The organism is Acidovorax sacchari, from assembly GCF_042847045.1.
Taxonomy (GTDB): Bacteria; Pseudomonadota; Gammaproteobacteria; order Burkholderiales; family Burkholderiaceae_C; genus Paracidovorax; species Paracidovorax sacchari.
The window spans coordinates 3862045-3974617 of the sequence record NZ_AP035783.1; the positions used below are offsets into that span (position 1 = coordinate 3862045).

Genomic DNA, 112573 nt, shown 5'->3' on the forward strand with positions numbered 1-112573 from the left:
ACGGCCGGGGAGCTGGACGCCGCGCTGCGCACCGTGCAATCCCTGGAGCCCGCGGGCGTGGGCGCGCGCGATCTGCAGGAATGCCTGCGCCTGCAGCTGCCCGCGGTCGCCTGCCCGCTGCAGCGTGCGCTGTGCGACGCGGTACTGGCCAGGGCGGCGGAAGGGTCCGGGCCGCAGGCCATGCGGCAGCTGGCGGCACGGCTGGACGTGCCCGCACATGCCGTGCACGAGGCGATGGAGCGGCTGCGGCATCTCGACCCCCATCCGGGATGGCGGCACGGGTCCCAGCCGGTGCAGTACATCGTGCCCGATGTCATCGCACACAAGGCGCGTGGCCAATGGACCGTGTCGCTGAACGAGGCCGTCATGCCGCGCGTGCGCGTCCATCGCCAGTACCAGCAGCTGCTGCAGTCGCCGGCCGATGCGCCGGACGGGCCGGCGTCCCCTCCGGAAGACACCGGAGCGCGCAGCGCGCACCGCGACCTGGCGGCGCAACTGGCCGAAGCGCGCTGGACCGTCCGCCATGTGCAGCAACGCTTTTCCACCGTTCTGGATGTTGCCAGGGCGATCCTGCGCCGGCAGCCCCACTTCCTGGAATATGGCCCCATCGGCATGCGACCGCTGGCGCTCAAGGACATCGCGGAAGAATTGGGCGTGCATGTTTCCACCGTATCGCGGGTGACGAACAACAAGTACCTGCAGACGCCGTTCGGCCTGTTCGAACTGAAGTACTTCTTCTCCCGCGCCATGGCCACGCCGGCAGGGCGGGACAGTTCGCCCACCGCCATCCGCGGGCTCGTGCAGGAAATCCTGGCGGCGGACGACGGCCAGCGGCCGCTTTCCGACGTGGACATCGCACGGCAGCTCGAGCGCCAGGGTATCCGCATCGCGCGCCGCACCGTGACCAAGTACCGGCAGCAGCTGCGCATTCCGCCCGCAGAGCAGCGTGCTGCCGCACGTCCCTGACGCTGCAGGCGCCTGCGCGGCCGCGAGGGACCAGCGCCAGCGGAGACGGCCCATAATCACCGGCGCACCATGCCGTTCTTCCGCAGCGCCCTCGCCGTCCGCCGATTCGTGCTCGCCTGCTTTCTGTGGGCGATCGCCGCGTCGGGTGCGTCCCCGCTGGTGCTATCCGCCACCGCCCTCGACCGCATCTGCTCGGCGGACGGCACCGCGCGATGGGCCGCAGTGCCCGCGGCGGACCGTGGCGAACCGGCGCCGCAACCGCATGCCCATGCACTGGATTGCCCTGCATGCCTTCCCACGGGACTGGCCCCGCCCACGGTGGAGGCCGGTGCATTCCAGCACGTCCTCCTGCCTGCGGCACGCCCGTCCGGCCGGCAGAACCCGCATCCCGCATGCCCTGCCGCCGGACACCTGCCGGCCAGGGGGCCGCCCGGGTACATGTGCCACGGAGCCTGAAGCGCTCCAGCCCCCTGCCCTGCAGGCCTCCCCATCCGGGCGCTGCACTGCGCCTCCTGAACGACCATCACACCATGCAACGCATCCTTTCCTCTTCCCTGATTGCCATCGCCGCCCTGGCCAGCCTGGCGGCACACGGCCAGACCGCCACCGTCCAGGACGCCTGGGTCCGGGCCACCGTGCCCCAGCAGAAGGCCACTGGCGCCTTCATGAAAATCACCGCCGCCAGGCCGATGAAGCTCGTCGGCGTGAAGTCCCCCGCAGCCCCCGTGGCGGAAATCCACGAAATGCGGCTGCAGGACAACGTCATGAAAATGCGGCCCGTGGACAAGCTCGATCTCCCCGCAGGCCAGGCCGTGGAACTCAAGCCCGGCGGCTACCACGTCATGCTCATGGACTTGCCCAAGCCGGTGAAGGCGGGCGACACCGTGCCCCTGCAGCTCGTGCTGGAAGGCGCAGACGGCCAGCGCCAGACGGTGGACGTGCAGGCGTCCGTGCGCGCCCTGGGCACGACCGGGACCAACGCCCCGGCGCAGGACGCACCCGCCCATGCGGGCCACGGCGCGCACCAGCACTGACGCCGGGGAGACGCAGGCCGGCCGCCGGCCTGCAGCGCCGCCCCGATAATGGAAATCGCCCGCCCGCCGGTGCCCCGCACCGCGCGGGCCGCACCCTCCCCGCCCCCAGCCCCGTCCTGCTTCCGCCATGAATCCAGACGCCCACCATCTCTGGCGCGCCCCGCGCTGGACCCTCGCCGTCCTGCTGGCCGTGCTGGGCATGCTGGGGCCGTTCTCGATCGACACCTACATACCGGCGTTCTCGGGCATCGCGGCGGCCCTGGGCGCCACGCCGGTGCAGATGCAGCAGACGCTGTCGGCCTACCTGTTCGGCTTCGCGTTCATGACGCTGTTCCACGGAGCACTGTCCGACAGCTTCGGGCGCAGGCCGGTGGTGCTCTGGGGCATCGCCGTGTTCACGCTGGCTTCCGCAGGCTGCGCCCTGTCGCAAAGCATCGGCCAGCTGGTGCTGTTCCGCGCGCTGCAGGGCCTGTCGGCCGGCGCGGGCATCGTGGTCTCGCGGGCGGTGATCCGCGACATGTTCCCGCCCGCCCAGGCCCAGCAGGTGATGAGCCAGGTCACCATCTATTTCGGGGTGGCGCCAGCCATCGCCCCCATCGTGGGCGGATGGCTGTTCGTCCATGCGGGCTGGCACAGCGTGTTCTGGTTCCTCACCGGCGTGGGGCTGCTGCTCTGGATCGCCAACTACCGCCTGCTGCCCGAAACATTGCATGCGGACCACCGCCAGCCCTTCAACGCCCGCCACCTGCTCCAGGGCTACTGGCAACTGGGCTCCAGCCCGCGCTTCCTGCTGCTGGCGCTCGCCAGCGGCGTGCCGTTCAACGGCATGTTCCTCTACGTGCTCGCGGCCCCCGCCTTCCTCGGCGAGCACCTGCACCTGTCGCCCACGCACTTCTTCTGGTTCTTCATACTGACCATCTCGGGCATCATGGGCGGCGCCTGGCTCAGCGGCCGCCTGGCGGGCCGCATCGCGCCCAAGCGCCAGATACGGCACGGCTTCCTCATCATGTTCGTCATGTCCCTGCTGAACCTGGCCGCCAACGCGCTGTTCACGGCGCACGTCTCGTGGGCGCTGTTTCCCATCGCGGTCTTCGCGTTCGGATGGGCGCTGATGGTGCCCGTGGTCACCCTGCTCGTGCTGGACCTGTACCCCGAGCGCCGCGGCATGGCGTCATCGCTGCAGGCGTTCGTCGGTTCCACCGCCAACGGCCTGGTGGCGGGCGTGGTGGCCCCGCTGGTGATGCACTCCACCCTGCTGCTGGCCTGCGCATCGCTGGCGATGATGTGCGTGGGCCTGGTGGCCTGGGTCTATCTGCACCACCGCTGGCCGGACATCGGCCGCGTGGCCACCGCCGCCTGAAGCCGGCGCTGCCGGTGGCGCCCGCGTCAGTCAGCCGCGGCGGCGTTCCAGCCCCGCCTGCTGGTAGTAGCGCAGCTTCTCCGCATACATGGCCTGGTCGGCACGGTGCACGGCCGCCTCGACCTGGTCGCCCGTGGCCGCGATGGCCGTCCCGATCGCCAGGCTCAGCGGCTTGCCGGGATAGAACTGGTTGTTGAGCTCCAGCAGCGATGCGACCCGGTCGGTGACAGCCTGTGCGCCGCGCTCGTCGCAGGCCGGCAGCAGCAGGGCGAATTCATCGCCCCCGATGCGTGCGGCGCAATCCGGGGAATCCACCGCCTTGATGAGCACCTCGCCCACGCGGCGCAGCATCGCGTCGCCGGCCGCATGGCCATACTCGTCGTTGATGGCCTTGAGCCCGTTCATGTCCACCACCACCACCGCCACCGGCCAGGGGCCCTTGCGGACGAGCCGGTTCAGTTCCTCCATGTAGAAGGCGCGGTTGCGCAACTGGGTGAGCACATCGTGCTTGCCGAGGTACTCCAGATAGGCCTCCGCCTTCTTGCGCGCCGTGATGTCCACCAGCGACAGCAACACCATGGACCAGTCGTGCCTGCGTTCGTCCAGCACGGCGAACTGCATGTGGATGTACACCGGCTCACCGGAGAGGCTGTAGTTCACGACCTCGCGCTGCTGCACCAGCCGGCCGTCCCACAGGTCGAGCAACTGCTCGGCGAACGACTCGGCCATCTCCCCGCGGAACACCTTGCCGATCTGCTGGAGCAGCTGCTCCTTGCTGTCGGCGCCGAACATCTCCAGCGTCTGCTGGTTCACGTCGATGACGCGGATCTCCTGCATGCAGCGCGTGACGAACTCCGGATGCACCTTCAGGAACGTCTTGAAATCGCGGATGCCCTGCGAGCGCACGTCGTCGAGCAGGCGCTTGACGCAGCTGAAATCCTCCACCCACAGCGACACCGGCGAATGCTCGAACAGGCCGCGAGCGTATTGCTCGCTGCGCAGCAGCGCCGTGCCGGCGCGGATCTGCTCGGTGTTGTCTTCGAGCGAAATCAGCACGCGGTCCCAGCGGTCCTCATGGCCCGGCAGGATGCGGCCGCGGATATGCACATCGAGGCGGCGGCCGTCGAGCGCGTAGTTGACCGTCTGGTTGGAGAACTCCAGCGAACCGGACCACAGTTGCCGCAGCTCGGAGATCGCCTGCTCGAACATGTCGCCGCGGAACACCTGGTCCAGCGAAGCCAGCAGCGTGGCCTGGTCGGGCGCCGCGAACAGCTGCAGCGTGCGCCGGTTCACCTGGAGCACCTTCAGGCTCGCGCCGTACTGCTGCATCCGCGCGGGGTCCTCCCGCACATGGGCCTCGGCATCCACCACTCCCTCGCTGCGCCAGCCGTCGAGCAGCGACTTCAACGCGCTGAAGTCCTCCAGCCACAGCGACACCGGGGCCAGGTCGAACATGTGTTCAAAATCGTTGTCCGACGAGGGAGTAAAGGTCATTTTTCGGAAAACTCCTTGCAGAGGGGCTGGGGCGCATCCATACCGGTGCGCGGCCTGCCCTGGGGAGATGGATTATCGGCCGCACCCGCGTACGGCAAGCCCCCGCGCCGTGGCATGGACGAAAAAAAGCCAGCCTCCAGGGCTGGCCTTCGCGGTCATGCGGACCTCAGCGCGCCGGACGCGCCGGGCGCTTGCGCGCATCGTGCGGCGCGAACGACGGCTTGCCGCCACCCGCCCCGGGTTTGGCGAAAGCCGGCTTGCGGGGAGCGAAATCCCCGCCCCGGCCACCGCCCTCGCCGCGGCTGCCGCCGAAGCCGCCACGCGCCGGCTCGCCGAAGCCCTGCTTGCGGCCATAGCCCTCGCCGTCGCGGCGCGGACCGAAACCACGCTGGTCATCGCGCGGAGCGAAGCCCCGCTGATCCTCGCGGGGTGCGAAACCGCGCTGATCGTCCCGGGGAGCGAAGCCCCGGCTGTCATCGCGGCCACGGCCATGGCGGTCGCCGAACCCACCCCGGCCGCCACCTGCGGGACGGCGGTCGCGGAAGCCGCCACCGTCACGGCCGCGGCCGCCGAACTCGGAGCGCGCCTGCGGAGGACGCTGCTGGGGCTCCAGCCCCGGAATCACTTCGGCCTTGAACGGCTGCTTGCTGTAGCCCTCGATGTCGAAGATCTTGCGGCGATCGCGGAATTCCGCGAACGTCACCGCCAGGCCGTCGCGGCCCGCGCGGCCCGTGCGGCCGATGCGGTGGGTGTAATCCTCGGCCTTCATCGGCAGGCCGAAGTTGAACACGTGGGTAATGGTCGGCACATCGATGCCGCGGGCCGCCACGTCGGTGGCCACGAGGATCTGCACCTGTCCATTGCGCAGCGCCATCAGGCGCCGGTTGCGCAGGCCCTGGCTGAGGGCACCGTGCAGCGCCACGGCGGAAAAGCCGTCCTGCTGCAGGTCGTTGGCCAAGCCATCGCACTCCACCTGCGTGCTGGCGAACACCACCGCCTGGTTGATGGAGGTGTCGCGCAGCCAGTGGTCCAGCATCTTGCGCTTGTGCTGCGCGTTGTCGGCCCAGAACAGCACCTGCTTGATGTTGGCGTGCTTCTCCTGCGGGGAGTCGATCTGCACCTTCTTCACCGAGGCGCCGCCGTCGTGCATGACGCGCATCGCCAGCTGCTGGATGCGGGGCGCGAAGGTCGCGCTGAACATCATCGTCTGCTTGCGCTGGCTGGTGAGTTCATTGATCTCGGCAAGGTCGTCGGAGAAGCCGAGATCCAGCATGCGGTCGGCCTCGTCCACCACCAGGAACTGCACCTGGTCGAGCTTGAGCTGCATCGAGCGCTGCAGGTCCAGCAGGCGGCCGGGCGTCGCCACCACGAGGTCGGCGTTCTGCAGCTTGGCGATCTGCAGCTGGTAGGGGATGCCGCCCACCACGTTCGCCACGCGCAGGCCGCGGCAATGGCGCACGAGCTCGATCGCGTCGTGGGCCACCTGCTGGGCGAGTTCGCGGGTGGGGCACAGGATCAGGGCGCCGGGGGTGGCCGCCTTGAAGTGGCGCGGATTGGTCGGGTCCTTGCGCTTGGCGCGCTTGGGAGCGGGCTCGCCGCGGGCCGCGGCCTCGGCCGCAGCCGCCTCGTATTCGGCACGGGCGGCCGCCTGGGCCGCGGCCTGCTGGCCGATCAGCGTATGCAGCACGGGCAGCAGGAACGCCGCCGTCTTGCCGCTGCCGGTCTGGCTGGAGACCATCAGGTCGATGAACTTGCCGGCGTCGTCACCGGCCCCCATGGCCAGCGGAATGGCGCGTTCCTGTACGCCCGTGGGCTGGGTGTAGCCCAGGTCGGCCACGGCCTGCACGAGTTCGGGGGCGAGGCCCAGTTCGACGAAGCCGTTGGGGGCTTCCGGGGCCTGGGGCGCAGCGGCGTCAGCAGCAGTGTCCGCGGCCAGGGCCACGGGTGCCATGGCTTCGGTTTCGGCCACGAAAGAGGTATCTGCAGGCGCGAAAGCGCCCTGCACTTGCAAAGTGTCGGTCATGTCTATGTTTCTCACACGAAGACGAACGCAGGCAAAGAGGCCTGCGCGGGCTCCGTCAATGGTTAAAAAACATCAACCATTCAACAGAACCGGCGCCCGGTGTGTCGGGGCAGGTGAGCATTGGTGCGGAAGATCATGCAGCGAACCCTGGAAGATTCGCCGCCGTCCGCGGCCCGGTGTGAAGGGGAGATGCGCAAATCGCGCGGACCGGAAGTTGCATCCGATGTTTTTCCGCGCAAGCCTGCAATTATCGCACGATTCGGGTTTTCCCGCAAACGGTGCGGTCAGGGCACCAGCAGGTGCTTGCGGTAGTGCGCCAGTTCCTCGATGGATTCGTACACATCGGCGAGCGCGGTGTGCTTCTGCGCCTTCTTGAAGCTGGCGTACACCTCGGGCTTCCAGCGCCGGGACAATTCCTTGAGGGTGCTCACGTCCACGTTGCGGTAATGGAAGAACGCTTCCAGCTTCGGCATGTAGCGCACCAGGAAACGCCGGTCCTGGCCGATGCTGTTGCCGCACATGGGTGCCACGCCCTTGCGCACGTAGCGCGCGAGAAACTCCAGGATGGCCTGCTCGGCTTCGGCTTCCGTGACCGTGGAGGCCCGCACCTTCTCGATGAGACCGCTGCGTCCGTGCGTGCCCTTGTTCCAGGCGTCCATGCCATCCAGCAGGGCGTCGGACTGGTGGATGACGAACACCGGCCCCTCCACCCGCGGCTCCAGTTCCGGGCCGGTGACCACGACGGCGATCTCCAGCAGGCGATCCTTCTCGGGATCGAGCCCCGTCATCTCGCAGTCGAGCCAGACGAAGTTCAGGTCGGATTTGGGAAGGACGGGAGGAACGGAGACGGATGCGGTATCGGACATGGCCCGGATTGTCTCCCAAGGCGGAACGCCCTGCCGCCGCGATGCCGGTCCGCGAAGCCCTAAACTCCCGGTACATGCCTCCCGCACCCGATACCGCCTTCTACTTCACCACGCCCGCCGGCCTGCTGACCGCGTCCTTCGCCCTGCTGCTGGCCGCCGGCCTGCTGGTGCGCTTCTGGCTGGCGTCCCGGCAGATCCGGCACGTCGCGCGCCACCGCAATACCGTCCCGGAGCCGTTCGCCGGGCGCATCCCCCTCGCCGCCCACCAGAAAGCCGCGGATTACACCATCGCCAAGGCCCGCCTGGGCCTGCTGGAAGCCGCCCTGGGCGCTGCCGTGCTGCTGGGCTGGACGCTGCTGGGCGGACTGAACGCGCTCAACCAGGCTCTGCTGTCCGTGCTGGACGGCGGCATGGTGCAGCAGATCGCATTGCTGGCGGCGTTCGCGCTGGTGAGCGGGCTCATCGACCTGCCCCTCGCGGCCTACCAGACCTTCGTGCTCGAAGAGCGCTTCGGCTTCAACAAGACCACGCCGCGCCTCTGGCTGAAGGACCTGGCGCAGTCCACGCTGATGGGCGCCGTGATCGGGCTGCCGCTGGCCGCGCTGATCCTCTGGCTCATGGGGGCCGCGGGCGCCCTGTGGTGGCTCTGGGCCTGGGGCGCCTGGGTGGCTTTCAGCCTGGCGCTGATGGTGATCTATCCGCTGTTCATCGCACCGCTCTTCAACCGCTTCCAGCCGCTGGAGGACGAATCCCTCAAGGCCCGCGTCACGTCGCTCATGCAGCGCTGCGGCTTCGCGGCCAAGGGACTGTTCGTGATGGACGGCAGCCGGCGCAGCGCCCATGCCAACGCGTACTTCACGGGCTTCGGGGCCGCGAAGCGGGTGGTGTTCTACGACACCCTGCTGCGCCAGCTCGGGCCGGACGAGGTCGAGGCCGTGCTCGCGCACGAACTCGGCCACTTCAAGCACCGCCACATCGCCAGGCGCATGGCAGGCGTGTTCGCGATGGCACTGCTCGGTTTCGCGCTGCTGGGCTGGCTCTCGGGGCAGACCTGGTTCTACGAAGGCCTGGGCGTGCAGCCCGCCGCCCTGCTGCCGGGCCAGCCGGCAGGCTCGGCTGCCAACGACGCGCTGGCGCTGCTGCTGTTCCTGCTGGCCACGCCCGTGCTGACCTTCTTCGTCTCCCCGGTTTTCGCCCAATTGTCGCGCCGCGACGAATTCGAGGCGGATGCCTATGCCATGGCGCAGGCCGAAGGCAGCGCCCTCGCCTCCGCATTGCTCAAGCTCTACGAGGACAACGCCTCCACGCTCACACCGGACCCGGTGTACGCGGGGTTCTACTACTCCCACCCGCCGGCCAGCGAACGGCTGGCCCGCATGCCCCTTCCCCAGCCATCGACATGACCTCCATGCTCACCAAGAAAGATTGGTCCGCCCACGCACGCCGTGCGCTCAGCCCCACCGAAATCGTCGCGCGCCTGGCGGACCTGCAGGGCTGGGCCCTGAGCGGCGACGGCGCCGCGGTCGCGATCGAGAAGACCTACCGCTTCGCGAATTACTACGAGACCATCTCGTTCGTGAACGCCGTCGCCTTCATCGCGAATGCGCAGGACCACCACCCGGACCTGTCCGTGCATTACGACCGCTGCGTGGTCCGCCTGAACACCCACGACGTGAAGGGCATCTCCACCACCGACCTCGAATGCGCCGCGCGCTTCGACGCGCTGCTGGCGGCCTCCGAATGACGGCCCGACCGGCGACCCATGGCTGAGCGCTCGGCCCCCCTCGAAGGCCTGGTCGTCGCCAGCCACGGCCGCCACTGCCTGGTCGAAAGCCCCGACGGCTCGCGGCGCATCTGCCATCCGCGCGGCAAGAAGAGCCAGGCGGTCGTCGGCGACCGCGTGCTCTGGCAGGCCCCGCCCCCCGGCCAGGGCGACGAAGGCACGATCGAGAAAGTGCTGGAGCGCCGCAACCTGTTCTACCGGCAGGACGAGATCCGCACCAAATCGTTCGCCGCCAACCTGGACCAGGTGCTGATCCTCATCGCCGCCGAGCCGGTGTTCTCCGAAAGCCAGCTCGCGCGGGCGCTGATCGCGGCGGAAGCAGAACGCATCGCCCCGGTCATCGCCCTCAACAAGAGCGACCTGGTCGAGCCCTTCGAGCGGGCCTGGGCGCGGCTCTGGCCGTACCGGCACATGTGTGGCGACGGCGCCGGGCGGCACCACTACCAGGTGCTGCCGCTCTCGCTCACCCACTCGGCGGAGGTGGACCATGCAGCGCTGCGCGAGCAACTGCAGGGCAAGACCACGCTGGTGCTCGGCCCCTCCGGATCGGGCAAGAGCACGCTCATCAACCTGCTGGTGCCGCATGCGTCGGCGGTGACGGGAGAAATATCCCAGGCGCTCAATTCAGGCAGGCACACCACCACCACCACCACGTGGTACTGGGTGGACCCGCAGGATCGCACCACGGCCCTCATCGACTCCCCGGGCTTCCAGGAATTCGGACTGCACCACATCGGTGCCGCGGACCTGGCCCGGCTCATGCCGGACATCGGCCAGCACGCGGGCGAGTGCCGCTTCTACAACTGCACCCATCTGCACGAGCCCGGCTGCGCCGTCATGGCGCACGTGGACGAGCCCGATGCCTCGCCGGTCCCGGGTTCGGGCCGCATCGGCGCGAACCGCTACCAGATCTACCGCCAGCTGTACGAGGAACTGAGCGCGCACCGCCACTGGTGAGCGGTGCAGCAGAGGGCTGGCGCCCGGGGCAGCGCCCCGGTTTCAGCCGAGCAGGCGGGCCAGGGTGAGCAGGGCAAGCAACAGCATCCACACCACGACAGACCGCCACACCAGGCCCACGACGCCGCGCAGGTGGGCCACCTCGGGCTCCCTGCCCGGGGTGCTGTCGCCGCCGGCCGGCCCGGGCTCGGGCGGCAGCACGCCCTCGCCCAGCGCGTCCTGCCGTGCCTGCAGGGCTTCGCCGCCGAGGCGCACATTGATGGCGCCGGCGGTGGCCGCCAGGATCACGCCGTCGTTGTCATTGGGAAAATGCTGCGCATGGAAGCGCCAGCCGTCGATGGCCTCCTCGAAGCTGCCCACCACGGCGAAGCTGAGGGCCGTGAGGCGTGCGGGCAGCCAGTCCACCACCGTCCAGGCCTGGGCGGATGCACGCTGCAGCGGCTCGCTGCCGGGATGCACGAGGCTGGCGCCGCGTCCACCTGCCTTCCAGTAGCGGGACACGAATTCCGCGAGCCGGTAGAACACCGCGCCCGCGGGGCCCAGGCCCAGCGCCGCCAGGATGGAGAACCAGGCCAGCACCCCGAAGACGTGGCGGTGCGCCGCGATCACGGAATACTCGATCACGTGCCGCACGATCTCGCTGCGCGGCAGCAGGCCCACGTCCACCTGCTGCCAGGCGGCCAGGCGGGCCCGGGCGGCGTCCTCGTCGCGCTCTTCCAGCGCATCCCGGATGTTCGTGAAATGGTGGCTGAACTGCCGGAAGCCGAGCGTGAGATAGAGCACGGCGATGCTCCACACCACGGCGGCCGGCCAGCCGATGGCCACCATCAGCAGCCAGTGCCCCCCCAGCACGGCCAGCGACGGCACGCACACCGCGAGGGTCCATGCCACCCAGCCATGGTGCGGCTTGCCCGCATCGAAATTGCGGCTCACGGACAGCGCCCACGCGCGCACGCCGGCATGGATCGGGTTGCTGCGGGCCAGCGGGCGGGCCTGCTCGATCAGCAACGCCATGAGGATGGCAAAGAAGCTCATGCCGGCAATCATACTGGGCCGTAACCACAGGAAACATGGTGGCCAGCCCTCTTCCGGCGGGCGGCCGCTCAGGCCAGCAGGAACCGGTAGAAATTGCGCAGCATGCCCGCCGTCGCACCCCAGATGAAGTGGGTCTTGCCCGTCACCGGATCGGTGTAGGGCATGGAAAACCATTCGCGGCGGGCGCCGCCGATGTCCAGGGCATGGCGCCGGTGGTTCGACGGGTCCAGCAGGAAGGCCAGCGGCACCTCGAAGATGTCGGCCACTTCATAAGGGTTGGGCTCGAAGCTGCCCTCCGGACGGACCAGCGCGACCACGGGCGTGACGAGGAAGGCCGTGCCGGTGGCATAGACGGGCAGCGTGCCCAGCACCTCCGCCCTGCCGCTGTCGAGGCCCACTTCTTCGCGTGCCTCGCGCAGCGCGGCGGCGGCGGCATCCGCATCGCCCGGATCGACGCGCCCGCCCGGGAAGGCCACCTGCCCCGAATGGTTGGACAGATGCGCGGTGCGCTCCGTCAACAGCACGGTCGGCTCCTCGCGCAGCATGATCGCCAGCAGCACGGCCGCATCGCGCGGCGCACGGGTCGTCATGGCCCGCTCGCGCAGCACATCGGGCGTCCAGGCCGGCGGCGCGGCGAAGCGCTGGCGCAGCGCCTCGGGCGTCCACACGGCGGCCGGCACCGCGGGCAGGTGGCCGTCCGTCCCCAGCACCGGAACCGTCCGGGGATCGAATCCTGGCAGGGCCGTCAGCGGCCCGGTGGCAGCCGTGGTGGAGGGGGAAGAGGACATGCGTCGGGGTTCTCCGGCGTGGGCAGACAAATGCGGGCGCCGGGGGCGCAGCGCGGCGGCCATGAAAAAAGCCGCTACAGGACCCTGTAGCGGCTTCGGATGCCAGAGCGGCAGCCCGGCCTCAGGCGGCGGGAGCGGCGGCCTTGTTGACGCGCGAAGGCAGCTTTTCCTTGATGCGCGCGGACTTGCCGGAACGGTCGCGCAGGTAGTACAGCTTGGCGCGGCGGACGTCGCCACGGCGCTTCACTTCGATGCTGGCGATCAGCGGGCTGTAGGTCTGGAACGTACGCTCCACGCCTTCGCCGCTGGAGATCTTGCGCACGGTGAAGCCGCTGTTGAGGCCACGGTTGCGCTTGGCGATCACCACGCCTTCGTAGGCCTGCACGCGCTTGCGGTTGCCTTCCACCACGTTCACGCTCACGATGACGGTGTCGCCGGGCGCGAATTCGGGGATGGTCTTGTTCAAGCGGGCGATTTCTTCCTGCTCGAGGGTCTGGATCAGATTCATTGTTGATTTCCTTGCGATCATGGCCGCGCCAGGATTGGCAGGCGTCGGGATTGACGCATGGTGCTGGAAGGCCGCCCCGGCAGCCCTGAGGCCGCGAAAGGAAAGCGTCCGCCAGCGGCCGGACAGAGGATCGGAAAGCCCGCCATTATAGCAAGCCGTTCAGTTTCGCCAAGACGGCTTCATCCGCGCGGTCGAGTCGGCCCGCCGCGCGTGCGGCTTCGACAAGGTCCGGCCGGTGCCGGGCCGTCACGGCAAGCCGCTGGTCGCGCCGCCAGCGCTCGATCTGCGCATGGTGGCCGGACAGCAGCGCAGCGGGCACCGCCTGCCCCTGCCACGACTCCGGCCGGGTGTAGTGCGGGCAATCCAGCAGGCCGTCCAGCGCCGCATTGAAGCTGTCTTCCTGGTGGCTGCCGGCGTCGTTCAGCACGCCGGGCTGCAGCCGGGCCACCGCGTCGAGCAGCGCCATGGCGGGGATCTCGCCGCCGGAAAGGACGAAATCACCCAGGCTCAACTGCACGTCCACGCGGGCATCGACAAACCGCTGGTCCACGCCCTCGTAGCGGCCGCACAGCAGCACTGCGCCGTTGCCGGCGGCCCAGCCTGCCACGCCGTCATGGTCCAGCCTGCGCCCGATCGGCGAGAACATCACCAGCGGCGCCGCGGCATCGGGCGCCTCGCCGCGGTCCGTGCGGATGGCCTGCAGGCAGCGCTCGAGCGGCTCGGCCATCATGACCATGCCCGGCCCTCCGCCGAAGGGGCGGTCGTCCACGCGGCGGTAGTTGCCCTCCGCGTAGTCGCGCGGGTTCCAGAAACGCACGTCCACGAGCCCGGTGGCATAGGCCCGCCGCGTCACGCCGCTGGCGAGAAACGGCGCGAACAGCTCAGGGAACAGCGTGATGACGTCGAAACGCACGGCGGGCTCAATAATCCGGCTGCCAGTCCACCACGATGCGGCGCCCGGCGATGTCCACCTTGTCGACGAAGGCGGAGACGAAGGGAATCATGCGCTCGCCCTCCTTGCCGCCTTCCTGAGGGAACGACAGCACCAGGGTCGTCTGCGGGCCCGTGGCGAGCAGCTCGCGCACCGTGCCGAGCGCGACGCCCTCGCGGTTGACCACCTCCAGGCCGATGAGATCGACCCAGTAGTACTCGTCCTCGGCCGCCGTGGGGAAGCTCGAGCGGGGCACGAAGATGCGGGCACCCCGCAGGGCTTCCGCGGCATCGCGGTCATCCACGCCCTGGGCCTGCGCGACGATGGAGTCGGAGTGCTCGCGCGCCTGGCGGATGGGCAGCAGCACGGTGCCCGTGAAAAAGCTCTTCGCGCCCTTCTCGCTGGGCTGCAGGTACCACCGCTTGGAGGAGAAAAGCGCTTCGGGGTCGGCGCTGTAGGGCAGGACCTTGAACCAGCCCTTGACGCCCCAGGCGTCCGCGATGCGCCCTACTTCCACCGCATCGGCGGGCAGGTCGGCGGGATCGAGAATGGGAAGGGCGGGCATGGTGGAAAGAGGGGATGAAAAGAAAAAAAGCGGGCTCCGTTTGCCGTGGCAACGGAGCCCGCCTCGTTCCGGGAAGATGGATCTCCCGGCGCGACGACCGAGGATCAGGCGGCGACGGCCTTCTTGGCGGCCTGCTTGATCAGGCGCTCGACGGTGTCGGACACCTGGGCGCCCACGCCCTTCCAGTACGTCAGACGGTCCTGGGCGATGCGCAGGCCTTCTTCGCCTTCCTTGGCGGTGGGGTTGTAGAAGCCCAGGCGCTCGATGAAGCGGCCATCGCGGCGCACGCGCTTGTCGGCAACGACGATGTTGAAGAACGGACGGCCCTTGGAGCCGCCGCGGGAGAGTCGAATCACGACCATAATGAATCCTTCGGGTGGGTGACAGCAAAATCTGTCGAGGTTTTGCGGCGTTTGAGACACGCGACATGGCCACCCGGCCAGCGACACGCTGCAAAGCCCGCGATTATATCCACATCCCGACGTATGCCCAACATCCGCCCGAGCCGCGACGAAGATCTTCCCGCCATCACCGCCATCTATGCCCACCATGTGCTGCACGGCACGGGCACTTTCGAGACCGATCCGCCCAGCGCCGCCGACATGGCGGCACGGCGGGCGGACGTGCTGGGGCGCGGCCTGCCCTACCTCGTGGCCGAGGAACAGGGAGAGATCCTCGGCTTCGCCTACGCCAACTGGTTCAAGCCGCGCCCGGCCTACCGCTTTTCCGCGGAAGACTCGATCTACGTGGCGGACGCGGCCCGCGGGCGCGGCGTGGGCCGGCTGCTGCTGGACGAGCTCTGCGGAGCCGCCGAGGCTGCGGGCGTGCGCAAGCTGCTGGCGGTGATCGGCGACTCCGCCAACGCCGGCTCGGTCGGCGTTCACCGCGCCGCCGGCTTCACCGAGATCGGGGTGATGCGCTCGGTCGGCTGGAAGTTCGGCGCGTGGCGCGATGTGGTGCTCATGGAGAAGCCCCTCGGCGCCGCGGACACCACGGCGCCCGAATGAGCCGGACAACGCGCATGGCCCGCCCCAGGAGCAAGACCGCCGCTGCGTGGCTCGCCTTCCTGGGCGGCCCGCTGGGCCTGCACCGCTTCTACCTGCACGGGATGGGCGACCTGTGGGGCTGGATGCTGCCCATCCCCACCGCGCTGGGCATCTACGGCATCCAGCGCGTGCAGCAATGGGGGCAGGACGACCACCTGAGCTGGGTGCTGGTTCCGCTGCTCGGCTTCACCATCGCCGGCTGCGCCCTGCGGGCCATCCTCTACGGGCTGATGCCGCCGGAGCGCTGGAATGCCCGGTTCAATCCCGCCGGGGACCCCGAAGCACCCGCGGGGCGCACGCGCTGGGCGACGGTGTTCGCGATCGCGCTGGCGCTGATGGTCGGAACGGCCGTGCTGATGGCGAGCCTGGCGTTCAGCTTCCAGCGCTACTTCGAGTACCAGATCGAGGAAGCGCGCAAGATCTCGCAGTGACGCCGGGCAGCCTGGTCAGTACATCTGCAGGCTGATCCAGTAGGCGATGGCGGCGACGAAGGCGCTGGCGGGAATCGTGAGGATCCACGCCCAGACGATGTTGCCGGCCACGCCCCAGCGCACGGCGCTGGCGCGCTGGGTGGAGCCCACGCCGACGATGGCGCCGGTGATGGTGTGGGTGGTGGACACAGGAATGCCCAGGGCCGTGGCAAGGAACAGGGTCATCGCCCCGCCCGTCTCGGCGCAGAAGCCGCCGACGGGCTTGAGCTTGGTGATCTTCTGGCCCATCGTCTTCACGATGCGCCAGCCGCCGAACATGGTGCCCAGGCCGATGGCCATGTAGCACGCGATGATGGTCCAGGTCGGGGGCGCGGTGTCCGAGGCCGAGGCATGCCCGGTGGCGATCAGCAGCAGCCAGATGATGCCGATGGTCTTCTGCGCGTCGTTGCCGCCGTGGCCCAGGCTGTAGGCGCCGGCGGAGAGCAGTTGCAGGCGGCGGAACCACTTGTCCACCTTGCTGGGCCGGGAGCGGCGGAAGATCCACGCGACGGCCACCATCATGAGGGAGCCCAGCAGGAAGCCCAGCAGCGGCGACACGAAGATGAATGCCACGGTCTTGAAGATGCCCCCGGAAATCAGCGACCCGATGCCGCCCTTGGCGATCACCGCCCCCACGATGCCGCCGATCAGTGCGTGCGACGAACTGCTGGGGATGCCGTAGTACCAGGTGATGACGTTCCAGGTGATGGCGCCCACCAGCGCGCCGAAGATCACGTGGGTGTCCACCACCCCGGGCTGCACGATCCCCTTGCCGATGGTGGCGGCCACGCTCAGGTGGAAGACGAAGATCGCGACGAAGTTGAAGAACGCGGCGAAGACGACGGCCTGCGTGGGCTTGAGCACGCCGGTGGAGACGACGGTCGCGATCGAATTGGCGGCGTCGTGGAACCCGTTCATGAAATCGAACAGGATGGCCAGCGCGACCAGGAGGGCGACGACCCACAGGGCGGTTTGTACGGTTTCCATGCTTTGAGAGCGCTTGCGTCCGCCGCGGGTCAGGAGTTCTCGAGGATGATGCCCTCGATGTGGTTCGCCACGTCCTCGCACTTGTCGGTGATGGTTTCCAGCAGCTCGTAGATGGCCTTGAGCTTGAGCACCTCGCGCACGTCGGGCTCTTCGCGGAAGAGCTTGCTCATGGCGCTGCGCATGACGCGGTCGGCGTCGCCTTCCAGGCGGTCGATTTCCTCGCAGGTCTTGAGCGCCGCCTCGGCCACGCCCGGATCGGCGATCTTCTCCAGCAGCTTCACGGCATCGCGCAGCCGCTCGCAGCACTTCAGGCTCAGGTCCGTCAGGCGGGAGATCTCTTCGGTCATGTGGCGCACGTCATAGAGCGCCATGGTTTCCGCCGAGTCCTGGATCAGGTCGGCCACATCGTCCATCGTGTTGATGAGCGAGTGGATCTGCTCGCGGTCGATCGGCGTGATGAAGGTCTTGTGCAGCGTGCGGTTGACCTCGTGGGTCACGCGGTCGGCCGCCCGCTCGGCGTTGTCCACGTCCTGGTTGTACTTGTCGCGCAGGTGCGGGTCGTTGTAGTTGGCGACCAGTTGGGAGAAGGCCCTCGCCGCCTCGACGATGCGGTCCGCATGCTGGTTGAACATCTCGAAAAAATTGCCCTCGCGGGGCAACAGCTTTCCAAACAACATGGGGACTCCTGGACGACTGGCAGGCATGCGCCACATCCGGCGGCTGCCGCATTGTGACGAAATGGTGACGATTTCAAGAAAGGCGCGAGTTTAACCGCGACCGCGATCCCGCTCCGATCCGGGTAGATGCGGCCCGATGCGCAGTGTTGCGCCAGCGCACGTGCTGCTTGTGAGCGCACTCCTACAGACGCGGCACGTGAGTGCCCACAAACCTGCAGCGCCGCGCCCCTTCCAATGGCCCAAGGCCCGCGCGCGGGCCGAGGTGCAGCGACCCACCCTGCCACCGCCCAGCCGCCCTCCCACTACAAGGAAAATCCATGCACACACCGAACCGCTCCCTCCGGCTGCTGTCCTGCGCCCTCGCGCTCGCCTGCGGCACCATGGCCGCCCACGCGCAGGCCAGCCGCGCGACCGGCAACTCCTTCATCCCCGCCACGCAGCAGGGCTACATCGGCCTGAGTGCGGGCCAGTCCAAATACGACCTGCGCAACGGCACCAGCCTCTTCAACTTCGACGACAGCGACACCGGCTGGAAGCTCTATACGGGCGGCTTCTTCCATCCCAACTTCGGCGTGGAGTTCGGCTACCTGAACTTCGGCACCGCCAGCCGCCTCGGTGGAGACACCAAGGCCCAGGGGCTGAATTTCAGCCTGGTGGGCCGTGCGCCGATCGGCGACCAGTTCGACGTCTTCGGCAAGCTCGGCACGACCTACGGCCGCACGAAGACTTCCGGCGATCCCGGCTTCGGCGTGGCCACGGGCAACGACAGCGGCTTCGGGCTGTCCTACGGCGCGGGCGTGCGCTGGGCCTTCAATCCCCAGTGGGCTGCCGTGCTGGAGTGGGAGCGCCACCGCCTGCACTTCGCCGACGGCAAGTCGGACGTGGACATGACGACGATCGGCGTGCAGTACCGGTACTAAACGCAAAAGGCCCCTCGCGGGGCCTTTTTCTCGTCCATGGCGCAGGGCGCCGTCGCGCGTCACTCGCCCAGGTAGGCGGCACGCACGCGCGGATCGTTCAGCAGGTCCTGGCCCGGACCGGTCATGGTGATCAGGCCGGACTCCATCACGTAGCCGCGATCGGCCAGGGCCAGCGCGCGGCTGGCATTCTGCTCGACCAGCACGATGGTCACGCCCAGGGCATAGACGTCGCGCACCACCTCGAAGATCTTGTCCACCATGATGGGAGACAGGCCCATGGAGGGTTCGTCCAGCAGCAGCACCTTGGGCTGGCTCATGAGCGCGCGGCCCATGGCGAGCATCTGCTGCTCGCCGCCGGACATGGTGCCCGCGAGCTGGTCCTTGCGCTCGCGAAGGCGGGGGAAGATGTTGAACATCTTCTCGATGTCGGCCTGGATGCCGGCCTTGTCGTTGCGCGTGTAGGCGCCCATCAGCAGGTTCTCGGTGATGGTCATGCGGGCGAACACGCCGCGGCCCTCGGGAACCATCACCAGCCCCTTCTTCACGAGGTCCCAGGCGCCCTTGCCGCGGATGCTCTCGCCCAGGTAGTGGATGTCGCCGTCGTTCATCGCCAGCGTGCCGGTGATGGCCTTCATCGTCGTGGTCTTGCCGGCGCCGTTGGAGCCGATGAGGGAGACGAGTTCGCCCTCGCGCACCTCGAAGTCCACGCCCTTGACGGCCTGGATGCCGCCGTAGGCCACCTTCAGGCCCTTCACGGACAGCAGTACGTTGTTGGATTTCTCGGCCATGCTCAGTGTCCTCCGGTGCCCAGGTAGGCCTCAATCACTTTTTCATTCTTCTGCACGTCGGCAGGGGTTCCTTCGGCGATCTGCTTGCCGTAGTCGAGCACGGTCACTCGGTCGCACAGGCCCATCACCAGTTTCACGTCGTGCTCGATGAGCAGGATGGTCCGGTTGTCGCGGCGGATGCGGTCGATCAGTTCACGCAGTTGCACCTTCTCGGTGGCGTTCATGCCGGCCGCGGGTTCGTCGAGCGCGATCAGCTGGGGATCGGTGGCCAGGGCGCGCGCGATCTCCAGGCGGCGCTGGTCGCCGTAGGACAGGGTGCGTGCCTTGAAATCGGCGTATTTGCCGATGCCCACGTAGTCGAGCAGTTCCTGCGCGCGCCTGGCGATCGCGGCCTCTTCCTCCTTGAAGGCCTTGGTGCGGAAGACCGCGCCGATGAGGCCGGACTGCGTGCGGATGTGCCGGCCCACCATCACGTTCTCGAGCGCCGTCATCTCTGCGAAGAGGCGGATGTTCTGGAACGTGCGCGCGATGCCCGCCTTGGCGACCTCGTGCACCGCCGTGGGTTCATAGGGCTTGCCGGCCAGCTGGAAGGTGCCGCTGTCGGGCGTGTAGAGGCCCGTGATGACGTTGAAGAAGGTGGTCTTGCCCGCGCCGTTGGGGCCGATGAGGCCGTAGACCTGGCCGCGGCCGATGGTGATGCCGACGTCGGACAGGGCCTGCAGCCCGCCGAAGCGCTTGGAAATACCGGCGACCTGCAGCACCACTTCGTTGGTTGTTTCTGCCATGTTCATTGCTCTCGAAGGGTGTTCTCAGGACTTCTGCACGAGGCTCTTGCCGTGCTCGGGCGACGGCCAGAGGCCGCGCGGGCGCATCAGCATGATGACGATCATGGCCAGCGCGATCAGCAGCTGGCGCAGGATGGCGGAGTCGAGGCGGCCGTCCGTCATGGACTGCAGCGGGCCGGCCACGTAGCGCAGCACCTCGGGCAGTGCGGACAGCAGCACGGCACCCAGGATCACGCCGGGGATGTGGCCGATGCCGCCCAGCACCACCATGGCGACGATCATCACCGACTCCATCAGGCTGAACGACTCGGGCGAGACGAAGCCCTGGAAGGCACCGAACATCGCGCCGGAGACGCCACCGAAGGAAGCGCCCATGCCGAAGGCCAGCAGCTTGAGGTTGCGGGTGTTGATGCCCATGGCCTTGGCGGCGATCTCGTCCTCGCGGATGGCCATCCAGGCACGGCCGATGCGCGAATCCTGCAGCCGGTAGCAGATGATGACGCTGAGCACCACCAGGATCAGGAACAGGTAGTAGTAGAGCGTGACGGAGTTGATGTCGTAGCCGAACACCTCCAGGCGCCGGCCCAGGTCCAGGCCGAAGACCTTGACGGAGTCGATCTGGCCGATGCCCTTGGGGCCGTTGGTCAGGTTGATGGGGTGGTCCAGGTTGTTCAGGAAGATGCGGATGATCTCGCCGAAGCCCAGCGTCACGATGGCGAGGTAGTCGCCGCGCAGCTTGAGCGTGGGCGCCCCCAGCAACGCCCCGAAGATCGCGGCCACCAGCGCGGCCAGCGGTATCACGAGCCAGAGGGAGGTGTGCAGCCCGTTGGGGAACATGGCCGCGAAGCTCGCGAAGGTGTCGGACAGGTGCGGCGACGCCATGAGGCCGAAGAGGTAGGCCCCCACGGCATAGAAGGCCACGTAGCCGAGGTCCAGCAGGCCGGCATAGCCGACCACGATGTTCAGGCCCAGGGCGAGCATGACGTAGAGCAGCGCGAGGTCGGCGATGCGGACCCAGGCGTTGCCGAAGGACTGCAGGATGAGCGGCAGGACGAGCAGCGCGATGGCGCCGATGATCCACTGGGCTTTGTTGTTTTTCATGGGAATGCTCTCCTCAGGCACGGTCGGCCACACGCTCGCCCAGCAGGCCCGAGGGGCGCAGCGTGAGGATGATGATCAGCACGATGAAGGCGAAGATGTCGGTGTAGTTGCTGCCCAGCAGGCCGCCCGTGAGGGTGCCGATGTAGCCCGAGCCGATGGCCTCGATGAGCCCCAGCAGGATGCCGCCCACCACCGCGCCGGCCAGATTGCCGATGCCGCCGAACACGGCCGCCGTGAAGGCCTTCAGGCCCGGCAGGAAACCCATGGTGTGCTGGGCGGTGCCGTAGTTGGAGGCGTACATGATGCCGGCGATCGCGGCGAGCACGGCGCCGATGATGAAGGTGGCCGAAATCACCATGTCCGGCTTGACGCCCATCAGGGCGGCGACGCGCGGGTTCTCCGCGGTGGCGCGCATGGCGCGGCCGAGCTTGGTGTAGTTGACCAGGTAGACCAGCGAGGCGAGCGCGATGGCCGTGACGGCCAGGATCAGCACCTGCGTGGAGGTGATCACCGCGCCGCCGATCTGGAACGGCGTGGTCGGCAGCAGCGTGGGATAGGGCTTGTAGTTCGGCTTCCAGATGATCATCGCCAGCGTCTGCAGCAGGATGGACATGCCGATGGCGGTGATCAGGGGGGCGAGGCGGGGGCTGCTGCGCAGCGGACGGTAGGCGACTTTCTCGATGGTGAAGTTGAGCGCGGCGGCGACCACGCAGGCGATGATCGTGGCCAGCAGGAGGATGACCCAGCCCGGCGCGCCCGGCATGGCCTCCTGCATCAGCCCGATGCAGCTCCAACTGGTCAGCGCGCCGATCATGAGCACTTCCCCGTGGGCGAAGTTGATCAACTGAATGATGCCGTACACCATGGTATAGCCCAAGGCTATCAAGGCGTACATGCTGCCGAGGACCAGACCGTTGATGATCTGCTGCAGCAAAATGTCCATAGAAAAAGTCCTTCGTTGATAACGTCCCATCCCGTTATTGGGCCGGGAATCGGTTCAGCCTTTTGGGCCCGATTGCCATGTAGCAAAAAACCCGCCAGGACAGGTGCCACGCGGGTTTGGTGCGGGATTGTAGCCAGATGCCTTGCGGCCGCCTTACCACGGCTGGACGGGGTTTTCCCGGGGATGGCCAGGGCATCAGGAGCCCGCACAAGCCATTAGGTGCGCTGATCCATTCGGGCGCGGACGCGGGGGCAGGACACTTCATCCATCGCCCGCCCCCCGGGCCTTCGACTCACTTCCTGCCGGCTTCTTCGTCCCAGCTTCTGAGCACCGCCAGCTTTTCCGCGATCTTCACCTCGAGGCCCCTGGGCACGGGTTGGTACCAGCCCGGCTCGTCCATGCCGTCGGGAAGGTAGGTTTCCCCGGCAGCGTAGGCATTGGGTTCATCGTGCGCGTACCGGTACTCGTGGCCATAGCCCAGCTCCTTCATAAGCTTAGTGGGTGCGTTGCGCAGGTGGACCGGCACTTCACGGCTCTTGTCCTTCTTCACGAAGGCCCGGGCAGCGTTGTACGCGTTGTAGCCGGCGTTGCTCTTGGCCGCGACCGCCAGGTAGATCACGGCCTGGCCCAGGGCCAGCTCACCTTCCGGGCTTCCCAGCCGCTCATAGGTCAGCGCTGCGTCGTTGGCGATCTGCATGGCCCTCGGATCGGCCAGCCCGATGTCTTCCCACGCCATGCGGACAATGCGCCGCGCCAGATACCTCGCGTCCGCACCGCCGTCCAGCATGCGCGTGAGCCAGTAGAGGGCCGCGTCCGGATGGGAGCCGCGCACCGACTTGTGCAAGGCTGAAATCTGGTCGTAGAAATTGTCCCCGCCCTTGTCGAAACGCCGGCTGTTCAGCGTCAGGGCGTTCTGCAGGAAGTCGGCCGTGATCGCCGTGATCCCCGAAGCCCTGGCGGCCGTGCTGGTCTGCTCCAGCAGGTTCAGGAACCGTCTCGCGTCGCCGTCCGCATAGCCGATGATGGTGTCCGTTGCCAGTTCGTCGAACTGCAGATGGCTGAGGGCCATCTCTTGCGCACGCTTCAAAAGCAGCCGCAGTTCCTCATCCGTCAGGGACTTCAGTACATAGACCTGGGCGCGCGACAGCAGAGCCGAGTTCACCTCGAAGGACGGGTTCTCGGTGGTGGCCCCGATGAAGGTCACCAGGCCGCTTTCCGCATAGGGAAGCAGGGCGTCTTGCTGGGACTTGTTGAACCTGTGGATTTCGTCCACGAACAGGATCGTGTGCCTGCCCATCGCCAGGTTGTGCTGCGCCTGCTCCATGGCCGCGCGGATGTCCTTGACACCGGAGAACACCGCAGACAAGGCGATGAACTCGCACTGGAATGCCGTGGCCGTGAGCCGGGCCAGGGTCGTCTTGCCCACACCTGGCGGCCCCCAGAAGATCATGGAGTGCGGCTTGCCCGACTCGAACGCGAGCCTCAGCGGCTTGCCCTCTCCCAGCAGGTGCGACTGCCCGATCACCTCATCCAGGCTGGCCGGGCGCAGGGCTTCGGCCAGGGGGGCAGCAGGAGGAGCGGAGAACAGATCGGCCATGGCGGTGGAATGCAATGCAGCGAGGGAATGTGGGTTCGGGAAAGGGAAGCCGGCAGGAGCAAACGGGAAAGACGGGCCGCCGCAACCATTATTCCTGCAGGCGGTATCCTGCACCAATCCGGGGACTCCGCGCTGCAGGCCGACGCCGTGGGGCGTCCCCGCACCCTCCCACGACATGCTGCGCCCCCTGCCCGATCTCGCTCCCCTGCTGCGCAGTGTGCGCAGCTGCACTCTCTGCGCAGGCAGCCTGCCCCTCGGGCCGCGCCCCGTGCTGCAGGCCTCCACCGGCGCGCGCATTCTCGTCGCGGGGCAGGCACCGGGCCGCAAGGTGCACGCCAGCGGCATTCCCTTCGACGATGCGAGCGGCGAGCGGCTGCGCGACTGGATGGGGGTGGACCGGAAGACGTTCTACGATCCCGGCCGCATCGCGATCGTCCCCATGGGCTTCTGCTACCCCGGCACCGGCCGCTCGGGCGACCTGCCTCCGCGCCCGGAGTGCGCCGCCACCTGGCGCAAGCCGCTGCTGGACGCGCTGCCCGGCATCCACCTCACCATCGTGCTCGGCGCGCATGCCCTCGCCTGGCACGGGCGCCGCACGCCAGCCCCCGCGTCCCTGACCGACGCGGTGCAGGACTGGCGCCGCGACGCACCGGGCCTGTGGGTGCTGCCGCACCCCAGTCCACGCAACAACGGCTGGCTGAAGCGCCATCCGTGGTTCACCGACGAATTGCTGCCCGCCCTGCGGCAGCGGGTGGCGGAAATGCTCGCGGACTGAGCGGGCCGAGCGCGCGTCCGCTGCGGCAATGCCAGGCATGCAGGCGAAGCCATGCACGGGCATGCGAAGCGACAATCCGCTGCCGGAGGCACGAGTCCGCGAGGTGCCAGGCTGCGTGCCGTACCGCGCGCACAATCCGGCGTCGCGCGCTTGCCCGAGGGCAAGCCCCCCAACATCCGGAGACACATCCATGCATTCCGCTGCCCATGCCGTCGCCGCGCTGATCGCGCTGCTGCACATCTACATCCTCGTTCTGGAGATGTTCCTCTGGGACAAGCCCGCAGGTCTCAAGGCGTTCCGGAACACGCCGGAGCGCGCGGCGGACACGAAGGTGATGGCAGCCAACCAGGGGCTCTACAACGGCTTCCTGGCGGCCGGACTGCTCTGGGGCCTGTGGCTCGGCGGGCCGCACGGGCGGGCCGTGCTGACCTTCTTCCTGCTGTGCGTGCTGGTGGCCGGGCTCTACGGCGCCGCCACGGTGGCCCGCAAGATCCTGTACATCCAGACGGTGCCCGCGGCACTGGGCCTGGCCCTGCTCTGGATCTAGCAGGCAGGCCGGCAGCACCCGGCCCTGCCGGGCATCACTGGCGCACCACGTCCGCGCCCTGCGGGGGCTTGAACTCGAAGGTGGAAGCCGGCAGGGAAGCACTGGACTGGACATTCGCGAAGCGGATCACCGACCGCTGGCCGAAGCTGTCGAGGATGTCCAGGGCCGCGAGCTGCTCGCCCTGGAAGCCCACGCGCACGCTCTTGAGCTGGCCATCCCTGGTCTTCGGGGTGGCCAGCACCCACTGCAGGCCATCCTGGTCCGGAGCGGATTCGAGCGTGAAATCCTTGCGCAGGGCCTGCAGGTCGGGGGCGGAAGCCAGCAGCGCGGCGGGCGTGGTGCCCAGCGCCTGCGCCTGCGCCCGCTGGGTGACCTGGTTCAGGTCGGCGTCATAGAGCCAGAGCGACTTGCCGTCGGCCACGATGGTCTGGGCGAAAGGCTTGGTGTAGGTGAACTTGAAGCGCCCCGGCCTCTGGAACTCGAAGGTGCCGGAGGAGGTCCTGGTGCGCGGTGCCTGGCCGTCCTTCGGAGGCGATGTCACGGTCTGCGTGAAATCCGCGCGCCCGGCCTGGGCGCCCTTCATGAACGACTCCAGGCTCGCCAGGCCATCGGCCCAGGCGCTCTGGGCGCCGACCGCGATCGCGGCGATCGCCAACCACTGTTTCATCATGCTTCGATCCAATCCTTGTCGTCCAGGCTCCGGCATGCCGGCGGTCACTCGCGGTGGGGCACCAGCACCTCGCGCTGCCCGCTCGCGGTGAGCGCGCTCACGAGGCCGGCCTTTTCCATGTCTTCCAGCAGGCGCGCGGAGCGGTTGTAGCCGATGCGCAGCTTGCGCTGCACGTACGAGATGCTGGCCTTGCGGTCCTTGAGGACCACCTCCACCGCCTGGTCGTACATGGGGTCTTTTTCCCCGCCTTCACCCCCCCCGCCGCCTTCGCCGAAGGCGCCATCGTCGCCGTCCACGGTCCCGCCCTCGAGCACGCCCTCGATGTAGTCGGGCTCGCCCTGGCTCTTGAGGTAGCTGACGACCCGGTGCACCTCGTCGTCGGACACGAAGGCGCCATGCACGCGGATGGGCAGCCCGGTGCCGCTGGCCATGTAGAGCATGTCGCCCATGCCCAGCAGCGCCTCGGCGCCCATCTGGTCCAGGATGGTGCGGCTGTCGATCTTCGAGCCCACCGAGAAGGCGATCCGGGTCGGGATGTTGGCCTTGATGAGGCCGGTGATCACATCGACGCTGGGCCGCTGCGTGGCCAGGATGAGGTGGATGCCGGCCGCCCGCGCCTTCTGCGCCAGCCGGGCGATCAGTTCCTCGATCTTCTTGCCCACCACCATCATGAGGTCGGCCAACTCGTCGATGATGACGACGATGTGCGGCAGGCGCTCCAGCGGTTCGGGCTCCTCGGGGGTGAGGCTGAAGGGGTTGTAGATGAATTCCTCGCGCGCCTTGGCCTCGTCGATCTTGGTGTTGTAGCCCGCGAGGTTGCGCACGCCCAGTTTGGACATGAGCTTGTAGCGGCGCTCCATCTCGGCCACGCACCAGTTGAGGCCGTGCGCGGCCTGCTTCATGTCGGTGACCACGGGCGCGAGCAGGTGCGGGATGCCCTCGTAGACCGACATTTCCAGCATCTTGGGGTCGATCATCAGCAGGCGCACGTCGCGCGCCTCGGCCTTGTAGAGCAGCGAGAGGATCATCGCGTTGATCCCCACCGACTTGCCCGAACCCGTGGTGCCGGCCACGAGCACGTGCGGCATCTTGGCGAGGTCGGCCACCACCGGATTGCCCACGATGTCCTTGCCCAGGCCCATGGTGAGCAGGCTCTTGGCCTCGTGGTAGATCTGGGAGCCCAGGATCTCGGAAAGGCGGATCGACTGGCGCTTGGCATTGGGCAGTTCCAGCGCCATGTAGTTCTTGCCGGGGATGGTCTCGATCACGCGGATGGACACCAGCGACAGCGAGCGGGCCAGGTCCTTGGCGAGGTTCACGATCTGCGAACCCTTCACGCCGGTGGCAGGCTCGATCTCGTAGCGGGTAATCACCGGCCCGGGCATGGCCGCCACGACACGCACCTCGACGCCGAAGTCCTTGAGCTTCTTCTCGATGAGGCGGCTGGTCATCTCCAGCGTCTCGGGCGCCACCGTTTCCTGCCGCGCCTGGGCGCCATCGAGCAGGTCCACCTGCGGCAGGCGGCTGTCGGGCATTTCGGTGAAGAGGGGCTTCTGCCGCTCCTTCACCACGCGCGCGCTCGGGGGTGCGTCCGCCATGAGCACGGGCTCGATGATCTGCACGGGCTGCGGATGGTGCTCCTGGATCTCGTGGCGCTCTTCCTGCACCACTTCCTCGCGCTCGCGGGCGGCGCGCTTGCCGGCCGCGACATCGCGGGCCTTCTCGCGGCTCGCCCTGCCGAACTGGACCAGCCCGTCGATGCGGCCGCCCAGCCGTTCGGCCAGCTGGCCCCAGGAGAAGCGGAACACCAGCGCGGCGCCCGCAACGACCGCGATCACGGCCACCAGGCCCGAGCCGGTGAAGCCCAGCCACTTCACGCCGGCGGGGCCGGTGATATAGCCGAGCACGCCGCCGGCATGCCCGGGCAGCAGCGGCTCCAGCCGATAGAGGCGCGACCACTCCAGGGCCGTGCTCGCGCACAGCAGCAGCGCGAGGCCGCTCCAGAACATCAGCCGCCGCGCCAGCGGGCTCTGCCCGGGGGTCGCGGACTCTCCGCCGCGCATCCAGCGCGCGAGAGAGGCAATCCAGGCGCGCACGCCCGCGGCCACGCACCACCACACGGAAAAACCGAGGGCGAAATAACTGCTGTCGGCCAGCCAGGCGCCCAGGCGCCCGGCCCAGTTCGCCATGAGCCGGCTGTCGTGCGCGCCGGAGGTGGACCATGCGGCGTCCTGCGCCGAATAGCTGGCCAGGGCCAGCAGCCAGAAAACCAGGGCCAGCAGCCCGACCACCAGGCCGATCTCGTGGCCGAAGCGCGCCGCCATGCTGCGTGGCGCCGATCTGCCCCCGGCAGAAGCATTGAGGGTGTTGAGGGAATACGTCATAGGTCGAAGAGCGCGGCAAGCTTACCCGATGCCCTGCTCGGCGGTCAGGAGCGCAGGGGCCCTGCCCACCCCTGGCGCCGTCCGGGATTCCAACTGTTTCCTACAATCGCGGCGATTGAAAACCCCGTCCCCTCGCGGGCCGGCCCCGGGTGGATACTCGGGCAGCCGGCCGCATCTGGGGAAAGTCCCGGCACAAACTCTTACTTTTCACCATGTCCACTACGCAACACGCCAAAGTCATGATCCTGGGTTCCGGCCCCGCCGGCTACACGGCCGCCGTGTACGCCGCCCGCGCCAACCTGAACCCGGTGCTGATCACCGGCATCGCGCAGGGCGGCCAGCTCATGACGACGACGGAGGTGGACAACTGGCCCGCCGACGTGAACGGCGTGCAGGGTCCGGAACTGATGCAGCGCTTCCTGGAGCATGCCGAGCGCTTCAAGACGCAGGTGGTGTTCGACCACATCAACCAGGTGGACCTGTCCAGGCGCCCGTTCACGCTCACCGGCGACAGCGGCACCTACACCTGCGATTCGCTCATCATCGCCACGGGCGCCTCTGCCAAGTACCTGGGACTGCCATCCGAAGAGGCGTTCATGGGCCGCGGCGTGTCCGGCTGCGCGACCTGCGACGGTTTCTTCTACCGCGAGCAGGACGTGTGCGTGGTGGGCGGCGGCAATACCGCCGTGGAAGAGGCCCTCTACCTCTCCAACATCGCCCGCAAGGTGACGCTGGTGCACCGCCGCGACAAGTTCAAGGCCGAGCCCATCCTGGTGGACAAGCTCAACGAGAAGGTGGCCGCCGGCAAGATCGAGCTGAAGGTATTCCATACGCTCGACGAGGTGCTGGGCAACGACGGCGGCGTGACGGGCATCCGCATCAAGAGCACGCTGGACGGCAGCACGCAGGACATCGCGCTGCAGGGCTGCTTCATCGCGATCGGCCACGCGCCCAACACCGGCATCTTCGAGGGCCAGCTGACGCTGGAGAACGGCTACATCGTCACGCAGGGCGGGCTCAAGGGCTTCGCCACGCAGACCAGCGTGCCCGGCGTGTTCGCGGCAGGCGACGTGCAGGACCATGTCTATCGCCAGGCCATCACCAGCGCCGGAACGGGCTGCATGGCCGCCCTCGACGCGCAGCGTTTCCTGGAGCAGGAAGGCGTGATCTGACGCGCGCCCGGCCCGTCCGCGGTGCGGAAGCCGCGCGGGCTGGACACCTTTTTGAAGGCCGCGCTATAATGCGCGGCTTTGCTGCATATTGCGCACCGCTTTTTTAAGTGGTCCGCTGCCACGCAGCAGATACCAACCGGGTTACCGCCACCCTATCTGGCGAGGTGAGGCCGCACGGACAGGCTCTGCAATTCCCAAGCGGAGCGTGCATGTCCTGCGGCTGTATTTGAAAAAATCGGAGTGTCCTCATGGCACGCGTCTGCGACGTCACGGGCAAGAAGCCCATGGTCGGGAACAACGTTTCCCACGCCAACAACAAAACCAAGCGCCGGTTCCTGCCGAACCTGCAATACCGCCGTTTCTGGGTCGAGAGCGAAAACCGCTGGGTGCGCCTGCGTGTTTCCAGCGCCGCCCTGCGTCTGATCGACAAGAACGGCATCGATTCCGTGCTCGCCGACCTGCGTGCACGTGGCCAGGCTTAAGGAGTAGCACCATGGCAACCAAAGGCGGACGCGACAAGATCAAGCTGGAATCCACCGCAGGAACCGGCCACTTCTACACCACCACCAAGAACAAGAAGACGATGCCCGAGAAGATGTCGATCATCAAGTTCGACCCCAAGGCTCGCAAGCACGTCGAGTACAAGGAAATGAAGCTGAAGTAAGGCGCCAGCCTCTTGCAGCGATTTCCCGAGAAGGCCGCCCCACCGAGGGCGGCTTTTCTTTTTCCAGGCCGCCTCAGGCCGCGGCGGCCCGGCGGCGCTCTTCCCGCAGCGGCGCGCGGCCAGCCTCCTGCAGGGCGTCGCACTGGCCGGCCAGCAACTCGCCCAGTACCCGGTAGCCCTCTTCCACCGCCGGCGTGAATGGCATGCCGCAGCTGAGCCGCAAAAAACGTTCATAGCGGCCGGTATTGGAGAACATGGGCCCGGGCGCCACGCGGATGCCGCGCGCCAGGGCATCGTCGTAGAGCCGCGTGGAGGACAGGCCCGCGGGCAATTCCAGCCACAGGCTGATGCCGCCGGGCGGCAGGCTCAGGCGTGTTCCCGCGGGGAAGTACCGGGCCACCGCGCGCGCCGACTGCTCGCGCTGCTCCTTCAGCGACGCCCGCATGCGGCGCAGGTGGCGGTCGTAGGCGGGCGAGCCCACGGTGCGGGCGGCGAGCAGTTGCGACCAAGTCTGCATGTTGCGCGTGCGGGCGAACTTGAGCATCTGCACGCGCGCGTTCCAGCGCCCCGCACTCATCCATCCCTGGCGCAGCCCGGGAGCGAAGCTCTTGCTGAGGGAAGCGCAGTAGATCACCTGCCCTGCGTCGCCCGGGCGATCCCAGGCCTTGGCGGGCCGCATCGGCTGGGCGGACTCGACGAACTCGCGGTAGATGTCGTCCTCGATGAGGGCGAGGCCGTGCTCCACGCACAGCGCGACAAGGCGTTCCTTGTGGGCATCGGGCATGACGCTGCCCTGGGGCATCTGCAGGTGCGGCACCACCACCACTGCCTTGAGGCGCGGTTCGTTGCGGGCCGCGAGCTCCAGTGCCTCGATCGATATGCCGGTGTGGGGACTGCAGGGAATCTCGAGCGCGCGCAGGCCGCGCACCTCGATGGCCTGCAGGATGCCGAAGAAGGTGGGCGATTCGACCGCGATCACGTCGCCGGGCTCGGCCACTGCATCGAGGGCGAGGTTGACGGCCTCCGAGTTGCCATGCGTGGCGCCGATGCCCTCGGGCGCGAGGCTCAGGCCGAAGCTCAGTGCGTGGTGCGCCATGGCCCGCTGGAATTCCGGATGCGTGGAAGGCGCCGACGGGCTGTACACGAGGATGTCGGGCTGCTCGCGCAGCAGCCGGATCGCGAGGCGGTTGAGCGCCTCGGCATCGAACAGCGCGGGCGCCGGCATGGCGCTGCCCAGGTCCAGCGCCAGGGGCGCGCGGCGGGCCTTTTCGAGGAAGGTGGAGATGCGCTCGTTGATGCCGGCGAACACATGCGGGTCCGGTGCGAGCGGCTCGTGCAGCTCCGGCTCGCGGGCGGCGGGCAGCGAGGACACGCGGCCGGGAACGGAGGCGAAGTACCCCACCCGCTCGCGGGCCTGGGCGAAGCCTTCGGCTTCGAGGTGCCGCAACACCTGCAGGGCAGTGGTGAGGCTCACGCCGTGCCGCTGGCACAGCTCCCGGACGGAGGGCAGGCGCTGGCCAGGCTGCAGGCTGCCTGCCGTGATGGCCTGTGTGTACAGGCCCGCGATCTGCCGGTAGCGCGGCTGGGAGGCGGCCTGCGCGGCGGGCGGCTGGGGAAATTCGGCGACGGAATCGTGCATGGCGAAGGCGCCTCGGCGGAAGCGAAACGGGAACATGGCCGTGGAAGGCCGATCCGGCCATCATGCCGCGGGCCTGGGCGGCCGCACAGATACAGACAGGCCACGCCCACACCATAACAGAGACAGAAAAACCCGCGCTGTTCCCCTCTGCAAGCGGACACCCTGTGCCTGTTTTCGAATCAGGGTTCTCCCTAGGATGAAGCCCTGTCCCGATGCATTCCGCTCCAAGGAGAAACCATGCCGCATATCACCCGCCCCACCCCCGCCGCCCTTGCGGCAGGCTGTTCCAGCCCCGCGGCCTCGCCGCTGTCCGTGCAGCCCGGCCAGAAGCTGCTGGTGTGCCTGCCGCCCGGCGCATCGCTGGTGGTGGAGAGCGGCCGGCTTGCCCTGCGTTCCGGCCCGGTCGTCTGGGGCCAGGTGGTGGCGTCCCAGGTGGACCTGGGCCACCTGGAAGCCGGGCAGTGCCGGGAAGGTTCGCCGGCTTGCGGGCCGGAGTGGATGGAGGTGTCGAATCCGGGGCATGCCACGGCGCATGCCGTGCTGCTGGAGCCGGCGCCGGCGCTTTCGCCGCTGGGCGCCGTGCTCCGGGCCGGCGTGGCGGGACTGGCCGGGGCCACGACCGCGGCGCGGGCGCTGCTGGCGGCCGCCGCCGCGGCATGGGGCGGGTCGCGCCGCAGAGCGGCAGCCGGCCCGCGCGCCACTACGGCGCGATAGATCCGCCAGCCGGGGCCGCGACGGCCGTGCCGGGACGGGCTTGGGCGTCAGGCCTGCGCGGCACGCAGCCTCAGGGAGAATTCGCGCAGCGCGGCGACGCCGCTCTCCTCGGCGCGGCGGCACCACGCCTGCAGGTCGGCCGTCAGCTGCTCGCGCGACTGCGAGGTGTTCAGCCAGAGCTGGCGCAGTTCCTCGCGCATGGTGACCATGGTGTCGAGCACCGGGTGGGCCTCGCGGGCGCGGGCAAGCTGCTCCCGGGCGCGTGCGGGCACCTTTTCGGCATCGCGGTGCAGCCAGCGGCGCGCAGCGCGCAGTACGGACACGTCCGCCTTGCGGGCCTTGAGGGCGGCGATCTCCTGGCGGCAGGCGCGGCGCACGCCGCGCGCATAGCCGGCCATGACCTCGTAACGGTTGGCGATCAGGGCCTCCAGGGTCTTCTCGTCGGCCACCGGCTTGACGGCGCCCAGGCGCAGCTTGGGCGGCACCTTCCTGACGGTGGCCCAGCCCACGCGGCGCATCAGGCTGATGTAGAGCCAGCCCACGTCGAACTCGTAGGGCTTGACCGAGAACTTCGCCGAGGTGGGATAGGTGTGGTGGTTGTTGTGCAGTTCCTCGCCACCGATCACGAGCCCCCACGGCACGAGGTTGGTGCTGGCGTCCTGCGCCTCGAAGTTGCGGTAGCCCCAGAAGTGGCCGATGCCGTTGACCACGCCTGCGGCCCAGAACGGGATCCAGAGCATCTGCACGGCCCAGACGGTGGCGCCGATGGCGCCGAACAGCAGCAGGTCGATCACCAGCATCAGGCCCACGCCCTGCCATGCGAAGCGGCTGTAGAGGTTGCGCTCGATCCAGTCGTCGGGCGTGCCGTGGCCGAACTTGGCCAGGGTCTCGGCATTGCCCGCTTCGGAGCGGTAGAGCTCCGCGCCGCGCCACATCACCGTGTCCAGGCCGCGGGTCTGGGGGCTGTGGGGGTCGTCGACGGTCTCGCACTTGGCGTGGTGCTTGCGATGGACGGCCACCCATTCCTTCGTGACCATGCCCGTGCCCACCCACAGCCAGAAGCGGAAGAAATGCGACGGCACGGCGCCGAGGTCCACCGAGCGGTGCGCCTGGGCGCGGTGCAGGAAGATCGTCACGGCGGCGATCGTGATGTGCGTGGTCACGAGCGTGTAGAGGACGATCTCCCACCAGGACAGGTCCAGCAGGCCATTGGCCATCCAGGCAAGGATGGCATCGAAGACGGCCCGGTCGGGAAGGTGCATGGGAAGCCTTTGAGAAAAGCGGACGGAAAATTGCCCGATGAAGGGCACTTCATTGATTTTAGAAGCCGATATGCCCGGGAAGTTGCACAAGACCGCGCCATGCGCGGTGTTTTCATCGGCGGACCGGCCGGGGGAAATCAGCCTTTCCGGGTCCATACCGCGGCGAAGAAGCCGTCGGTGTGGTGCAGATGGGGCCACAGGCGCAAATAGCCAGTGCCGCTGGCGCCCCCGCTGCACAGTCCGGCGGCGCCCTCGACCTTGAGTTGCTCGAGCAGCGCGCCCACGTCTTCCGCCACGAAGTCGGAATGTGCCGCACTGAAGGCTTCCGCGATACCCTCGTTTTCCTCGGGGAGGATGCTGCAGGTGGCGTACACCAGGCGTCCGCCCGGCTTGAGCAGGCGCGAGGCGCTCTGCAGGATGGCGGTCTGCTTGGCCACCAGTTCCTGGATGGCGTGGGGGGACTGCCGCCATTTCAGGTCCGGGTTGCGGCGCAGGGTGCCCAGGCCGGAGCACGGTGCGTCCACCAGCACGCGGTCGATCTTGCCGGCCAGGCGCTTGATGCGCTCGTCGCGCTCGTGCGCGATGGCGGCAGGATGCACGTTGGAGAGGCCGCTGCGGGCCAGCCGCGGCTTGAGCGCGTCGAGCCGGTGGGCGGAGACGTCGAAGGCGTAGAGCCGCCCGGTGCTGCGCATGGCCGCACCGATGGCGAGCGTCTTGCCGCCGGCGCCGGCGCAGAAGTCCACCACCATTTCGCCGCGGCGGGGCTGCAGCAGCAGGGCGAGGAGCTGCGAGCCTTCGTCCTGCACCTCGACTGCGCCGCGCGCGAACGCATCGACCTTGGTGAGCGCCGGCTTGCCGTCCACGCGCAGGCCCCAGGGGGAGTACGGCGTGGGCACTGCAGGAATGCCGGCCTTGGCCAGTTCCTTCTGCACGTCGGCGCGCCTGGCGTTCAGGTCGTTGACGCGCAGGTCGAGCGGCGCCGGCTGGGCGAGGCTGTCCGCCAGGGCCCAGAAGCCTTCGCCCACCTGGCGCCGGAGCGGCTGCACGAGCCAGTCGGGCAGGTTGTGGCGGTGCGGCTCCAGCAGGTCGGACGGCGGCACGGCGTCGCACTGGTCGAGCCAGTTCTTCTCGGTGTCGGAGAGCGCGCTCTTGAGGAAGTCGCGCGGGCCGTGGAAGCCCAGGATGGCGAGGCGCCGCTCGCGCGGGCCCGAGCCGGAGCGCGCCAGCTGCTCGAACAGCAGCTTCTTGCGCAGGACGGTGTAGGCGGTTTCGGCGAGGGTGGCGCGTTCGCGCGGACCGAGGGAGCGGTGGTCCCGGAAATAGCGGGACACGACGGCATCGGCGGGGTGTTCGAATTGAAGGGTGAGCCTGACGAGTTCCGCGCAGGCATCCAGAAGGGCTTTCGGGTGCATGGGCCGATTGTCCCATCCATGCGTGCCAGGCGCGCCGCTGTTACGGAATGCAATGCGCTGCAAAAGAAAACCGCATGCGTTTTTCCGGCGCGCCGGGCACTGCCGGGATTAGATTGGGCGCATATGCACCATGCACCCATGCGACGACTGCGCGCGACCCCGCTGCTTCCGACACGCCGGGCGCTGCGCCTGGCAGCCGCCGCCACGGCGGCCGCAGCGCTGGTGTGCGCCTGCGGCGGTGAGAGTGTGGCCGCGCAGGCTGCGGCGGCGCCCGCAGGCAGCATCGACTCTCTGGGCGCGACGGGCTGGGCCTCCCATGGCACGCCGACCACCGGGGGACAGGGCGCCGCGGCAGAAAGGACCTACACGGTGAGGAACCGCAACGAACTCGTCCAGGCGCTCTACGGCAACACCGCCGTGATCGCACCGGACGGTTCGGTGCAGGGGACGCCGGACAAGGCGCCCAAGGTCATCCGCATCCAGGGCACCATCGACCTGAACGTGGACGGCCAGCTGCGCCCTTACACGCCGGACCGCTACGTGGCGGGCTCCTGTGCATCGTCGGTGCACGGCTATGCATCCCAGGCCAGCCTCTGGTCGGACTACCTCGCGGCCTACCGCCCGGGCGTCTGGGGCAATGCGCGAACGGTGAGCGGCAAGCCGGAAGACGCGCGGGCCTGCGCGGCGGAACTGCAAAGGCGCGTCGTGACGATCGGCGTGCCGGACAACACGTCCCTGCTGGGCATCGGCACGGACGCGAGGATCCTGCACGGCAACCTCCTGCTGGGCATGCCGGATGCGCCGGTCGCCAACATCGTGATCCGCAACATCGCTTTCGAAGACGCATTCGACGACTTCCCCCAATGGGACCCGACGGACTCCTCCGACGGCCGATGGAACTCGGAGTACGACCTCATTTCCGTCGCCCATGCCAGCCACGTGTGGATCGACCACAACACCTTCAGCGACGGCGACCGCCACGACCATGCCTTCCCTTCCGTGTGGCACGAGACGGTGCACGGCACGGACTACAGCGGCAGCGATTTCAAGGTGCAGCACCATGACGGCCTCGTGGACGTCACCCGGCACGGCAACTACGTCACCCTGTCGAACAACCATTTCCATGACCACGACAAGGCATTCCTGATCGGCGGCACCGATGTGCCCGGCGCGGACAGCGGCAATCCGCGCATGCTGAAGGTGACGTTCCACGGCAACTATTTCCAGAACCTGCGGCAGCGCCAGGCCCGGGTCCGCTACGGGATGGTGCACCTCTACAACAACTACTACGAGAGCACGCGGGACACCTCGGCCGACTATCCCTGGCTCGCCGGCATCACGCTGGGCCAGAGCGGCAAGGTGCATGCGGAGAACAACGTGGTGGCGCTCGCCAGCCCGGACCGGCCCGCGCGGCATGCCGACGTGGCAAACGCCCGGATCTCGGCGGCACGGATGCAGGATTGCGCGGCGCTGTTTTCCGCCAGCGAGTGCGCCTCCACGTTCTACGACAGCGGCACGGTGCTCAACGGGCAGCCTGTGGACCTCACGGCCACCGTGCGCTGGTCATCGGCCCTGGTGACTGCTCCCGCATGGAAGCCGTCGGACTTCTACGGCTACGTGCTGGAAGATACCGCGGGACTGGCGGCGCGCGTCATCGCCCGTGCGGGAGCGGGCCAGCTCGAAAGCTCCGCAGCGCGACGCTGACCCGGGCTCCGGGGAATGCCCGGGCGGGTGCGGGCCGGCGCACAATCCGGCGATGCACAGTCCCTCCCACCCGACGGCGAACTGCCTCCGCTGCAGCCCACTCCTCCCGGCCTCTACCGGCATTACAAAGGCATGCTCTACGAAGTGATCGGCACCGCGCGGCACAGCGAAACGCTCGAGCCGATGACCGTGTACCGGGCGCTCTACGGCGACCGGGGGCTGTGGGTGCGGCCCGCGGCCATGTTCGCGGAGACGGTGCAGATCGACGGACAGCCTCGCCCCCGGTTCGAGCGCGTCGGGAACGCGGAGGCCCTGGCGGGCTGAACCGCGCGGGTTCCGCCTGCAGCGGCGCGTCAGGCAGGCGCGCGCCCGGGGGCTGCAGGGTCGTCCGGGCGCGGCAGGACCACGGTCGCCCGCAGTCCTCCGCCAAGGGCATTGGACAGCAACAGGCTGCCCCCATGGCGCTGCACGATGTCGCTGGCGATCGACAGGCCCAGGCCGGCGCCCCCGGAATGGCGGTTGCGCGAGGTCTCGACGCGATAGAAGGGCTGGACCACCTTGCCCAGTTCGTCCGGCGGCAGGCCGGGTCCATGGTCCCGCACATGGATGCGCAATGCATCGGCCGCGTCCTCCAGGGCGATCTCTGCGCTGCCACCGTAACGCACCGCGTTGCCCACGAGGTTGTCCAGGCAACGCCTGAGCGCGCCGGCGCGCGCGGGCAGCGGGCGGGCGATGCCGGAGCAACGCACTTCGTGGCCGCAGGCCTGCTCGTCGTCCACGAGGCTCTCGACGAGGGCCTGCACGTCCAGCAGCGCCAGCGGCTCCGCGCCCGCCACGCCCCGCAGGTGGTCGAGCGTGGCCGCGATCATGGCGTCCATCTCGGCGATGTCGCGAACGAAGGCGGTGCGCTCGGCGTCCTGCTCGAGCGACTCGGCCCGCAGGCGCAGGCGCGTCAGGGGCGTGCGCAGGTCGTGCGAGACGGCCGCGACGAAACGGTCGCGCTCATCCAGCTGGCGGCGGATGCGCGCCTGCATCAGGTTGAACACCCGGCTGGCCTCCCGGCATTCGGCCGTGCCATCCTCGGGCAGCGGCGGGCGATGGATATCCGTCCCGAGCTGCCGCGCCGCCGTGGCGAGCCGGTGCAGCGGACGCGCCAGCCAGCGCGCCCCCCACCAGGCCGCGAGCATCAGTGCCGCCAGGCGGATGCCGATATCCAGCAGCAGGCCCGGATGCCACCAATCCGGAGGATGCGGGGCATGGTGCGGAAGCGGTGGCTCCACGCCGCCCTGCCCGCCGACCGTGGTTCCGGGAGCCCCCTGCCGCGCACCGCTTGGCCCATCGGCTGGAGGCGGCCCGTGGCGGGGGCCTGGCCCCGGTCCGGGCCGCAACTCGAACATCAGCGTCAACGCCAGCACGTGGCTGGCGAGCACCGCCACGAAAAGCAACAGCGCCAGCCGGCCAAACAGGGTGTCGGGCAGGCAGCGGGCGGCGGTCGTGCGCCAGCCGGGGGGCCGCGGGGACGGCGGAATGGGTGCCGCTTTCGCGGGCGCTTCCGGCACGGCGGCGGCCATGTCAGGCCCGGGCCGCCAGGCCCTGCACGGTCTGGATGTCGAACAGATAGCCGGAGCCGCGCACGGTCTTGATCAGCGCCGGCGCGCGCGGATCGTCGGACAGCTTGCTCCTCAGCCGGGAGACGAGCAGGTCGATGCTGCGCTCGAAGGACTCCATGGCACGTCCCCGGGCGTGCTCCATCAATTGGTCGCGGCTGCATACGCGCCGCGGCATGCGCAGGAAGGTGCAGAGCAGGCGGTACTCGGCATTGGACAGCGGCACGGTCAGGCCTGCGGGCGACACCAGGTGCCGCTCCACGCTGTGCAGCGACCAGCCGTCGAAGCGCACCACGTCGGCCGCCGGCGGCACGCTCCCGGATTCCCGGAAGGCGGGCGCGGCGCGGCGCAGCACGCTGTGAATGCGCGCCACGAGTTCGCGGGGCTCGAACGGCTTGGTCATGTAGTCGTCCGCACCCAACTCCAGCCCCAGAACGCGGTCGTAGGCGTCGGCGCGGGCCGTGAGCATGATGATGGGTACGCCGGAGCGTGCTCTCAGTTCGCGCGCGAGTGTCATCCCGTCCGTTCCGGGCAGCATCAGGTCGAGCACCACGAGGTCCATGGGCTGCGCGGCCATGCAGGCGCGCATGGCCGCGGCATCGCGTGCCGCATGGGCCGTGTAGCCGAAACGGCCGAGGTACTGGGTCAGCAGCGCGGTGATGTCGTCGTCGTCGTCGACCACGAGGATGTGTTGCATGGCGCGGGGACGGAAAGCGTGGAGGGAAAGCCGCCGGATGTCCGCAGAGTGTATGCAGCGCGCGCCCGCCTCCAGGCCGCGAACAGGCCGGGCTTCACCCCGCTGTTCGGGCCTTGCGCCCGTCCCATGTACCAATGCCGGTACAAACGGGACAAAACGCCGTTACCGACGACGCCAAGAATCCTGGGCAGGCCTGAGAAGCGCCCGGCACCGCGGCCCACGCGACCTCCCCTGAGGAGGCGCCCGGGCTGCCGGAGCCTCCATCCACCCAGGAAGAAAGGAAGGAACGACGATGACGACCATCAGCAGTGTCGGCGGCAGCGCGTGGTCCTCCGCGGCAGCCATGCAGCGGACCCAGCAGCGCAGGGGACCGTCGCCCGAGGATATCCTGTCGAAGCTCGACAGCGACGGCAACGGCAGCGTGAGCGGCACGGAATTGCAGGGATTGCTCGACAAGGTGGCGAAGAAAGGCGGGGCCGACGGGACGGCGGCGGACGCCAGCGACCTCGTGTCACGCTATGACAGCGATGGCGATGGCAATCTGAATGCACAGGAACTGGGAAAGACCCTGGAGAGCCTGATGCCGCAGCGCTCCACCATGGACTTCGCGCAGGCGCGCGGCGCGGGTGCGGGCCAGGCGGGCGACGACCTGTTCGGCAAGGTGGATGCGGACGGCGACGGCAGCGTCAGCCAGGCCGAACTGCAGTCGCTGGTGGCGAAAATGTCCGGTGCGTCGGACGGCAGCACTTCCGCCACGGACGCGGAAAGCACCGAGCTGTTCAAGAAGCTCGATAGCGACGGCGATGGCCAGCTGTCCGAGGCGGAATTCGATGCCGGCCGGCCGTCGGACCAGGGTGGTCCGCGGGTTGCGGGCGGCATGCCGCCACCGCCCGGGGGCGCCGGCGGGCCGGGCGGGCCTGGTGGCCCGGCAGGTGCGGGGTCCACCTCGGCCACTTCGGACAGCACCACCTACGACCCGCTGGACACCAACGAGGACGGCACGGTCTCCGCGGCAGAACGCGCAGCAGGCGCGGCCAGCGGCAAGGATGCGGTCACTGCGCTGTTCAATGCCATCGATACCGATGGCGACAAGACGCTGAGCAGCAGCGAGGCGCAGAGCTTCATCACGCAACTTGCCAGCCAATATGCCGCAGCGTCCTCCCCCGCGAACACCAGCGGCAGTTCCGGCACGGCGTCGGATGCAGCGACCGGAGACGGCCGGCGGCTGGACCTCGCGCGGCTGGCGGACATGGCACGGCAGCGGTACGAGGCCGCCGCAGCGGGCTGGGCTGGCAGCGGCCGATCCAGCGCCGTGAACGCCACCGCCTGACGCCAGCGGAGCACATGCGATCGCCGTCCCTCCGCAGTGCTGCGAAGCCCGTCACTGGACGAGCTGCGGAGGCCGGCCCCCTGCGATCCCGCCGGAAAGCTGCCTGCGTGCGGCCGCGGCGCAGTCCTGTCGAGGGCCGCCGCACCCGTCCTACAGCCCCATCGCCGTCGCCTGCATAAGGTTGCCCCCATGGTGCGCCGCACGGCGCCTGGACACGAGGAACTTCACCATGGACCATCTTCTGCAAGGCATGTTCGGCGAGAGATCGCTGGCCAAGGTGGCCGGGATCTTCGGCGACAAGCCCCCCGCCGAGGCCCTGGTCGGCCGGCTGCTGCGGCTGCCGGACATGCGGCCGGGCCAGGTCCGGCTGCTGGGGCCGCAGGATGCGCGGGCTTCGCGACGCGATCTGTTCGGTCGCAAGCCGGAGCCCGAGCAGTCCGGCATTTTCCGGACGCTGCTACGCTCCCATCTTCCGGCCGGCCTGGCCGGCGCGGTGGCGGGGCTGCTGTTTTATGAATGGCTGCTGCGCTCGGGCCACCCGATGGTGGCGGGGAACCCGCTGCCGGCCTTCATCGGGACCGTGGGTTTCGCCATCGTCCTCGGCCTGCTGTTGGGCCGTCTGGCACCGTTGCGCCCGGACCATGCGCGGCTCATCAGCCAGGTGCGCTCCGCCCTGCGGGCAGGGCACTGGGCCGTGGTGGTTCACCCGGCGGACTCCTGCCAGGCCCAGCTCGCCACGGACCTGCTGGAAGGCAGCAGCCCCGGGAAGATCGTCTCGACGCTCTGACGCGGCGCTGGCGCCCTTACCGGCGATCCAGCAGCAACTGCAGCACGGCCGGCGCGTAGATCGCGTGCTCCTGCGCCAGCACACGCTCGGCCAGGCGCTCGGCCGTATCTCCCGGCAGCACCGGCACCACGCCCTGGGCCAGGATCGGCCCTGCGTCCAGTTCGGGGGTGACGAGGTGCACGGACGCCCCGGCCACCTTGCAGCCCGCGTCGATGGCGCGCTGGTGGGTGTGCAGGCCGGGAAAGGCCGGCAGCAGCGAAGGATGGATGTTGACCAGCCGCCCTGCGTAATGCGCCACGAAACCTGGCGTGAGGATGCGCATGAAGCCGGCCAGCACCACCAGCGCGGGATCGTGCGCGTCGATCCGCTGCGCGAGCGTTGCATCGAAGGCCTCGCGCGAAGCGTGGGCCCGGTGGTCCACGGCGTCCGTGGCGATGCCCTGCTCCCGCGCCCAGGCGAGGCCGGGCGCATCGGCCTTGTTGCTCAGCACGGCTGCCACCCGCACGCCGTGGCGGCCTGCCCAGTCCTGCATCCGGGCCGTCCGCACGATGGCCGCCATGTTGGAGCCCCCGCCCGAGATCAAAATCACGATGTTCTTCATGGGGCGCGGATTATCGCCGCGTCCGTTCCTCCTCCACGCTTGCCGCGGTGCCACCCGCCTTCTTTCCATGCCCTTCGATCCCCGCCTCCAGCCCCTGACCGCCGCCGAAGCCCGCGTGCTCGGCACCCTGATGGAAAAGGCCCGCACGGTGCCCGACAGCTATCCGCTCACCCTGAACGCCGTGGTGACCGGCTGCAACCAGAAATCGAGCCGCGACCCGGTGACCACGCTGTCCGACGCCGAAGTGCAGGAAGCGCTGGACAGCCTGCGCCGCCGCGCGATGGTGGTGGAGATCGGCGGCCAGCGCACCACCCGCTGGGAACACAACTTCACGCGCGCAGCGGGCGTTCCCGACCAGTCCGCGGCCCTGCTCGGCCTGCTGATGCTGCGGGGCCCGCAGACGGCGGGCGAATTGCGCATCAACGCCGAGCGCTGGCACCGCTTCGCGGACATCTCATCGGTCGAGGCGTTCCTGGACGAGCTGCAGTCGCGCAGCGAGGAAAAAGGCGGTCCGCTGGTGGCACTGCTGCCGCGCGCACCGGGCGCCCGCGAGTCGCGCTGGACGCACCTGCTCTGCGGCCCTTTGAGCGCCGCCGACATGGCCGCGCAGGCGGCCCAGGCTGCAGCCCCTGCATCTTCCGCCCGGACGGCCGATCCGGCGCTGGCCGAGCGTGTCGCGGCCCTGGAGGCCGAGGTGGCGGCGCTGCGCGGATCGCTCACGGCCCTGTGCGAACAGCTCGGGGTGTCGCTCCCCGGACAGCCATAAAAAGCACGACCGTGCTACAAATTGCGATATCGCGCCGGCCACGCCGGCGCCTACACGGAGACAACGCATGGACCTTGCTTTCACCCCCGAAGAACAGGCCTTCCGCGAAGAGATTCGCGCGTGGGTCCGCGAGCACCTGCCGGCCGAGACCGCGCACAAGGTGCACAACGCGCTGCGCCTGACGCGCGACGACCTGCAGGGCTGGGCGAAGATCCTCGGCAAGAAGGGCTGGCTGGGTTTCGGCTGGCCGAAGCAGTTCGGCGGCCCCGGCTGGACGGCCGTGCAGAAGCACCTGTTCGAGGAAGAGTGCGCACTGGCCGGTGCACCGCGCATCGTGCCGTTCGGCCCGGTGATGGTGGCGCCGGTCATCATGGCCTTCGGCTCGCCCGAGCAGCAGCAGCGTTTCCTGCCCGGCATCGCGAGCGGCGAGGTGTGGTGGAGCCAGGGCTACAGCGAGCCGGGCTCGGGCTCGGACCTGGCCAGCCTCAAGACGCGCGCCGAGCGCCGCGGCGACAAGTACATCGTCAACGGCCAGAAGACCTGGACCACGCTGGGCCAGTACGGCGACTGGATGTTCAACCTCGTGCGCACCAGCACGGAAGGCAAGCCGCAGACCGGCATCAGCTTCCTGCTGCTGGACATGAAGTCGCCTGGCGTCACGGTGCGGCCGATCAAGCTGCTGGACGGCGAGTGCGAGGTCAACGAGGTGTTCTTCGACAACGTCGAGGTGCCCGCCGAGAACCTGATCGGCGAAGAGAACAAGGGCTGGACCTACGCCAAGCACCTGCTCAGCCACGAACGCACCAACATCGCCGACGTGAACCGCAGCAAGCGCGAGCTGGAACGCCTCAAGCGCATCGCGAAGACCGAGGGCGTGTGGGACGACCTGCGCTTCCGCGACCAGATCGCGCTGCTGGAGGTGGACATCGTGGCGCTGGAGATGCTGGTGCTGCGCGTGCTGTCTGCCGAGAAGTCGGGCAAGAACTCGCTGGACATCGCAGGCCTGCTCAAGATCAAGGGCAGCGAAATCCAGCAGCGCTATGCCGAACTGATGATGCTGGCCGCCGGCCCTTACGCCCTGCCCTTCATCGAAGAGGCCATGGAAGCGGGCTGGCAGGGCGATGCGGCGATGGGCGCGCTGGGGGGCTTCCCGGGCGGCACGGTGGCGAATGCGCCGCTGGCATCGACGTACTTCAACCTGCGCAAGACGACCATCTACGGGGGGAGCAACGAAGTCCAACGCAACATCGTCGCTCAGACGGTGCTGGGCTGATATCGGCTTTTGGAGACAACCATGGATTTCGATTTTTCTGAAGACCAGCAATCGTTGCGCGATGCGGTGCGGCGCTGGGTGGACAAGGGCTATGCGTTCGAGCGGCGCCGCTCCATCGTGGCGGCAGGTGGGTTCGATCGTGCGTCGTATGGCGAGCTGGCGGAACTGGGCCTGACGGCGCTGACGGTGCCGGAGGCGCACGACGGGCTGGGCCAGGGTGCGGTGGATGCGATGGTGGCGATGGAGGAACTGGGGCGCGGCATCGTGCTGGAGCCGCTGGCGCAGACGTTCGTGGCCAGCGGGGTGCTGGCGCAGTGCGCGCCCGAGGCGGTGCAGGCCGCGTGGCTGCCGCGCATCGCGAGTGGCGAGGCACTGGTGGTGCTGGCGCACCAGGAGCGCAAGGCACGCTACCGGCTGGACGTGTGCGAGGCCCAGGCCACCGGTTCGGGCGACAGCGCCACGGTGACCGGTGCCAAGAGCCTCGTGCCCGCGGGCGACCAGGCCGATGCGTTCCTGGTGCCTGCGCAACACCAGGGCCGCATGGTCCTCTTCCTCGTCGAGCGCGGCGCGCAGGGCGTGGCCACGCGCGGCTACGTGACGCAGGACGGCAGCCGCGCGGCGGAGGTCCAGTTCGACAATGCACCGGCCACGCTGGTCGCGGAGGACGGGCTGGCGGCACTCGAGCTCGCGGTGGACATCGGCATCGCATCTGCGTGCGCCGAGGCCGTGGGCGTGATGGACCAGACCGTGGCCCTGACCGTGGACTACATGAACCAGCGCAAGCAGTTCGGCGTGCCGATCGCGAGCTTCCAGGCACTGCGGCACCGCGTGGCCGACATGAAGATGCAGCTGGAACTGGCCCGCTCGATGAGCTATTACGCCAGCCTGAAGATCGGAGCCCCCGCCGATGAGCGCCGCCGCGCCCTGTCGCGCGCCAAGGTGCAGCTCGGGCAGTCGATGCGCTTCGTGGGCCAGCAGTCCGTGCAGCTGCACGGCGGCATCGGCGTGACCGACGAATACATCGGCAGCCACTACTTCAAGAAGCTCACGCAGCTGGAGATGACCTGGGGCGACACGCTGCACCACCTGGGCGAGGTGTCGGCGCGCATGCAGGACACGGCGGGCGTGTTCGCCTGACGGGAGCGGCAACGCGACCGCCTGCGCGCGGTAACACGAACCCCGCGACGGAGGGGTAGGCAAGGTGGACACTCTGTGGTCAAGTGCGCGGTTCATCCGACACGTCACTTGCCCCGAGGGAGTCCCATGCATCACACGCCATCACCATCCCGCCGCCCATCCGCATCCGCCCTGCTGCTGGGTGGCGTCATCGCCGCCTGCGCCGCACCCGCCTGGGCCCAGACGGCCGAACCCGAGCCCGGCATGTGGAGCTTCGACGGCGAACTGGATGGCCGGCCGGGCCGCAGCCTGCACATCGACACCCAGGCCGGCCGCACCATGGCCGTGTCCTACCTGGGGTACCGCGCCGACGGCTCGTCGTTCTTCCTGCAGGCCGCGGGCACCCGGCCCAATACCTCTTCCACCTTCGACGGCACGCTGAGCGAGTTCCGCAACGGCCCAGTGATCGGCGGCGGCGCCGGCCAGGGCGAGACCGCAGCCACCGCGGGCCCCGTGAAGATCGTCTTCGACACGCCCACCACGGGCACCGTCACGCTGCCGGGCGACGTGCCGCGGCGCATTTCACGCTACCAGTACGAAGATCCTACTGTTCGGCTCACGCGCGACTCCATCGCCGGCGACACGTTCTCCGCATTGACGCAGAGCCGGAGAACACCGCATTGGATCGACGTGAAACTGCAGGACGGCCAGTTCTCCATGAAGACCACCACCAGCGCGGAGCGACTCGACTCCTGCACCTACACCGGTAACGTCCAGCCCGCGGGCTCGGGCGTGTCTTCCGAAGGAACGTACCTGTGCACGTCCCGCGACGGGGCGCAGGAGACAGGCGCTTACCGCGCAGAGCATTTCATGATGCAGGCCGATGGCATATTCCGGGGGACCTTGTGGCGCGACGGCGCATCCACCGACCTGTTCGGCTACTGCATGGGGGGCGCCCGTTTCATGGACTGGCCCGGGCTGTGCGCCACGTCATGGAACCAGCCGCAGCCGCAGCCGGAACCCGGCATCTGGGGCTTCGAGGGCGAGGTGAACGGCCGGCCCGGGCGCAGCCTGCAGATCGACACGCAGCAGGGGCGGGCCATGGTGGTGACCTACGTGGGTTATCGGCCCGACGGTTCCTCGCTCTTCCTGCAGGCCGGGGGCGTCCGGGCCGAGGGCGACACGGCCTTCACCGGCAACCTGCAGGAATACCGCAACGGGCCCGTGCTGGGCGGCGGTACCCGCAGCGGCGAGCAGGCCGCCGACCTGGGCGCTATGCGCATCACCTTCGACTCGACCACCACCGGCACCGTCACCCTGCCCGGCGACACGCCCCGGCGCATCGTGCGGCTCCAGTACGAGGATCTCACGGCGCGGTTCAACCAGACCTACCGCATACGGTACGCCGAGGGCTCTACATTGGGGGGCGCACCGTCCCTGCAGCTCAAGTTCCAGGCCCGCGACGGGCAGTTCCAGATGGTCCAGAACGGCGGGGACGGCACCCAGGGCTGCACCTACACCGGCAGCTACCGGTTCGCCGGCCGCAGCCTCGTCAGCCCTTCCGGAACTTACGTGTGCGACGGCTCCGGAGAAACGGGCACCTACAGCAACTACCAGTTCGAAGTGGATGCCGGCGGGCACATCGTTTTCTACAAATCCCCGCGCCAGATCTATGGCGGCGGCTTCTGCGTCCGGCGGACTGAAGCAGGCGGTTTCCGGCCCTGCAGCACCGAAGAGCTGAACACGCCGGCCTCCTGACGGGAACTGCAGCCACGGCGCGGGCCGGGCTGCGCATGCCACGCGGTGCGATACCCCGCCGTGCCGGGCACGGCGGCATCCCAAAGCGACACCCTCAGCATTGCATGCATGGCGCTGCATTGACGCGACGCCTCCCCGGGCCGAGAGTGCGGTGCCCTGCACACCGAGGAACACCGCATATGAGGACACCCTGGACCCGCACCCTGGGCATCGCCTGCCTGGCCATCCTGGCCGCCCCTGCCTGGAGCGGCACGGCGGCACCGGACGCCTCCTCCCGGCCGGCCCCAGCCCTTTCGGCCAACGCCGCGACGCCCGCACGCGAAGTGGTGGGCTACTTCACCTCCTGGGGCATCTATGCCCGCGGCTACACCGCGAAGAGCCTGGCCACCCAGGGCGCCCTGCCCCGCATCACCACCCTGAACTATGCGTTCGGCGGCGTGGCGCCCGCCAGCGCGGATGGGAGCGGCCCGGTGGGCTGCCGGCTCGGCGATGCGTGGGCCGACGTGGAGCGGCCCTGGACGGCCGAGGAAAGCGTGGACGGCACGGCGGTGGACGGCAGCCAGCCGCTGCGCGGCAACTTCCAGCAGCTGCGCGCGCTCAAGCGCCTGCAGCCCGGGCTGAAGCTGCTGGTCTCGCTGGGGGGATGGAACGGGTCGAAGTGGTTCTCCGACGCGGCCCTCACGCCCGCGTCGCGCAGCGCGTTCGTGAAGTCGTGCGTCGATCTCTTCATCCGTGGCCGCACCGGCGGGGAAACCGAAGGGGACGGCCCGGCAGCGGGCGTGTTCGACGGCATCGACATCGACTGGGAGCACGTCGCCGCCGAGGCCGCACCGGGCAACATCGTGCGGCCGGAGGATACGGCGAACTTCACGCTGCTCCTGCAGGAGTTCCGCCGGCAGCTCGACGCGATCGACCCGGCGCTGCGCCTGACCATCGCAGCACCCGCGGGACCGCAGAACAGCGCGAAGATCGAACTCGCGGCCGTGGCGAAGACGGTGGATTTCATCAACCTGATGGCCTACGACCTCCACGTTTCCTCGGAGCGCCGCACCAACCACCAGGCCGCGCTCGCCCCCAGCCCGCGCGATCCCGACCGGGCAAAGGATCTCTCGGTGGTGGAAGCCGTCGGCCGGTACCTGCAGGCGGGCGTGCCGCGCAGCAAGCTCGTGGTCGGCGCACCGCTGTACTCGCAGGGCTGGAGCGGCGTGAACCCGGCCGGCAACGGCCTCTATCAGCCGGCCGCGGGCCCCGCGCAGGGCACCTACGAGGCCGGCGTGGACGATTTCAAGACCGTGCGCGCCAAGCCCGGTTTCACGCGCCACCGGGACGCGTGGTCGCGCGCGGCCTGGCTCTTCGACGGCAGCACGTTCTGGACCTTCGACGACGAACAGGTCGTGCGCGAGAAGGCACGCATCGTGCGGGCCACGGGCCTGCGCGGCATGATGTTCTGGGAACTTTCCGGCGATGGCGGCGAGCTGGTGCGCGCGGCCGGAGAGGAGCTGTCCACGGGCCGCTGAAACCCGCGGGACGCGCCGTGGAAGGCGAATCCGGGATAATCCCGTGATTCCCTGCAGCCGGGCCGAGCGCCCGGCTCTCTATTTTCAGCACGAGACATGAGCGCCACTGCCACCTCCACCGACCCGAACCGCCAACACCTCGAAACGGCGCGCGAGCAGATCGCGCGCGGCGACCTGCAGCAGGCGGCCCTCACGCTGAACCAGGCCCAGCGCACCCAGCCCAACGACCCGCGCGTGTTCATGCTGGCGGGCCTCATGGCCGAGAAGGCGGGCAACATCCCGAAGGCCTTCGACGGGCTGCGCCGCGCCGTGACGCTGGCGCCCGACTGGGGTCCGGGCCAGCTGGAACTGGCCCTGCTGCACGCGCGCCAGAACCAGATGCGCGAAGCGGTGGAGCTGGCCGAGAAAGTCGCCGCGCGCGAGCCGCGCAACCTGGTGGTGCTTGCCGGCGTGGTGGACATCGCCCACCGCGCGGGCCACCTGGACATGGCCGTGCGCCACCTGCGCCGTGGCCTGGAGATGGTGCCCGGAGACGTGCAGCTGCGCCGCCTGCTGGCACGCGACCTCGGCGACCAGGGCCACCATGCAGAGGCGCTGGAAATCTGGGGCGCGCTCATCGACGAGAACCCGCAGGACGCCGAGGCCCGCCTGGGCCGCGTGAAGGCCTGCATCGCGGCCGGCACGCCGGCGCAGGCGGTGGCCGACACCACGGCGCTGATGGAACTCGCTCCCGGCGACTCGGTGGTGGCCTACTACACCGCCATCGCGCACGGCGTGACGCCGCAGCACCAGCCGCCGGAACTGCACCGCGCGCTGTTCGACGAACTCGCGGGCCTCTACGACCAGCACATGGTCGCGGGCCTGAAGTACAAGCTGCCGAAGATCGCGGCCGGGAAGATCCTCGAACGCTACCCCGACAAGCGCCTCAACGTGCTGGATCTGGGCTGCGGCACGGGGCTGCTGGGCGTGTGCCTGGGCCGCCTCGACGGCTTCCTCATCGGCGTGGACATCTCCCTCAAGATGATCGAGCAGGCGGCCCGGCACAACGTGTACGACCGCTTCCACACCGTCAACCTGCTGGACGCGCTGCGCGACACCCCCTCTTCCATCTACGACGTGGTGGCGGCGCTGGACGTGCTCATCTACGCGGGCGACCTGTCGGACACCGTGCCCGACGCCTTCCGCCTGATCGTGCCGAACGGCAACTTCCTCTTCTCGTGCGAGACCGCCCCCGAGGACGGCCCGGACCTGGTGCTGCAGGCGAGCGGCCGCTACGCCCACAGGCGCAGCCACGCCGAGGCCGTGTGCCGGGCGGCGGGCTTCACGACGGTGGAGATCGAGGACCTGGTTCTGCGCTACGACGGCAACGAGCCCGTGCAGGGCTTCCTCGTGACGGCAAGGAAGTAACGCCCGCTGGCAGCCCGGCGGAGCCGGTTCTGCGGCGTCTGCTGGCATGGCCTGCTCCGCGGCCTTCGGATGGGTGGCGCACCGCTTATGCGAAAGCAGCGCGCCGGGTGGTGGAATCTGGCCGGCTCAGATGCGGAATGCGTCCACGGCACGCACGAGGTGGGCGGCCTGCTGCTGCATGGACTGGGCGGCGGCGGCGCTCTGCTCCACCAGCGCGGCGTTCTGCTGGGTGCCCTGGTCCATGACGGTGATGGCTTCGCTGACCTGGGCCACGCCGTCGCTCTGGGCGCCGCTGGCAGCGCTGATCTCGCTGACCAGGCCGGTGACGCGCTGGATGGCGGACACCACTTCGGCCATGGTGGTGCCTGCCCGGTCCACCAGCTGCGAGCCCTGGCCCACGCGCTCGACGCTGGCGCCGATCAGGTCCTTGATCTCCCGCGCGGCCTGGGCGCTGCGCTGGGCCAGCAGCCGCACCTCGCCGGCCACGACGGCGAAGCCGCGGCCCTGCTCGCCGGCGCGGGCCGCTTCCACTGCCGCGTTGAGCGCCAGGATGTTGGTCTGGAAGGCGATGGAGTCGATCACGCCGATGATGTCGGCGATCTTGCGGCTGGAATCGTTGATGCCGCGCATGGTCTGCACGACCTCGGCGACGACCTCCCCGCCGCGCACGGCCACGGTGCTCGCGTTCACGGCGAGTTCATTGGCCTGGCGGGCGCTGTCGGCGTTCTGGCGCGAGGTGGAGCCCAGGTGCTCCATCGATGCGGCCGTCTGCTCCAGGGCGGCGGCCTGCTGCTCGGTGCGTGCCGACAGGTCGTTCGTGCCGGACGATATCTCCACGGAGGCCTGGGAGACCGCGTCCGCGGACTGGCGGACCTGCCCGATCACGCGGGCCAGTTGCAGGCGCATGGCCGAGAGATGGTGGACCAGGCTGGAGGTGTCGCCCGCGCCTGCGGTGAAGCTCTCGCGCAGGTCGCCGCCGGCGATCTGGCGGGCGATCGCGGTCGCCTGGACCGGGTCGCCGCCCAGCTGGCGCAGGACGGAGCGGATGATCCGCCAGCCCAGCAGCCCCCCGAGCACCGCGCCGGCCGCGATGAGCGCGGACACGATGCGGAAGGTGCGGTCCACCGAGGCAGCCACGCGTTCGGTCTCGTCCCGTGCCTGCTGTTCCTGCAGCTTGCCGGCTTCCAGCAGCAGGTTGCGGACTTCGACGTGCAGCCGGTCGGTGGAGGCGTTGAGCTCGCCCATGGCCGCTTCCGCATCGCCCGCCTGCGCCGCCGCCTGCAGTTTGGCCACCGACGCCTTGTAGCGGGCCCAGGTGTCCGCCAGCTTCTGGCCCGTGGCGCGCAACTCCGCGCTGCCATCGTCCCGGCGCAGCAGGCCGATGGCATCGAGCACGGACTGCTCCGACTGCTGGTTGAGCGACAGCGTTTCCTCGCGGGATTTCGCGTCGGTCTTGAGGATGAACGGGTACATGCGCCGGAAGTGCACCGCCGCCTGCCGGCCGCCATCCACCACCTTGCGCAGCGGGACGACGGTGTCGGTGTACATCTCGCGCTGGGCAGTGCTCACCGCTCGCAGCTGGGCCAGGCCCGTGGCCCCGACCAGCAGGAGGACGGCCAGGAAGAAAGCCACCAGCGCGACCAGTTTCTGCGCCAATGTCATGTTTTTGAATAGCGGCATGGAACGAACCCCTCGGATACTGCAACTCATCCGTGCAGATTGCCCCATGGTGCCAGAAATGTAAGAAATTAATTCATGTTCATCAAAGATGAAAGGCATTTCTACAACGTACCGGCGTCGCTCCCCTCAGAATCCCAGCGCGTGCGGCAGCCAGGTGGAGATGGCCGGCACGAAGGTGAGCAGGGCCAGCACGATCAGGTGGGCCACGAGGAACGGCGGCAGCTCGCGCGTGAGCGCCGCCAGCGGCACCTTGGTGGCCACCGAAGTGACGAACAGCAGCCCGCCCACCGGCGGCGTGATCATGCCCAGCGTGAGGTTGACGATCACCACCATCGCGAAGTGGATCGGGTCGATGCCCAGCGCCGCCGAGATGGGCGCGAGGATGGGCACGAGGATCATCACGCCCGGCAGCGGCTCCATGAAGATGCCGAAGAGCAGCAGCAGGATGTTGACCGCGATGAGGAAGGTGACGGGCGAGAGGTTCCAGCCCACGATCGTCTCGGCCAGTTGCTGGGGCACGCCCTCCACCGTCAGCACCCAGGCGAAGGCGGCCGAGGCCGCCACCACCAGCAGCACCGAGGCGGTGAGCAGCGCCGAGCGCGCGGCGATGTGCGGCAGGGCCTTCCACTCCAGCGTGCGGTAGATCCACTTGCCGCACACGAGTGCGTAGAACACGGCCACCACCGAGGCCTCGGTGGGCGTGAAGATGCCGAAGCGGATGCCCACCAGGATCAGCACCACCAGCATCAGCGCGGGGATGGCGCGGATGCTGTTGGCGAGCATCTCCCGGCCGCTCGGGCGCGGCTCGCGCGAGCGGTAGTCGCGCTGCACGCACACGCGCCAGTTGACGATGGCCATGGCCACGGCGATGAGGATGCCCGGCGCGAAGCCGGCGATGAAGAGTGCGCCGACCGAGACCTGCTCGTCCTGCAGCGCGTAGATGATCATGATGATCGAGGGCGGGATGATGGGGCCCACGATGGCCGTGCTGGCGGTGAGCGCGGCGGCATAGGCGCGCGAGTAGCCCGCCTTGTCCATCATCTTGACCATCATCGAGCCGGGGCCCGCCGCATCGGCCAGGGCCGAACCCGAGATGCCCGAGAACAGCGTGAGCGAGAGGATGTTGGCGTGGCCGAGGCCGCCGCGCAGGTGGCCGACGAACTGCGCGGCGAAGCGCAGCAGCACCACGGTGAGCGCGCCGCCGGACATGATCTCGGCCGCGAGGATGAAGAAGGGCACGGCCATCAGCGGGAAGCTGTCGATGCCCGTGAACATCTCCTTGAACACGATCAGCTGCGGATAGCGGCCGCCCGCGAAGACCGCGATGGCGGCCGACATGGCGAGCGCGAAAGCGACCGGAAAGCCCAGCGCCATCAGCAGGACGGCGGAAACGAAAAGGGTGATGGCCATGGCGTCAGTTCCTCGCGGGCATCACAGGGAGGCCGCCGATTCGGCGTCCATCTCGTCGGATTCGACATAGCGGCCGTCCCGGATGTAGCCGCGCGCCATGAAGAGCAGGTGCACGAAGAGCAGCACGAAGCCCGCCGGCATGGCCGCGTAGATCCAGGCGAAGGGGATGTCGGTGGCCGGCGTGGTCTGGAAGCGCGTGGCCCAGACGTACTGCACCGAGAACCAGGCCATGACCAGGAAGAACGCGCCCAGAGCCACCACGATGCAGCCGCGCAGCGCCCGCGCACCGCGCTCGCCCAGCACGTGGTGCAGGTTGTCGATGGCCACGTGGCCGCCGAAGCGCAGCACCAGTCCGGCGCCCAGGAAGGTGCACCAGATCATCAGGTGGCGCGCCACTTCCTCGGCCCAGACGATGGAGTCGCCCGTGGTGTAGCGCAGCACCACGTTGGCGAAGACGATGCAGGCCATGGCCAGCAGCAGGAGGATGAGCAGCCAGCGGTTGCCGGCGACCAGGGCGCGCTCGAAGCGAGGGAGCATGGTGGGATGGGTGGGGGCTGGAAAAGACAAAGCCCGGACGCGCCGGGCACAGGCCGATGGACGTGCCAGGCAGGCGGCCCGCGCCGCCCGCCCCGGCTCACTTCACGCTGGCGATCTGGTCCAGCGTCTTCTGGCCGAACTTGGTGGCGTACTGCTTGTAGGCGGGCTCCAGCGCCTTCTGGAAGGCGCTCTTGTCCACCGACTCCACCACCTGCATGCCGGCGGCCTTGACCTCGGCCAGGCCCTTCTGCTCCACGTCGTCGACGAACTTGCGCGAGGCCAGCGCGCCGGCCCTGGCGCCCTGCGTGAAGGCGGCCTTCTGCGCATCGTTCAGGCCCGCCCAGAAGTTGGGCGAGACGATGAGCGCCATGGGCGCATAGACGTGGCCCGTGAGCGAGAGGTATTTCTGCACCTGCGGCAGCTTGGCCGAGACGATCACCGACATGGGGTTCTCCTGCCCATCGATGGTGCCCTGCTGCAGCGCGCCGATCACCTCGGGCCAGGACATGGGCGTGGGCGAGGCGCCCAGCGTGCGGAAGGCGGTGATGTGGACGGGGTTCTCGGTCACGCGGATCTTCAGGCCCTTGAGGTCGGCGGGCGTCTTGACCGGATGCTTGTTGTTAGTCAGGTGGCGGAAGCCCTGCTCGCCCCAGGCCAGCGCGATGAGGCCACGCTTCTGGAACTTGCCCAGCAGTTCCTGGCCGAAGGCGCCGTCGAGCACGGCGCGGGCGTGGGCCGTGTCGCGGAACAGGAAGGGGATGTCCACCACGCCCACGTCGGGCACGAAGTTGCTCAGCGCCCCGGTGGAGACGATGACGGCCTCCACCGTGCCCAGTTGCAGGCCCTCGATCAGCTCGCGCTCGCCGCCCAGGGCGCTGGAGGGGAACTGCTTGAACTTGATGGCGCCGTTGGCGGCCTTCTCGACGGTTTCGGACCACGCCTGGGCCGCGGCGCCGTAATGCGAATTGACGGCCAGCGCATAGCCGAGCTTGACCTCCTTGGCCTGCTGGGCGTGGGCGGTGCCTGCAGCCAGGCAGGCGATGGCGGCCAGCGCGGCGGCGAGGCCCCGGCGGCGCAGGACACGGCGGGCAGGCAGCGGAACGGAGGACGAGGAAACGGCGAAGGCGGAATCGGCGGCGTGGCGCATGGGTACGGGTCCGGTGAACGTGGAGAGCCTGGCAGGGCCGGCAGCGGCGAAGAAAGCATGCCGCACAGGGCGGCCGGCGATTATCGCGATGCCGGCACCGCTTCCGGAAGCGGGAATGCCCTGAGCGCGGAGGCTGGCGGAGGTGCATACCGCATGCCGGAACGCACCCCTCAGAAGCTGTAGCCCGCGGACGCGTAGAGGTTGCGCTGCGGGCCCGGCGTGAGGTAGTTGCTGACGTGCAGGTGGCTGGAGACGAAGTAGGCCTTGTCGAACACATTGCGCAGTGCGACCTGCAGTTCGAGCAGGCCCCCGCCCATTTGGCGCTTCCAGGTGTGCGACAGGTCCACGCGGGCATACCCCGGCAGTGTGGTGGTGTTGGCGATGTCGGCCTGGCGGCTGCCCTGCGCCTGGATGCCGACGCCGGTGGCATGCTCTGCGCTCCAGCGGAACTGCCCCCACAGGCTGAGGGCATGCCGGGCCACGTTCGGGATGCGGCGGCCCGGGTAGTCCGCGTTCTGCCCGTACCTGGCATCGGTGTAGGCGTAGGCGAACGTCACGCCGATGCGGCGCGCCAGGTCGCCGCTCAGGCTCGCTTCGATGCCCCGGGAGCGCCCCGTTCCGGCAATGGTCTTGTCATAGATGTTCGGCGTGGAAGGATCGTCGGCCAGCAGGTGGGTCTGCTGCAGCCGGTACACGGCGATGTCGGACTGCAGGCGCCCGCCGTTCCACAGGGACTTCCAGCCCGCCTCGTACTGCCTGGAGGCGCGCGACGGCAGCGACTGGCCGGAGGCCGAGGATGCCTGGTTCGGCGCGATGCCGGTGCTGTACGCGACATAGACGGAGTCCGTGGCCGAGAGCTTGCGCAGCAGGGCGAGGCGGGGCGAGGTATCGGATTCCCGGATGCCTGCCGTGCCGGCGGCACCATAGAGAAAATCCTGCCGGGTGAACCGCAGGCCCGCGACGGCGCTCCAGCCCCCCCACTCCATCCGGTCCTGCAGCGACAGCACCGTGCTGCGGAGGTCCTGCGTGGTGGTCGTGAAGCTGAAGGACGCCGGCGGGATCGCCGGGCCACGGACCGGCGCATAGATATTGACGGCCGGGCTGGCCAGGCCGGCGCTGCGCTGGTCCAGGGTTTCGGCATAGCGGTCCACCCCGGCGAAGAGGTGGTGCCGCATGCCTGCCCATTCCTGCACGCTGGTGATGCCGGTGGCGAGTGCGTCGATGCTGCGCTCCGTGCCCGGCTCGTAGGCGAGCCGCCGGCTGAAGGTTCCCGGTGGCGCGCCCGCGACGGCGGGCCCCAGGGATTGCCGCACCGACGTGCTGTGCGCCCGGAGACGGGTGTAGTCGAGAAACAGCCGTGCCGTTGCTGAAAGGGCTACATCCCCATGCAGGTCCACGATGGTGTTGCGGGCCGTCGAGTCGCCCCAGGGCTCGCTGAGCTGAAGGTCGGACGGGACCGCCGCAGGACGGCCGCCGATGCCCGGCAGTCCGAAGTCGGGGCGGTAGGTCTGGTCGGTGTACTCCACGCCGAGGCGGAGGTGGTAGCGGTCGGCGTCGCTCTTGGCGATGCCCGCCTTGACCCCGTCCAGCCGGTCCGGAACGTGGCGCCACTCGCTCGCGGACGAGTGCACGGCGATGACGCGGGCGGCCAGTTCCTGCTCGGCGGACAGCACGCGGTTGATGTCCAGGTGGGTGTCGAGCGCGCCATGGGATCCGGCGCCCAGACCGGCCGAGCCGAAGTCGCCCAGCTCGGGCTGCTTCGTCACGACATCGACGGTGCCCCCCGGCTCGCTGCGCACGCCGATGGCGGCGCCCGGGCCCCGCAGGACATCGACCCGCTCCACGAAGGCGGGCGTGAAGGGATAGTTGGACAGCCGTACGCCGTCGCGCATCACGCGGGAGGCACCGGTGCCGCTGTCCGCGATGGCACCTCGTAGCACGAAGAACTGGCTGCGGCTGCCATTGAAGCCCGAGTCGGCCTGCGCGCCGGGCACGTTGCGCAGCGCCTCCTGCAGGGTGGTGGCCCCCTGCGCCCGGATGAGCCCGGCGGGCACGGAGGTCACGGATGCGGGCGTGTCCAGCGGCGCGGCGGGGCTGCCCATGGCCAGTCCGGAAGCCGGCGCTGCGGATTCCGCGGCCTGGACGGTGACGGTGCCGAGCGTGGGATCCCGTGCTGCGTCGTCCGCAGCGTCGGCGACGCCGGGAAGCAGGCAGGCACAGAGGGCGGGTGCAGCGCGGAATGCATGGCGCATGCGGCGGCGAAGACCTGTGGGGTACATGTGGATGTGTTCTTTCCTGTTGCGAATGCGCAGGCACCGGCCGGCGCGCGGCGGCAGCGCGGCTGTCGCGGGTGATTGCGATGAAGCGAGTGGCGCGCGCGGGACACGGCCGACGCGGCTCGCCCGGCGTCGGCCCCGCACGGGCCCGGGGAGGGGGTCAGGAAAGCACGGGAGGGCCGCGTGGCGGCAGCGGCGCACCGGCGATGCCCGCGATGTGCGCCCGGACGGCGGGCAGCAGGGCATGCGCGAGCGCCTGGGGCACGATGCCCGCACTGCGCGCGGGGAGCGGAGGCAGGGAGATGCCGAGGCACGCCGGGCAATCCAGCGTACCGTGCACGGCCTCCCCGGCACCGTCGTCGCCGCGCTCCACCCACTTCATGGCGCCGCCGGTGCTGCAGACCATCTCCGACGACACGGGCCGGAGCATCGGGGAAGCGATGGCGACGCCCAGCGCCAGGACGAACCACGCCATGACGAGGCGGACCAGCCGTGGCGATGTGCGCAGGACGTGCATGGCGACGCATTATGGGTGAGCAGCCCCGCGGGCGGTGCGCCCGCCCTGCCCCTGCGGCAATATGTCCACCCGGGACCGCAAAGCCCCCTGGCGGGGCGCCGCGCGCCCGCCTTGCCCCGTCAGCTCAGCAGCCGCGACGACTTGGGCACGTGCGCCATGAGGAACTCCATCTGGTCGGCGAGGATGCGCCGGTTGCGCAGGATGAAGTCCTCCCACAGGCTGGGCACGTAGGGGGCGTACAGCAGCGGCATGTGGGCCTGCTCGGGCGTGCGCGGGCCCTTGCGGTGGTTGCAGGCGCGGCAGGCCGTGACCACGTTCATCCAGTGGTCGACGCCGTTGCGCGCGAAGGGCACGATGTGCTCGCGCGTGAGGTCTTCCTCGTGGAAGTGGCCGCCGCAGTAGGCGCAGATGTTGCGGTCGCGCGCGAAGAGCTTGCTGTTGGTGAGGGAGGGCTTGAGGCCGAAGGGGTTGATGCCGGGAACGCCCTTGGTGCCGATGATGCTGTTGACCTCGATCACGGACTGCTCGCCCGTCAGCGCGTTGTGCCCGCCACGGAACACCGCGATAGGGCCACCGGATTCCCAGCGCACCTCGCCCGCGGCATAGTGCGTGACCGCCTGCTCCAGCGAAATCCACGATTGCGGCAGCCCCTGGGCCGACAGCTTCAAGACCTTCACAACACCCTCCTTGCAACACGACAAGATTCGGAACGCTGATGTCTCGCGGGCCGCCCGCAGGGGCCCGTGCCGCACAATATACTCCCAAATCATGACGGATTGGCGGCCAGCGCTTGGCGCACCTGCCTGGCACGCTATCAAAAAACTAGCATTCCGATGAAGATCTTCCGCGGCCTCCACCACCCCGGCATCGCTCCTGCCTGCGCGGTCACCATCGGGAATTTCGACGGTGTCCACCGCGGGCACCAGGCCATGCTCGCGCTGCTCGCCAGCGAAGCGGCGCACCGCGGCGTGGACAGCTGCGTGCTGACCTTCGAGCCGCATCCCCGCGACTATTTCGCCAGCGCCCTGCGGCGGCCCGAACTGGCGCCCGCGCGCATCGGCACGCTGCGCGACAAGCTGGAGGAACTGGAGCGCTGCGGCGTGCAGCAGGCGGTGGTGCTGCCGTTCAACGAGCGGCTGGCGCGCCAGCCGCCCCAGGCCTTCATCGACGATGTGCTGGTGCGCGGGCTGGGCGCGCGCTACGTGCTGGTGGGCGATGACTTCCGGTTCGGCGCGCAGCGCGCGGGCGACTACGCGATGCTGGACGCCGCCGGGCGCGAGCGCGGTTTCGACGTGGCGCGCATGAACAGTTATGAAGTGCATGGCTTGCGCGTTTCCAGCTCGGCCGTGCGCGATGCGCTGGCGCGCGGCGACATGGAGGCCGCAGCCGCGCTGCTGGGCCGGCCCTACGCGATCAGTGGCCATGTGGTGCACGGGCGCAAGCTCGGCCGAGCGCTGGGCGCGAGCGCCGAGGGCGCCGGGGATGGCTTCCGCACCCTGAACCTGCGCTTCGCGCACTGGAAGCCCGCGGCCGGGGGCATCTTCGCCGTCCTGGTGCACGGCCTCTCCGGCACGCCCCTGCCCGGCGTCGCCAACCTGGGCGTGCGCCCCTCGCTCGACCCCGCGGACGTCAACGGCGGGCGCGTGCTGCTGGAGACGCACTGCCTGCAGTGGCCCGCCCACCTGGGGGCCGAAGGGGCCTACGGTAAAATCGTGCGCGTGGAACTCCTGCACAAACTGCACGACGAGCTGAAGTACGACAGCCTCGACGCCCTCACCGCCGGCATCGCCCGGGACTGCGAGGACGCGCGGGCGTATTTCGCGTCCACCCCGGCCGCCAGCTACACGGAAACCCGTCGCCAGACCACGCGCGACCGAATTTGACGCCCGCGCGGCCCGCTCCGGCGGCCGCGCCCGCTCCTGCCCGAGCCGCGCCGGTGCGCGGCTCCCCTCCCGCCCCCTTTTTGCTTCCGCCCTGGCGGCCCCGGCACCTGCCGGCAGCCAGGCACCTCCTGCCCAGCCATGTCCGACACCACGCCTTCCGCCTCCGAATCCACGCCCGGAACCGACTACCGCGCGACGCTGAACCTGCCCGACACGCCCTTCCCCATGCGCGGCGACCTGCCCCGGCGCGAGCCGGGCTGGGTGAAGGAATGGGACGAGAAAGGCATCTACAAGCGCCTGCGCGATGCGCGGCGCGGGGCTCCGAAGTTCATCCTGCACGACGGCCCGCCCTACGCCAACGGCCAGATCCACATGGGCCATGCGGTGAACAAGATCCTCAAGGACATGATCACCAAGGCGCGCCAGCTCGAAGGCTTCGACGCGCTCTACGTGCCTGGCTGGGACTGCCACGGCCTGCCGATCGAGAACGCCATCGAGAAGAAGCACGGCCGCAACCTGCCGCGCGACGAGATGCAGGCCAAGGGCCGCGCCTACGCCACCGAGCAGATCGCGCAGCAGATGGCCGACTTCCAGCGCCTGGGCGTGCTGGGCGAATGGGAGCACCCCTACAAGACGATGAACTTCGCCAACGAGGCCGGCGAAATCCGCGCGTTCAAGCGCGTGATGGAGCGCGGCTTCGTCTATCGGGGCCTCAAGCCCGTCTATTGGTGCTTCGACTGCGGCTCGTCGCTGGCGGAGTTCGAGATTGAGTACCAAGACAAAAAGAGCACCACCCTGGACGTGGCCTTCAAGGCGCATGACCCGGCCGCGCTGGCCGCCGCCTTCGGCCTGCCGGCCCTGCCCAAGGACGCCTTCGTCGTCATCTGGACCACCACGGCCTGGACCATCCCCGCCAACCAGGCGCTGAACCTGAACCCCGAGATCCGCTACGCGCTGGTGGACACGGGCGAGCGCATCCTGCTCGTGGCCGAGCCGCTGGTGGCATCCTGCCTGGAACGCTACGGCCTCACGGGGAGCGTGATCGCCACCACCCTCGGCAAGCAGCTGGGCGGGCTGGAGTTCGAGCACCCGCTCTACGACGTGGCGAGCGATGACGGCAGTCACGGCTACCGGCGCCTCTCGCCGGTGTACCTGGCCGACTACGCCACGGCCGACGACGGCACGGGTATCGTGCATTCTTCGCCCGCCTACGGCCTGGAGGATTTCAACTCCTGCGTGGCCCATGGCCTGGCGCTGGACGACATCCTCAACCCGGTGCAGGGCAACGGCGCCTACGCGGCGGACTTCCCGCTGTTCGGCGGCCAGCACATCTGGAAGGCCGTGCCGGCCGTCATCGAGGCATTGAGGAACGCCGGCCGCCTGATGGCCACCAGGGACATCGTCCACAGCTATCCGCACTGCTGGCGCCACAAGACGCCGGTGATCTACCGCGCCGCGGCGCAATGGTTCGTCCGCATGGACGAGGGCGAAGGCGTGTTCACCAAGCCCGGAGAGAAGCCCGCGAAGACGCTGCGCCAGATCGCGCTCGAGGCCATCGAGCACACCAGCTTCTATCCCCAGAACGGCAAGGCGCGCCTGCACGACATGATCGCCGGGCGGCCGGACTGGTGCATCTCGCGCCAGCGCAGCTGGGGCGTGCCCATCCCGTTCTTCCTGCACAAGGATTCGGGCGAACTGCATCCGCGCACCATGGAGATCATGGACCAGGCCGCCGCCATCGTCGAGGCGGGCGGCATCGAGGCCTGGAGCCGCGTGACGGTGGAGGAGATCCTGGGCGCGGAGGATGCGCCGCACTACACCAAGAGCACGGACATCCTGGAGGTGTGGTTCGACTCCGGCTCCACCTTCTTCCACGTGCTGCGCGGCACCCATCCGGAAGTGCACCACGACAGCGGCCCCGAGGCCGACCTGTACCTGGAGGGCCACGACCAGCACCGCGGCTGGTTCCATTCCTCCCTGCTGCTGGCCAGTGCGCTCTATGGCCGCGCGCCGTACAAGGGCCTGCTCACGCACGGCTTCACGGTGGACAGCCAGGGCCGCAAGATGAGCAAGTCGCTGGGCAACGGCATCGACCCGCAGGAGATCAACAAGAAGCTGGGTGCGGAAATCATCCGCCTGTGGGTGGCGGCGAGCGACTATTCGGGCGACATCGCGGGCGACGACAAGATCCTCGCGCGCGTGGTGGACGCCTACCGGCGCATCCGCAACACGCTGCGCTTCCTGCTGGCCAACGTGAGCGATTTCGACCCCGCCACGGACGCCGTGCCGTTCCCGCAGATGCTGGAGATCGACCGCTATGCGCTCACGCGCGCCGCGGAGTTCCAGGCCGAGGTGCTGGCGCACTACCAGGTGTACGAGTTCCACCCGGTGGTGGCCAAGCTGCAGCTCTACTGCTCCGAGGACCTGGGCGGCTTCTACCTCGACGTGCTGAAGGACCGGCTCTACACCACCGCGCCCAAGAGCCTGGCGCGCCGCAGCGCCCAGACCGCGCTCCACCAGATCACGCATGCCATGCTGCGCTGGATGGCGCCGTTTCTGTCCTTCACCGCCGAGGAGGCGTGGAAGACGTTCGGCCATTCCGAGTCCATCTTCCTGGAGACCTACCAGCCCATCGCCGGGGCCGATGAAGGCCTGGCCGCCAAGTGGACGCGCATCCGCGCCATCCGCGACGCGGTGAACAAGGAGATCGAGGCGGTGCGCGCCGCGGGCCAGGTGGGCTCGTCGCTGCAGGCCAACGTGACCCTGGTGGCGCCGCCGGAAGACCATGCGCTGCTGGCCAGCCTGGGCGAGGACCTGAAGTTCGTGTTCATCACCTCCGCCGTGGAGCTGGTGGCGGGCGATGCGCTCGCCATCCGCGTGGCGGCCAGCCAGGACGCCAAGTGCGAGCGCTGCTGGCACTACCGCGCCGACGTGGGCCGGGACCCGGCCCACCCGACCATCTGCGGCCGGTGCGTGAGCAACCTGTACGGCGGCGGCGAGACGCGGGAGCACGCATAAATGGCCCGCGGCAACGCTTCTTCCTCCGGATCCGGCAAGGGCTCGCTGTGGCCCTGGCTGGCCTGGGCCGTGCTGCTGCTGGTGGCCGACCAGTTCACCAAGACGCTGATCCTGGGCTATTACCGCCTGGGCGACGCCACCTACGTCACCAGCTTCTTCAACATCGTGCGGGCGCACAACACCGGCGCGGCGTTCTCGTTCCTGGCGGATGCGGGCGGCTGGCAGCGCTGGGTGTTCACCGGCATCGGCGTGGCGGCGGCGCTCTTCATCGTCTGGCAGCTGCGCGCCCATCCGGGGCAGAAGCTGTTCTGCTTCGCGCTCTCCAGCATCCTGGGCGGTGCCATCGGCAACGTGGTGGACCGCATGATGCACGGCTACGTGGTGGACTTCCTGGATTTCCACGCGCGCGGCTGGCACTTCCCGGCCTTCAACCTGGCCGACTCCGCGATCACGGTGGGCGCGGCCTGCCTGATCATCGACGAGCTGATGCGGGTGCGGCGCGGGTCCTGACGGAATCGCCCGCCGTACCCCGCGCCGGGTCCCGTGCAGCGGGCTCGGCGCGTGCGGCATGCCCACGCAGGCGCACCGCCGCGTCCAGCAGCGCGGGCGCCTCATGCACCCTGCTTCGGATGGGCATTCCCGGCGCCCACTGGCGGAGCACGCCCACCGCGAGCATTTCATTGACGAGGGAACGCCAGTCCGCTCCGGCCGCCGGCCCGGCCAGCCGCACGCCGGCCCTCGCGGCATCGGCCGGCGCCTGCAGCCGGAGCTGCACCCGGCGCTCGAACCCACGCCCCACCACGGGCATGGAAGGAAAGACCGAAGCCGCGTGATAGCGCATGCCGGGGCCGGCCTCGACCAGGCCCTGGCGGAACCGGGCCTGCAGCGCGGCACCGGCATTCGCCAGCACGCCCTCCATGGCGGCCCGGTCCCGCAGCCCGGACGCTCGCCCGTAGCGCAGACTGGGGAAGGAATCGGCGGATGATGCCGCCCACTGGCTGTCCCCGGCGAAGACGGCCGGGCCCCGCAGCCAGGGATCGAGCACGATGTGGAAGGCGGGCCCGCGTTCGTCCTGCAGTTGCGCCCATTGGTGCCCGATCCACCGCGACCGGACCAGGTAGAGGAATTCTCCCCGGCCCGCTTCCCGCGAGGGGAAGTCGAGCAGGGGTGCATGCAGCATGATGCCCAGCGCCGAGCTTTCTCCGCAGTTTCCGGCGCCAGCCACCAACGCGCCGGTGGCATAGGCCGGAACCATCCGCATCCCCTTCTCCACCAGCATGTCCTTCACATACCGGCCTGCCTCGACGCGCTGCGAACTCCGGTGTCCGGAACGCACGACATCGTCGATGACGTTGCCGCGGCCGTGGGGCAGGAGCGCGCGCACGGCCTCCACCGTGACGGTCGCCTGGCGCAGCCGGTCGATGTCGCGCCGTTCCTCCACGTGCCGGCCATCGATGGCACGGGCCAGGGCATAGCCGCGCAGGCGGGTCTCCGCCCCGGCGGGCAGCGGCTGCCGGGGTGGCAGGACACTCGCCGCAGACCGGAGGGCCGCCGTGTCGGCGTGGGGGCGCGACGGCGGCGCCGCGGGGCCGATTCCGGCCGCCGCCGGGCTGCGGGGCCCCGGCGGCGGCGCTGGAGCATCCGCCCACTCGGCTGCGTTCCGCACGGCAGGGGGCGAGGAAGCGTTATGGCGGGACGGTAGTGGCGACACCATGGTTCGGATCTCGGTGTCCGGAGCTTGCCGCCATGCACGGTGCCCTGCACCCGGCAAGCCGAAGGACCGGGGCCGCAGGCGAACCGCCGCAGCGTTGCGGCTGCAGGCTGCCGCCGGGCTGTCATCGCCCCGTCACGCGGCCAGGCTCCAATGCCATGAAATCGATTACATGGCCTGCCTTCAGCCGCCCTCCACCCCCATGACCATCCAGCATGTCGCCCACGAAGCCGGGGTATCGGTCGCCACCGTCTCCCGGGTTTTCAATACGCCGGAGAAGGTGATGCCCGCCACGCGCGCCGCGGTGCACGGTGCCGCCGAGCGGCTGGGCTACGTGCCCAACGCCACGGCGCGCACGCTGCGCACCCAGCGCAGCCACGTCATCGGAGTGGTGCTGCCCACCCTGCTCAACCCGGTGTTCGCGGAGTGCCTCGACGGCATCGCGCAGGCTGCGGCGCGGGGCGGCTACGCCATCCTGCCGATCACGACCGACTACGCGGTGGCGCAGGAAGAGCGTGCTGTGCACCTCCTGCTGGCCGGGAACGTGGACGGCATGGTCCTGGTCGTGTCCCAGCCCCAGTCCTCCGCGGCACTGGAGCGGCTCGCCGCGGCGCAATTGCCATATGTGCTGGCCTACAACCGGCATCCGGACCACCCCTGCGTCTCGGTGGACGGCGAAGGCGCCGTGGCGGAACTGGTCGTGCACCTGGCAGCGCTGGGGCACCGCGGCATCGCCATGGTGAGCGGGCAGCTCGCGGCATCCGACCGGGCGCAGCAGCGCTGCCGCGGCTTCGTGCGGGGCATGGCGCAGGCGGGCCTGGCCCCGGCGCGGGTCGTGGAGGTGCCCTTCGTCGAGACCGCCGTGCAGGAAGTGGCCGAGCTGCTGCGCGGGCCGCAGCGCCCCACCGCCCTGGTCTGCTCCAACGACCTCATCGCGATCCGCTGCCTGCGCGCGGCGCACATGGCGGGCCTGCAGGTGCCGCACGACCTCAGCGTGGTGGGCTTCGACGGCATCGCGCTGGGCCGGGACCTGACGCCCGTGCTCGGCACGGTGGCGCAACCCAATGCCGATATAGGCCGCTGCAGCGTGGAACTGCTGATCCAGGCCATGGCATCGCACGTGCCGCCCACGCCTGAGGCCAGCCTGACGCTGCCGCACCACTTCCGCGCCGGAGGCTCCTGCGCCGCGGCGCCAGGCGGCGACTGACCCCGGGCCCGCCGCACCCGTTTCCCTTCGTTCCCTTTTTTGTTCCTCGCCATACAGGAGTTCCCCGATGCGATCCACCCTTCCGCAATTCGTCCGCGCCGCCGCGCTCGCCCTCGGCCTGGCCGCCACCGGCGGCGCCTTCGCGCAGACCGCCATCTGCTACAACTGCCCGCCCGAATGGGCCGACTGGGGCGCCCAGCTCAAGGCCATCAAGGCACGGACCGGCGTCACCGTTCCGCCGGACAACAAGAACTCCGGCCAGTCGCTCGCACAGCTGTCCGCCGAACGCGCCAGCCCCGTGGCCGACGTGACCTACCTGGGCGTGACCTTCGCCATCCAGGCGCAGAAGGACGGCCTGCTGGGCACCTACCAGCCCGCCGGCTGGAAGGACATTCCCGACGGCCTGAAAGACCCGGCCGGCCACTGGTTCACGATCCATTCGGGCACGCTGGGCTTCATGGTCAATGTCGATGCGCTGGGCGGCAGGCCGGTGCCGAAGTCGTGGGCCGACCTGCTCAAGCCCGAATACAAGGGCCTGGTCGGCTACCTGGATCCGGCCTCGGCGTTCGTGGGCTACGTGGGCGCGGTGGCTGCCAACCAGGCGCGCGGAGGCACGCTGGAGAACTTCGGCCCCGGCATCGACTACTTCAAGGCGCTGCAGAAGAACGAGCCCATCGTGCCCAAGCAGACCGCCTATGCGCGCGTGCTCTCGGGTGAGATCGCGATCCTGCTGGATTACGACTTCAACGCCTACCGCGCCATATACAAGGACGGCGCCAACGTGCAGTTCGTGATCCCGGCCGAAGGCACGGTGGTGGTGCCCTACGTGATGGGCATGGTGGCGAAGGCGCCCCATGCCGCCGACGCGAAGAAGGTGCTGGACTTCGTGCTCTCCGACGAGGGCCAGGCGATCTGGGCCAAGGCCTACCTGCGCCCGGTGCGCGCCGCCGCCATGCCCGCCGACGTGCAGGCGCGCTTCCTGCCCGCCAGCGAATACCAGCGGGCGAAGACGGTGGACTACGGCCGCATGGCCGCGGTGCAGAAGGCGTTTTCCGACCGCTACCTGCAGGAAGTGAAATGAGTTCGCGCCACGGCGGTTTCGCTCCTTCGCGCGCCCTGCTGGCCGCGTGCGCCGCGCCGGCCGTGGCGTTCTTCGCGGCCTTCTGGCTGCTGCCCACGGCCCTGCTGGTGGCACTGCCGGCGCGCCAGGGCTGGGCGACCTACTTCGCGGTGCTGGCGAACGGCCGCTACCTGCAGAGCCTGCTGCAGACGCTGGGCCTGTCGCTGGCCGTGACGCTCGCCACGCTGGTGCTCGGGGCCCTGGTGGGCATCACGCTGGCGCGCCAGCGCTTTCCCGGGCGGCAGCTGCTGCTGTCGCTGCTGACGCTGCCGTTGTCCTTCCCCGGCGTAATCGTGGGCTTCTTCATGATTTTGCTGGGCGGGCGCCAGGGCACGCTGGCGGGCCTGACGCAGGCGCTGGGCTGGGGCCGCATCACCTTCGCCTACGGCCTGCTGGGCCTGTTCCTCGCGTACCTCTACTTCTCGCTGCCGCGCGCCATCGCCACCTACACGGCGGCGGCCGGCGCCATGGACGCGCAGCTCGAAGAAGCCGCGCGCTCGCTCGGCGCCTCGCGCTGGCGCGTGGCACGCGACGTGTGGATGCCGGCGCTCGCGCCCACCACGCTGGCCTGCGGCGCGATCGTGTTCGCCACGGCCATGGGCGCCTTCGGCACGGCGTTCACGCTGTCGGCGAAGTTCGAGGTGCTGCCCATCACCATCTACGACGAATTCACCAACTACGCCAACTTCGCGCTGGCAGCCAGCCTGTCGATCGCACTGGGCCTGATCACCTGGCTGGTGCTCTGGGTGTCCCGCCGCTGGGCCGGCACGCCCGCCTTCTAAGGATTTGCCATGCGCAACGCACGACAGGCACCCTGGGCGCTGATCGCCCTCACCGCACTGGTGACGCTCTTCATGGCCGCGCCCATCGCCCTCTCGGTAATGGCCGGGCTGGTCAACAACTATGGCGCGGGGCTGCGCAGCGGCCTCACGCTTCGCTGGCTGGGCGAAGTGTGGGAGAACTACGGCAGCACCGTGACCTGGTCGCTGTGGCTGGCGCTGCTGTGCGTGGCGGGCAACCTGCTGGTCGGCGTGCCCTGCGTCTATGCGCTGGCGCGCAGCCGCTCGCGTGCAGCGCGGCTCTTCGAGGAGCTGCTGACCCTGCCCGTCGCGGTGCCGGGGCTGGCCAGCGCGCTGGCGCTGATCCTGGCCTACGGCTCGCTGCAAGGCTTCCGCCAGAGTTTTGCCTTCATCCTGGTCGGGCACATGGTGTTCACCCTGCCCTTCATGGTGCGCACCGTGGGCGCGGCCTTCCGGAAGGACGAACTGCGCTCTCTGGAAGAGGCAGCCCGCTCGCTGGGCGCCAGCTTCTCGCAGCGGTTCCTCGGCGTGCTGGTGCCGGCCGTGCTGCCGGCCATCGTGGCGGGCAGCCTGATGGTGTTCACGCTCTCCGTGGGCGAATTCAACCTCACCTGGATGCTGCACACCCCGCTCACCCGCACCCTGCCCGTGGGGCTGGCCGACAGCTACGCCTCGATGCGCATCGAGATCGGCTCGGCCTACACACTCGTTTTCCTGATCGTCATATTGCCCGTGCTCTGGGGCCTGCAGGCCGTCGGCACCTTCATCGAGAAACACCATGGCACTTGAACTCGAACGCACGCGCGTGGACATCGTCCGCTGCGCCAAGACCTATGCCGGCGGCGCGCGCGGCCTGCAGCCCACCGACCTGGCCGTGGAGCCCGGCGAGGTGCTGGCCCTGCTGGGTCCCTCGGGCTGCGGCAAGACCACGCTGCTGCGCCTGATCGCCGGGCTGGAGGCACCCAACGCCGGCAGCCACATCGCCTTCGGCGGCACCGACGTGACGCAGCTGCCCATCGAGCAGCGCGGCGTGGGCATGGTGTTCCAGCACTACGCGCTCTTCCCGCAGATGACGGTGGAGGGCAACATCGGCTATGGCCTGAAGATCCGCGGCACGCCCGAGGCCGAGCGCCGCCGCGTGGTGGGCGAGCTGATCGACCTGGTGCGCCTGAACGGGCTGGAAAAACGCCGCCCGGCCGAGCTCTCCGGGGGCCAGCGCCAGCGCGTGGCCCTGGCCCGCGCCGTGGCGGTGCGCCCGCGCGTGCTGCTGCTGGACGAGCCCCTCACCGCGCTGGACGCCAAGCTGAAGGAATCGCTGCGGGACGAACTGGCCGAACTGCTGCGCCGCCTGCACATCACCGCCATCCACGTCACGCACGACCAGCAGGAGGCGCTCGCCATCGCCGACCGACTGGCCGTGATGCAGGCCGGGCGCATCGTGCAGGTGGGCGACGGCGAGACGCTCTACCGCCATCCGGCGCACCCGTTCGTGGCATCCTTCCTGGGGCGGGTGAACCGGCTGGTGTTGCCCGGGGCGGGCGCCCGGCACGCCGCGCCGGGCTGCATCGATCTGGGCGGGCTGGAGCTGCCCGTGCCGCCAGGCGCCGCCTGCAGCGCCTGGCTGGTGCGGCCGGAAGACGTGGAAGTGGAGCCCGGCGTCCCGGCCCAGCCCGGCTGGGGCCATGCCGACGTGACGCACCGCAGCTTCCTGGGCGACCGCGTGCAGCTCACGCTGACCGTGCCCGGCCAGGCCCCCCTGCGCGCCGACGTGGCCCGCGACCACGCCGCCCGCGCGGGCGATGCGGTGGCCGTGCGCATCGCGCCGCAGCGGCTCATGCCGTTGTCCGAAGACATTGCCGCCTGAAACGTGCCCCACCCATGACCCGCTCCATGACCGCATTCACCGCACCCACCACCTTTTTGCTGCAACTGTCCGACCTGCACATCCGCGAGCCCGGCCGCCTGGCCTATGGCCGGCTGGACACCGCGCCCTACCTGCGCCAGGCGGTGGAGGCGGTGCTGCGCATGCCGCAGCGCCCCGACGCCATCGTCGCCACGGGCGACCTCACGGATTTCGGGCGGCCCGAAGAGTACGCCCACCTGCGCGAGTTGCTGGCGCCGCTGGGGGCGATCCCGCTCTACCTGCTGCCCGGCAACCACGACGACCGCGAGCAGCTGCGCGCCAGCTTCCCCGACCACGGCTACCTGGGCACGGGTGGCTTCGTGCAGTTCAGCGTGCCCGTGGGCGGTTTGCAGCTCATCGCGCTGGACACTGTGGTGCCCGGCGCGAGCGAGGGCAGCCTCTGCGCCGAACGCCTGGAATGGCTGGCCGCGCAGCTCGATGCCAGCAGGGGCCGGCCGGTGGTCATCGCCATGCACCATCCGCCCTTCCGCACGCTGATCGGCCACATGGACGAAATCGGACTGCTCGAGGGCGCGCAGGCGCTGGAGGCCCTGGTGGCCCGCCACCCCAACGTCGAGCGTGTCGTCTGCGGCCACCTGCACCGCAGCATCCAGGTGCGTTTCGGCGGCACGATCGCAGCCACGGCGCCCTCTCCGGCGCACCAGGTGTGCCTGGACCTCGCGCCCGATGCCGCGTCGGCCTGGACACTCGAGCCACCGGGCTTCGCCGTGCATGCGCTGCCCGCGGGCGGGCGACTGGTGAGCCACCTGGCAGCCAGCGGGCAGTATCCGGGCCCCTACCCGTTCCACGACGGCGGGCGGCTCATCGACTGACGGCCGGCGCGGGCATCGCGCCCGCGCCGGCTTTTCGCTCAGAAAACGTATTTGCCCAGCGCCGCGTCACGGTGCTCGGCGATGGCATGCCGGGCCTCGTCCAGGCGGTGCTGCAGGTTGGCGATGCCCGCATCGACCTGGGCGATCCGCTCCTCCGGGCGGGCCTTCAGGATGCTCTCCCATGACTTGTAGCGGTTCCAGTCGATGCCCAGCGCTTTTCCCGCGCCGAAGGCTTCTCGGAGTTGCACCACGTCTTCGGCCAGCTGCGCCTTCTGCGCCTGGAACTCCCGGAGTTCGCCCAGCTTGCGCTGCAGCTTGACGACCTGCTCCGGATCCGCGGCGGCAGACTGGCGACTGGCCGCCGGCCCCAGAGAGAGCGATACCAGCCGCTCCAGCCGGGTGGCGGCGCCGTCGGCGCGCAAGAGTTGCGCGTCCTGTTCAGTGGTGCGGACGACGGCCTCCACCGGCCCGTTCGACAGGAAGCGCGCCGCGAACGTCAGGGTCTGCGCAGCGGCAGGTTGCGACTGCATGCGGTGCGCCTGTGGCAGCGCGGGGGCCGGCCGCCGGGGCGGCGGTCCGGAACGGGCCGGGTCGGTCTGGGAGGCGTGCGCCCGCGGTCCCGGGCCGCCTGCGGCGTCGAGCCTGCGGCCATGGCGGGACTGGCGGGCCGGAGAAGTTGCAGCCGGTTGTTCGGGCTGGGAGCGGCGTTGCGAGGCACCTGCCCCGCAGAGTGACTTGAAGCTGAATTGCATGGTGTGGTGTGATCCGTTCGAATCAGGAATGCGGCGAGACTAGGGCCGTCCGCTGCGCCGCCGGGCCCTGGCCGCGAAGTCCGGCGGGACTGCGCGAAGCCTCCGGCCGCGGTTCCGGTATCGCCCATGCCATGCCCCCGGCACGGCCGTGGCTGCTGGCCGATTGCTATGGATTCAGGAGTATGCTGTGGCCTGTGCAAAACAGCACCTGCCGCGGCTCTGCCGTGGGAGGACTCCGAACCACCGATCCATGAAGCACCTGTTGAATCTGCTGGCCGCCGTGGCCCTGCTGGTCTGGGGTACGCACCTCGTGCGTACCGGGGTGCTGCGCGTGTTCGGCGCCAACCTGCGCACGCTGCTGGCGCGCAGCATGGGCAACCGCTTCTCGGCGGCGCTGTCGGGCATCGGGGTCACGGCGCTGGTGCAGTCGAGCACCGCCACCTCGCTCATGACCTCGTCCTTCGTCGGGCAGGGGCTCATCACGCTGCCGGCCGCGCTGGCGGTGATGCGCGGGGCGGACATCGGCACGGCCCTCATGTCGGTGCTGTTCTCCACCGACCTGTCCTGGCTGTCGCCGCTGTTCATCTTCGTGGGCGTGGTGCTGTTCATCACCCGGCAGGCGAGCACCGCCGGGCGCGTGGGGCGGGTGCTGATCGGGCTGGGCCTGATGCTGCTGGCGCTGGAGATGGTGGTGCAGGCCAGCGGGCCGATGCTGGCCTCGCCGATCATCCGGACCCTGCTAGGCTCGCTCGACAGCGACCTGGTGCTGGAGGTGCTGATGGGCGCGGTGCTGGCCGTGATCGCCTATTCCAGCCTCGCCATCGTGCTGCTGATCTCGGCCATGGCTGCTTCCAGCGTGGTGCCTCTGGACGTGGCGCTCGGCCTGGTGCTGGGCGCCAACCTGGGCAGTGGCCTGCTGGCGGTCATCACCACCGCCAAGTCGGCGGTGGAGGTACGGCAGGTGACCGTGGGCAACCTGATGTTCAAGCTCATGGGCGTGCTGGTGGTGGCCCCGTTCGTGGGGCTGTGGCTGCGGCACGTGCAGCCGCACATGCCGGGCGCGGCCCAGGGCGTGGTGCTTTTCCACCTGGCCTTCAACGTGGTGGTCAGCCTGGGCTTCATCGCGTTCACGCAGTGGGTGGCCCGGGCCGTCACGCGGCTGCTGCCACCGCCCGAGGGGCCGCCCAACCGCCGGCCGCAGCACCTGGACCCCTCCGCGCTTTCCACCCCCTCGCTGGCGATGTCCTGCGCGGCGCGCGAGGCGCTCTACCAGGCGGACGTGGTGGAGTCCATGCTGCTGGGCGTGCTCGACGTGATCCGCCGGGACGACCTGCAGCTGGCGCAGCAGCTGCGCAAGATGGACGACGAGGTGGACCGGCTCTATTCATCCATCAAGTACTACCTCACCCAGATCTCCCGCGGGGCGCTGGATGAGGAAGAAAGCCGGCGCTGGACGGACATCATCAGCTTCACCATCAACATGGAGCAGGTGGGCGACATCATCGAGCGCGTGCTGACGGACATCGAGGACAAGAAGATCCGCAAGGGCCGGCGCTTCTCCGACGCCGGCATGGCCGAGATCACGGAGCTGCACGGCCGGCTGGTGAACAACCTGCGCCTGGCGATGAGCGTTTTCCTCAACGGCAACGTGCGCGATGCGCAGCGGCTGCTGGAGGAAAAGACGCGTTTCCGCGAACTGGAACGCGCCTACGCGGCGACACACCTCGGACGCCTGTCGGAAAAGACCGTGCAGAGCATGGAAACCAGCTCGCTGCATATCGACCTCATCAGCGACCTCAAGCGCATCAATTCGCACATCTGCTCGCTGGCCTACCCGATCCTCGACTCCGCGGGGGCGCTGGCGCCGAGCCGGCTGCGCAGCGCGCCTGGCGATGCGGGCGCCGATCCGCTGGCCTGACCCTGCGTTTGCCAAGGGGGCACGGAGCCCCTACCCTGTCAGGTCCGATGGCCCCGCCATCCCGCACTCCGAGGAGACGCCATGCCCACGCCCCACCGCAAGCCCCCCGGCGACGAACCGGAAGTCACCCAGGAAACCGACGTGCCGGTGGATGGCACCGATCCGGTCGGCGAGGAGATGATGAAAGAGGTCCGCAACGACCGCCTGCAGCAGCCCACCGGCGGCAGCGAAAGCCCCGCGCCACCCAAGCCGCAGCGCTAGCGTGCCGCCCGCGCCAGCGCCTGGCCGAAGTCGGCCGCCAGCTGCTCGCGGGCGTTCCGGACGAAGGCGGACTCGCCCGCGCGCGGCGGCAGCACGATGAACCGGGCCTGGGGCAGCGCAGGGAGCCCCCATGCCGCGGGCAGGACCTGCACGCCCTCGCACAGCGCGGCGGCGTTCAGGCAGGCGATGCCGAGCCCGGCCGCCAGCGCGGACTGCAGGCCGGCGACCCCGGAGGCCATGAGCGCGACCGTGAAGGGAATGCGCCGCCGGCGCAGCAGGGCCGCCGTGAACTGGTGGAGCGCGCAGGTGTCCGGCAGCGCCAGCAGGCGCAGGGGCTCCTCCCGGCGGGGCGGCGCGGCGGCGATCTGCGTGGCGCCCATCCAGTGCAGGGGCTCGCGCCGCAGCACCTGCCCTCCGCGGGGCCGTGCCGATGCATCGGCCGGCCGGCCGGAGGCAGGGGCCGGCAGGCGCATGGCGATGACGACATCGAACGCGCCCTGGGCGTAGCCGGCCTCGACGTCGCCGCTCTTTTGCACCGCGACCTGCAGCCGCACGCCAGGGTGCCGGGCCTGCATGCGCGCCAGCAGCCCTGCCAGTTCCCCGGGCCGGAAATAGTCGGTGACGCCCAGCCGCAGCGCGCCCTCCAGCCGCACGCCGCGCAGGTCGTGCCATGCCGACTCGCTCAGCGCCAGCAGCTGCCGGGCGTGCGCCAGCAGCCGCAGCCCGGCGGCGGTGGGCGCCACGCCCGCCTTGGAGCGCACCAGCAGCGCCTGGCCGGCCTGCTGCTCGAGCTTGCGCAATTGCTCGCTCACGGCCGACTGCGACAGGAAGACCTGCGGCGCACCGGCGGCCAGGCTGCCGGCATCGGCCACCGCGACGAACGTCCTGAGTTGCTCCAGGTTGAAGGGGCGCATGTCGATCCCACGGAATTCTCGATGGATGACTGCCGATCATCCTGCTTTTCCGATGGCATGGAAAGCCGAAGAATCGGAGCCATTCCAATCCCACCCCAGGAGCCCCGCATGCCCCACACCGTGATCCACCTCAGCGGCGAACCCGATGCCCAACTCGCCCGCAGCGCCGCCGATGCCGTGGCCCGCCTCACCCAGCGCGTACTGGGCAAGCAGTTGCCGGTCATCGCCACCACCGTGCAGTTCATCCCGGCCGCCCAGTGGTTCGTGGGCGGCGCATCGCTGGCAGAGCTGGAGCAGAGCGCCTTCCACCTCGACATCAGCATCACCGACGAGACCAACACCAAGGCAGAGAAGGCGCTCTACCTGCGCGAGGTGCATGCGGCCTTCGAGGCCCTGCTGCCACGGCTGCATCCGGTGAGCTACGTGCACCTGATCGACGCGCGCGCGGCGGCCTACGGGTATGGTGGGCGTACGCAGGAATGGCGCCACCAGCAGGTCGGCGTGTAAGGCGGCTTGCAGGGCGGCCTGCAGGCCGGCGCAGGACGCTACCGCGGGACATGGACACGCTGCGCGCAGCCGCGTGAGCGGCCACGGCGCGCGCCTTCAGGGCCGCGCCGCGGGCGGCGTGCCCCCGGAGGCGCCCACGCCGCCCTCCACCGCCCCGCCCTCCGCCGGCCGGCGCGCATAGCGCTGCGCGATCACCGCGCACACCATGAGCTGCATCTGGTGGAACACCATCAGCGGCAGCACCAGCGCGCCCACGGCATGCGAGGCGAACAGCACCTTGGCCATGGGCACGCCGCTGGCCAGGCTCTTCTTGGAGCCGCAGAACACCACGGTGATCTCGTCCTCCTTCGAGAAGCCCATGCGCCGGCTGATCCACGTGGTGGCCACCAGCGCGACGGCCAGGATGACGGCGCACACCGCCACCAGGCCCGCGAGCGCGTGCAGGGGAATCTCGCGCCACAGGCCTTCGATCACCGCGGCGCTGAACGCGGTATAGACCACGAGCAGGATGGAGCCCTGGTCCACGAACTTGAGCACCGCCGCGCGCCGCTGCACGAAGCCGCCGATCCAGGGCCGCAGCAGGTGGCCGGCCAGGAAGGGCACGAACAGCTGCACGGTGATGCGGCCGATGCTCGCGAGGGTATCGTGGCCGCCGGCCGCGCCCGGCGCGCTCTGGGCCCCGGGAACATCCTTGAGCAGCAGGCCGACCAGCAGCGGCGTGATCACGATGCCCAGCAGCGTGGAGCCGGAGGCCGAGCAGATCGCCGCCGGCATGTTGCCCCGCGCCATGGCGGTGAAGGCGATGGCGGACTGCACCGTGGCAGGCAGCACGCACAGGAAGATCACGCCCATGTAGAGCTCGGGCGTGACCAGCGGCTCCAGCACGGGCCGCAGCGCCCAGCCGATCAGCGGGAACAGCACGAAAGTGCTGGCGATCACCACCAGGTGCAGCCGCCAGTGCGACAGGCCGGCGACGATGGCCTGCCGCGACAGCTTGGCGCCGTGCAGGAAGAACAGCAGCGCCACGGCCGCCGTGGTGGCGTATTCGAAGCCACGCGCCGCCCGGCCGGCGGCGGGCAGCACACTGGCGAGCGCCACGGTGGCGATCAGCGCGAGGGTGAAATTGTCGGGCAGGAAGCGGGAACGGGCCATGGCGGTTGCGGCGGTGCGCTGCGTACGGGATAACCCCGCATTATTGACCCGGCGGGCGATCCCGGCCGTGCCAGCCGCTCTCACACGGCCGGCCGGTGCCGGGCGATCAACTCGTGCAGCAGTTCCTTGAGCACCTCGACCTTGCGCGGGTCGAGCGGCGCGAGGATGGCGCGCTCGTGCCGCTCGGCCTGCTCGATCAGCCCGGCCACCAGGCGCCGGCCGCTGCGCGTGACGCGCACCAGCGTATAGCGCCGGTCGTCGAGGCTGGTGGTGCGCTCCACGTGCCCCTGGGCCTCCATGCGCAGCAGCAGCCGCGTGACGGTGGGCTGCTTGCTCACGGTGGTCTGCGCGAGCGCGGAGATCGTCATCGCGCCCTGGCTGGCCAGGGTGGAGAGCACGCGCCACTCGAGCACGGACAGGCCGCTCTGCTCGACGGTGGCATGGAATTCGGTGGAGACGAGATGCCATGCCTGGCCCAGCAGGGCCGGCAGGTAGTGATCGACAAAGTCCTTGGTTTTCGCCATTCCGCATGCTACCTCGCCAGGGTCCGGCGCCGCGTAGGGCCGTGCGGCCCCGGCATGCGCGTTCCCCATGGCGGAGGCGGCCTGCGGCATGCGCATCAGTACCGGCCCGACAGCAGCGCGCCGAAGCCCGGCACCGCCGTAGGCAGGCCCAGCTTCTTGAGCATCTGCCAGGTGGTGGCGGCTGACGACGAGAGCACCGGCAGGCCCACGCGGTCCTCGATGGGCTGCACCGATGCGAGCGAGGGCATCTGCACGCAGGCCGAGGCCACCACCGCGTCCACGCCGGCGGTCTTGAGCCGCCTGGTGATCTCGATGGGCGCGCGCGGGTCCTGGCGGCCGACTTCGAGGTTGTCGGGAATCTCCAGCGAGATGCTGTCCACCACCTCGACGCCCTCGCTCTCGATGTAGTCGATCACCAACTGCGTGAGCGGCTTCATGTAGGGCGTGAGGATGGAGATCTTCTTCGCGCCGAGGGCGTGCAGGCCATCGACCAGCGCGCCGGCGCTGGTGACCACGGGCGCGCTACCGCCGTTGTCCACCGTGCGCTGGTGCAGGCGCGCCTCGGAGACGCGGTGGTAGCCGCGGCCCATGCTCATGATGGCGACGAGGCAGGCATAACCCAGCACGTCCACGCGCGCGTCCGACAGCTCCAGCGCGCAGCGGTCGCTGTCGCCGTCCATGGCGGCCAGTTCCTCCTTGGTGACATGCTTCATGCGCATGCGGCTGGAGTGGAAGGTGAAGCGCTCGGGGTGCAGCGCCTCGCGGGCGCGCAGGATGGCGGGGATCTCCGTTTCCATGGTGGTGTTGGAGCTGGGCACGATCTGCCCGATGCGGAAGGCGCGGGGGGTGGCGGTGGTGGTGCTGGTCATGGCTGGGAATCCTGGAATGCGTCGGCGCTGCTGCCGCTCTCGCACGGCTGCAGGGCCTCGGTATCGATCGCGTCGTCGTCGAAGCGCGCCGCCTGCAGCGGCCGGCGGTTCACCCGCAGGTCGAAGACGTCGAAGCGGTTGTAGTGGCCGGTGATGTCGTGCATCTGGCGCGGCTGGATGCAGCGGGCGAGGTCGAGGTCGGCATAGGCGATGCCCTCGTCGTCGATCAGCGGCTGGCCGATCACCCGGCCGTCCGGGCCGAGGAAGCCCGAGAACGCGCTGTTCCTGCGCGTGAGCAGCTCGCGCGCCTTGGGGTTGAGCGGCTCCATCGCGGCGATGATCTCTTCCGACACGGTGGAGCACGAGACGATGGTGAACAGCTTGCCCTCGAAGCAGTGGGCCGCGGCGCGCACCTTGATGGCTTCGGCCATGTCGTAGTCGGGCGGCGCCACGGGCAGCGAGATGTAGCTCGCCACGTGCACCAGCTCGCCCTGCGCCAGCAGCGCGAAGCGCGCCAGCGTGTTGGTGTTCTCGCCGCAGGCCAGCGCACCCAGCGGGCCGATGGAAGTGCGGTGCACGCGCAGCGCCGATGCATCGCCGGGCGCCCAGGTGAGCTTCTCGGCCCAGGTGGGCACCAGCTTGCGGTGGCGGCCCAGGATGCGGCCGTCGTCGGCGATGGTCACCACCGTGTTGTAGATCGTTCCGATGCCGTGGCGGCTGCGCTCGTTCACGCCGATGACGACGTGCGTCTTGTGACGCGCGGCGGCCTGGGCTATTTTTGCGATCTCGGGGCCGGGAATCTCGATGGCCGAGCGCGCCAGGCGCTCGAACCAGGGGCTGCCGTCGATCGGGTTGGCGATCCAGCTCCAGTACGGGTAGCCCGCCACGAACACCTCGGGGAAGGCGACCAGCTGCGCGCCGTTGCCGGCGGCTTCGGCGATGAGGCGGCAGGCCTTGTCCACCGTGGCGTCGGTGTCGAGGAAGACCGGGGCGGCCTGCACGGCCGCCGCCTTGAAGCGGGGGAGTTCAAGCATGGATTACCTTTCTTGCGTGGTGGAAGGGGAGCGTCACGGCGCGCCCTCGGCGTCGATGGCGCGTGCCGGCGCGTTGGGCAGCAGCAGGCAGCCCAGCACGCCGACCACCGCGGTCACGGCGACCGGGTACATCAGCCCGCCGAAGACGTTGCCGCTGGCCTGGGCCAGGTAGGTGGCGGTGAAGGGCACGATGCCGCCGACGATGCCGGCGCCGATGTGGTACGGGAAGGACAGCGCCGTATAGCGGATGCGCGGGGGGAAAAGCTCGACCAGGTAGGCGGCCACCGGGCCGTAGACCATGGCCACCACGGCGGTCATCAGCACCAGCAGCGCGATGATGCGCAAGCGGTCCACGCGCGCCGGGTCGGCCGTCTTGGGATAGCCGGCCTGCGCCAGTGCCTGGGCATAGGCCTTGGGCTCGAAGCCGTCCACGGTCTGCCCGCCCACGGTCATCGCCAGCGCGTGGCCGGGCAGCGGCTGGGCGTATTCGAACGTGACGCCCTGGGAGACGAAGAACTTCTTGGCCTGCACACAGGGCTTTTTGTGGTCGGGATGGGCACCCACCAGGGCGGCCTGCAGGCCGAAGTCGCAGCGGCCCTCCTGCGTGTCCGCATGGATCTGCACCGGCGTGGTCCGCATGGCCTCGGCGAGCGCCGGATTGCCGGCGGCCAGCAGCGCGCCGAACAGCGCGTGGTAACTCAGGGCGGCCGTGAACAGGCCGGCCACCATGATCCACTTGCGGCCGATGCGGTCGGAGAGCCAGCCGAACAGCACGAACGTGGGCGCGCCGATCAGGAAGCCGATGACGACCAGCTCGTACACCAAAGTCTGGCTGAGCTGCACGGCCTGCTGCAGAAAGATCATCACGTAGAACTGGCCGGTGAAGTAGGTGGCGCCCTGGCCCGCCGTGACGCCCACCAGGGCGATGAGCACCAGGCGCAGGCTGTTCCACTGCCCGAAGGTTTCCTTCACCGGATTGCCGGCCAGGCGCTTTTGCTGCTTCATGCGCAGGAACACCGGCGACTCGTGCAGCTTGGAGCGCACGTAGACGGACAGGGCCAGCATCACGATGGACAGGATGAACGGCAGGCGCCAGCCCCACTGGCGGAAGTCCTCCGGCGACATGCTGGCCTGGGTCGCCAGGATCACCAGCAGCGAGAGGATGAGGCCGGCCGACGAGGTGATCTGGATCCATCCGGTGAGCAGGCCGCGGCGCCGGGGCTCGCAGTGCTCCGCGACGTAGATCACGGCGCCCCCGTACTCGCCGCCCACCGCCAGCCCCTGGATCACGCGCAGCGTGAGCAGCAGGATCCACGAGAGATGGCCCGCCGACTCGTAGGTGGGCAGGCAGCCGATCAGCACCGTGGCCCCGCCCATCATGACCACGGTGGCCAGGAAGGTGACCTTGCGGCCGAGCTTGTCGCCCAGGTAGCCGAACAGCACGGCGCCCAGCGGACGAATGATGAAACCCACGGCCAGCGCGCCCAGGGCGGCGAGCAGCGAGACGGTGGGGTTGCCCTGGGGGAACAGCACCTGGCTCATGAACACGGCCAGCGTCCCGTAGATGAAGAAGTCGTACCACTCGAACAGCGTGCCCATCGTCGAGGCGATGACCACCTGCCGCTCTTCCCTCCGGCTCATGGGCCGATGCCCTGATGCCGCGATGCCGTTCCCCACTGCCGTGTTCATGGAAGTTCCTTGTCGGGTTGATTTGTTTTGATGTTCTCAAAAACAAAATACATTGTCAAAGAACTTTGGAGCCATTGCCGATCTGCACCACGGGAGTGCGCGCGGCCGACGACAATGGAGCGATCCCATTGCACCGAGCGGCTGCCGCTCGCCGACGAACGCCGATGCCTGCCTCCCAATCCAAGCGCCCGCCCAGTACCCAGCCCGCTGCCGCACCGTCCGACGCCGCGCCCCCGCGCGCGGCCCGCAAGCCGCGGCCCGATGAAGGGGTCAAACCAGGACGCCGGGGCATCCAGTCCATCGAGACCGGCTTCGCGGTTCTGGAAGTGATGCGGCGTGCCGGCGGGCCGATCGCGCTGAGCCGCATCGCCGAAGGGGCGCAGCTGACGGTCGCCAACACGCACTACTACCTGGTCAGCTTCCAAAACATCGGCCTGGTGCAGCAGGACGGCGACACCGGCCACTACGGCCTGGGCGCCTATGCGCTCAAGCTGGGCGTGGCGGCGCTGGAGCAATTCGACGTGTACAAGCTGGCGCGCCCGGCCATGGCCGCCATCAGCGAGCAGACCGGGCTGACCGTGTTCCTCGGCGTCTGGGGCAACAAGGGCCCGGCCATCGTCTATCGCGCCGAGGGCGGCAAGAGCCTGCCGCTGCTGGAGCTGCGCCTGGGCAGCGTGCTGCCCCTGCTGTCGTCCGCGCTGGGGCTGAATTTCTTCGCCCACCTGCCGGTGGAGATGACGGCCGGCATGCTCGAGGACGAGCTGCGCATTCCCGTGTCGGCCTCCGGCCTGGCCCGCGGCGACGCCTGCCGCACCCGGGAGCAGGCGATGCGGTTGCGCGAGGAGATCCGCGCCAACGGCTTCAGCCGCTGCCAGGACACCCTGCTGCCCAACTTCACCTCGCTGTCCGCGCCGATCTTCGACCTGTCGGGCGGGATCATCGCCGCCCTGACGGTCATGGGCCCCAGCCGCCTGCTGGAAGGCGCGGCGGAGGCCGAGGTGCTCGGCCTGCTGCGCCGCAGCGCCAGCGAGATCTCGCAGACGGCCGGCATGTACGCCTAGCCTCGGCGGCCCACGGCGTGCTGGCAGAGCGGTGCGCATGGCGTGAGTCCCTGGGTTGCCGGAGCCGGTGTGCCGCTTCAGTCGCGGCCGGCACGCGGGTCGTTGCCCACGGCCACCACGGGGTGGCGCAGGCTGCCGATCTTCTCGACCGTGGCGTCGATCACGTCGCCGGGCCAGACCCATTCCTGCGGGCTGCGGCCCGCGCCCACGCCTTCGGGCGTGCCGGTGGCGATGATGTCGCCGGGCTCCAGCGTGATGCCGGCGCTGATGTCGGCGATCAGCGTGTTCACCTTGAACAGCATGTGGCGGGTGTTGGAGCTTTGCTTGGTCACGCCGTTGACCTGCAGGCTCAGGTCCAGCGCCTGCGGGTCGGGGATCTCGTCGGCGGTGACGATCACCGGGCCGAAGGGCGCATACGTGTCCTGGCCCTTGGAATAGATCCACTGGCCGGCACGCCGGTTGTCGCGCGCGCTCATGTCGATCATCAGGCTGTAGCCGAAGACGTAGTTGAGCGCCGAGGCTTCATCCACGCGCCTGGCGCGGGTGCCGATGATCACGGCCAGCTCCACTTCCCAGTCGAGCTGGCGGGTGATGGCGGCGTTGTGCTCGATGGCGTCGCCGGGGCCGATGACGGTGGTGGGCGGCTTGGAGAAGATCACGGGCTGCTGGGGCAGATCCTTGGACGTGTCCAGCGCCCGGCTGGATTCGGCCACGTGCTCCACGTAGTTCAGGCCGATGCCGAAGATGTTCTTGCGCGGACGGGGGATGGGCGCGAGCAGCTTCACGTTGGCCAGCGGCACGGCCACGCCCAGCGGCCAGCGGCCCTGCTGGTCGGCCAGCAGCTCGGCGGTGGCGGCCACGGCGGAGGGGCCGAGGTCGATGAAGTCCAGCATGTCGTCGGGCAGGTCGTGGCCGGTGTGCTCGCCCAGGCGCTGCAGATCGACGACGAGGCCATCGACCAGCGCGCCCAGGCGGGCGGCGGCGGCGACGTGGGCGCGGTAGGTGACGAGTTTCATGGTGCGGGTCTCCGGTGAGGGTGATTCAGGAAATGGGGGAAAGTGAACGGATCGGTGCGGAATCAGGCAGGCGTGGCGGGCGCGGACAGGGGCTGGTGGCCGCCGTTGTCGGCGAGGGCCTCTTCGCGGTAGAGGTCCAGCTTTTCCATCACGGGCAGGTCGCTGAAGCAGAAGAGGCAGGCGTCCTCGGTCTGCGAGGCGTTGGCATGCTCGTGCCAGGCCCAGGAGGGCACGCAGAAGATGTCGCGCTCCCGCCAGTCGAAGCGCTGGCCGTTGATGATGGAGTGGCCGCTACCCTTGGCCACCTGGTAGAGGTAGCTGCCGGTGTGGCGGTGGGCCTTGCCCGCGAAGCCCGGGCGCAGCCGCTGCATGCTGGCGCCGATGGTGGGCATGACGTGGCCGCCCGTGACCGGATTGGTGTAGTGCATGAGCGTGTCGTCGAAGGGGTTGCCGTCCGACGCCGACGCATGGCGCACCAGGGACTCGTAGGTGGGCGCCCATTCGTATTTGAAGAGCGGCGAATAGGGCTTGTTCCAGCCCGGGCCGTGCGGGCGCAGGCCGGGCGCGCCCCAGAGCGCGGTGGAGTCGTCCACCGGGTGGCCCACGGCCTGGCGCAGGTCGGGATGCACCACGTAGAAGCCCGCCTCCATGGCGTTGACGAGCGGGATGTCCAGCCCGTCTTGCCAGATGCAGGGCAGGCCGCCCGCCTCCACGCCGTGCTCGTGCCAGGTGCCGTTGGGCGTGAGCACGAAGTCGTTGGCGCCCAGCGTCATCTTGTGGCCGTCCACCACGGTGTAGGCGCCCCGCCCTTCCATGATGAAGCGCAGCGCCGAGGCCGAGTGCGCGTGGGCGGAAGCCGCCTCGCCCGGGTGCATCACCTGCAGGCCCGAATAGAGCCAGCCCACGGCGGCGGAGACGTCCTGCCGGCCCGGGTTGTTCAGGTAGATGACGCGTCGGCCGGCCTTCTCGGGCGTGACCAGCTCGACCGAGCGCAGCACGTGCTCGCGCAGGTCGCGGTAGCGCCAGAGCACGGGCACCGAGGCGGACTTGGGCTGCCAGGGCTCGATCTTGTTGGCCACCGTCCAGAGGGCGCCGGCCTTGAGCTGGTCGAGCTGGCGGTAGTAGGCGACCAGCTCGGGCGTGTCTTCCACGTCGGCGCGGCCGGCGATGCTCTCGCGGTACTGGTCGTAATTGGGTGACGCTGTTGCTTGGGCCATGGTGATGCTCCTTTGCTGTTCGATGGGCGGGCGCGCGGCTTCAGGCCTGGCTGGCGCGGGCGTAGCCGCGTTCGAGCTGGTCGCGGCCCCACTCGTAGGCGGCAGGCCACTGCACGTCACGCCAGCCGTGGCGGGCGCTCTGGTCCAGCAGCCAGGCGGGGTGGGCCAGGTGCGGGCGCGAGAGCGCGCACAGGTCGGCGCGGCCCGAGGCCACGATGCCGTTGACCTGGTCGGCCTCGGTGATGGCGCCCACGGCGATGGTCGGCACCTGCGCCTCGTTGCGGATGCGGTCGGCGAACGGCGCCTGGAACATGCGGCCATAGACGGGCTTCTGGTCGGGCGTGACCTCGCCGGACGAGGCATCGACCAGATCGGCGCCGGCCTCCTTCAGGCGGCGGGCGATCTCCACGGCCTCATCGACGGTGGTGCCGCCCTCGGCCCAGTCCGTGGCCGAGATGCGCACCGACAGCGGCAGGTGCTGCGGCCACGCGGCGCGCACGGCGGCCACCACTTCGAGCGGGAAGCGCAGGCGGTTCTCCAGCGGGCCGCCATAGGCGTCGGTGCGCCGGTTGGCGAGCGGCGAGATGAAGGACGACAGCAGGAAGCCATGGCCGGCCTGCAGCTCCAGCCAGTCGAAGCCGGCCTCGGCCGCGCGCCGCGCCGCTGCCACGAAGTCGTCGCGGATGCGTTCCAGATCGTGCTGCGTGGCCTCGCGGGGCACGGCGGAAACGCCGGGCCGGTAGGCCAGCGCGCTGGCCGACACCAGCGGCCAGTTGCCTTCGGCGAGCGGGTGGTCGGGCTTTTCCCAGCCCAGCTGGGTGGAGCCGCGCCGGCCCGCGTGGTTGAGCTGCACGCCGATGCGCGCGCCGCTCTGGGCATGCACGAAGTCGGTGACCTTCTTCCAGCCGGCGACCTGCTCGTCGTTCCAGAGGCCCGGGTCACCGGGGGTGATGCGCGCATCGGCCGAGACGGCCGTGGCCTCGGCGATCAGCAGGCCGGCGCCGCCCAGCGCGCGGCTGCCCAGGTGCACCAGGTGGAAGTTGCCAGGCAGGCCGTCCTGGCTCGAATAGAGCATGGTGGGCGAGACCACGATGCGGTTGGGCAGGGTGACGCCGCGCACGGTGAAGGGCGTGAGCAGCGGCGGGCGCGGGGGCTGGCTGGCGGGCGTCTCGACGCCCGAGCGTGCGGCCAGCCAGCGTTCGTAGCCTTCGAGCCAGGCCGGGTCGCGCAGGCGCAGGTTCTCGTGCGAGATGCGCTGCGAGCGCGTGAGCAGGGAATAGGCGAACTGCTCGGGCTCCAGGCCGGCGTAGCGGGCGACGTTCTCGAACCATTCGGTGGAGTTGCGGGCGGCGTTCTGGATCTTGAGCACTTCCACGCCGCGCACGGCTTCGTAGTGCTGCAGCCGATCGCGCAGGTCGCCGCCGGCCTTCAGGGTGTTCGCCAGCTCGATCGCGTCTTCCAGCGCCAGCTTGGTGCCCGAGCCGATGGAGAAATGCGCGGAGTGCGCGGCGTCGCCCATCAGCACCACGGGTACCTCGCGCCCCTGCTCGCCATCGGGCTGGGTCCACTGCACCCAGTGCCTGCAGATCACGCGCGGGAAGCGGATCCACACGGCCGATCCGCGCAGGTGGGTGGCGTTGCAGATCAGCGGCTCGCCGTCCAGCCAGGGGGCGAAGAGCTTTTCGCAGTAGGCGATGCCGTCTTCCTGCGACATCTTGTCGATGCCGGCGGCCTGCCAGGCGGCGTCGGTGGTCTCCACGATGAAGGTGGAAAGGCCGTTCTCGAACTGGTAGGCGTGGGCCTGGAACCAGCCGTGCTCGGTGGGCACGAAGATGAAGGTGAAGGCCTCGAACACCTTGCGCGTGCCCAGCCAGACGAAGCGGCAGTTGCGCTGGTCGATGTCGGGGCCGAAGGTGTCGGCGTAGCGCGTGCGGATGGGGCTGTTGATGCCGTCCGAGGCGATGACCAGGTCGGCGCCGTACTGGCGCGCGATCTCCTGGTCGTCCTGCACCTGGGTCTCGAACACCAGCCGCACGCCCAGTTCCTCGCAGCGCGACTGCAGGATGTTGAGCAGCTTCTTGCGGCCGATGCCGATGAAGCCGTGGCCGCCGCTGCGGACCATGCGGTCCTTGAAATGGACGTCGATGTCGTCCCAGCGGCTGAACTCGGCCGCGATGGTCCCGGCCGAGACGGGATCGGCCGCGCGCAGGTTCTCCAGCGTGGCGTCGGAGAACACGACGCCCCAGCCGAAGGTGTCGTAGGGCCGGTTGCGCTCGATGACCACGACCTCGTTGGACGGGTCCTGCAGCTTCATCAGCAGGCCGAAATACAGGCCGGCGGGGCCGCCGCCGATGCAGGCGATTTTCATGGAGGGCTCCTTGTCGTGGTCTCAGGGGTTGGGTTCGGGGGAGTCCGGTGCCTCGGGCGCCAGGGCCTCGCGCAGCACGGCGGGAACGGCGATGGCCTGGTGCGTCTCCAGCGAAGTGGTCACCACCACCTGCCGCACGCGCATGCGCGGCTCGCCGTCGGCGCCCTTGCAGGCCAGCTCCAGCGTGATGGACTTGCCGCCCAGCTGCGCCACGTCCAGCGTCAGCGTCACGTCGTCGCCCATGCGGCTGATGGCACGGAAGTCGGCCTCCAGCCGCACGGTGGGCAGGCCGAAGCGCAACCGGCCGATGTAGCCGGCGAAGCCCACCCCGGGCAGCAACTGGTCCACCCAGGCCTCCAGCAGGTCGTTGAACATCACGAAGTACTGCGGATAGAAGACGATGCCGGCGGGGTCGCATTCCGAGAAGCGGATGCGGTGCGGGCGGCTGAAATGGCGGGCATGGGGGCGCGGGCTCATGCGGCGGCTCCTTGCGGGACGAGGGCATGGCGGCGCAGGCTGTCCCGCAGCTTCACGCCGTGTTCGTCGGCCAGGGCCGCGTCGCGCAAGGCGCGCAGCGTGGCGGGCGCGAGGGTCGCGGCATGGCGGTCCACCACGGCCATCAGGGTTTCATAGTTCTTCAGGCCCCGCGCATGCGTGTCGCTGTAGCCCTTGACGAGGCGCTGGCAGCGCGCGGCCTCCAGCGCCAGGGCCGGATCGATCGCGGCCAGGCGGTGGATGCGCGCCAGCCAGGTGTCGATGCGCTCGGTCTCCAGCTGGTAGCGCAGCGTGCTGCGCCGGCCGCGCCGCCAGCGCGCCAGCAGGTAGAGCGTGAGGAAGCCGCCCAGCGAGCTGGTGCGCACGATGCGCCCTTCGCGGGTGAAGCGGCCCACGAGCCGGTGCACGGCGTGCGGGCGGGACAGCCAGCGGCCCAGGCCCGCGGGCAGGGTTTCGCAGATTTCCTCCAGGCGCGGGTGCATGAATTCCTGGATGTGCAGCACCTGGTCCGCCTTGGCATGTACCTCGTCGGTCACGCGCTCGAAGCGGCTGGCGCGGGTCTTGAGGTCGGCCACGCGGATCACGTCCTCGTACGACATCCAGAGCGCCAGATGGCGGGCGGTTTCGGCCAGCAGCAGGTGGTCGGCGCCCCGCGCGGCGGCCAGTGCATCGAGGCGCTGCAGGTAGAGGGCTGCGTACGCGATGTCCTGGTAGTCGATCAGGCGGCGCACGCCTTCGACGGCGATGTCCGCCGCCTCGGCCGGATAGGCCGCTGCGCGGGCCACCAGCCGGGCCACTTCGGGATGGCGCGGCTGCACGCTGGCGGCCGGGCGCGGCTGGGGTTTGTCGGAGGCGATGCGCCCGGGCGCTTCCTGGCGCGACTGCTCGTAGCCCACGGCGAAGGCTTTCAGGCTGGGCTTCACGCCCACGCCGCCGCGCTCGATGGTGGCCTCGAACTGCTGGCGGTTGAAGGGCAGCACGCCCGCACCACAGAGCGCTCCGAACAGCACGGCGCTGATGACGCTGCCCGTGCGCTCGGCGGCGGCGGCCATGTCGAAGGCGACGAAGCGCTGCGCCGCGCGGCGTGCCTGGGCCAGCAGCGCGTCGCCGTCCACGCGCCCGTCGCCCATGGCGGACTTCTCGGCGATGGAATAGACGCGGTGGGTGGAGGTGACGAAGGCCGTGCGGTCGGGCGTGACGAGGCCACGCTGCACGGCGCGGCCGGCCTCCATGAGCTCGGAGGCCAGCACGATGTCCACGTCGCCCGGCATGGGGGCCTGGGCCAGCACCGGCACGCGCGCGCCCGGCTGGTCGGCGCCGGGGAACAGCTCCACGTAGTAGATGGTGGCGCCGGTACGCTGGGCCACGCCGGGCACGGAGGTGGTCTGCGCGAACCAGCCGCTGGATTCGCCCAGGTCGACGACCCAGTCGGCCAGCACGCCGCCGCCCTCCCCGCCCATGGCGAGGATGGCGATCTTGATCGGTTCAGTGGTCATGGAAGGCTCCGGAGAAAGCACGGGAAAGGAAAGCGGAAGCGGAAGCGGTGCGGCTCAGAACGCATAGCGGGCGCGGCGCTTCGCCTCGCCGCGCTGCAGCCAGCCGATCACGGCGGACCGCACGCGCTGCAGCAGGCGGTCGCGGCGCGTGGGGTGGCTCACGATCTGCGCGCGGTAGAACGAGGGGCACAGCACGGCGGCGTGCGCCACCTCGCCGCAGTTGCCGCAGCCCACGCAGCTGTCGATCACGGTGGCCACCGGGTCCTGCCGCAGCGGGTCGGGGTTGGTGCGCACCGACAGCGACGGGCAGCCCGAGAGGCGGATGCAGGAGTGGTCGCCCGTGCAGGTGTCCGGGTCCACGCCGAAGCGCTCGCGCACCACGCGCTCGCCGGCCTGCAGGGCGCGGCGCACTTCCTTCTTCTCGCGGCGCTGCTTGTTCAGCATGCATTCGCTCTGCGCGATCAGCACCTTGGGTCCGGGGGTCTGCGTGGTCAGCGCCTCGCGCAGCGCGTTGGTCATGGCCTTCAGGTCATAAGTACGGCGGATGGTCTGCACCCATTCGACGCCCACGCCGCGCACGGCCCGCTCGATCTCGTGGCCCGTGCTGCGCGTGGCGTTGGCGGCGCGCGACGAGGGGATGTCCTGGCCGCCCGTGGCCGAGCTGTAGTTGTTGTCGACGATGATGGTCAGGTTGTCGCTGCGGTTGAACACCGCGTTGGCGATGCCGCTGGTCAGGCCGTTGTGCCAGAAGCCGCCGTCGCCCATCACCGCGATGGCGCGCTTGCCCGCCGGCGCGCTGCCCGGCGCCACGGTGAAGGCCGCCGCCGCCGCGCCGCCCAGGCCGTAGCCCATGGTGGTGTTGCCCAGGTTGAAGGGCGGCAGGATGGAGAACAGGTGGCAGCCGATGTCGGCGCTGTAGTGGTGGGGCCCCAGTTCGCGCTCGATGAGCTTGACGGCCGTGAAGATCGGCCGCTCGGGGCAGCCGGTGCACAGGCCCGGCGGGCGGGCATGCACGATTTCCTCGAGCGGCTGGAGCTGCGCGGCGGGCACGGTGGCGTCTCCGCCCTCGTTCCAGTCGTTCTGGCGCACCAGGCTGCCGGCCGGGATGGCGTTGCCTTCCCCGTCGTCGGCCAGGGTCGCGGTGTCGCCGCCCTCCTCTTCGTCGCCGCCGGCCAGGGCCAGCGCAGGGGCGGGCGCAGCAGCGGTCGCCACGGCGGCCTTGGCGGCCACCAGAGGAATCACGCGGCGCTGCACCGGCTTCTTCACCTCGGGCTGCACCACGCCGTAGCGCTCCAGGAAGGCGCGCACGCCGGTCAGCACCACGGCGGTGTTGTAGTCGCCGGCCAGGGGCAGCACGTCCTTGCCGTGCAGGGCGGTGTCCAGCCCGCGCTGGCGCAGGATGGCGGCCACGTTCTGCTCGACGAAATTGGGCTGACCCTCTTCCACCACCAGCACGGCGCGCTTGTCCCGGCAGAAGCGCTCGAACTCGTCGTCCACCAGCGGGTAGGTGACGTTCATCACGTAGAGCGGCACCTGCGTGTCGCCATAGGCATCGGCCAGGCCGAGCTTCTGCAGCGCCCGGACCACGGTGTTGTAGTTGCCGCCCTGCAGCGCGATGCCCACATCGCCCTCGCCCTCGGCGAAGAACTCGTTGAGTTGGCGCTCCTGGATGAAGCGGACGGCGGCGGGCCAGCGCTGCTGCACCTTCTCGCGCTCGTGCAAAAAGCTCGCGGGCGGCAGAACGATGCGGTCGAGGTCGCGCACCGGGTTCTCCATCGCGTCCTTCACGGTGAAGGCCGGCGGCACGTTGTCGGAGGTGACGAACTGGCCGTGCAGGTGGCACGAACGGATGCGCATCTGCAGCATCACGGGCGTGTTGCTGGCTTCCGAGAGGTCGAAGCCGTCCTTCACCGCCTGCACGATGCAGGGCAGGTTCGGGCGCGGGTCCAGCAGCCACATCTGCGACTTCATCGCGAAGGCATGGCTGCGCTCCTGCATGATGGACGAGCCCTCGCCGTAGTCCTCGCCCACGATGATGAGCGCGCCACCCGTCACGCCGCCCGAGGCCAGGTTGGCCAGCGCGTCGGACGCCACGTTGGTGCCCACCGTGGCCTTGAAGGTGATGGCGCCGCGCAGCGGGTAGTTGACCGAGGCGGCCAGCGTGGCGCCGGCCGTGGCCTCGCTGGCGCTGTTCTCGAAGCGGATGCCGTACTCGGCCAGGATGTCCTGCGCGTCGGAGAGCACATCCATCAGGTGCGAGATCGGCGAGCCCTGGTAGCCCGCCACGTAGGCCACGCCGGATTCGAGCAGGGCCTTGGTGACGGCGAGGATGCCCTCGCCGCTGAACACCTCGCCCGCGCCCATGCGCAGCTTTTTCACTTCTTCGACAAACGAACGTTCTGCCATCGTGGTTCCCCTGGTCTGCGGTCGGTTTCACTCGGGCACCGGGCCCTGGAAGCGAATGTCCATCGCGATGGCGCGCCCGTCAATCCATGATTAATCATGCAATGACAGTTTGTGCAGACGGAGGACAGGGAGCGCCAGAAACGGGATAGGCCAGCGGTGCAGCGCACTCCCGCGGGGCACCGGCGGATGGCCGCCCTGCTCCGGACCGGTGCGGGCGCCGCGATGCTGCCCATCCTGCGGGGGAGCCGGCGAGCTTCCGCGCATGCATTTGCATGATTTTTCATACACACAGGAGCAGCCCGGGCATGCCATTGCACGGGAACTCTGCCGCGCCGCCCGGAAAACCAGGGTTTTCCTGGATTTGTCCACCTGCACCGCGGCCTACGATCTTGACCCAAGGCAAATGAATCGCGGAAAAACCACCACCATCCGCCCTGGCGGCCCGCGCGGCGGATCCCCACTGCCGACACCCGGCCCGCAAACCGTTACATGAAATTTCATGCGCATGGGCACGCAATTTGCGAAATGCAGCCATCGCGGCGCCTCGATGCACCGCGATGGCCCACGACAACGCCGGCAACCGCCGATACCCGCCAAGGAGGCCCCATGCTCTCCACGATGAATGCCGCTTCGGCCCTGCGCCAGCCCGCCATGCCCCTGGCGATCGAGCGCTTTTCCGGTGCGCCGGAGCACCTGCTGTTCGCCTCCGCGGACATCGACGAGACGCGCTCCATGGTGGGGCGCGTGATGAAGCCGCACCGGCTGGCGCAGACCGCGCCGGGCGAACGCCTGGATGCGCGCATGCACTACGTCAGCCTGGGCGACGTCTCGGTCAGCCGGCTGCGCTACGGCGCGGCCGTGGAGATCCAGCCCGGCCCGCTGGAAAGCTTCTTCCTGGTGCAGATGCCGCTGTCGGGCCATGCCCGCATCGACAGCGGCGGCCGGCAGGTGGAATCCGGGCCCGGCACCGCCTCCGTGCTCAGCCCGAACGACGACACCCGCATGCATTGGGCGTCGGGTACCGACCAGCTCATGCTGCGCATTGCCCGCGCCCAGGTCGAGCGCACCCTGGTCGGGCACCTGGGCCGCCCGCTGGACGAGCCCCTGCGTTTCGGGCTGGGCTTCCACTGGCAGGACTGCGCCCCCTGGCGCTGCCTGCTGTCCTACCTGCTGGACTGCGCCACGCAGTACCCCGACCTCTCGCAGAACAAGCTGGTGGTGGCACAGATCGAGCAGCTGGCCTGCCTCATCCTGCTCACGTCGCACCAGCACAACCACAGCGAAACGGCCCCCGCCCGGCGCAGCACCATCCTGCCGCGCCATGTGCGGCGCGCGCAGGATTACCTGCAGGCGCACGCCCACGAGCCGGTCTGCGTGGAGCAACTCGCCGAAGTGGCGGGCGTGAGCGTGCGCAGCCTCTACGCGGGTTTCAAGGAATTCCTGGGCGTGAGCCCCATGCAGTACCTGCGCGACCTGCGCATGGAGCACGTGCGGACCGAACTGCTCGGCGGCGAGGCGAGCAACGTCGCGGGCATCGCGCTGCGCTGGGGCTTCGCCCACCTGGGCCGGTTCAGCAACGAGTACAAGCAGCGCTACGGGGAATCGCCGAGCCAGACGCTGCGCCGGCACTGACGTGGCGCCGCCGCCCGCGGGCAGGCGCCAGCAGGCCCCAGGCTAGGAGGACCGAGGCGCCCCCTGCACACGCACCGGAATGCTCGCCGGATCCGGATCCACAGCCATCCGCGCGGCCGGGATCGCATCCGCGGAGAGCACCGCATCCCAGCGCCACCCGCCCAGCATGCCGGCCAGCGACTCCGACTGCTCCTGCAGCAGGTGCGCGGCGGCCGTCACGTCCTGCACGGTAGCGGAGTTCTGCTGCGCGGCCCGGTCCAGCCCGGCAATGGCCTCGCGCACCTCGGCGATGCCGTCGCCCTGGGCCCGGCTGGCGCTGGCGATGGCGGCGATCAGGCCGCCGATCCCCTGCGCATTGCGCACCATGGCCTGCATGGCGGCATCGGCTTCGGTTGCCCGTTCGCGCCCCTGCCGGACCTGCGCCGTGGCGGCGGCGATCAGGCCGCCGATCTCGCGGGCAGCACCAGCGCTGCGCGCGGCCAGCGCCCGCACCTCGGCCGCCACCACGGCGAAGCCCTGGCCATGCGAGCCGGCGCGGGCGGCCTCGACAGCCGCGTTCAGCGCCAGGATATTGGTCTGGAAGGCGATGGATTCGATCACGCCGGTGATTTCCGCCACGCGCCGCGACGCCCCGCCGATGGCCTCCATCTGCCGCGCCAGCGCCTGCGTGGCGGCTTCGGACTGCAGGGCGATGGCAGCGCCCTCGTCCACCAGTCGCTCGGCGCGCTGCGCACTGCCGGAGTTCTGTGCCACCGATGCGGTCAGCGCCTGCATGGCGGCGGCCGTTTGCTCCAGGACGGCTGCACGCTCGCGGGCCCGGCCTGCCAGATAGTCGTTGCCGTGGGCCATGCGTGCGGCGGCCTGGGCGATGCGTTGCGCCGCCCCGTCGATGGAAGCCAGCCGGGCGCCCAGTTGCGCGCGCAGCCGGTGCAACGCGGCACCGATGCCTGCCGGCCCGTGCACCGCCGCGCCTGCATGGACGACCCGCAGATCGCAGGCCGCGGCGCTCTCGGCCAATTGCCGCACCGCTTCCAGCGCAGGCGCCAGGCGCCGCAGCCACCACCACACCAGGCCCGCGGTTCCCACGAGTCCTCCGGCGGCCAGCAGGGCCAGCGGCAGGGCTGCCGCATCGGTGGCGGACGTGCCCCCCATCCCCCAGGCCAGCGCGGCCAGGCAGGTCAGACTCCACAGGCCCACCAGCGCGAACCCGGTGGTGCCCATCGGCGACGGAGCGCGAGTTTGCTTTTCCATAGGCACTGCTCCTGAGCGTGGCATGGTGCCGCGCGTCGTCAAGATGGAAGGACCGCCGCCCTGCCCCGCGTCAGAACGGAATCGTCGCCTTCGCCAGCAGGCCGCTGCCTTCGGGCCGGTTGCGCACGCCGAAGTCCTTCTGCCACTTCACCGTGACCAGGAAGCCCTTGTCGTTGGCGTAGCGGATCGCGGGGCCGAAGCCGATGGCGCGGGCCTTGCCCTGGGCGCTGCCGGGGCCGCTGTCGTTGGTGACCTGGCTGAACACGTGGCCGCCCACGCCCACCACCCAGCCGTTGCCCAGGCCCCAGCCGGCGGCGTAGTCGGCATGCAGGGCCTGGCCGGACCGGGTATCGGTGTCGCCGTTGCGGCGGTTGATGTCGTACATCAGCTTCACGTCGCCGTTGAAGCCCGAAGGCTGCATGTAGGTGACGGCGTAGACCGGCTGGAAGGTCCAGTAGTTCTTGCCCAGGCTCGACGGGTCGGTCGCACTGTACTTGCCGGTGGGCGCGACGATGTCCAGCCCGACCACCTGGTGCAGCCGCGGCGAGAGGTGGTAGCCCAGCGCCGCGCCGACGGTGATGTCGCCCAGGCCCGAGCTCTTGAACGTGGCGCCGCCCGCGCGGAACTTCACGTCCAGCAGCGGCACGACGGCATGGAAGGCCAGCTGGCCGCCCGCGATCGTCTGCGGCGTGACCCACACGACGCGCGGGGCCAGCAGGTTCACGTCCACCTTGAAGTCCGGCACCAGCGACTGGCCGCCGTTGCCGCGCAGCGTGTCGTAGCGGTAGCCGCCGCCGTAGGCCATCACGTGCACACCGGGGGGCGGCAGTGCGCCGACGAAGTAGTTCTCCAGGCCGTCGGGGTAGACGCCCAGGCCGCCGCTTTCCGTGGCGTGTGCCGCGCCCGTGGCAGCCAGGCCGGCCGCCATGCCCAGCAGGCCCGCCAGGCCTCTCTTCTTCGATGCGATGTTGCGCATGGTTCTTCCTTCGTCTTCAGTGGGTTGGAATGATGGGAAAAGATGCTCGATGCCAGAGAGTCGGCACCCGTCAGCCGGGCGCCAGCCGCTGCGCGATCTGGTAACCCGAACCGGCGCCCAGACCCGGCCCGGGATGGGTGCTGGCGCCGATGTGGAACACGTTGGCCAGCGGCGTGCGGTGGCCGCGCGCGCCATCGCTGCCGGCGAAGGGCCGCAGCCAGAAGAACTGATCGGGCGAGCACAGGCCGCCGTACGGGTCGCCGCCCACCAGGTTGCAGTTGAGGCGCTCCAGGTCGGCCGGCGAATACGCGCGGCGCCCCACGATGCGCCCGGCCAGCCCGGGCATCACCTGCTCCAGCCGGGTCTGCACCCGGTCGGCGAAGGCTTCGCGGACGGCCTCGTTCCAACGCCCGTCCGCGGGCACGGCGATCTCGCCCGCCGCATCGCCACGCAGGTGCGATGGCAGCTCCTGCATCTGGATCCACAGAATCCATCCACCTTCCGGCGCGCGCGACGAGTCAGCCGCGGTCGGCTGCCCGATGCCCAGCGTGGGCCGGGCGGGCAGCAGGCCGTTGTTGGCCTCGGTGACGGAAGTGCAGACCTGTTCCATGCTTTCCGTCAGATGCACCAGCGGCACCTTCAGCAGCTCCGGCTCCTTCCACGCGGGCGGCGCATTCAGGGCGAAGTGGATCTGCATGTCGCCCCGGCCATGCTGGAAGGCTTCGGCGCGCTCGCGCACGGCGGGCGGCGCATCGGGCAGCAACCGGCCGTAGAGCTGCCCGGGCGTAACGCTGCACACCACCGATTCGCCGGCCGCGTAGATGCGCCCGTCGGCCAGTTGCACGCCGGTGGCGCGGCGCCTGCGGCCCTGGCCCTGCGTGTCGATCCGGTCCACCTGCGCATTGCAGACCAGCTCGCCGCCATGCTGCCGGATCACGGTGGCCAGCGCCTCCACCAGCCGGCTGCCGCCGCCCTCCACCACCGGCATGCCGCCGCTGACCACGGCGGCGAAGGTGAGCTTGCCGATCAGCGCCGAGGTGGCGTCGTCCGGCCCCAGGCCCGAGTGCAGCGTCCACGGCGCCACCAGCGCGCGCGCCAGGTCGGATTGCAGCGCGCGCTGCGACCAGCGGCGGAAGTTCTCCATGGCGCCGCCCGCATAGGCCAGCAGGCCGTCGGTGCCGCGCTGGCGCCATTCCGACCACAGCAGCCTGATGAGCGGCCAGCCGTACGGATCGCCGCCCAGCAGGCCGAAGGTGAGCGCCGCATCGCGCCCGAAGATCCCGGCGGCCATGGCCTGGATCGCCGCGCCATCGCCCGGCGCCACCGCGTCGATGCGGCGCGCGGCATCGTCCAGGTCCTGCCGCAGGGCGATGCCCCGGCCGTCGGGCCCGACCCAGCCGGTCGTGTATTCGGGCGTGAGGAACCGCAGCCCGGCCCGCTCCAGCGCCGGCTTCAGTTCGGCATAGCCCGGGCTGCCGGTGAAGAGCGGATACCACGAGGCCATGACCTCGTGCCGGTAGCCCGGAAACAGCTCCTCGGTGCGGATGCAGCCACCGAAGCGGTCGTTGCGCTCCAGCACCAGCACGCGCCTGCCGCGCACGGCCAGCAGCGCCGCCCCCACCAGGGCGTTGATGCCGCTGCCGACGAAGATCACCTGCGGATCGGAAGCGTTGCCGGCCATGGCGGTCACTCCACCAGCGCCAGCACGCGCAGCGGGCTGCCCGAGCCGCCTTCGATCTTCAGCGGTGCGGAGAAGATGAGCGCGCCCTGCGGCGGCAGCTGGTCCAGGTTCTTCAGGCACTGCAGGCCGTAGCGGTTGGCGCCGTGCATCAGCGTGTGGCACGGATACGGCACGGGCCAGGTGTACGACTGGCCGGCATCGGTGTTGATGGTCTCCACGCCGAAGCCGTGCACCTGCCGCTGGTGGATCAGCCATTCGACCGCCTCCTGCGTGGGGCCGGGCGTGTGGGCTCCATCGTCCTTCAGGTTCAGGAAGGCGTCCGCATCATGGGCTTTGAGCGACCAGTCGGTGCGCAGCAGCACCCAGGCACCGGCCGGAATGCGGCCGTGGCGCGCCTCCCAGGCTTCCAGGAAGGGGACCGTCAGCAGCCAGTCGGCATCGGCCGCGACCTCGGCGCTGGCATCGACCACCACGGCCGGGGCGACGAAGTTCTCCGGCGCGATGGTGTCCACGCTGTTGGCCGGGTGCTCGCGCCCGGTGATCCAGTGGGCCGGCGCGTCGAAGTGCGTGCCTGTGTGCTCGCCGCAGGAGAAGTTGTTCCAGTACCAGCCCGGGCCGCTCTCGTCGTAGTGCGAGATGCGCTCGATCGTGAAGGGCTTGACCTGCCCGAACTGCGGCGGCAGCTGCAGCGTGGGAAACGAGGGCGACAGCGTCTGCGTGAGATCGACGACGCGGATGGCGCCGCCGGCCAGCTGGGCGGCCAGCGCGGCGAGGGTGGAAGGGGGCGACGAAGCGGCGGGCGTGCTCATGGCGGGCTCCAGCGGGAAAAGAAGGGGCGGAACGCAGGCCCGGCCGGAACGCTCCAGGCCTGCGGAACGGCGGCGGTGTCAGGCGGCCGGAGGCGGCACGTCCAGCGCCGTGAATCGGCCGGCGTGGAAGACCAGCGGCGTGCCCGGCGCACTGTGGGTGCGCACCACGCGCCCCACCATCAGCAGGTGGTCGCCCGCATGGCGGCTGTGGTCGGCCTCGCTCGCGCAGACCAGCGTGGTCACCGCGCCGGTCAGCACGGGCACGCCCTCGGGCGCGTCGATCAGGTCCACGCCGGCGAACTTGTCGGGCACGGCGGGGCTGGCGAAGCGCCTGGCCAGTTCCTCGTGCTCGCGCGGCAGGACGTGGATGGCAAAGTGCGAGCAGTCGCGGAACGCGGCCAGGCTGGGCGAGTGGTTGACCAGGCTCCAGAGCACCAGCGGCGGATCGAGCGACAGCGACGCGAAGGAGTTGATGGTCAGGCCCACGGCGCGGCCTTCCGGCGTGCGCGTGGTCACGATGGCCACCCCGGTGGGGTAGCTGCCCAGCAGGTTGCGCAGGGTGCGCGGCTGCAGGTCCACGCAGCCCCAGGGGGCGTTTTCGCAGTCGGTGGCGGCGGGGCTGGCGGCTTGCACGGCCAGGGCTTCGGGGGCGAGGCAGGCGGACATGGCGGTCTCCTTGGGTGGTTGCATCGCGTTCGCCGCGCTCAGGCCGCGACGGCCTCGGGCGCCTGGTGGCGGGCGATGAGCTGGTCGGCCTCGTCCGCATCCGCCCACCACGGGAAGTAGCTCGGCGGGTGGTTGAAGCCGTTGGCGATGGTGTGGGCCAGTGTGGGCATGGCGGCGGCGGTGCCCAGCAGCTTGAGGATGTGCGGCGGCGGGGGCGTGAGGAGCGAGTTGGTCCACTGCACCACCCACTGCGCGTAATCCCAGAAGCGCTCGAAGGTCTGCTCCATCCAGGCGCGCGTGTAGGGCTGGTCGCCATGCGCCAGGATGGCGTCGAGGTACACCCTGGCGGCCTTGGTGGCGTTGTTCGAGCCCTGGCCGGTGATGGGGTCGTTCGTGGCCACGGCATCGCCCAGGCCGAACACCAGGCGTCCCGAAGGCAGCGTGAGCACGGGCTTGCGCACGGTGGGCGCGAAGGCGCCGGCCAGGATGCCGTTGGCGTCGGTCAGCTCCACCCCCTGGGCGCGCTCGGCCTCCCAGGGCAGGAACTGCTGCAGGAAGCGCTTGCTGGTCGCCAGGTGGTCTGCGGGCGTCTTCACGTCGCGCCAGCAGTCCAGCGGGCCGCCGGGCACGCCTTCGAACACCATGATGTCGCAGGGGCCGCTGAGCGTGAGCGAGGGGAACACGAAGTATTCGCCCACGCCCGGGATCAGGTTGAACGACACGCGGGAGTAGTCCGGCGTGGGCTTCAGGCCGTGCACATAGGTCAGGGCCAGCGCACGCTGCGGCTTGTCGAAGGGCGAGCGGGCGGCGTCGCGCTCGAAAAGGCGCACCACCTCGCCCTTGCCAGCCGCGAGGATCACCAGGTCGTGCGTGTCCGACAGCGCCTCCAGTTCGGCGATGCCCGCGTCCTGGATCAGCACCTTGCCGCCGCGCTTTTCCAGGTTCTCCAGCCACACGGGCATCTTCAGGCGCTGGTCCACCGACTGCGCGGGCGCATCCAGCCTGGCGCTCCAGTCGATCAGTCTGGCACCGGCCTGCTCCGGATGAGGAACGGCGAAGCCGATGCCCTCCACCGGCGGGCATTCGGCCCCCCAGTGGTCGATGTCCAGGTCGCGCTCCACCTGCAGCGCGGGGTCGAACATGCACTGGCTGGACATCACCTTGCCCGCGCGGATCTGGTCGGGCGTGCGGTTGGTCACCACGGTGACCTCGTAGCCCTTGTCCAGCAGACCGAAAGCCAGCGGCAGGCCGGCCTGGCCTCCGCCCACGATTGCAACTCGACGCATGGCAGTCTCCTTGGAAGAATCGGAAAGAAAGAGAGAGAAAGAAGGAAGGAAGGTGTCGGGAAAAGAGGCGCTCACTCCGCCAGCCGCGGGATCGCCGGACGCGCCTGCTCCGGCCCCATGGCCGAATAGCCGCCGTCCACCGCGTAGTCGGCGCCGGTCACGAACGAGGCACGGCCCGACAGCAGGAAGGCCACGACTTCGGCCACCTCCTCCGGATTGCCCACGCGCTTCAGGAGGTGGTAGTCGGCCGCCACGCGGTCGGTCTTGGCGCGGTCGCCCTGGGTGAGTTCGTCCATCACGCGCGACCAGGTCCAGCCCGGCGAAACGGAATTGACGCGGATACCGTCCGCCGCGAAGTCCATGGCCATGTTGCGCGTGACCTGCACCAGCGCGGCCTTGGAGACGGGGTAGAGCCAGCGGCCGGTCTGCGCGACCTTGGACGAGATGCTGGTGAAATTCACGATCGCGCCGCCGCCCGCCGCCACCAGGTGCGGGCGCACGGCACGTGCGGCCATCACGGCGCTGACCAGGTTCACGTCCAGCGCCTTGAGCCAGTCGGCGCGCTCCGAGGCCGCACCGTCGTCCAGGTACGTGGCGGCCAGGTTGACCAGCCCGTCGATGCGCCCGAAGCGCAGCGCCACGTCGGCCACGCTGGCGACCAGCTGCGCGTCGTCGGTGATGTCCACCGGCCAGAAGCCGATGTGGCCGCTATCTTCGGCGGCGATGCGGGCACCGCCTTGCGCATCGATGTCGAAGAGGGCGACGCGTGCGCCCTGGTCGCGCAGCGTGCGGACCACGGCCGCACCGATGAGCGTGGCGCCGCCGGTGACGATGACGGTCTTGCCTTGCAGGTCTTTCATGGAGCAATCCCCTTGCACGGAGCTCGGCCGGGGCCGCGCGCTGCGGCGTGTCCCGGTGCCTTGCGGCGCTCTCCGGTGGTTTCGCAGCCGTTCGCTGCTTGGGCTCCATGGTGCGGGCAAGCCCCGCGCACCCCCTATCCGGCGCGCGCAGCCGCTATCCGGCGCGTGCGGGTATCGCTCGCCTGCGGAAAAAGAAGGAAGAAAAAAGGAAGGACGGGCGGCGGTGCGCCCCTCCCGTCAGGGCCTCACCAGCCGTAGAAGCAGGCCAGCACCAGCGCCGCCTCGGGCGTGAAGGCGCCCTGCGCGAGCCGCGCGTGCACGGCGGCCTCGTCCAGCAGCTCGAAGCGTTCCACCTCGCCGTCCTGGTTGGCGGGCACGAGGCCGTCGGGCACGGTGGCGCGGAACCAGTCGATGCGCTCCACCATGTAGCCCGCGCCCTCGCCTTCGTCGCTCGGGCGCGCGAAATCGACGTGGCCGCCCTGGGCCACGGCCTGCAGGGCTTCGATGCGCAGGCCGGCCTCTTCCCAGGTCTCGCGCGCCAGGGCGGATGCCACCGTGTCCTGCGCGCTCACCATGCCGCCCATGAGCGTGTCCCACCGGCCCGGGTGGCTGGGCTTCGTGAAGGCGCGCTGCTGCACCCACTGCCGGCCGTCCGGCACGCAGGCCACCAGATGCACCGCCCGCGTGGCGATGCCCAGCGCGCGCACCGCGCCGCGCTCCACCGTGCCGACGCGTTCGCCCGCCGCATTGCACACCGCGAGCTGCTCGTCGCGCCAGGCACCGCACCGGCCGGCGCTGCGCAGCGCCTCCGCCAGCGCGGCCAGGGCCGGCGTGGCATCGGCCGGGGCACAGGCCAGATGCCAGCGCCATGCGCCCGCATGCGGCTCCTTCGTGAGAGCGCCCCCTTCCAGAGCGACACCCTCCAGCACGCCGGGCGCCACCGAACCCACGGTCTGCCCGGCCACGGCGAACGGCAGGCGCGGCACGGCCGGTGGGCGGCGCGCCAGCGTGCGGGCCGGCGCCACCCAGCCGGGCACTTCGCGATGCGCGCTCGTCATTCCAGCGTCAGGATGGTCGAACCCGTGGTCTTGCGCGCCTCCAGGTCGCGGTGCGCCTGCTGCACGTCGCGCAGGGGGTAGCGCTGGTCGATGTGGATGGTCACGTCGCCGCTCTGCACCACCGCGAACAGGTCGTCCGCCATCGCCTGCGTGGCCTCGCGCGTGGCGATGTGCGTGAACAGCGTCTGGCGCGTGACGTACAGCGAGCCCTTGGCGCCGAGCATGCCGGGCGCGAACGCCGGCGCCGGCCCCGAGGCATTGCCGAAGGTGGCCATGAGACCGAAGGGGCGCAGGCACTCCAACGATTTCTCCCAGGTGTCCTTGCCCACCGAGTCGTACACCACCTTCACGCCCTTCCCGTCCGTGATCTCCTTCACGCGCGCCGCGAAATCTTCGGTGCGGTAGTTGATGGCGTGCGCCGCGCCGTTGGCGAGCGCCAGCCGGCACTTATCGTCGCTGCCGGCCGTGCCGATGAGCTGCAGGCCCAGCGCCCTCGCCCACTGGCAGGCGATCAGCCCCACGCCGCCCGCGGCCGCATGGAACAGCACGTGGTCGCCCGGCTGCAGCCCCTCGGCCGGCAGCGTCTTCTTGAGCAGGTACTGCGCCGTCAGGCCCTTGAGCATCATGGCCGCGCCGGTCTCGAAATCGATCGCGTCGGGCAGCCGGCACACGCATTTCGCGGGCAGCACGCGCACCTCGGCATAGCTGCCGGGTGGCGCGCTCGCATAGGCGGCACGGTCCCCCGCGGAGAGGTGGGTCACGCCCGGGCCCACGGCCTCCACGATGCCCGCGCCCTCCATGCCGATCGTGGCCGGCATCGGCAGCGGGTACAGGCCCGTGCGGTGGTAGACGTCGATGAAATTCAGGCCCACCGCATGGTGGCGGATGCGGATCTCGCCGGGGCCGGGTTCGCCCACGGGCACGTCGGTCAGGTGCAGTTCTTCGGGACCGCCGTGCTGGCGGATCTGGACGGCAAGGCTCATGCGGCGACTCCTGAGATGGAAGACAGATCGAGATGGAAAAAGCCGGGAGGTCCCCGCGGCGGGACGGCGGAGGTCCGGCCAGCGGAATGCCCCCACGCGGCGGCCGGCGTGCATCCTGCCACGGATCGCGAAAGCCCGCAGGCCGGTACATTTCCCGGCCATGACACAACGACTCTCGCCCGGCACGGCCGCCCTGCTCGTGGCCGCGCCGCTGCTCTGGGCCGGCAACGCGGTCGTCGGCCGCCTCGTGCACCACCTCATCTCTCCGGTCGCGCTCAATTTCATCCGCTGGGCCCTGGCCTTCGCGGTGCTGCTGCCCCTGGCCCACGGCGTGCTGCGCCGGGGCAGCCCGCTGTGGCCGCACTGGCGCCGCTACGCGATGCTCGGCCTGCTGGGCATCGGCTGCTACAACGCGCTGCAGTACATGGCGCTGCAGACCTCCACACCGCTCAACGTCACGCTCGTGGGCTCCAGCCTGCCGGTCTGGATGCTCGCCGTGGGCACCTTCTTCTTCGGCGTGCGGGCGACGCGCGCGCAGGTGGCGGGCGCCCTGCTCTCCGTTGCCGGCGTGCTGCTGGTGCTCAGCCGCGGCGAATGGTCGCAGCTGCTGGCGCTGCGGCTGGTGCCGGGCGACCTGTACATGGTGCTGGCCACCATCTCCTGGGCCTTCTACAGCTGGCTGCTGTCGCGCACCGCCGAGCCCGCGGGCCTGCGCGCCGACTGGGCCGCCTTCCTCATGGCGCAAATGGTGTTCGGCCTCCTCTGGTCGGGCGCCTTCGCCGCCGGCGAATTTAGCCTGGGCCTCGCCCACGTCACCTGGGGCTGGCCGCTGGCCACCGCCCTCGCGTTCATCGCCCTGGGCCCCGCCCTGCTCGCCTACCGCTGCTGGGGAGCGGGCGTGCAGCGCGCGGGACCGGCGGTGGCAGGCTTCTTCATCAACCTCACGCCACTCTTCGCGGCGCTGCTCTCGGCACTGGCCCTGGGCGAGACGCCGCATCTCTACCATGGCGCGGCTTTCGCGCTGATCGTGGCGGGCATCGTGGTGTCGTCGCGCCGGCCCTGAGCCCGCCCGGGGCCCTGCCGGCCCCTCTTGCGCCGGCCCCTCTTGCGCCGGCCCCTCTTGCGCCGAACCTGCATTCGCGGACTGTCCGGCACGACGCACCGTGCTTGGCGCGTGGACCTGCGTGCGCAGCGCACCCGCACGGCATGACATTTATCGGGTAGGCAGAAAACCGTCCAGCCGGAAAATTCGGGCGGGTACATCCCACCTTCCGGCGGATCGGCGGCACGGCATCCCAGGGTCTCGCCGGCCCGGAGCCCCCGGACAGGTCCCAGGCCCGCGCGCGGCGGGCCCGGCACTTCTCGACAGGGGCGCAATGCTTGAAATCATCGCCCACGCATGGCGCGTGGAACTCGCGAACTATCCGCTGCTGCTCCTGCAGGCCGCGGCACTGCTGGGCACCGTGAGCATGGTGCTGGTGACGTCGCGGCAGAACGCCGTCGGCATGGGGTCGGGCCGCGCCTTCCATGGCATCGTGTTCGGCCTCGCCGGCTTCCTGATGATCGCGATGGCGCAGTCGTTCCTGCAGCAGACGTCCAAGCCGTACCTCGCTTCCGATCTGCTCTTTCTGGGAGGGCTCCTGGGCGGATGGCGCGGCGGACCGATCACCCTGGCCTCGGTCGTCGCGGCGCGCCTGCTGTTCGGGGGCACCCACCAGATCAGCGCCTTCACCCTCGACATGTCGGTCACGATGGCGGGCGGAGTCCTCATGAACAAGGTGTACCGCGACAAGCCCTTCACCGAATTCCGGGGGAGCGACACCTTCCGGATCTGGGCGGCGCGCATGGCCTGCTCGCTCGTCGCCAGCGCCGCCGTGTTCGCCCTGCAGCTGGTGCCGGCCGAGGTGAGCGTGCACGTGGTCACGCTGCAGGTGCTCGGATTCACCGTATCCCTCCTGATCCTGGCCGGCACGATAGCCCTGTTGCGCTCCGACGCCATGGTCCGGCAGACCTGCGCCCAGCGCATGCAGCTGTACCGCACCGATCTGCTGACCGGACTGCCCAACCGGCGGGCGCTGGCGGAACACCTCGAAGGCCTGCTGAGCGCCGGCAGCGCCCCGCACACGATGATCGTCTTCGAGATCGGCAACCTGAAAGAGGTGGTGTCGATGCTCGGCCACGACTGGACGGACAGGTTCTGGGGATACCTCGCGCGCAAGGTCCTCCAGGGAGAGACCGCCTCGCTCAGCCGGGAGGTACCGCAGTGCTTCCAGTTCTCGGACATGGCCCTGGCGTTCATCGTCGAGGGCATGCCCGTGCAGCAGCTCGAGCACCGCGAGACCCTGCCCAAGATCCACGCGGACCTGGCCGAGGACTTCGGGCGCGCCGGCAGCCCCTACGCCGGCGTGCAACTGCGCTACCGCGCCTTCAACCTGCGGCAGGACGCGGACGAGCGGCCCTCTTCGGTGCTGCGCAACATCAGCCTGGCACTGCAGAGCAGCACGCAGCAGTACCGGTACTTCCACACCTCGTTCTCCTCGCAGACGGAAAAGGACGCCGCCGTCCGCGAACTGCTCATCGACTGGATACGGAGGGTGGACGCACCGATGTGCTATCAGCCCAAGTTCGATCTGCGCAGCAAGGCCATGTACGGCGCGGAAGCGCTCCTGCGCGCGAAATCCGTGGATGGACAGCCCCTGCCGCCGACCTACGTGTTCGACGTGGCGAGCCGGTGCCAGCTGCTCCTGAAGCTCGAGTGGTGCACGATCGAGGTCGTCGTGCGCGAGATCGGCCGCTGCCTCGCCTCCGGCATCCGCATCCCGCTCTCGGTCAATATCTCTGCGGAATCCATGACCGTACCGGGCTTCGGCGAACGGGTCATCGACTGCCTCCGCACGCAATCCGTCCCCTTCCACCTGCTGTCGCTGGAGATCATCGAATCGGGCCACCTTCCCGACATCGAGACCGTGCACACCAACATCCACCATCTGCATACCGCGGGCGTGGGCCTGTCGCTCGACGATTTCGGCACGGGGTACTCCGCTTTGTCGACGCTGGCGAAGTTTCCGTTCAGCGAGGTCAAGATCGACTACGCCATGGTCTCGATGGTGGAAGAACCCCGCATGCAGAAGGCGATCGGCCTGGCCTTCGAAAGCGCCCGGCAATATGGCGCGGTACTCGTCGCGGAGGGGGTGGAAACCGAAGTCCAGTCGGCGCTGCTTTGCCAGATGGGCATCTATTTCGGACAGGGCTACCTGTTCTCGCGGGCCCTGCCCATGCACGACGTGCTCGCGCTACCCCGGTCCGGCCCGGCAACCGCGTGAAGGCCTGGCGGCCGCCCTGCCCGCCTTCCGCCCGTGTCGCCAGCGCCAGGTCGCCCACCGCGACAAGGACGGCGGCAGACCATCGCTCGCGCCAGTGGACTGCTTTTGTCTCGGCGAATGCCTGGAGTCGGATATGGAATCCGCGATCGCTTAAGGTTTCTTCAGATTATTTAAGGCGCATTAATTTCTATTCACCTTCTAACGCTGCACGAGCTCGACCGTGCGGCAACAATGTGCCGCCGGCCCGCATTCCGCGGCCGGCACTTTGAATGGCTCGGCACACAGGATTTCAAAAAACGGGAGATATTTCTTCGGTCGTCATAATGAAGCCCGATCCGTGACCTGCAGGCCGGGAACTCCGATGGCCCCTTGCCGCGCAGCCAGGCATAGGGAACAGGATGGCGCACGGCCCACACCCCTCAGAACCGCGGACTCTTCCCCGAAAACTCCGGCTGGTACCTGCGCATCTGGCTCAGGTCGTCGCGGTTGCGTACACCGCAGCGCAGGTACTGCTCATGCAGTTCCGCCAGGCGGGCGGCATCCAGACGCACCCCCAGGCCGGGCGTGGAAGGCACGGGCACGCTGCCGTCCACGAAGCGGATGCGGCCGCCCTCGATCACCTCCTCTTCCTGCCACGGATAGTGCGTATCGCAGGCATAGGTGAGGTTCGGGATGCTCGCGGCCACGTGCGTCATGGCCATCAGGCTGATGCCCAGGTGGGAGTTGGAGTGCATCGACATGCCCAGCCCCCAGAGCTCGCACATGCGCGCCAGGGTCTGCGTGACGCGCAGGCCGCCCCAGTAGTGGTGGTCCGACAGCAGCACCCGGGCCGACCCCATGGGAACGCCCTTGCGGAAGTCCTCCATGGTGGTGATCACCATGTTGGTGGCGAGCGGCAGGCGCGTGTGCTTCTGCAGCTCGGCCATGCCAGCCAGGCCGGGGCACGGGTCTTCGTAGTACTCCAGCAACTCGTCCAGTTCCCGGGCTGCCGCGATGCTCGTCTCCAGCGACCAGTTGGCGTTGGGATCGAGCCGCAGCGGCAGGCCGGGAAAGGCCTCGTGCAGCGCCCGCATGCAGGCAATTTCGTGGGCCGGCTCGAACACGCCGCCCTTGAGCTTGATGCTCCGGAAGCCGTAGAGCCGGATCATGCGCCGCGCCTGCTCGACGATCTGCTCCGGGCTGATGCCCTCGCCCCAGGCGTCGGGCGCGTAGGGCCGGTCGATGTGCTCGGCGTACTTGAAGAACAGGTAGGCGCTGTAGGGCACCGCGTCGCGCACCTTGCCGCCCAGCAGATCGACGATGGGGGCGCCGACGATCTGGCCCTGCAGGTCCAGCATGGCGACCTCGAACGTGCTCACCACCTTCGAGGCGTTCTTGGCGGCATGCGAGCCGGGCGCCAGCTCGAACTCCACCGCATCCGCGGCGGGCCGGATCGCGGCGCGCACGCGCTGCTCCATGGTGTTCAGGTCGAACGGCGACAGCCCGGTGACCAGCGGCACGGCCTGCCGCAGCACGCGCAGCATGGGCTCGTCGCCGTAGGTCTCCGAGATGCCGACGCGGCCGTCGCTGGTCTCGACCTGGACGATGGAGCGCAGCGCCCAGGGCTCGTGGATGCCGGCGGCGTTCAGGAGCGGGCCGTCACGGAACGCGATGGGCGTGATGTCGACGCGGGTGATGCGGATGTCGCGGGCCATGGGCTTCCTCAGAACGAACGGGTTTCGGCGACCGGGTCATCGAAGCGTGCGACCTGTCCTTCGGCAGGCTGCGCGCACGGAATGGAAGCGCCCGCGCGGGCGAACAGGGGCAGCCGGTCGAGCGGCGCCGGCACCGTGTGCCACTGGCCGCTGGCGAAGGCTTCGCGCGTCTCGAAGTCGAACCACTGCGCGCCGCCCGGCAGCGCGGGCAGGTACACGCGGCGCGTGGTCGCGCCGGGCGCCACGACCGGGGCCGCCAGCAGCGCATCGCCCAGCATGAAATCGTCGCTGTCCTCGAAACAGTTCGCGTCCTCCGGGAAGTCGTAGAACGTCGGGCGGATGATCGGCTCGTGCCGGGCGGACGCCCGCTCGAACAGCGACCACATGTAGGGGATCAGCCGGTAGCGCAGCTCGATCGCCTTGCGGATCGCAGGCGTCATTTCCGGGTACATCCAGGGCACGGTGGTCACGCCGTCGGCCTTCCAGGAATTCACGATCGCCCGGGGGTTCAGGCAGCAGGCCTGCACCCAGCGCACCAGCAGTTCGGGCCCGGGCCGGGGGCCGAAGAAGCCGCCGATGTCGTGGCCGACGTTGAACATGCCGGAAATGCTCATCTGCAGGCCCGTGCGCAGGTTCCAGCGCAGCGTCTCCCAGCTGGTGGTGTTGTCGCCGCTCCAGGTCTGCGCATAGCGCTGGATGCCGGGCATGCCGCCGCGGCTCACCGTGAACACGGGCTCGCCGGGCCGGTGCGCCTGCTGCGCCTCGAAGGTCGAGCGGGTCATCAGCAGCGGATGCAGCGGGCGCGCGCGGTGCATCGGGATCGGCGTGCCGAAGCCCGCGCATTGCGCGTCCTCGTCGGTCACCGCGTATTCGTTGTTGTCGTTCCAGCCCACGTCGAAGCCGTAATCGAGCACCTGCCGGCGCAGCCCCTCCTGCCACCAGCGGATGCCCTCGGGCGTGGTGAAGTCCAGGTGCGAGCCCAGGCCGTCCCAGAACGGCTCGATGACCGGGGCCCCCGTGGAGGCGTCCGCGATGAACGCCTTCTGCGCCTTCACCTCGGCATAGGCGGGATGGTCGTCCAGCAGGCAGGGCTTGAGGTTGGCCACCAGGTGCAGGCCGTGCTCGTGGAAGCGCCGGTTCAGTGCCTTCGGATCCGGGAACTTGTCGCCGTTCCAGGTGAACACGTAGCGCCGCTTGCCGCGGCTGGAGTAGCCCGAGCCGTAGTGGAAGGCCGACATCGGGATGCGGCTGGCGACCATCTCGTCGATGAACGCGTCGAGCCCCGCCTGGGCGTCCGCGGCGTCGGTCAGCCCCATTGCCGTCTGCGCGAAACCGAGCGTCCAGCGCGGGGGCAGGTGGGTGCCGCCGATCAGGGCAGTGAACTGCGCGATCACCTCGGCGGGCGTGCGGCCGACCATGAGGTAGTAGTCCAGGTCACCGTCCTCGATGTCCACGTAGCGGTAGAAGCCGTGGTAGTTGTCGTGCTCGCAGCCCAGGTCGAACGTGCATTCGGCCATCGTGTCGTAGTAGATGCCGAGCCACTGGCCGTTGGCCGCACGGCTCAGCACGAAGGGCCAGTGCTTGTAGAGCGGGTCGCCCGTCTTCGGGTCGTAGCCCAGCGCGTCGAGCGCCGCGGAGCGCAGGCGGCGGCCGCTCAGGTCGAGCGGGCCCGTCTTGTCGCCCAGGCCGTAATGGCGCTCGCCAGGCTGGCGCTGCAGGTAGTGGCGGATGCGGCCGCCGCGCTTCTGGTAGAGGTAGGCCGTGGTTTCGCGGTCCGACGCGATCGGCGTCGCATCACCGAAGGCATGCCACTCCAGGCGCAGCGGATCGTCGCCCAGCGTGACGGTGAGCTGGCCGGTGCCGAAGCTGCGTGCACCGGCCTGCGTGGCCGGCAGGTCGAAGCCCGCCAGGTCTTCGCGGGAGCGGCCTTCCCAGGGGGTGTCCTGCCCGGCCTGCGGAGCGATGGCCCAGGTGCGCGGTTCGCGGAACCCGCCTGCGGGGCGCAGCGTGACGCGGGCCATGGTCGGGGAAAGAAAGCGCACTGCGAGCGCGCTGCCGTCGTCGAGCGGAGCGCGGGCGGTGCGGGCGGTATCGTCGCCGTCGAAAGACCAGCGTTCGGCATTCCAGGGTTTCATGGTGAAGGGCTTCGTCGTGTGGAAAAAAATGAGGAGCAGCGTTATTTCCTGGCCTGGCGGACGGCTTCCTGCATGTCGGCGACCAGCTTGGTGACGGCCTGATCGACAGTCAGCTCGCCCACGATGGCCTGCGTGGTGCGCAGCACGGTGGGTGCCTGCAGCGCCCGGCTGTAGCGGTAGCCCTGGAACCGGTAGGCCACCGGCGCCAGCGTGGGCACGCCCGCGCTGAACACCTGGAGGGCGGCCGCGGCCTGGGGCTTCGCGTTCGGGTAGGCGACGCCCTTGGCGACCAGCCCTGCATGGGCGGGGATGTTGCCGGTGCGGCTGGTGAATTCGGCATATACCGGCTCGGAGGCCATGAAGTCCAGGAAGGCCGCCACTTCCTTCGGCGACTTCGTCGTCTTCAAGGCCACCCAGGCGGCGCCCCCGGGCACGCCGCTGCAGGCCGCCGGGCCGCAGGGGTTGGGCACGGCGACCCAGTCGAAGGCATTGCCCACGTCGCGCTGCAGGCGGCTGATCTGCCAGGAGCCCGACAGCGCCATCACGACGTTGCCATTGATGAATTCACCCATCGTGTCGGCATAGGTCGATCCGCCCGAGCCCGCCCACACGTCGCGCAGGATGGTGCCGTCCTTGTTCCAGCCGACGAACTTCGCGATGGTGTTGCGGTAGGGGGCATCGACGGTCAGCTCGCCCTTGGCATCGAAGATGGCCGCGCCCTCGCTGATGGCGGGTCCCGCGAAGCGGTGGCCGGAGCGGTCCCACGCCATGCCCGCCTTGGTCTGCGTCGCCTTCGCCACGCGGCGGGTGGCATCCGCCCACTCGTCCCAGGTGGCCTTCGGCCCGGGCATCGGGATGTTGGCCTGGTCGAACAGCGTCTTGTTGACGAACGGCCCGGTCATCGTCAGCTGCGACATGAAGCCGTAGATGCCCTTGTCCTGGGGTGTCGGCTTCAGCCAGGCGGCCGTGCTGGCGAACTGCGTGTCCCAGTAGCTGCGGTCCTTGAGGTAGGGGGCGATGTCGAGGTAGTAGCGCGACATGCCGCCCAGGTCGGTCAGGCGCGCGATGTCCGGCCCCTCTCCCGCGGCCAGCTGCATCGGCAGCTGCTCCATCACGGTCTTGAAAGGCACGGCATCGACGCGGACCTTCGTGTCCGGGTTCTGCTGCTCGAAACGCCGCGCCAGTTCGGCGGTGACGTCGCACTCGTTGCCGTCCTGGTAGCACATGACGCGGATCGTGCCGGCAGACGCGGACAGCCCCAGGCAGGCCGCCGCCATCGCGATGGCGGCCCGGAGGGTGGTTCGGGAAATCGGGTTCATGGTGTCTCCAATGCTGTGGGCGCCGTGGCGCTGCGCGAGCGCTATCGGCCCGCTCGGATCTCAGCAAAAATCATAAAGTACTAATATATTAATGTACCTATGGAAACCCCTAAGTGGCGTCTTTGCCGCGCCCGGCGCGCCGCCGGGCCTAGCGGGTGAGATAGGTCGGGTGCTGCGCCCGGATCTCTTCCACGATGCCCAGCGTGCCGGCCAGGTGCGTGCGCATTGCCTCGGCCGCGGCCTCCGGCTGGCCCAGCTCGATGGCGGCCACGATGCCGGAGTGGTCGCGGATCACGCGCTCGGTCTTGCCCTCGGCCGGCAGGTGCAGCCGCCGCAGGCGGTCGATGTGGCCGCTGCGCTGCCGCACCAGCGCCCACAGCCCCGCCGCCCCGGCCGCCTCGTAGAGCTCCCGGTGGAAGGCGCGGTCGGCCTCGATGAAATCCGCATAGGTATCGGGCGACGCGGCCTGGCGCTGGCTGGCGATGTGCGCGCGCAGCTTGCGCAGCAGCGGCTCCACGGCCTCCCGGGGGCGGGCGGCGATCTCGCGCACGATCTCGATCTCCAGCGCGCGCCGCAGGAAGTGCGCCTGCCGGGCCGATTCGACATCGATCTGGCTCACGATCGTGGCGTGCTGCGGATAGATCTCGACGAGGCCCTCCTCGCCCAGCTTGATCATGGCGTCGCGCACGGGCGTCTGGCTGACGCCGTAGTGCTCGGCGATCTCGGCGCGCGGCAGCACCGTGCCCGGCACCAGTTCCACCGCGATGATCAGCTCGCGCAGCGCCTCGAAGATCTGCGGCGCCGCATGGCGGGAGCGTTCCAGGCGGATGGATGGAATGCGTGCGAGGGTGTCGATCATCGTCCCATTATAGGTAGGTAGAAACGCTAGTGAAGCACTAATACATTACAACATTAAGATAGATGGCCGGCAACAAATGCTCTGTGGTGGGGACGAAGCCGGCAGCTTGCGTGCGGGCTCATTGCAGCCCGCGCTTTTCCAAGGCAACTGGAGACAACAATGAAACGAATGAAGATGGCCTGCGCGGCGGCGATGCTCTCGCCACTCGCGGCGGCCCCCGTCTTCGCGCAGAGCAGCGTGACCCTTTCGGGCCGCGTGGACATGGGCGTGGTGTCCATCAACAACGGCGACGGCCGCGTGACGCGCGTGGACAGCGGCACCTACACCGCGTCGCGCCTCGGCATCGGAGGCACCGAAGACCTCGGGGGCGGCCTGAGCGCGGGCTTCTATCTCGAGGACCGCTTCGCCGCCGACACCGGCACGCCCCTGAGCGGCGCCCGCTTCTTCAATGCGGGTTCGCAGGTGTTCCTCTCGGACGCCCGGCTGGGCACGCTGACGCTCGGCCGCCAGTACACGCCGCTGTTCTGGGGCTTCCTGCTCGCCGACGACACCGGCCCCCTGCGCATGCACGGCTGGAGCGCGACCAACACCATCCAGCGCAGCGCCACGCGCATCGCCACGGCCGCATCGCCGATCCAGGCGGCGGGCGCGCTGGACAGCGTCAGCAATGGCGTCTATCAGCTGGGCATCTCGTCCACCTTCGAAGACAACATGGTCGTCTATAAATCGCCGACCTTCGCCAACACGATCGTGCGCCTGGGAGCGGGCTCGGCCGAGGGCTACGCCGGCTCGAGCGCCCGCGTGCTGTCCGCCGGCACCGAATACAAGGGAGACCGCCTCGCCGCCGGCCTGGTGTACCAGGAAAAGCGCGCCCTCGCTCCCGTGGGCACGGGCGGCTACCAGACGCAGAGCGACACCCTGCTCTCCGGCATGTACGACGTCGTGCCCCAGACCGTGAAGCTCTGGGGCAACTACCACCTCTGGAAGCTCGACGACCCCGGCGCCCGCCTCAAGGGCCGCGACTGGATGCTCGGCGCGTCCTACTGGGCGGGCTCCAGCCAGCTGTGGGTGAACTATGCGAAGAAGACGTTCGACGACTGCGCCAGCTGCGGCGCGGCCGGCCTGAGCGTGGGCTACCACTACCGGCTCTCCAAGCGCACCGAACTCTATACGGCCGCATCGCACGTGCGCAACCACGCGAACTCCGCCAACGGGCTCAACGGCATCCTGCCGGGCACGCCCGGCAAGAACCTCACCGCCTACACGATCGGCCTGGCAACCACCTTCTGACCGCGCGCCCGCTCCGGCCGCTTTCCGCGGCCCCCGGCGGGCGCCCACCGGAACTCGACATCAGAATCGGCCATGCGAAACATCTCCCAGCCGCCCGAGCCCTCCCCAGCGGCCCCTCTTCGCGGCAGCGCGCCCGCGGTGCCGCGGGGCAGCCTCCTCTCCCTTCCCGGCCAGGTGCTGGCCTTCTTCTTCAACCTCTTCGAGCCCCTGTTCGCCCTGGGGCAGAAGTGGCTGGGCTCGTCCCGCATCGGCTGGCTCTTCGTCGGGCCGAACCTGCTGCTGATCGCCGTCTTCACCTTCGCCCCCATCGCGATCAACCTGGTCTATGCCTTCACGGGCGGCATGAACCTGCTGCCGTCCCAGCGGCCGTTCACCGGCCTGGAGAACTTCCACATCCTGCTGGAATGCCGCGACTACGCCGACCTGCAGACCTGCCGCACCGACGTGTTCTGGCGCGCGATCGTCAACACGGCGCAGTTCAGCGTGCTGCAGGTCGTGCTGATGCTGTTTTTCTCGCTGGTGACGGCGCTGGTGCTCAACCGCAAGATCATCGGCCGCGGCTTCTGGCGCGGCGTGTTCTTCTACCCGGTGCTGCTCTCGCCCGTGGTGGTGGCGCTGATCTGGAAATGGCTGCTGCAGAGCCAGGGCGTGTTCAACGCCGGCCTGGTGGCCGCGGGCGCGCAGCCGATGGACTGGCTGCTGGATGGCCACTGGGCATTCTTCTGGGTGCTGGTGGTCTCGATCTGGGCCCACATGGGCTTCTACACGCTCATCCTGCTCGCGGGCCTGCAGGCCATCCCGAAGGACGTGTACGAAGCCGCGGAAATGGACGCCGCCAGCCCCCTGCGCGTACTCACCCGCATCACGCTGCCGCTGCTCATGCCCAACTTGGTCGTCGTGCTCGTGCTGGTCATGATCCGCGCGGTGCAGATCTTCGACGAAGTGTTCGTGCTCACCGGCGGCGGCCCCGGCTCCGCCACCACCTTCATCGTGCAGTACATCTACCAGACGGGCTTCGCCGAGCAGATCCACCTGTACGGCCTGGCCGCCGCCGCCTCCCTGCTGCTCGCCGCGGGCCTGATGGCGCTCACCCTGCTGCAGCTGCGGCTGTCCCGGGCGAAGGACGCCGGCGCCCCGCGCAAATAAAAAAGAAGACAACGAGAAAAAAGGAACTGCACACATGGCCAACTTCCTCACCCGCACGCGGGGGCGCGGCCGCCTCGACTGGACCGACTGGCTCTCGTACGCATACCTCTCGCTGGGCCTGCTGGTCATGTTCGGGCCGGTGCTCTGGCTCGTCATGTCGTCGTTCAAGACGGAAGGCGCGCTCGCCCAGTTCCCGCCCTCCTTCCTGCCCTACGCCCAGAAGACGGCCATGGTGCCCGGCCACGGCCAGCCCCTGCCCCTCTTCGAGGTGAAAGACGCACAGGGCCACACCCGCGAACTCGCCCAGGTCCGCCGGATCGGGCTCGTTGCCACGATGGTGGACCCGAAAGATCCGGACACCGTCGTGCGCGTGCCGATCAACGACCGCAAGCCCGTGAACGAACTGCGCTTCGCCACCGACAACTACACGTCGCTCTTCGGCAAGTTCGCCTTCGGCA

At 69.6% G+C, this 112573-nt stretch carries 102 protein-coding genes (2 of these 102 running past the window's edge); 44 read left to right on the forward strand and 58 right to left on the reverse strand.

Annotated elements, in window-relative coordinates:
• The 3 genes from rpoN to ACGHC0_RS17090 all read left to right on the forward strand — a co-directional run.
• On the forward strand, positions 1 to 966 hold the 3' portion of the coding sequence (rpoN, locus tag ACGHC0_RS17080; protein WP_415266259.1) for an RNA polymerase factor sigma-54. 441 nt of this gene lie to the left of the window's left edge; 966 of the gene's 1407 nt are visible here — the last part of the coding sequence; its start codon lies off the left edge, out of view; the stop codon is at positions 964 to 966.
• A gap of 530 nt (positions 967 to 1496) precedes the next feature.
• Positions 1497 to 2000 carry a copper chaperone PCu(A)C gene (locus tag ACGHC0_RS17085; protein ID WP_415266260.1) on the forward strand — a complete coding sequence of 168 codons (504 nt, stop codon included), beginning with the start codon at positions 1497 to 1499 and terminating at the stop codon, positions 1998 to 2000.
• A gap of 127 nt (positions 2001 to 2127) precedes the next feature.
• Entirely contained in the window at positions 2128 to 3360 is a 1233-nt protein-coding gene (locus tag ACGHC0_RS17090; RefSeq protein ID WP_415266261.1) for a multidrug effflux MFS transporter, read from the forward strand.
• A gap of 30 nt (positions 3361 to 3390) precedes the next feature.
• Here the strand turns inward: ACGHC0_RS17090 and ACGHC0_RS17095 are convergent, their stop codons facing one another.
• From ACGHC0_RS17095 to orn, 3 genes are all read right to left on the reverse strand, one after another.
• The gene (locus tag ACGHC0_RS17095) at positions 3391 to 4854 is read right to left on the reverse strand and encodes a diguanylate cyclase domain-containing protein (protein WP_368352110.1); all 1464 of its coding nucleotides are present in this window, start codon (positions 4852 to 4854) and stop codon (positions 3391 to 3393) included.
• Between the two features lie 166 nt (positions 4855 to 5020).
• The gene (locus ACGHC0_RS17100; RefSeq protein WP_415266262.1) at positions 5021 to 6877 is read right to left on the reverse strand and encodes a DEAD/DEAH box helicase; all 1857 of its coding nucleotides are present in this window, start codon (positions 6875 to 6877) and stop codon (positions 5021 to 5023) included.
• A gap of 284 nt (positions 6878 to 7161) precedes the next feature.
• The gene (orn, locus tag ACGHC0_RS17105; RefSeq protein WP_415266263.1) at positions 7162 to 7743 is read right to left on the reverse strand and encodes an oligoribonuclease; all 582 of its coding nucleotides are present in this window, start codon (positions 7741 to 7743) and stop codon (positions 7162 to 7164) included.
• A gap of 74 nt (positions 7744 to 7817) precedes the next feature.
• Here orn and ACGHC0_RS17110 point away from each other — a divergent pair, with 74 nt between their 5' ends.
• From ACGHC0_RS17110 to rsgA, 3 genes are read left to right on the forward strand one after another with little or no spacing between them, the layout of a single operon-like run.
• Complete coding sequence (locus tag ACGHC0_RS17110; RefSeq protein ID WP_415266264.1) at positions 7818 to 9146, forward strand: M48 family metallopeptidase; 1329 nt, start codon at positions 7818 to 7820, stop codon at positions 9144 to 9146.
• Positions 9137 to 9487 (forward strand): 4a-hydroxytetrahydrobiopterin dehydratase, encoded by a 351-nt coding sequence (locus ACGHC0_RS17115; protein ID WP_415268431.1) that lies wholly within the window; start codon positions 9137 to 9139, stop codon positions 9485 to 9487. Before ACGHC0_RS17110 ends, ACGHC0_RS17115 begins: the two co-directional genes overlap by 10 nt.
• 18 nt (positions 9488 to 9505) lie before the next feature.
• The gene (gene rsgA / locus ACGHC0_RS17120) at positions 9506 to 10483 is read left to right on the forward strand and encodes a ribosome small subunit-dependent GTPase A (RefSeq protein WP_415266265.1); all 978 of its coding nucleotides are present in this window, start codon (positions 9506 to 9508) and stop codon (positions 10481 to 10483) included.
• A gap of 42 nt (positions 10484 to 10525) precedes the next feature.
• Here rsgA and ACGHC0_RS17125 read toward each other — a convergent pair whose 3' ends face one another.
• The 6 genes from ACGHC0_RS17125 to rpsP form a co-directional block, all read right to left on the reverse strand.
• Positions 10526 to 11518 carry a CobD/CbiB family protein gene (locus ACGHC0_RS17125; protein ID WP_415266266.1) on the reverse strand — a complete coding sequence of 331 codons (993 nt, stop codon included), beginning with the start codon at positions 11516 to 11518 and terminating at the stop codon, positions 10526 to 10528.
• Positions 11519 to 11586: 68 nt separating this feature from the next.
• Positions 11587 to 12306, reverse strand: a complete 720-nt coding sequence (locus ACGHC0_RS17130; RefSeq protein ID WP_368352117.1) for a CoA pyrophosphatase — start codon at positions 12304 to 12306, stop codon at positions 11587 to 11589.
• Between the two features lie 121 nt (positions 12307 to 12427).
• The gene (rplS, locus tag ACGHC0_RS17135; RefSeq protein ID WP_368352118.1) at positions 12428 to 12814 is read right to left on the reverse strand and encodes a 50S ribosomal protein L19; all 387 of its coding nucleotides are present in this window, start codon (positions 12812 to 12814) and stop codon (positions 12428 to 12430) included.
• 145 nt (positions 12815 to 12959) lie between these two features.
• A complete protein-coding gene (trmD, locus tag ACGHC0_RS17140; RefSeq protein ID WP_368352119.1) occupies positions 12960 to 13727 on the reverse strand; it encodes a tRNA (guanosine(37)-N1)-methyltransferase TrmD in 768 nt (255 codons plus the stop codon).
• Positions 13728 to 13734: 7 nt separating this feature from the next.
• Positions 13735 to 14310: a ribosome maturation factor RimM gene (gene rimM / locus ACGHC0_RS17145; RefSeq protein ID WP_368352120.1), complete on the reverse strand. Its 576-nt coding sequence runs from the start codon at positions 14308 to 14310 to the stop codon at positions 13735 to 13737.
• 104 nt (positions 14311 to 14414) lie between these two features.
• Positions 14415 to 14672 carry a 30S ribosomal protein S16 gene (gene rpsP, locus ACGHC0_RS17150; RefSeq protein WP_368352121.1) on the reverse strand — a complete coding sequence of 86 codons (258 nt, stop codon included), beginning with the start codon at positions 14670 to 14672 and terminating at the stop codon, positions 14415 to 14417.
• A gap of 123 nt (positions 14673 to 14795) precedes the next feature.
• Between rpsP and ACGHC0_RS17155 the strand changes: the two genes are divergently transcribed.
• Together ACGHC0_RS17155 and ACGHC0_RS17160 are read left to right on the forward strand one after the other, a co-directional pair.
• Entirely contained in the window at positions 14796 to 15317 is a 522-nt protein-coding gene (locus tag ACGHC0_RS17155) for a GNAT family N-acetyltransferase (protein ID WP_368352122.1), read from the forward strand.
• Complete coding sequence (locus ACGHC0_RS17160) at positions 15314 to 15787, forward strand: TM2 domain-containing protein (RefSeq protein WP_107160745.1); 474 nt, start codon at positions 15314 to 15316, stop codon at positions 15785 to 15787. The genes ACGHC0_RS17155 and ACGHC0_RS17160 overlap by 4 nt, the downstream gene beginning before the upstream one ends.
• 15 nt (positions 15788 to 15802) lie before the next feature.
• Here the strand turns inward: ACGHC0_RS17160 and ACGHC0_RS17165 are convergent, their stop codons facing one another.
• Both ACGHC0_RS17165 and ACGHC0_RS17170 read right to left on the reverse strand, forming a co-directional pair.
• Positions 15803 to 16813 (reverse strand): inorganic phosphate transporter, encoded by a 1011-nt coding sequence (locus ACGHC0_RS17165; protein ID WP_013595669.1) that lies wholly within the window; start codon positions 16811 to 16813, stop codon positions 15803 to 15805.
• 29 nt (positions 16814 to 16842) lie between these two features.
• Positions 16843 to 17490 carry a DUF47 domain-containing protein gene (locus ACGHC0_RS17170; protein ID WP_368352123.1) on the reverse strand — a complete coding sequence of 216 codons (648 nt, stop codon included), beginning with the start codon at positions 17488 to 17490 and terminating at the stop codon, positions 16843 to 16845.
• Positions 17491 to 17807: 317 nt separating this feature from the next.
• Here ACGHC0_RS17170 and ACGHC0_RS17175 point away from each other — a divergent pair, with 317 nt between their 5' ends.
• Complete coding sequence (locus tag ACGHC0_RS17175) at positions 17808 to 18410, forward strand: outer membrane beta-barrel protein (RefSeq protein WP_368352124.1); 603 nt, start codon at positions 17808 to 17810, stop codon at positions 18408 to 18410.
• Positions 18411 to 18469: 59 nt separating this feature from the next.
• Here ACGHC0_RS17175 and ACGHC0_RS17180 read toward each other — a convergent pair whose 3' ends face one another.
• From ACGHC0_RS17180 to ACGHC0_RS17200, 5 genes are all read right to left on the reverse strand, one after another.
• The gene (locus tag ACGHC0_RS17180; protein WP_368352125.1) at positions 18470 to 19198 is read right to left on the reverse strand and encodes an ABC transporter ATP-binding protein; all 729 of its coding nucleotides are present in this window, start codon (positions 19196 to 19198) and stop codon (positions 18470 to 18472) included.
• 2 nt (positions 19199 to 19200) lie between these two features.
• Positions 19201 to 19983, reverse strand: a complete 783-nt coding sequence (locus ACGHC0_RS17185; protein WP_368352126.1) for an ABC transporter ATP-binding protein — start codon at positions 19981 to 19983, stop codon at positions 19201 to 19203.
• A gap of 24 nt (positions 19984 to 20007) precedes the next feature.
• Complete coding sequence (locus tag ACGHC0_RS17190) at positions 20008 to 21084, reverse strand: ABC transporter permease subunit (RefSeq protein ID WP_368352127.1); 1077 nt, start codon at positions 21082 to 21084, stop codon at positions 20008 to 20010.
• 13 nt (positions 21085 to 21097) lie between these two features.
• Positions 21098 to 22027 (reverse strand): branched-chain amino acid ABC transporter permease, encoded by a 930-nt coding sequence (locus ACGHC0_RS17195; protein WP_017438186.1) that lies wholly within the window; start codon positions 22025 to 22027, stop codon positions 21098 to 21100.
• Positions 22028 to 22319: 292 nt separating this feature from the next.
• Positions 22320 to 23624: a replication-associated recombination protein A gene (locus tag ACGHC0_RS17200; RefSeq protein WP_368352128.1), complete on the reverse strand. Its 1305-nt coding sequence runs from the start codon at positions 23622 to 23624 to the stop codon at positions 22320 to 22322.
• Positions 23625 to 23799: 175 nt separating this feature from the next.
• Between ACGHC0_RS17200 and ACGHC0_RS17205 the strand changes: the two genes are divergently transcribed.
• Together ACGHC0_RS17205 and ACGHC0_RS17210 are read left to right on the forward strand one after the other, a co-directional pair.
• On the forward strand, positions 23800 to 24399 hold the full coding sequence (locus ACGHC0_RS17205; RefSeq protein WP_415266267.1) for a uracil-DNA glycosylase family protein: 600 nt from the start codon (positions 23800 to 23802) through the stop codon (positions 24397 to 24399).
• Positions 24400 to 24589: 190 nt separating this feature from the next.
• On the forward strand, positions 24590 to 24946 hold the full coding sequence (locus ACGHC0_RS17210) for a DUF1304 domain-containing protein (RefSeq protein WP_368352130.1): 357 nt from the start codon (positions 24590 to 24592) through the stop codon (positions 24944 to 24946).
• A gap of 34 nt (positions 24947 to 24980) precedes the next feature.
• On the opposite strand, the gene lolA is transcribed toward ACGHC0_RS17210, so the two are convergent.
• Together lolA and ACGHC0_RS17220 are read right to left on the reverse strand one after the other, a co-directional pair.
• Entirely contained in the window at positions 24981 to 25616 is a 636-nt protein-coding gene (gene lolA, locus ACGHC0_RS17215; protein ID WP_405045300.1) for an outer membrane lipoprotein chaperone LolA, read from the reverse strand.
• A gap of 44 nt (positions 25617 to 25660) precedes the next feature.
• The gene (locus tag ACGHC0_RS17220; protein WP_368352131.1) at positions 25661 to 28000 is read right to left on the reverse strand and encodes a DNA translocase FtsK; all 2340 of its coding nucleotides are present in this window, start codon (positions 27998 to 28000) and stop codon (positions 25661 to 25663) included.
• Positions 28001 to 28212: 212 nt separating this feature from the next.
• Between ACGHC0_RS17220 and trxB the strand changes: the two genes are divergently transcribed.
• The 3 genes from trxB (at position 28213) to rpmG (ending at position 29836) form a co-directional block, all read left to right on the forward strand.
• Positions 28213 to 29172 carry a thioredoxin-disulfide reductase gene (gene trxB, locus ACGHC0_RS17225; protein WP_019701444.1) on the forward strand — a complete coding sequence of 320 codons (960 nt, stop codon included), beginning with the start codon at positions 28213 to 28215 and terminating at the stop codon, positions 29170 to 29172.
• A 248-nt stretch (positions 29173 to 29420) separates the two neighbouring features.
• Entirely contained in the window at positions 29421 to 29654 is a 234-nt protein-coding gene (gene rpmB, locus ACGHC0_RS17230; protein ID WP_005797187.1) for a 50S ribosomal protein L28, read from the forward strand.
• An 11-nt stretch (positions 29655 to 29665) separates the two neighbouring features.
• Positions 29666 to 29836, forward strand: a complete 171-nt coding sequence (gene rpmG, locus ACGHC0_RS17235; protein ID WP_011796484.1) for a 50S ribosomal protein L33 — start codon at positions 29666 to 29668, stop codon at positions 29834 to 29836.
• A 73-nt stretch (positions 29837 to 29909) separates the two neighbouring features.
• Here the strand turns inward: rpmG and ACGHC0_RS17240 are convergent, their stop codons facing one another.
• The gene (locus tag ACGHC0_RS17240) at positions 29910 to 31475 is read right to left on the reverse strand and encodes a PLP-dependent aminotransferase family protein (RefSeq protein ID WP_415266268.1); all 1566 of its coding nucleotides are present in this window, start codon (positions 31473 to 31475) and stop codon (positions 29910 to 29912) included.
• Between the two features lie 237 nt (positions 31476 to 31712).
• Here ACGHC0_RS17240 and ACGHC0_RS17245 point away from each other — a divergent pair, with 237 nt between their 5' ends.
• Positions 31713 to 32189, forward strand: coding sequence for a hypothetical protein (locus tag ACGHC0_RS17245; RefSeq protein WP_368352133.1), 477 nt, complete (start codon positions 31713 to 31715; stop codon positions 32187 to 32189).
• 47 nt (positions 32190 to 32236) lie between these two features.
• On the opposite strand, the gene ACGHC0_RS17250 is transcribed toward ACGHC0_RS17245, so the two are convergent.
• On the reverse strand, positions 32237 to 33451 hold the full coding sequence (locus ACGHC0_RS17250; RefSeq protein ID WP_415266269.1) for a fatty acid desaturase: 1215 nt from the start codon (positions 33449 to 33451) through the stop codon (positions 32237 to 32239).
• Between the two features lie 137 nt (positions 33452 to 33588).
• Entirely contained in the window at positions 33589 to 34863 is a 1275-nt protein-coding gene (locus ACGHC0_RS17255; RefSeq protein ID WP_415266270.1) for an RsmB/NOP family class I SAM-dependent RNA methyltransferase, read from the reverse strand.
• Positions 34864 to 35001: 138 nt separating this feature from the next.
• Here ACGHC0_RS17255 and ACGHC0_RS17260 point away from each other — a divergent pair, with 138 nt between their 5' ends.
• Both ACGHC0_RS17260 and ACGHC0_RS17265 read left to right on the forward strand, forming a co-directional pair.
• The gene (locus tag ACGHC0_RS17260; protein WP_368352136.1) at positions 35002 to 36567 is read left to right on the forward strand and encodes a pectate lyase family protein; all 1566 of its coding nucleotides are present in this window, start codon (positions 35002 to 35004) and stop codon (positions 36565 to 36567) included.
• Positions 36568 to 36582: 15 nt separating this feature from the next.
• Positions 36583 to 36891: a DUF1653 domain-containing protein gene (locus ACGHC0_RS17265; RefSeq protein ID WP_415266271.1), complete on the forward strand. Its 309-nt coding sequence runs from the start codon at positions 36583 to 36585 to the stop codon at positions 36889 to 36891.
• 29 nt (positions 36892 to 36920) lie between these two features.
• Here ACGHC0_RS17265 and ACGHC0_RS17270 read toward each other — a convergent pair whose 3' ends face one another.
• Together ACGHC0_RS17270 and ACGHC0_RS17275 are read right to left on the reverse strand one after the other, a co-directional pair.
• Entirely contained in the window at positions 36921 to 38138 is a 1218-nt protein-coding gene (locus tag ACGHC0_RS17270) for an ATP-binding protein (protein ID WP_368352138.1), read from the reverse strand.
• A 1-nt stretch (position 38139) separates the two neighbouring features.
• On the reverse strand, positions 38140 to 38871 hold the full coding sequence (locus ACGHC0_RS17275) for a response regulator (protein ID WP_368352139.1): 732 nt from the start codon (positions 38869 to 38871) through the stop codon (positions 38140 to 38142).
• A gap of 292 nt (positions 38872 to 39163) precedes the next feature.
• Here ACGHC0_RS17275 and xopAW point away from each other — a divergent pair, with 292 nt between their 5' ends.
• Both xopAW and ACGHC0_RS17285 read left to right on the forward strand, forming a co-directional pair.
• Positions 39164 to 40201: a XopAW family type III secretion system calcium-binding effector gene (xopAW, locus tag ACGHC0_RS17280; RefSeq protein WP_368352140.1), complete on the forward strand. Its 1038-nt coding sequence runs from the start codon at positions 39164 to 39166 to the stop codon at positions 40199 to 40201.
• Positions 40202 to 40430: 229 nt separating this feature from the next.
• Positions 40431 to 40988: a hypothetical protein gene (locus ACGHC0_RS17285; RefSeq protein WP_368352141.1), complete on the forward strand. Its 558-nt coding sequence runs from the start codon at positions 40431 to 40433 to the stop codon at positions 40986 to 40988.
• A 16-nt stretch (positions 40989 to 41004) separates the two neighbouring features.
• Here the strand turns inward: ACGHC0_RS17285 and purN are convergent, their stop codons facing one another.
• The gene (gene purN, locus ACGHC0_RS17290) at positions 41005 to 41589 is read right to left on the reverse strand and encodes a phosphoribosylglycinamide formyltransferase (RefSeq protein ID WP_415266272.1); all 585 of its coding nucleotides are present in this window, start codon (positions 41587 to 41589) and stop codon (positions 41005 to 41007) included.
• 67 nt (positions 41590 to 41656) lie between these two features.
• Between purN and ACGHC0_RS17295 the strand changes: the two genes are divergently transcribed.
• From ACGHC0_RS17295 to ACGHC0_RS17320, 6 genes are all read left to right on the forward strand, one after another.
• A complete protein-coding gene (locus ACGHC0_RS17295; protein ID WP_368352143.1) occupies positions 41657 to 42355 on the forward strand; it encodes a YceH family protein in 699 nt (232 codons plus the stop codon).
• Between the two features lie 67 nt (positions 42356 to 42422).
• Complete coding sequence (locus ACGHC0_RS17300; RefSeq protein ID WP_288538790.1) at positions 42423 to 43628, forward strand: acyl-CoA dehydrogenase family protein; 1206 nt, start codon at positions 42423 to 42425, stop codon at positions 43626 to 43628.
• Between the two features lie 21 nt (positions 43629 to 43649).
• A complete protein-coding gene (locus ACGHC0_RS17305) occupies positions 43650 to 44765 on the forward strand; it encodes an acyl-CoA dehydrogenase family protein (RefSeq protein WP_415266273.1) in 1116 nt (371 codons plus the stop codon).
• Between the two features lie 126 nt (positions 44766 to 44891).
• Positions 44892 to 46502 (forward strand): hypothetical protein, encoded by a 1611-nt coding sequence (locus ACGHC0_RS17310; protein WP_415266274.1) that lies wholly within the window; start codon positions 44892 to 44894, stop codon positions 46500 to 46502.
• 179 nt (positions 46503 to 46681) lie between these two features.
• On the forward strand, positions 46682 to 48019 hold the full coding sequence (locus ACGHC0_RS17315; protein ID WP_415266275.1) for a glycoside hydrolase family 18 protein: 1338 nt from the start codon (positions 46682 to 46684) through the stop codon (positions 48017 to 48019).
• Between the two features lie 96 nt (positions 48020 to 48115).
• Entirely contained in the window at positions 48116 to 49426 is a 1311-nt protein-coding gene (locus ACGHC0_RS17320; protein ID WP_415266276.1) for a tetratricopeptide repeat protein, read from the forward strand.
• A gap of 126 nt (positions 49427 to 49552) precedes the next feature.
• On the opposite strand, the gene ACGHC0_RS17325 is transcribed toward ACGHC0_RS17320, so the two are convergent.
• From ACGHC0_RS17325 to ACGHC0_RS17355, 7 genes are all read right to left on the reverse strand, one after another.
• A complete protein-coding gene (locus tag ACGHC0_RS17325) occupies positions 49553 to 51106 on the reverse strand; it encodes a methyl-accepting chemotaxis protein (protein WP_415266277.1) in 1554 nt (517 codons plus the stop codon).
• A 126-nt stretch (positions 51107 to 51232) separates the two neighbouring features.
• Positions 51233 to 52516 carry a TRAP transporter large permease gene (locus tag ACGHC0_RS17330; RefSeq protein ID WP_368352149.1) on the reverse strand — a complete coding sequence of 428 codons (1284 nt, stop codon included), beginning with the start codon at positions 52514 to 52516 and terminating at the stop codon, positions 51233 to 51235.
• Positions 52517 to 52537: 21 nt separating this feature from the next.
• Complete coding sequence (locus tag ACGHC0_RS17335; protein WP_011796501.1) at positions 52538 to 53053, reverse strand: TRAP transporter small permease; 516 nt, start codon at positions 53051 to 53053, stop codon at positions 52538 to 52540.
• Positions 53054 to 53150: 97 nt separating this feature from the next.
• Positions 53151 to 54131 carry a TRAP transporter substrate-binding protein gene (locus ACGHC0_RS17340; RefSeq protein WP_415268432.1) on the reverse strand — a complete coding sequence of 327 codons (981 nt, stop codon included), beginning with the start codon at positions 54129 to 54131 and terminating at the stop codon, positions 53151 to 53153.
• A 239-nt stretch (positions 54132 to 54370) separates the two neighbouring features.
• A complete protein-coding gene (locus ACGHC0_RS17345) occupies positions 54371 to 56452 on the reverse strand; it encodes a TonB-dependent receptor (protein ID WP_415266278.1) in 2082 nt (693 codons plus the stop codon).
• A 184-nt stretch (positions 56453 to 56636) separates the two neighbouring features.
• Positions 56637 to 56993, reverse strand: a complete 357-nt coding sequence (locus ACGHC0_RS17350) for a DUF2946 family protein (protein ID WP_368352153.1) — start codon at positions 56991 to 56993, stop codon at positions 56637 to 56639.
• 119 nt (positions 56994 to 57112) lie between these two features.
• A complete protein-coding gene (locus ACGHC0_RS17355; protein WP_368352154.1) occupies positions 57113 to 57670 on the reverse strand; it encodes an HNH endonuclease in 558 nt (185 codons plus the stop codon).
• 156 nt (positions 57671 to 57826) lie between these two features.
• On the opposite strand from ACGHC0_RS17355, the gene ACGHC0_RS17360 reads away from it, so the two are divergent.
• From ACGHC0_RS17360 to lspA, 3 genes are all read left to right on the forward strand, one after another.
• Positions 57827 to 58876: a bifunctional riboflavin kinase/FAD synthetase gene (locus ACGHC0_RS17360; protein WP_415266279.1), complete on the forward strand. Its 1050-nt coding sequence runs from the start codon at positions 57827 to 57829 to the stop codon at positions 58874 to 58876.
• A 138-nt stretch (positions 58877 to 59014) separates the two neighbouring features.
• Positions 59015 to 61894: an isoleucine--tRNA ligase gene (gene ileS, locus ACGHC0_RS17365; protein ID WP_368352156.1), complete on the forward strand. Its 2880-nt coding sequence runs from the start codon at positions 59015 to 59017 to the stop codon at positions 61892 to 61894.
• Entirely contained in the window at positions 61895 to 62404 is a 510-nt protein-coding gene (gene lspA / locus ACGHC0_RS17370) for a signal peptidase II (RefSeq protein ID WP_368352157.1), read from the forward strand.
• On the opposite strand, the gene ACGHC0_RS17375 is transcribed toward lspA, so the two are convergent.
• Positions 62367 to 63560 (reverse strand): hypothetical protein, encoded by a 1194-nt coding sequence (locus ACGHC0_RS17375; protein ID WP_415266280.1) that lies wholly within the window; start codon positions 63558 to 63560, stop codon positions 62367 to 62369. The genes lspA and ACGHC0_RS17375 overlap by 38 nt on opposite strands.
• 247 nt (positions 63561 to 63807) lie before the next feature.
• Between ACGHC0_RS17375 and ACGHC0_RS17380 the strand changes: the two genes are divergently transcribed.
• From ACGHC0_RS17380 to ACGHC0_RS17405, 6 genes are all read left to right on the forward strand, one after another.
• Complete coding sequence (locus tag ACGHC0_RS17380; RefSeq protein ID WP_415266281.1) at positions 63808 to 64812, forward strand: LacI family DNA-binding transcriptional regulator; 1005 nt, start codon at positions 63808 to 63810, stop codon at positions 64810 to 64812.
• Between the two features lie 67 nt (positions 64813 to 64879).
• The gene (locus tag ACGHC0_RS17385; protein ID WP_415266282.1) at positions 64880 to 65893 is read left to right on the forward strand and encodes an ABC transporter substrate-binding protein; all 1014 of its coding nucleotides are present in this window, start codon (positions 64880 to 64882) and stop codon (positions 65891 to 65893) included.
• Positions 65890 to 66714, forward strand: a complete 825-nt coding sequence (locus ACGHC0_RS17390) for an ABC transporter permease subunit (RefSeq protein WP_368352161.1) — start codon at positions 65890 to 65892, stop codon at positions 66712 to 66714. The genes ACGHC0_RS17385 and ACGHC0_RS17390 overlap by 4 nt, the downstream gene beginning before the upstream one ends.
• A gap of 9 nt (positions 66715 to 66723) precedes the next feature.
• Positions 66724 to 67521 carry an ABC transporter permease gene (locus ACGHC0_RS17395; protein ID WP_415266283.1) on the forward strand — a complete coding sequence of 266 codons (798 nt, stop codon included), beginning with the start codon at positions 66724 to 66726 and terminating at the stop codon, positions 67519 to 67521.
• Positions 67511 to 68596, forward strand: a complete 1086-nt coding sequence (locus ACGHC0_RS17400; RefSeq protein WP_415266284.1) for an ABC transporter ATP-binding protein — start codon at positions 67511 to 67513, stop codon at positions 68594 to 68596. Before ACGHC0_RS17395 ends, ACGHC0_RS17400 begins: the two co-directional genes overlap by 11 nt.
• A 14-nt stretch (positions 68597 to 68610) precedes the next feature.
• Positions 68611 to 69468 (forward strand): phosphodiesterase, encoded by an 858-nt coding sequence (locus ACGHC0_RS17405; RefSeq protein ID WP_415266285.1) that lies wholly within the window; start codon positions 68611 to 68613, stop codon positions 69466 to 69468.
• Positions 69469 to 69506: 38 nt separating this feature from the next.
• On the opposite strand, the gene ACGHC0_RS17410 is transcribed toward ACGHC0_RS17405, so the two are convergent.
• A complete protein-coding gene (locus tag ACGHC0_RS17410; protein WP_368352165.1) occupies positions 69507 to 69998 on the reverse strand; it encodes a hypothetical protein in 492 nt (163 codons plus the stop codon).
• A 472-nt stretch (positions 69999 to 70470) separates the two neighbouring features.
• Here ACGHC0_RS17410 and ACGHC0_RS17415 point away from each other — a divergent pair, with 472 nt between their 5' ends.
• Together ACGHC0_RS17415 and ACGHC0_RS17420 are read left to right on the forward strand one after the other, a co-directional pair.
• Positions 70471 to 72138, forward strand: coding sequence for a Na/Pi cotransporter family protein (locus tag ACGHC0_RS17415; RefSeq protein ID WP_368352166.1), 1668 nt, complete (start codon positions 70471 to 70473; stop codon positions 72136 to 72138).
• 81 nt (positions 72139 to 72219) lie between these two features.
• On the forward strand, positions 72220 to 72399 hold the full coding sequence (locus ACGHC0_RS17420) for a hypothetical protein (protein ID WP_415266286.1): 180 nt from the start codon (positions 72220 to 72222) through the stop codon (positions 72397 to 72399).
• Here the strand turns inward: ACGHC0_RS17420 and ACGHC0_RS17425 are convergent.
• A complete protein-coding gene (locus tag ACGHC0_RS17425) occupies positions 72396 to 73313 on the reverse strand; it encodes a LysR family transcriptional regulator (RefSeq protein ID WP_415266287.1) in 918 nt (305 codons plus the stop codon). The two genes, ACGHC0_RS17420 and ACGHC0_RS17425, sit on opposite strands and share 4 nt — an antisense overlap.
• A 108-nt stretch (positions 73314 to 73421) precedes the next feature.
• Between ACGHC0_RS17425 and ACGHC0_RS17430 the strand changes: the two genes are divergently transcribed.
• Complete coding sequence (locus ACGHC0_RS17430; protein WP_415266288.1) at positions 73422 to 73820, forward strand: tautomerase family protein; 399 nt, start codon at positions 73422 to 73424, stop codon at positions 73818 to 73820.
• 96 nt (positions 73821 to 73916) lie between these two features.
• Here the strand turns inward: ACGHC0_RS17430 and ACGHC0_RS17435 are convergent, their stop codons facing one another.
• The 5 genes from ACGHC0_RS17435 to ACGHC0_RS17455 form a co-directional block, all read right to left on the reverse strand.
• Positions 73917 to 74972, reverse strand: a complete 1056-nt coding sequence (locus ACGHC0_RS17435) for a bile acid:sodium symporter family protein (protein ID WP_107130053.1) — start codon at positions 74970 to 74972, stop codon at positions 73917 to 73919.
• Between the two features lie 80 nt (positions 74973 to 75052).
• Positions 75053 to 75496, reverse strand: coding sequence for a MarR family winged helix-turn-helix transcriptional regulator (locus ACGHC0_RS17440; RefSeq protein ID WP_368352171.1), 444 nt, complete (start codon positions 75494 to 75496; stop codon positions 75053 to 75055).
• Positions 75497 to 75591: 95 nt separating this feature from the next.
• Positions 75592 to 76365, reverse strand: a complete 774-nt coding sequence (locus ACGHC0_RS17445; protein WP_415266289.1) for an Asp/Glu racemase — start codon at positions 76363 to 76365, stop codon at positions 75592 to 75594.
• A complete protein-coding gene (locus ACGHC0_RS17450) occupies positions 76362 to 77399 on the reverse strand; it encodes a carbon-nitrogen hydrolase family protein (RefSeq protein WP_415266290.1) in 1038 nt (345 codons plus the stop codon). The genes ACGHC0_RS17445 and ACGHC0_RS17450 overlap by 4 nt, the downstream gene beginning before the upstream one ends.
• Before the next feature lie 33 nt (positions 77400 to 77432).
• Positions 77433 to 79088: an MFS transporter gene (locus ACGHC0_RS17455; protein ID WP_415266291.1), complete on the reverse strand. Its 1656-nt coding sequence runs from the start codon at positions 79086 to 79088 to the stop codon at positions 77433 to 77435.
• A gap of 164 nt (positions 79089 to 79252) precedes the next feature.
• Here ACGHC0_RS17455 and ACGHC0_RS17460 point away from each other — a divergent pair, with 164 nt between their 5' ends.
• A complete protein-coding gene (locus ACGHC0_RS17460; RefSeq protein WP_415266292.1) occupies positions 79253 to 80149 on the forward strand; it encodes an IclR family transcriptional regulator in 897 nt (298 codons plus the stop codon).
• Positions 80150 to 80226: 77 nt separating this feature from the next.
• Here ACGHC0_RS17460 and ACGHC0_RS17465 read toward each other — a convergent pair whose 3' ends face one another.
• The 6 genes from ACGHC0_RS17465 to ACGHC0_RS17490 form a co-directional block, all read right to left on the reverse strand.
• On the reverse strand, positions 80227 to 81165 hold the full coding sequence (locus tag ACGHC0_RS17465) for a fumarylacetoacetate hydrolase family protein (protein WP_415266293.1): 939 nt from the start codon (positions 81163 to 81165) through the stop codon (positions 80227 to 80229).
• 62 nt (positions 81166 to 81227) lie between these two features.
• Positions 81228 to 82382, reverse strand: coding sequence for a cupin domain-containing protein (locus tag ACGHC0_RS17470; protein WP_415266294.1), 1155 nt, complete (start codon positions 82380 to 82382; stop codon positions 81228 to 81230).
• 40 nt (positions 82383 to 82422) lie between these two features.
• Positions 82423 to 84750: a bifunctional salicylyl-CoA 5-hydroxylase/oxidoreductase gene (locus ACGHC0_RS17475; RefSeq protein ID WP_415266295.1), complete on the reverse strand. Its 2328-nt coding sequence runs from the start codon at positions 84748 to 84750 to the stop codon at positions 82423 to 82425.
• A gap of 21 nt (positions 84751 to 84771) precedes the next feature.
• Complete coding sequence (locus ACGHC0_RS17480) at positions 84772 to 85227, reverse strand: acyl-CoA thioesterase (protein WP_415266296.1); 456 nt, start codon at positions 85225 to 85227, stop codon at positions 84772 to 84774.
• The gene (locus ACGHC0_RS17485) at positions 85224 to 86741 is read right to left on the reverse strand and encodes an indolepyruvate oxidoreductase subunit beta family protein (RefSeq protein WP_415266297.1); all 1518 of its coding nucleotides are present in this window, start codon (positions 86739 to 86741) and stop codon (positions 85224 to 85226) included. The genes ACGHC0_RS17480 and ACGHC0_RS17485 overlap by 4 nt, the downstream gene beginning before the upstream one ends.
• Positions 86742 to 86795: 54 nt before the next feature.
• The gene (locus ACGHC0_RS17490) at positions 86796 to 89147 is read right to left on the reverse strand and encodes a thiamine pyrophosphate-dependent enzyme (RefSeq protein ID WP_415266298.1); all 2352 of its coding nucleotides are present in this window, start codon (positions 89145 to 89147) and stop codon (positions 86796 to 86798) included.
• Positions 89148 to 89753: 606 nt separating this feature from the next.
• Between ACGHC0_RS17490 and ACGHC0_RS17495 the strand changes: the two genes are divergently transcribed.
• On the forward strand, positions 89754 to 90779 hold the full coding sequence (locus tag ACGHC0_RS17495) for an AraC family transcriptional regulator (RefSeq protein ID WP_415266299.1): 1026 nt from the start codon (positions 89754 to 89756) through the stop codon (positions 90777 to 90779).
• Positions 90780 to 90821: 42 nt separating this feature from the next.
• Here ACGHC0_RS17495 and ACGHC0_RS17500 read toward each other — a convergent pair whose 3' ends face one another.
• From ACGHC0_RS17500 to ACGHC0_RS17540, 9 genes are all read right to left on the reverse strand, one after another.
• Positions 90822 to 92030, reverse strand: coding sequence for a methyl-accepting chemotaxis protein (locus ACGHC0_RS17500; protein WP_415266300.1), 1209 nt, complete (start codon positions 92028 to 92030; stop codon positions 90822 to 90824).
• Positions 92031 to 92100: 70 nt separating this feature from the next.
• Positions 92101 to 93006 (reverse strand): SphA family protein, encoded by a 906-nt coding sequence (locus ACGHC0_RS17505; RefSeq protein WP_415266301.1) that lies wholly within the window; start codon positions 93004 to 93006, stop codon positions 92101 to 92103.
• 70 nt (positions 93007 to 93076) lie between these two features.
• Entirely contained in the window at positions 93077 to 94687 is a 1611-nt protein-coding gene (locus ACGHC0_RS17510) for a phytoene desaturase family protein (protein WP_415266302.1), read from the reverse strand.
• A gap of 5 nt (positions 94688 to 94692) precedes the next feature.
• Positions 94693 to 95496: a cyclase family protein gene (locus ACGHC0_RS17515; RefSeq protein ID WP_368352183.1), complete on the reverse strand. Its 804-nt coding sequence runs from the start codon at positions 95494 to 95496 to the stop codon at positions 94693 to 94695.
• Between the two features lie 78 nt (positions 95497 to 95574).
• Complete coding sequence (locus ACGHC0_RS17520; protein WP_415266303.1) at positions 95575 to 96162, reverse strand: flavin reductase family protein; 588 nt, start codon at positions 96160 to 96162, stop codon at positions 95575 to 95577.
• A 38-nt stretch (positions 96163 to 96200) separates the two neighbouring features.
• Positions 96201 to 97448: a styrene monooxygenase/indole monooxygenase family protein gene (locus ACGHC0_RS17525; protein WP_415266304.1), complete on the reverse strand. Its 1248-nt coding sequence runs from the start codon at positions 97446 to 97448 to the stop codon at positions 96201 to 96203.
• A gap of 71 nt (positions 97449 to 97519) precedes the next feature.
• On the reverse strand, positions 97520 to 98308 hold the full coding sequence (locus ACGHC0_RS17530; protein ID WP_415266305.1) for an SDR family oxidoreductase: 789 nt from the start codon (positions 98306 to 98308) through the stop codon (positions 97520 to 97522).
• Between the two features lie 245 nt (positions 98309 to 98553).
• The gene (locus ACGHC0_RS17535; RefSeq protein ID WP_415266306.1) at positions 98554 to 99366 is read right to left on the reverse strand and encodes an NUDIX hydrolase; all 813 of its coding nucleotides are present in this window, start codon (positions 99364 to 99366) and stop codon (positions 98554 to 98556) included.
• Positions 99363 to 100349: a quinone oxidoreductase family protein gene (locus ACGHC0_RS17540; protein ID WP_415266307.1), complete on the reverse strand. Its 987-nt coding sequence runs from the start codon at positions 100347 to 100349 to the stop codon at positions 99363 to 99365. Before ACGHC0_RS17540 ends, ACGHC0_RS17535 begins: the two co-directional genes overlap by 4 nt.
• A gap of 160 nt (positions 100350 to 100509) precedes the next feature.
• Here ACGHC0_RS17540 and ACGHC0_RS17545 point away from each other — a divergent pair, with 160 nt between their 5' ends.
• Positions 100510 to 101412, forward strand: coding sequence for a DMT family transporter (locus ACGHC0_RS17545; protein WP_368352189.1), 903 nt, complete (start codon positions 100510 to 100512; stop codon positions 101410 to 101412).
• 313 nt (positions 101413 to 101725) lie between these two features.
• Positions 101726 to 103672 carry an EAL domain-containing protein gene (locus ACGHC0_RS17550; protein WP_368352190.1) on the forward strand — a complete coding sequence of 649 codons (1947 nt, stop codon included), beginning with the start codon at positions 101726 to 101728 and terminating at the stop codon, positions 103670 to 103672.
• A 419-nt stretch (positions 103673 to 104091) separates the two neighbouring features.
• Here the strand turns inward: ACGHC0_RS17550 and ACGHC0_RS17555 are convergent, their stop codons facing one another.
• The 4 genes from ACGHC0_RS17555 to ACGHC0_RS17570 form a co-directional block, all read right to left on the reverse strand.
• Entirely contained in the window at positions 104092 to 105366 is a 1275-nt protein-coding gene (locus ACGHC0_RS17555; protein ID WP_415266308.1) for a glucarate dehydratase family protein, read from the reverse strand.
• An 8-nt stretch (positions 105367 to 105374) separates the two neighbouring features.
• Positions 105375 to 107501, reverse strand: a complete 2127-nt coding sequence (locus ACGHC0_RS17560) for a TIM-barrel domain-containing protein (RefSeq protein WP_415266309.1) — start codon at positions 107499 to 107501, stop codon at positions 105375 to 105377.
• 41 nt (positions 107502 to 107542) lie between these two features.
• Complete coding sequence (locus ACGHC0_RS17565) at positions 107543 to 108820, reverse strand: ABC transporter substrate-binding protein (protein WP_368352193.1); 1278 nt, start codon at positions 108818 to 108820, stop codon at positions 107543 to 107545.
• A 148-nt stretch (positions 108821 to 108968) separates the two neighbouring features.
• Positions 108969 to 109679 carry a GntR family transcriptional regulator gene (locus ACGHC0_RS17570; RefSeq protein WP_368352194.1) on the reverse strand — a complete coding sequence of 237 codons (711 nt, stop codon included), beginning with the start codon at positions 109677 to 109679 and terminating at the stop codon, positions 108969 to 108971.
• A gap of 159 nt (positions 109680 to 109838) precedes the next feature.
• On the opposite strand from ACGHC0_RS17570, the gene ACGHC0_RS17575 reads away from it, so the two are divergent.
• From ACGHC0_RS17575 to ACGHC0_RS17585, 3 genes are all read left to right on the forward strand, one after another.
• Positions 109839 to 110969 carry a porin gene (locus ACGHC0_RS17575; protein WP_415266310.1) on the forward strand — a complete coding sequence of 377 codons (1131 nt, stop codon included), beginning with the start codon at positions 109839 to 109841 and terminating at the stop codon, positions 110967 to 110969.
• A 72-nt stretch (positions 110970 to 111041) separates the two neighbouring features.
• Positions 111042 to 112115, forward strand: a complete 1074-nt coding sequence (locus tag ACGHC0_RS17580) for a carbohydrate ABC transporter permease (RefSeq protein ID WP_415266311.1) — start codon at positions 111042 to 111044, stop codon at positions 112113 to 112115.
• Positions 112116 to 112149: 34 nt separating this feature from the next.
• Positions 112150 to 112573, forward strand: partial view of a carbohydrate ABC transporter permease gene (locus ACGHC0_RS17585; RefSeq protein ID WP_415266312.1) — the start only. The gene runs 620 nt beyond the window's last position; only the first 424 of its 1044 coding nucleotides appear in the window; its start codon is at positions 112150 to 112152; its stop codon lies off the right edge, out of view.

Coding starts and splice junctions, on each gene's coding strand:
- ACGHC0_RS17465 (WP_415266293.1), bottom strand. CDS start 81,165: ATGAAACTCGTCACCTACCGCGCCCACGTCGCCGCCGCCGCCCGCCTG.
- ACGHC0_RS17390 (WP_368352161.1), top strand. CDS start 65,890: ATGAGTTCGCGCCACGGCGGTTTCGCTCCTTCGCGCGCCCTGCTGGCC.
- ACGHC0_RS17510 (WP_415266302.1), bottom strand. CDS start 94,687: ATGGCCGGCAACGCTTCCGATCCGCAGGTGATCTTCGTCGGCAGCGGC.
- ACGHC0_RS17170 (WP_368352123.1), bottom strand. CDS start 17,490: ATGTTGTTTGGAAAGCTGTTGCCCCGCGAGGGCAATTTTTTCGAGATG.
- ACGHC0_RS17580 (WP_415266311.1), top strand. CDS start 111,042: ATGCGAAACATCTCCCAGCCGCCCGAGCCCTCCCCAGCGGCCCCTCTT.
- ACGHC0_RS17360 (WP_415266279.1), top strand. CDS start 57,827: ATGAAGATCTTCCGCGGCCTCCACCACCCCGGCATCGCTCCTGCCTGC.
- rsgA (WP_415266265.1), top strand. CDS start 9,506: ATGGCTGAGCGCTCGGCCCCCCTCGAAGGCCTGGTCGTCGCCAGCCAC.
- rpmG (WP_011796484.1), top strand. CDS start 29,666: ATGGCAACCAAAGGCGGACGCGACAAGATCAAGCTGGAATCCACCGCA.
- ACGHC0_RS17325 (WP_415266277.1), bottom strand. CDS start 51,106: ATGCCGCTATTCAAAAACATGACATTGGCGCAGAAACTGGTCGCGCTG.
- ACGHC0_RS17575 (WP_415266310.1), top strand. CDS start 109,839: ATGAAACGAATGAAGATGGCCTGCGCGGCGGCGATGCTCTCGCCACTC.
- ACGHC0_RS17155 (WP_368352122.1), top strand. CDS start 14,796: ATGCCCAACATCCGCCCGAGCCGCGACGAAGATCTTCCCGCCATCACC.
- ACGHC0_RS17470 (WP_415266294.1), bottom strand. CDS start 82,382: ATGGCCCAAGCAACAGCGTCACCCAATTACGACCAGTACCGCGAGAGC.
- ACGHC0_RS17320 (WP_415266276.1), top strand. CDS start 48,116: ATGAGCGCCACTGCCACCTCCACCGACCCGAACCGCCAACACCTCGAA.
- ACGHC0_RS17160 (WP_107160745.1), top strand. CDS start 15,314: ATGAGCCGGACAACGCGCATGGCCCGCCCCAGGAGCAAGACCGCCGCT.
- trxB (WP_019701444.1), top strand. CDS start 28,213: ATGTCCACTACGCAACACGCCAAAGTCATGATCCTGGGTTCCGGCCCC.
- ACGHC0_RS17545 (WP_368352189.1), top strand. CDS start 100,510: ATGACACAACGACTCTCGCCCGGCACGGCCGCCCTGCTCGTGGCCGCG.
- xopAW (WP_368352140.1), top strand. CDS start 39,164: ATGACGACCATCAGCAGTGTCGGCGGCAGCGCGTGGTCCTCCGCGGCA.
- ACGHC0_RS17430 (WP_415266288.1), top strand. CDS start 73,422: ATGCCCCACACCGTGATCCACCTCAGCGGCGAACCCGATGCCCAACTC.
- ACGHC0_RS17460 (WP_415266292.1), top strand. CDS start 79,253: ATGCCTGCCTCCCAATCCAAGCGCCCGCCCAGTACCCAGCCCGCTGCC.
- ACGHC0_RS17295 (WP_368352143.1), top strand. CDS start 41,657: ATGCCCTTCGATCCCCGCCTCCAGCCCCTGACCGCCGCCGAAGCCCGC.
- ACGHC0_RS17265 (WP_415266271.1), top strand. CDS start 36,583: ATGCCCGGGCGGGTGCGGGCCGGCGCACAATCCGGCGATGCACAGTCC.
- ACGHC0_RS17310 (WP_415266274.1), top strand. CDS start 44,892: ATGCATCACACGCCATCACCATCCCGCCGCCCATCCGCATCCGCCCTG.
- ACGHC0_RS17485 (WP_415266297.1), bottom strand. CDS start 86,741: ATGACCACTGAACCGATCAAGATCGCCATCCTCGCCATGGGCGGGGAG.
- orn (WP_415266263.1), bottom strand. CDS start 7,743: ATGTCCGATACCGCATCCGTCTCCGTTCCTCCCGTCCTTCCCAAATCC.
- ACGHC0_RS17095 (WP_368352110.1), bottom strand. CDS start 4,854: ATGACCTTTACTCCCTCGTCGGACAACGATTTTGAACACATGTTCGAC.
- ACGHC0_RS17515 (WP_368352183.1), bottom strand. CDS start 95,496: ATGAGCACGCCCGCCGCTTCGTCGCCCCCTTCCACCCTCGCCGCGCTG.
- ACGHC0_RS17525 (WP_415266304.1), bottom strand. CDS start 97,448: ATGCGTCGAGTTGCAATCGTGGGCGGAGGCCAGGCCGGCCTGCCGCTG.
- ACGHC0_RS17490 (WP_415266298.1), bottom strand. CDS start 89,147: ATGGCAGAACGTTCGTTTGTCGAAGAAGTGAAAAAGCTGCGCATGGGC.
- ACGHC0_RS17200 (WP_368352128.1), bottom strand. CDS start 23,624: ATGGCCGATCTGTTCTCCGCTCCTCCTGCTGCCCCCCTGGCCGAAGCC.
- ACGHC0_RS17540 (WP_415266307.1), bottom strand. CDS start 100,349: ATGAGCCTTGCCGTCCAGATCCGCCAGCACGGCGGTCCCGAAGAACTG.
- ACGHC0_RS17110 (WP_415266264.1), top strand. CDS start 7,818: ATGCCTCCCGCACCCGATACCGCCTTCTACTTCACCACGCCCGCCGGC.
- ACGHC0_RS17570 (WP_368352194.1), bottom strand. CDS start 109,679: ATGATCGACACCCTCGCACGCATTCCATCCATCCGCCTGGAACGCTCC.
- ACGHC0_RS17335 (WP_011796501.1), bottom strand. CDS start 53,053: ATGCTCCCTCGCTTCGAGCGCGCCCTGGTCGCCGGCAACCGCTGGCTG.
- ACGHC0_RS17260 (WP_368352136.1), top strand. CDS start 35,002: ATGCGACGACTGCGCGCGACCCCGCTGCTTCCGACACGCCGGGCGCTG.
- ACGHC0_RS17380 (WP_415266281.1), top strand. CDS start 63,808: ATGACCATCCAGCATGTCGCCCACGAAGCCGGGGTATCGGTCGCCACC.
- ACGHC0_RS17210 (WP_368352130.1), top strand. CDS start 24,590: ATGCATTCCGCTGCCCATGCCGTCGCCGCGCTGATCGCGCTGCTGCAC.
- ileS (WP_368352156.1), top strand. CDS start 59,015: ATGTCCGACACCACGCCTTCCGCCTCCGAATCCACGCCCGGAACCGAC.
- ACGHC0_RS17180 (WP_368352125.1), bottom strand. CDS start 19,198: ATGGCCGAGAAATCCAACAACGTACTGCTGTCCGTGAAGGGCCTGAAG.
- ACGHC0_RS17185 (WP_368352126.1), bottom strand. CDS start 19,983: ATGGCAGAAACAACCAACGAAGTGGTGCTGCAGGTCGCCGGTATTTCC.
- ACGHC0_RS17560 (WP_415266309.1), bottom strand. CDS start 107,501: ATGAAACCCTGGAATGCCGAACGCTGGTCTTTCGACGGCGACGATACC.
- ACGHC0_RS17090 (WP_415266261.1), top strand. CDS start 2,128: ATGAATCCAGACGCCCACCATCTCTGGCGCGCCCCGCGCTGGACCCTC.
- rplS (WP_368352118.1), bottom strand. CDS start 12,814: ATGAATCTGATCCAGACCCTCGAGCAGGAAGAAATCGCCCGCTTGAAC.
- lolA (WP_405045300.1), bottom strand. CDS start 25,616: ATGATGAAACAGTGGTTGGCGATCGCCGCGATCGCGGTCGGCGCCCAG.
- ACGHC0_RS17400 (WP_415266284.1), top strand. CDS start 67,511: ATGGCACTTGAACTCGAACGCACGCGCGTGGACATCGTCCGCTGCGCC.
- ACGHC0_RS17245 (WP_368352133.1), top strand. CDS start 31,713: ATGCCGCATATCACCCGCCCCACCCCCGCCGCCCTTGCGGCAGGCTGT.
- ACGHC0_RS17505 (WP_415266301.1), bottom strand. CDS start 93,006: ATGCGCAACATCGCATCGAAGAAGAGAGGCCTGGCGGGCCTGCTGGGC.
- ACGHC0_RS17255 (WP_415266270.1), bottom strand. CDS start 34,863: ATGCACCCGAAAGCCCTTCTGGATGCCTGCGCGGAACTCGTCAGGCTC.
- ACGHC0_RS17480 (WP_415266296.1), bottom strand. CDS start 85,227: ATGAGCCCGCGCCCCCATGCCCGCCATTTCAGCCGCCCGCACCGCATC.
- ACGHC0_RS17175 (WP_368352124.1), top strand. CDS start 17,808: ATGCACACACCGAACCGCTCCCTCCGGCTGCTGTCCTGCGCCCTCGCG.
- ACGHC0_RS17450 (WP_415266290.1), bottom strand. CDS start 77,399: ATGCTTGAACTCCCCCGCTTCAAGGCGGCGGCCGTGCAGGCCGCCCCG.
- ACGHC0_RS17435 (WP_107130053.1), bottom strand. CDS start 74,972: ATGGCCCGTTCCCGCTTCCTGCCCGACAATTTCACCCTCGCGCTGATC.
- ACGHC0_RS17125 (WP_415266266.1), bottom strand. CDS start 11,518: ATGAGCTTCTTTGCCATCCTCATGGCGTTGCTGATCGAGCAGGCCCGC.
- ACGHC0_RS17440 (WP_368352171.1), bottom strand. CDS start 75,496: ATGGCGAAAACCAAGGACTTTGTCGATCACTACCTGCCGGCCCTGCTG.
- ACGHC0_RS17500 (WP_415266300.1), bottom strand. CDS start 92,030: ATGGAAAAGCAAACTCGCGCTCCGTCGCCGATGGGCACCACCGGGTTC.
- ACGHC0_RS17495 (WP_415266299.1), top strand. CDS start 89,754: ATGCTCTCCACGATGAATGCCGCTTCGGCCCTGCGCCAGCCCGCCATG.
- ACGHC0_RS17205 (WP_415266267.1), top strand. CDS start 23,800: ATGCTGCGCCCCCTGCCCGATCTCGCTCCCCTGCTGCGCAGTGTGCGC.
- ACGHC0_RS17240 (WP_415266268.1), bottom strand. CDS start 31,475: ATGCACGATTCCGTCGCCGAATTTCCCCAGCCGCCCGCCGCGCAGGCC.
- ACGHC0_RS17410 (WP_368352165.1), bottom strand. CDS start 69,998: ATGCAGTCGCAACCTGCCGCTGCGCAGACCCTGACGTTCGCGGCGCGC.
- ACGHC0_RS17300 (WP_288538790.1), top strand. CDS start 42,423: ATGGACCTTGCTTTCACCCCCGAAGAACAGGCCTTCCGCGAAGAGATT.
- ACGHC0_RS17395 (WP_415266283.1), top strand. CDS start 66,724: ATGCGCAACGCACGACAGGCACCCTGGGCGCTGATCGCCCTCACCGCA.
- ACGHC0_RS17165 (WP_013595669.1), bottom strand. CDS start 16,813: ATGGAAACCGTACAAACCGCCCTGTGGGTCGTCGCCCTCCTGGTCGCG.
- ACGHC0_RS17220 (WP_368352131.1), bottom strand. CDS start 28,000: ATGACGTATTCCCTCAACACCCTCAATGCTTCTGCCGGGGGCAGATCG.
- rpmB (WP_005797187.1), top strand. CDS start 29,421: ATGGCACGCGTCTGCGACGTCACGGGCAAGAAGCCCATGGTCGGGAAC.
- ACGHC0_RS17195 (WP_017438186.1), bottom strand. CDS start 22,027: ATGGACATTTTGCTGCAGCAGATCATCAACGGTCTGGTCCTCGGCAGC.
- ACGHC0_RS17475 (WP_415266295.1), bottom strand. CDS start 84,750: ATGAAAATCGCCTGCATCGGCGGCGGCCCCGCCGGCCTGTATTTCGGC.
- ACGHC0_RS17415 (WP_368352166.1), top strand. CDS start 70,471: ATGAAGCACCTGTTGAATCTGCTGGCCGCCGTGGCCCTGCTGGTCTGG.
- purN (WP_415266272.1), bottom strand. CDS start 41,589: ATGAAGAACATCGTGATTTTGATCTCGGGCGGGGGCTCCAACATGGCG.
- rimM (WP_368352120.1), bottom strand. CDS start 14,310: ATGCCCGCCCTTCCCATTCTCGATCCCGCCGACCTGCCCGCCGATGCG.
- ACGHC0_RS17345 (WP_415266278.1), bottom strand. CDS start 56,452: ATGCGCCATGCATTCCGCGCTGCACCCGCCCTCTGTGCCTGCCTGCTT.
- ACGHC0_RS17130 (WP_368352117.1), bottom strand. CDS start 12,306: ATGTCCTCTTCCCCCTCCACCACGGCTGCCACCGGGCCGCTGACGGCC.
- ACGHC0_RS17315 (WP_415266275.1), top strand. CDS start 46,682: ATGAGGACACCCTGGACCCGCACCCTGGGCATCGCCTGCCTGGCCATC.
- ACGHC0_RS17445 (WP_415266289.1), bottom strand. CDS start 76,365: ATGACCAGCACCACCACCGCCACCCCCCGCGCCTTCCGCATCGGGCAG.
- ACGHC0_RS17330 (WP_368352149.1), bottom strand. CDS start 52,516: ATGGCCATCACCCTTTTCGTTTCCGCCGTCCTGCTGATGGCGCTGGGC.
- ACGHC0_RS17405 (WP_415266285.1), top strand. CDS start 68,611: ATGACCCGCTCCATGACCGCATTCACCGCACCCACCACCTTTTTGCTG.
- ACGHC0_RS17420 (WP_415266286.1), top strand. CDS start 72,220: ATGCCCACGCCCCACCGCAAGCCCCCCGGCGACGAACCGGAAGTCACC.
- ACGHC0_RS17530 (WP_415266305.1), bottom strand. CDS start 98,308: ATGAAAGACCTGCAAGGCAAGACCGTCATCGTCACCGGCGGCGCCACG.
- ACGHC0_RS17285 (WP_368352141.1), top strand. CDS start 40,431: ATGGACCATCTTCTGCAAGGCATGTTCGGCGAGAGATCGCTGGCCAAG.
- ACGHC0_RS17520 (WP_415266303.1), bottom strand. CDS start 96,162: ATGTCCGCCTGCCTCGCCCCCGAAGCCCTGGCCGTGCAAGCCGCCAGC.
- ACGHC0_RS17555 (WP_415266308.1), bottom strand. CDS start 105,366: ATGGCCCGCGACATCCGCATCACCCGCGTCGACATCACGCCCATCGCG.
- lspA (WP_368352157.1), top strand. CDS start 61,895: ATGGCCCGCGGCAACGCTTCTTCCTCCGGATCCGGCAAGGGCTCGCTG.
- rpsP (WP_368352121.1), bottom strand. CDS start 14,672: ATGGTCGTGATTCGACTCTCCCGCGGCGGCTCCAAGGGCCGTCCGTTC.
- ACGHC0_RS17455 (WP_415266291.1), bottom strand. CDS start 79,088: ATGAACACGGCAGTGGGGAACGGCATCGCGGCATCAGGGCATCGGCCC.
- ACGHC0_RS17275 (WP_368352139.1), bottom strand. CDS start 38,871: ATGCAACACATCCTCGTGGTCGACGACGACGACGACATCACCGCGCTG.
- ACGHC0_RS17085 (WP_415266260.1), top strand. CDS start 1,497: ATGCAACGCATCCTTTCCTCTTCCCTGATTGCCATCGCCGCCCTGGCC.
- ACGHC0_RS17250 (WP_415266269.1), bottom strand. CDS start 33,451: ATGCACCTTCCCGACCGGGCCGTCTTCGATGCCATCCTTGCCTGGATG.
- ACGHC0_RS17350 (WP_368352153.1), bottom strand. CDS start 56,993: ATGCACGTCCTGCGCACATCGCCACGGCTGGTCCGCCTCGTCATGGCG.
- ACGHC0_RS17190 (WP_368352127.1), bottom strand. CDS start 21,084: ATGAAAAACAACAAAGCCCAGTGGATCATCGGCGCCATCGCGCTGCTC.
- ACGHC0_RS17565 (WP_368352193.1), bottom strand. CDS start 108,820: ATGAACCCGATTTCCCGAACCACCCTCCGGGCCGCCATCGCGATGGCG.
- ACGHC0_RS17425 (WP_415266287.1), bottom strand. CDS start 73,313: ATGCGCCCCTTCAACCTGGAGCAACTCAGGACGTTCGTCGCGGTGGCC.
- ACGHC0_RS17100 (WP_415266262.1), bottom strand. CDS start 6,877: ATGACCGACACTTTGCAAGTGCAGGGCGCTTTCGCGCCTGCAGATACC.
- ACGHC0_RS17270 (WP_368352138.1), bottom strand. CDS start 38,138: ATGGCCGCCGCCGTGCCGGAAGCGCCCGCGAAAGCGGCACCCATTCCG.
- ACGHC0_RS17535 (WP_415266306.1), bottom strand. CDS start 99,366: ATGACGAGCGCGCATCGCGAAGTGCCCGGCTGGGTGGCGCCGGCCCGC.
- ACGHC0_RS17550 (WP_368352190.1), top strand. CDS start 101,726: ATGCTTGAAATCATCGCCCACGCATGGCGCGTGGAACTCGCGAACTAT.
- ACGHC0_RS17385 (WP_415266282.1), top strand. CDS start 64,880: ATGCGATCCACCCTTCCGCAATTCGTCCGCGCCGCCGCGCTCGCCCTC.
- ACGHC0_RS17305 (WP_415266273.1), top strand. CDS start 43,650: ATGGATTTCGATTTTTCTGAAGACCAGCAATCGTTGCGCGATGCGGTG.